The following is a 110,979-nucleotide window of genomic DNA, read 5'->3' on the forward strand; positions in this document are numbered from 1 at the left end:
ATGCGCGGGTCTCCAGGGCGTGGTGCAACCAGGCGCGCAAGGCCTGGGGATTGGGGCAGCGGCGCTGCGCGCGTGTGGGGCCGTCGCCCACCTTGATGGCCTCGCCGCCGAGCGCCTGCACCGCAGCGAAGCCGTCTTCGTCGGTCACGTCGTCGCCTGCGAAACAGGGCTGGCGGCCGGTGAACGGCGGCTCGGCCATGAAAGCGGCGATCGCGCGGCCTTTGCCGACGTGGGCGGGCTTGACCTCGACCACGGCCTTGCCGCTCATGAGCCGCAGGCCGTCCTGGTGTTCGATGGCGCGCGCGAGCAGGTCAACGCAGGCCGGGCCCAGGCCGGGGTTGAGCCGGAAGTGCAGCGAGAGCGAGGTCTGTTTGACCTCGAGGATCAGGCCCTCGTGGCGGGCCGCGAAGTCGCGCGCCAGGGCCGTCACGGTGCGCAGGTCGGCCCCGCCGGCCACGCGCTCGGTGCCGTCGGCGCCCACGTGCACGGCGCCGTGCTCGAAGGCGCCGGGCCAGCGCTGCACCGGCAGCCAGCGCTGCAGGTCGGCGCGCGCGCGGCCGGTCACGATCGCCAAGGCACCGCCGAGGCGCCGGTGCAGGGCGTCCAGCAGCACCGGCAGATCGGGCGGGATCTGCACGGCGTCGGGCCGGCTGGCGAGTTCGGCCAGCGTGCCATCGAAGTCCAGGAACAGCGCGGAGCGCCGGGCCGACAGGGTGGGCAGCGTGCTCGTCATCAGCCCTGCACCGTACCGCGGGGGGTGCGGCGGGCGCAAGCGTGGCGCGGTTTGTCGCAGTGCTGCGCTGCGGCAAATCGCCGCGGCTTGACAGCGCCGCCTTCAGCCGGGCAGGCCCAGGGCCGCCTGCAAGGCCGCGAGGCGGGCCGAATGCAAGCGCTCGCCCACTTCGGGGCCGCTCAGGCCGTCGGCGAGCGCGGCGCGCGTGATGGCGGCCGCGTCGAGCGCCTGCAGGCGCTGCAGTGCCTGGCCCAGGCGCGCGGTGGCGGCGTGGACCGCGGTCCCGCCGTCGGCGTCGGCCAGCGCCAGGCCGTCGAGGGCCTGCAGCAGGGCCGCGAAGCGCGCGGGCTTGCGCCAGGCGTCGCAGCGGTCGAACAGGCCGAGCACGGTGGCGGCGTCGGCGCTGCCCGCCTGCCGCAGGGCCATGGCTTCGCGCTGCAACAACAGCGAGAGATCGCGCGCTTCGTTGGGCACCCGCCAGCGATCGGCCAGGGCGCGCAAGGCCGGGGCGTCGGGCAGCGCAGCGACCAGCCAGGTCCAGCGCACCGCCAGCGGGGCGTGTGCAAAAGCCGCCTGCCGCTCGAGCGAGGGCGTGAGCGCGGCGCGGCGCAGCGCGGCGAGGCCCCAGGCCTCGAGCAGTCCGCAGGCGTCGAGCGCGGCGATGAGCCGGCTCGGGTGCGGCTCCATCAGCCCGCGCGCGATCTCCTGCCACACGCGCTCGGCCACGAGGTGGTGGGCCTCGCCGTGCGCGACCATGTCGCGCATCAGCGCAAGGGTCTCGGGCGCGATGTGAAAGCCGTCCCAGCGCGCCATGAAGCGCGCCACGCGCAGGATGCGAACCGGGTCTTCGGCGAACGCGGGCGTGACGTGGCGCAGCGTGCGCGTGCGCAGGTCGGCCAGGCCGCCCCAGGGGTCGATCAGCGGGGCATCGGCCGGGTGGTCGGCGTGTTCGGCCGCCACCGCCATGGCATTGACCGTGAGGTCGCGCCGCGCGAGGTCGTCTTCGAGTGTGACGCCCGCCGCCGCGTGGAACGCGAAGCCGTGGTAGCCCGGGGCGGTCTTGCGCTCGGTGCGCGCCAGCGCGTATTCCTCGCGCGTCTGCGGGTGCAGGAAGACCGGGAAGTCGCGGCCCACGGGCACGAAGCCCTGGGCGGCCATGGCCTCGGGCGTGGCGCCCACCACCACCCAGTCGCGGTCGGCGCTGGCCGGCGCGGGCCAGCCCAGCTCGCGTGTGAGCAGGGCATCGCGCACGGCACCGCCCACGAGGTAGATCTGCATGGGCGCGAGTGTAGGCGCGGGCTCAGCGGGTGCCGGGCCGCAGCCGGTAGGGCTCGTCGAAGTCGATGAAGTCTTTTTCGGCCAGCGCATCGCCGACCCAGGCCTGCACGCCCGGCAGCGCAAGCACGCGATCGACATAGGCCTGCACCTCGGGCGGCACCGGCAAGGCGTAGGTGCGGATGCGCGTGCACACCGGCGCGTAGAAGGCGTCGGCGATGCCGAAGTCGCCGAACAGCAGGCTGCCCGCGGGCTGCGCCGCGAGCAGCTCGGTCCACATGGCGACCAGCCGTGCCACATCGGCGCGCAGGCCGGCCTGGTCGCGCCAGAGCAGCGCACCGACCTCGGGCAGCGAGGCCTCGATGTTCATGGGGCAGTGGTTGCGCAGCGCGCTGAAACCGCTGTGCATCTCGGCGCACACGCTGCGTGCGCGGGCGCGGGCGCGAGTGTCGGCCGGCCAGAGCTGGCGCTCGGGGAAACGTTCGGCGAGGTATTCGGCAATGGCCAGCGAGTCCCAGATGGCGAAGCCGTCGTCGACCAGCGCAGGCACCTTGCCCACGGGGTTGATGGCCTTCACGCGTTGTTTGAAGACCGAGTCCGCTTCGAAGGAATCGAACCGGATCTGCACCTCTTCAAAGGGGATGCCGGCCTGGCGCATCAGCACCCAGGGGCGCATGGACCAGGACGAGTAGTTCTTGTTGCCGATGATCAACTGCAGGGGCATGGGAGGTCTCCGTGAAGAAACCGCATGCTAGGCCCGCGGGGCCGTGCCATCGATGAAAACCGTGGGCCTTTTGGATGCGGGCCCGTCATGAATGGCTCAGGCGTACTTCTCGAGGATGCGCGTGGAGCGCTCGACGTCGCGCATCGCGGGTCCTTCGACCGCGGCCTCGGCGACCGCGTCGAGCATGGAGCAGGCCATCATGCGGTAGAAGGCCTTGTCCATGGCTTTGCGGGCAGCCGACATCTGCTGCGCCACCTCTTCACAAGAGCGGTCGCTCTGGACCATGTCGATGAGGCCGCGGATCTGGCCTTCGATGCGCTTGAGGCGGTTGATCACGTCGCGTTGGCTGTCGAGGCTGGCAGCGATTCGAGCACGGTGGGTGGGGGATTCGTACGGATCGGATTGCATGGTGCGCCCTTAAGTTAAAGGTGCTCATTTGCGAGCCGCGCCAGTGTTTCAGATAACACAACCCCCGTACAGTTCGGCGCCCGGGATTCGCGATCAATATCCGATCAACGTCCAGCCTGCTGCCGCCAATGCAGTAGCCGACTGTGGCCTGTGCGCTGCGCCAGGGTCTCGGGGGCGATGGCGTGCACGCTGGCGGCCTGGATGCCCAGCCGGTCGAGGCCGGGCCACTGGCCGGTGGCCACGTTGGGCACGGCCATGGCGTCGACGTTGTCGCGGCTCATGAGCGGCTCGCCGGGCAGGCATTCCATGACCGCGGCCTGGCAGCGGCCCAGGGCCGCGGGCAGCCCGATCACGGGGCGCTCGCGGCTGCCCAGGCGCCCCGCGAGCTGCACCAGCTCGCGCAGCGTGAACACCTCGGGGCCCACGCACCCGTAGGTCTGGCCGATGCTGGCGCGGCCGATCGCGTTGTCGCGCAGGCAGGCCGCGATGGCCGCGGCCACGTCTTCGACCCAGACGGGCTGGAAGCGCGCGTCGGCGCAGGCCAGCGGCACCACTGGCGCCACGGCCTGCAGCTGCGCGAACAGGTTGAGGAAGCGGTCGCCCATGCCGTGGATCACGCTGGGGCGCAGCACGGTGAGGTCGAGGTTGGCAGCGCGCAGCACCTCCTCGCCGCGGGCCTTGCTGCGCTGGTAGCGCGAAGGGCCGTCGAGGGCGACGCCGAGCGCGCTCACGTGCACCAGCCGGCGCACGCCGTTGGCCAGACAGGCTTCTTCGATCGCCAGCGGCAGTTCGACGTGGGCGCGTTCGAAGGCGGTCTCGCTGCCGTGCAGGATGGCCACGAGGTTGACCACCGCGTCCTGCCCGGCCATGAGCGCGAGCAGCTGACGCGGGTCGTGCACGTCGGCTTCGATCACGGTGACGCGGGGCAGGTGCTGCACGAGCGCGGCGCGGGCCGCGCGCCGCGTGGGCACGGTGATGTGCCAGCCGTCGCGCTGCAGCTTTTCGCAGGTGTGGCGGCCGACGAAGCCGGTGCCGCCGAGGACGAGGACGTTCTTCATGGCGTTGCGCAAGGGGGATTCAGGGCAGTTCGGCGTTGACGGCGCCCGCCGTGGCGCTGCGCGGCCCCACGGTGCCCAGGCGCGCGCGCAGCGACTGCGGCTGGCCCGTGAGCTGCGCCGCGTACAGCGTGGTGTTGGTGAGCACGCGCTGCACGTAGTCGCGCGTTTCTTCGAACGGGATGTTCTCGGCCCAGATGTCGCCTGGCAGCACAGGGCCGTTGCGCCACTGTCGCGCGCGGCCCGGGCCCGCGTTGTAGGCCGCGGCCGCGAGCGGCATGGAGCCTTCGAAGTCGTCGAGCGCGAACTTGAGGTAGGCGGTGCCGATCTGGATGTTGGTGTCGCGCTCGTTGATCTGGTGCGGGCGGAAATCGCTCAGGCCGATCTTCTGCGCGGTCCAGCGCGCGGTGGCGGGCATGACCTGCATGAGGCCCGAGGCGCCCACGCTCGAACGCGCTTCGGTGACGAAGCGGCTTTCCTGGCGGATCAGGCCGTAGACGTAGGCAGGATCGAGGCCGATGGCCTGGGCGCGCGCCACCACCTGCTCGCGGTAGGGCGTGGGGAAGCGCTGCGCGGGGTCGATCAGGTCGCGCGTGCGCTGGCTGGTGTTGATGCAGCGGTCCCAGATCTGCTCGCGGCAGGCGAGGTCGGCCGCGGCGAGCAGCTCGCGGTCGGCCATGCCGCCGGTGTTGTGCAGCGCGACCTGGTAGTTCCATTCGCGCACGCCTTCGCTGCGCAGGCCCAGGCGCATGGCAGCGAGCGCGCGGCGCAGGCCGGGGTCGTTCTCGGCCGCGCGGCGTTCTTCGGCGGTGAGCGGCGCCGGGGCCGGCGGGGTGGTGATGGGCACACCCAGCGTCTCGAGCGCGAGCATGCCGTGGAAGTCGCTCGTGGAGGCGATGGACTCGTACAGGCTGCGCGCCTGCGCGCGGGCCACCACGGCATCGGGTTCCTGCAGCGCTTCGATGGCGCGGGCGCGCCAGTAGACCCAGTCGCTGTCGGCACGCTGCGCGGGGCTCATGGCGTAGATGGCGTCGCGCACCGCGGTCCAGCGGCCCAGGCGCAGACCGGCGCGCGCCATCCAGGCCAGGTGCTCGTCGGTCATGTGCTGCAGCTCGCCACGGGCGTAGAAATCGAGTGCGTCGGTCTGCAGGCGCTGCGCCGCGCGGCGGCCGATCGCGCCCCAGGCGTGGCTGCGCTCTTCGGCCGTGAGCTGGGTGCGCCACTTGAGGCTTTCGAGCTCCCTGGCCGCGGCATTGGGATCGACCGCCGCCAGGCGCAGCAGCGCGAGCGTGACCAGCTCCTTGGTGCGCGGGCGGATCGCGGTGATCTTGTCGTCGAGGTAGCGCGCGGGGTCGGCCGCGATGCCGTCGATCTGCGCCGCGCGTTCGGGGTCGATCAGGGCCACGGCCTGGCTCGCGGCGCGCGGGCGGTTCACCTCCATCATCGCGCGGGCGCGCTGCCACACCACCGCGGGCTTGAGGTGGCCGCTGGCGAGCAGGGCCTGGGCCGCGGTGGCGCAGCCGTCTTCGGCGTCGCGCTGCGCGAGCCAGAGTTCGCGCACGCGTTCGGCCGCGACCTCGGGCGGCAGGCGGCTGCCCGCGGCGTCGAGCATCACGGTGTAGCAGGTGACCTGGCGGTCGTCGTTCATGCGGAACAGCGGGCGCTCGGCCTCGAAGCGCGCCCAGTCGCGGCGCTTGCCCAGCTGCAGCAGCCAGTCGTTGCGCAGGCGGTCTTCCCAGTAGGTGCCGGCCATGGCGTCGAGCGCGGCGCGGATCTCGGTGGGTGATGCGGTGTCGAGGCGCACGCGCATGTCCCAGTAGCGCGCCAGCGGTTCGAGCACGTGGCCGCGCACGGTGGGCAACAGCCGCGCGAGTTCGGCGCTCTGGCCGCGGCTGTAGGCGGCGCGCATGTCGAGCAGGGCCTTGTCGCCCACGGTCTGCGATGACGCAAGAACGGGCAGCAGGAGCGCCCCCATAATCAGGCGGCGGCCCAGTCGCGTGGCATGCCACAGCGGTGCGGTCAACGGCATTTCACTTCCTGGCTCTCGAGCAATTCGGACACACGAGGATTATGGACAGCAAGCCCGGTGAGAGTTCCCATTCCCCCGACGGCCGCACGGCCGGCGGCAGCCCGGGCGAGACCAAGGCGCGCTGGCGCAAGGCGCTGATCGACAAGCGCCAGTCGCTGCCCGACCGGCTGTGGCGCAACGACCAGCTGCAGCGCGTGATGCGCGTGTTCCTCGTGAACCGGCCCGACACCGTGATCGGCGCCTACTGGCCGATCAAGGGCGAGTTCGATCCGCTGCCCGCGCTGTTTCGCTGGCAGGAGGCCGGGCTCGAGGAAGACGCGCAGAGCCAGCAGCGCCACCGCCGCATCGGCCTGCCCGTGATCAACAAGATCGACAAGACCCTGACCTTCCACACCTGGTACCCGGGCTGCCCGATGGAGGAAGACGCCTACGGCATTCCCAAGCCCAAGGACACCGAGGTGGTGGTGCCCACGCTGATCTTCGTGCCCTGCGTGGGCTACGGCCCCGGCGGCTACCGGCTCGGTTACGGCGGCGGCTTCTACGACCGCACGCTGGCCACGCTGCGGCCGCGCCCGGTCACCGTGGGCCTGGGCTACGACTTCGCCTTCGTGCCCGAACTGCGGCCCGAGCCTCACGACGTGCCGCTCGACGCGGTGCTGGTCGATTCGGGCGTGGCCTGGCCGGTCGACTGAGATCGCCGCGCCGCGCCCCTCAGGGGTGCTCGGCGTTCGCGTGGGCCTCGGTGATGCGCTTCTCGCGCCGGATCAGGTAAAGCCCGCTGCCGATCACGATCGCCGCGCCGAGCCAGGTGTGCGGCGAGGGCAGCGTGTGCCAGATCAGCCAGTCCAGTCCCAGGCCCCAGGCCAGGGCGCTGTACTCGAACGGCGCCACGATGGACGCCTGGCCGTGGCGGAAGGCCTCGGTGATCGCGAGCTGGCCGCAGAAGCCCGTGACCGCGAGCGCGATCAGCAGGGGCAGGTCGGCGCGCGCGATCGGCACCCACTGCGGCAGCGCGAGCGCGCCCGCGCCCAGGGACATCGCCAGCATCATCGTGAGGATCAGCGCTTCGCTGCTGTCGGTGCGGCTGGCCAGCCGCCCGGTGACGGCCGCCACCGCGTAACACAGGGCCGCGCCCAGCACCGCCAGGCCGCCGGCGGTGGCCAGGCCGGCCTGCAGATCGGCGCCGCTGGGGCGCAGCGCGATCAGCACGCCGATGAAGCCGGCGCCGATCGCCCACCAGTGCGCGGCCGGCACGCGTTCCTTGAGCACCGGCACCGACAGTGCGGTGATCAGCAAGGGGGCGATGAAGAACAGCGTGTACGCCGCCGACAGCGGCAGCGTGCGCACGCCCAGCGTGAACAGGCTCAGCATCACGATGCCCAGCAGCCCGCGCAGCAGGTGCAGCGGCCAGCGGATGCGCAGCACCGTGTGCCAGGCGCCGCGCCAGGCGATGTAGGCCAGCACCAGCGGCAGCGCGGTGAGACCGCGCAACGCGGCGATCTGCAGCACCGGGTAGCGCGCCGACAGGGTCTTGAGCACGGCGTCCATGAGGGCGAAGAAGCCCACGGCGATCAGCATCGCGACGATGCTGCGCAGGTTGCTGTTGGTCATCTCAGTCCATCTGGTCCAGCGTGTCGGGGTCGGGCACGTCGCCGATGGCTTCGCGCGTGATGGCCGCCTGCTGCAGCAGCCAGTCGGCGAAGGCCTTGACCTCGGGCCGTTGCGCGCTGCGCGGCGCCACCACCAGCCAGTACACCAGCGGCGAGTCGATGCGCGCGTGCGGCAGCGGCTCCACCAGCGCGCCGCTGGCCAGGTTCTCGGCCACCAGCGGCAGCCGCGCCAGCGCCACGCCCTGGCCGATGATGGCCGCCTGCACGATCTGCTGCGCGTAGTTGAAGTACAGCCAGCGCTGCGGGTTCAGGCGCGGCTTGGGCGCGGCCTTGCGCCCGCGCGGTGCGGGCTCGGGCGTGGCGAAGTGGTCGAGCCAGCGCTGCCAGGTGAGCCATTCGAGGTGGCGCGTGCGGTGCGCGTCGCCGGCCTCGATCAGCGCGCAGCCCGCGAGGTCTTCGATGCGGCGGATCGGGTGGCTTTGCAGCAGCCAGGGGCTGGCCACGGGCGTGAGCTTCTCGCCGAACAGGCGCACCGCGTCGGCCGGCACCGCCTGCGGCACGGCGTAGCGCAGCGCCAGGTCGACGTCGGCGGTGGCGAGGTCGACCGCGGCGTCGGTGGCGTCGATGCGGATGTCGATGTCGGGGTGGTCGCGCTGGAAGGCCTCGAGCCGCGGGATCAGCCACATCGAGGCGAACGAAGCCCAGGTGGTGATGGCCACGCTCTTGCGGCCCGCGCTCTGGCGGATCTGGCGCACCGTCATGTCCACGCGCTCGAGCGCGGTGGACGCCGCGCGCAGCAGCATGGAGCCCGCGCTCGTGAGCTCGACCGCACGCGTGTGGCGCAGGAACAGCGCCGCGCCCACCTCGTCTTCGAGCGCCTGGATCTGCCGGCTCACGGCGCTCTGCGTGAGCGAGAGCTCTTCGGCCGCGGCGCGGAAGTTCAGGTGCCGTGCCACGGTTTCGAAGGCGCGCAGGTGCCCCATGCCGATGGGGCGGGTGCGGGGGTGGCGGGGCGGCAGGCTCATGGCGGCATTGATGCGGGTGGGGAATCAATAGCTTAGCCGGGTTTCATTGGACGTTGGACATGCGTCCCGCGAAGATTCCATCCGCGCCAATACCCCCTGGTGCATGGAGAAGCCCCATGAATACCCGTTCCGAATCGGCATCAAACACGGCCCGCCGCGGCCACCTGGTCGGTGCCCACCGGGCGCTCAGCCTGTACCCCGCCGACGACAGCTGTCTGAGCGTCCTCAGCGGCCGCGCCTGGGTCACGCTGAACCTGCCCCACGTGCCCCAGGGCCTGGGTGACCACGTGCTCCAGGCCGGCGACACCCTGCACGTGCCCGCGGGCGCGCACCTGGTGATGGAGCCCTGGGCGAGCGGCGAGGCGGTGCGCTTCGACTGGTGCGTGCTGCCGGTGGCCGTGCCGGCCCCGGGCCGCTTCCAGCGCGAGGTCGGCGCCCCCACGCGCGAGCTCGCGCAGGCGCTGGGCCAGGTGGTGCTGGCTTTCGGCCGCCTCGCGCGCGGCGTGCTGGGCTACGGCGAGTTCCTCGTGGCCGGCCGCGGCCGCGTGCTCTCGCGCTTCGAGTCCAACCCGCCCTGAGTCAGCGCGGCGCCCGGCGGGCCGGCGCCTTCTGTGCCCGCGCCCGCTTCGCCGGGGCGCGCGCGGCCAGCGCCGCCTGCAGGGCCAGCCGGGCCCAGGGCGCCATCAGCGCGGGCGATTCGAGCGCCTCGTCCGGGGGCGTGTGGTAGTGCAGGCGCATGGCCTTGCCCTTGGCCTCGTACACGAAGGGCCGCGCGCCCGCCGCGAGCCACTGCGGCTCGGTCTCGGCATTCGTCTTGAGGAACAGCGTGTCCCAGGCCACGATGCCCACGTTCATGCCGTCCACCGACAGGCCCCAGCCGCCGAACATGCGCCGCGCCGCCACCGGCCCGAGGCTGGCCAGCAGCTCGCACACGTGGTCGACGAAGGGATCGCGGGCGCCCGGCATGGGCCGATTGTGCGGCCGCAGGCAGAATCGTCCGATGGCCCGACCCAAATCCGCCACCCACGACCTCAAGCGCGAGGAGATCCTCGACGTCGCCGCCCAGTGCTTCGCGCGCCAGAGCTTCCCGGCCGCGAGCATGAACCACATCGCCCAGGCCTGCGGCACCAGCAAGGCGCGGCTCTACCACTACTACGAGAGCAAGGAAGCGATCCTGTTCGACCTGCTGGACCGCTACACCCAGCGCTTGCTGGCCCTGATCGGCGAGGCCGAGGGCCGGGCCCAGCGCAAGAACCTGAGCGAGCGCGAGGCGCTGAGCGAACTGGTGCGGGCCTTTCTGGCCGAGTACGAGCACAGCGCCACACGCCATGCGGCCTTGGTCTCCGACACCAAGTTCCTCGGTGAAACCCAGCGCGCGCTGGTGGTCAACCGCCAGCGCGACGTGGTCGCGGCCTTCACGCGCTTCATCCGGCGCGCCTACCCGGATCGCGTCACGCCCGAGAACCAGGCCGCGCTCACCATGATGCTGTTCGGCATGATCAACTGGACCTTCATCTGGCTGCGCCCCGGCGGGCCCATGAGCTACTCGGCCTTCGCCGAAGAGGTCGTGGCCGTGATCGAGGGCGGCTTCGGCGGGCGCCGGCCCTGAACCGGCCCGGCTGTTCAGCGATTTTCCGATTTACTTATGTGAAACCGATTTCGTTTAAGTAAAATCTGCCTTTTCCACGGAGACCGCCCCATGAGCAAAGCTTTCGCCTCCCAGGCCGACCTGCAGGACAAGAAGATCACCTTCGAGCAACTGAGCCCGCACTGCTGGGCCTACACCGCCGAAGGCGACCCGAACTCGGGCGTGATCATTGGCGAGAAGTTCATCATGGTGAGCGACGCCACCGCCACGCCGGCCATGGCGCAGGACCTGATCAAACGCATCCGCGAGGTCAGCGACAAGCCCATCAAGTACGTGCTGCTGACCCACTACCACGCGGTGCGCGTGCTGGGCGCGAGCGCCTACGCGGCCGAAGGCGCGACCGAGGTCATCGCCAGCCGTGGCACCCACGAGCTGATCGTCGAGCGCGGCGCCGAGGACATGCAGAGCGAAATGGAGCGCTTCCCGCGCCTGTTCCGCGGCGCCGACAGCGTGCCCGGCCTGACCTGGCCGACCATGGTCATCGGCGATGGCACGCCGGGCCGCCAGGGCTCGCTCACGGTCGACCTGGGCGGCGTGAAGGTCGAGATCTGGCACCCGGGCCAGGGCCACACGCGCGGCGACACCATCGCCTGGGTCGAGGCCGAGAAGGTGCTGTTCAGCGGCGACCTCGTCGAGTACGAGGCCGGCGTCTACACCGGCGACGCCCAGCTCGAGGAATGGCCCGCCACGCTCGAGGCGCTGCGCGCGCTCAACGCCGAGTACATCGTGCCGGGCCGCGGCGAAGCCATGAAGGGCAATGCCAACGTGAACAAGGCGCTGGACTACACCAAGCGCTGGGTCACCACCCTGTTCCAGGCCGGCAAGGAGGCCGTGGCCGCCAACATGGACCTCAAGGCCGCCATGGCCCACACGCGCAAGAGCATGGATCCGGTGTTCGGCCACGTGTTCATCTACGAGCACTGCCTGCCCTTCGACGTGAGCCGCGCCTACGACGAGGCCAAGGGCATCAAGAACCCGCGCATCTGGACCGCCGAGCGCGACAAGGAAATGTGGGCCGCGCTGCAGGCCTGAGCCGGTCCGCCGTCCCGCACAAGCCGCCCTCGGGCGGCTTTTTGCTGCCCGCCGCTACCATGCGCGCTCCATGCTGCAAACCGATCCCCTGCTGAACGCCGCCGCCGACTGGGCCATCGTCGTGGTCTTCGGCGTGGTCTACCTGGGCATGTTCCTGGGCGGGCTGCCGCGGCTCAAGCTCGACCGCTCGGGCGTGGCCCTGCTGGGCGCGATCGCGGTGATCGCGCTCTCGGGCATGGGCGTGGTCGAGGCGGCGCAGGCGGTCGACCTGCCCACCATCCTGCTGCTGTTCGCTTTCATGGTGATCTCGGCGCAGATGCGTCTGGGCGGCTTCTACGCCGCGGTGACGCGCCGCGTGGGCGCGCTGCCCCTGCCCGATGCCGCGCTGCTGGCCGCGCTGATCGCGGTGGCCGCGCTGCTCTCGGCCGTGTTTTCCAACGACGTGGTCTGCCTGGCCATGACGCCCATCGTGGCGCGGCTGTGCCTGCGCCGCGGCGCCAACCCGCTGCCCTTTCTCATCGGCCTGGCGTGCGCGGCCAACATCGGCTCGGCCGCCACGCTGATCGGCAACCCGCAGAACATGCTGATCGGCTCGGTGCTCCGGCTCGATTTCGCGGCCTACGCACGCGCCGCGCTGCTGCCGGTGCTGATCAGCCTGGTGGTGCTCTGGGGCTGGCTGGTCTGCGTGCCGCACGCGCGCGTGGAGCCCCTGCCCATGCCCGAGCGGCCCGACGAGGAGCCGCCGCTGGACCTGTGGCAGACCGCCAAGGGCCTGCTGGTGGCGGGCGGCCTCATGGGCCTGTTCCTGTTCCGCGACGGCCCGCACGAGGTGATGGCCCTGGTGGGCGCGGCGCTGCTGCTGCTCAGCCGCCGGCTCGCCTCGTCGGCCTTCATGAAGCTGGTCGACTGGCCGCTGCTGATCCTGTTCATCGGCCTGTTCGTGGTCAACCACGCCTTCGAGAAAACCGGGCTCTCGGCCGATGCCGTGGGCTGGCTCGCGGGCCACGGCGTGCGCCTGGCCGACCCCGGGCCGCTGCTGGTGGTGGGCGTGGTGCTGAGCAACCTGGTGTCCAACGTGCCCGCGGTGATGCTGCTGCTGCCGCACCTGCAGGGCGACGCCCAGGCCGGCGTGACGCTGGCGCTCGTGACCACCTTCGCGGGCAACCTGCTGCTGGTGGGCTCGATCGCCAACCTCATCGTGGCCGACCTCGCGCGCCAGCAGGGCATCGTGATCGACTGGAAGCGCCACGCCGTGGTGGGCGTGCCGGTCACGCTGCTGTCGCTGGGCGTGATCGTGGTCGTGATGCGCTCAATGCACTGAGGCCAGGAACTGCCGCAGCTCGGGCGTGGCCGGCTGGCCGAAGAGCTGCTCGGGCGGGCCGATTTCGTGCACCCGGCCCTGGTGCATGAAGATCACGCGGTCGCTGACCTTGCGCGCGAAGTTCATCTCGTGCGTCACCATCAGCAGGGTCATGCCCTCGTTGGCCAGCGATTCCACCACCTGCAGCACCTCGCCCACGAGTTCGGGGTCGAGAGCGGAAGTGATCTCGTCGCACAGCAGCACGCTGGGCTGCATGGCCAGCGCGCGCGCGATGGCCACGCGCTGCTGCTGGCCGCCCGAGAGCTGGTCGGGAAACGCATCGAACTTGTCGGCCAGGCCCACGCGCTGCAGCAGCTGGCGCGCGCGCTCGGCGTTCACCGCCTCGGGCGCCTTCTTCACCAGCGCGGGCGCGAGCATCACGTTGCGGCCCACGCTCAGGTGCGGAAACAGGTTGAAGCCCTGGAAGATCATGCCCACGTGCTGGCGCAGCTCGCGCATGGCGGCCGCGTCTTCGTGCCGCAGCGGCTGGCCGTCCACCGTGAGCGCGCCCGACTGGAACACCTCGAGCCCGTTGATGCAGCGCAACAGCGTGCTCTTGCCCGAGCCGCTCTTGCCGATGATGGCGATCACCTCGCCGCGGCCGACCTGCAGGTCGATGCCTTTGAGCACCTCGTTGGCGCCGTAGGCCTTGCGCAAGCCGGCGATGTCGACGATGGCGTGGGGTTCAGCGGTGGGCATGGCGTTGCCTTTCGAGCGTGCGGGCGGCCCAGCTCACGGGGAAGCAGAGCGCGAAGTACATGAGCGCGACGCAGCTGTAGACGAGAAACGGCGCGAAGGTGGCGTTGGTGATCATGGTGCCGGCCTTGGTGAGCTCGACGAAGCCGATCACCGACGCGAGTGCGGTGCCCTTGATGACCTGCACCAGAAAGCCCACGGTGGGCGCGATGGCGATGCGCCGCGCCTGCGGCAGGATCACGTGGCGCAGCTGTTCGCCGAAGCTCAGTGCCAGGCTTTGTGCGGCTTCCCACTGGCCCTTGGGCACGGCTTCCACGCAGCCGCGCCAGATCTCCACCAGGAAGGCGCTGGTGTAGAGCGTGAGCGCGAGCGTGGCCGCCACCCAGGCCGAGGTGTCGACGCCGAACAGCGCGAGGCCGAAGTAGGCGAGGAAGAGCTGCATGAGCAGCGGCGTGCCCTGGAAGAGCTGCACATAGGCCTTCACGAAGGCGGTGGCGCCAGGCCAGCGCGCGGTGCGCGCCACCAGCAGCAGCCCACCCACGAGCCCGCCGCCCACGAACGCGATCAGCGAGAGCACCACGGTCCAGCGCGCCGCCAGCAGCAGGTTGCGCACGATGTCCCAGAGGCTGAAATCAACCACGGCGGCCTCCGAAGATGAAACGCGGGCCGGCCCAGTTCAGCAGCGCGCGCACCGCCATCGACATCAGCAGGTAGAGCGCGGTGGCGACGATGAAGGCCTCGAAGGCGCGGAAGTTGCGGCTCTGGATCAGGTTGGCCGCATAGCTCAGTTCTTCGGTGGCGATCTGGCCGCACACCGCCGAGCCCAGCATCACGATGATGATCTGGCTGGTGAGCGCGGGCCAGACCTTGCGCAGCGCGGGCGGCAGCACCACGTGCACGAAGGTCTGCGCGCGCGAGAGCGCGAGGCTGGCCGCGGCCTCGAACTGGCCGCGCGGCGTGGCCTCCACGCCCGCGCGCACGATCTCGGCCGCGTAGGCCCCGAGGTTCACCACCATGGCGATCACCGACGCGAGCTCGGGCGTGAGCTTCACGCCCGCCGCGGGCAGGCCGAAGAACACGAAGAACAGCTGCACGATGAAGGGCGTGTTGCGGATCAGCTCCACATAGGCGGCGGCGAGCCAGCCCAGCGCGGCCGGGCCCTGGGTGCGCGCCCAGGCGCAGGCCACGCCCAGCGCCACGCCGAGCACGGCCGAGACGGCCGTCAGCCCGAGCGTCCAGGCCATGCCCTTGAGCAGCAGCGGCCACTGCGCGAGCACGGCCGCGAAATCGAGTTCGATGCCCATGGCGGCGCGGGCGCTTTACTCGGGCAGCGTGCCGGCCGGGCGGCCCAGCCACTTCTTGGCCATCGCGTCGAGCTCGCCGGCCTTCTTGGCGGCCAGCACGATCTCGTTGACCTTGGCGCGCAGCGCGTCCTCGCCCTTGGCCACGCCGATGAAGTTCGGGCTGTCCTTGAGCAGCAGCTTGTACTCGGCGCCCAGCGTGGGGTTGCGCTTGATCATGTTGTCGGCCACCGACACGCCGGTGGCGATGAACTGGGTCTGGCCCGAGACGAAGGCCGAGACGGTGGCGTTGTTGTCCTCGAAGCGCTTGACCTCGGTGTTGGCGGGCACGACCTTGCTCAGTTCCTGGTCCTCGATGGCGCCGCGCGTGACCGCGATGCTCTTGCCGCCGAGCGCGTTGAAGTCGGGCAAGGCCGCGCCCTTGGGGCCGTACACCGCCTGGAAGAAGGGCGAATAGGCCACGGTGAAGTCGATCACCTTCTCGCGCTCGGGGTTCTTGCCCAGCGTGGAGATCACGAGGTCGGCCTTCCTGGTCTGCAGGTAAGGAATGCGGTTGGCGCTGGTCACGGGCACCAGCTCCACCTTCACGCCGAGCTTGGCCGCGATCAGGTTGGCGGTGTCCACGTCCAGGCCTTGCGGTTTCAGGTCGATGCCCACGAAGCCGTAGGGCGGGAAGTCGGTGGGCACGGCGATCTTGATGAGCTTGGCCTTCATCACGCCCTCGAGCGCGGTCTGCGCCTGGGCGCCGACGGCGAAGGTGGCGGCCAGGGCCGCGGCGAGGACGACGAGGCGGCGTTTGCTGGGGTTCATAGCAGGGCTCCTAGGTAGGTTTCGCGGTCGGGTGGGGAAGGGTCGGCCGGCTTGCGCGCGGCGGGGGAACGGGGCGCGCCCACCGGCGCCAGCGCTTCGCGCAGGTCGGCCAGCGGGTCGGCGGGCGGGCTCAGGCGCAGCGCGGCCTGCACCTGGCCGATGTGCGCTTCCATCAGGCGCTCGGCCGCGGCGACATCACCGCGCTCGAGCGCCTCGACGATCTGCACGTGGTCGGCGCACGACTGCACCGCGTCGTGCGTGCTCTGGTAGAGCATGGCGATCAGCGTGGTGCGCGCGGTGAAATCGCGCAGGGTGTCTGCCAGCAGCTGGTTGCCCAGGCACTCGGCCAGGCAGACGTGGAAGTCGCCCAGCAGGTAGCTGCGCTGGCCCACGTCTTCGCCCTTGAGCGCGGCCTGCTCCTGGCGGATGTGCTGGCGCAGCCGCTTGAGCGCGGCCTTGTCCACGCGGCCGTCGTTGCTGCGGATCAGGCCGGTCTCGATCACGCGGCGCGCCTCGAAGGCCTCGCGTGCCTCGGCGTGCGAGGGCTGCACCACGTACCAGCCGCGGCGCGAACTCACGGTGACGATGCCGCGCGCGGCCAGGCGCACCAGGGCCTCGCGCACCAGCGTGCGGCTGCAGTCGAACAGCATCGACAGGTTCTGCTCGCCCAGGCGGGTGCCGGGCGCGAGCCGCTGGGCGAGGATGGCCTCGACGATGCGTCGGGCGATGTCGGTGGAGCTGACCATGGCAGGCTTGCATGCCAGATCCGTGCCATGGGCCCATCAGGCTTGTATGCAAGCCTGGTGCACCCGATGTGTGCGCGGGCGGCGCGGCGCTGGTGCGCGCGGCACCGGCATGCACGACGCCGTGCACACCCGTGTGCGCACGGGTGTGCACATGGCGGTGCACGGCGGCGGAGGGGGGCGCGGGGCGCTCAGCGCTGCGCGCTGAGGATCTGCAGGTCTTTTTCGTAGCCCTGCAGCTGGCGCGCGAGGCGCTCGCGCTGGCCCGGCGTGGCGCTGTTGTGCAGGGCCGCGAACTGCGCGCAGCCATGGCGGATGGCCGCTTCGCTCTGCGCCGCGTAGCCGGGCGTGGGCGACACCACCAGGCGCTCGGCGTAGCCGCGCAATAGGGCGCGTGCGCGGGCCGGCTGGGCCTGGGCCTCGCGCAGCGCCTGCAGCAGGTCGGCCTGGCGGCGTTCGCGTTCGGCCTGCGTGCGCTGCGCATCCCAGGGCGATGCCGCGAGCGACTGGCGCAACCCTTCGCGCTGCGCATCGCTCAGGCGGCCGTAGAAACGCTCGTAGCGCTCCACCGTGGCGTCGAGCCGGCGCTGCAGGCGCTGCTCGGGCGTGCCGCGCAGGAAGTCGCGGGCGAATTCGTCGTTGCTGCGCGCCTGGCGCCGGTTCAGTTGCTCGAGCTGCGCGGGCGTGAGCTGCGGCGCCAGCCGCGCGAAGGGCTCGATCAGGCGCTCGCTCGCACCCACCAGCCGCCGGCGCGCGGTCTCGAACTGCTGGCAGGCCTCGTCGGCGCTGATGTCGTGCGGGGCCATGGCCTGCCAGCGGCGCAGCTGGTCGGCGTACACCGGCAGCTCCTCGCGCCGGTGCCAGGCGAAGAAGCCGTCGATGTCGCCGCGCACCTGGCTGGCCTGCTCGCCGTCGAAGTCGAAATGGCTGTCGAGCCACCAGTAGCTCAGCGTGGGCGCCTGCGTGTAGGCCAGGCGTGCGGTGGTGCACGCGGCCAGCGCGAACAGGGTCGCGAGCAGCACAGGCAGCAGCAGGGTGCGCGCGATAATCCGCCGCGACCCGGCACCGCCCTCCTGGCGCTGCTGTCGAATCGCGAAAGAGGTGTTCATGTCCTTACCGGTGGATGTGGTGGTGATGGCCGCGGGCAAAGGCACGCGCATGAAAGGCCAGCGGCCCAAAGTGTTGCACCGCCTGGGCGGCCGTGCACTGGCCCAGCACGTGATCGATTGCGCCGCAGGGTTAAAGGCCCGCTCGGTGGTGGTCATCACCGGCCACGGCGCCGAGCAGGTCGAGGCCGGGCTGCACGCGCCCGAGGCCACCGCGCTGGCCTTCGTGCGCCAGTCGCCCCAGCTCGGCACCGGCCACGCGGTGCAGCAGGCCGTGCCCGCGCTCGCCGACGACGGCCTGACCCTGGTGCTCTCGGGCGACGTGCCGCTGACCGAGCCCGCCACCCTGCAGGCCCTGATCGACTTGAGCGAAGGCCGCCACCTCGCGCTGCTCACGCTCGACCTGCCCGACCCCACGGGCTACGGCCGCGTGGTGCGCGACGAACACGGCAGCGTGCGCGCCATCGTCGAGCACAAGGACGCGAGCGAGGCGCAGCGCGCCATCACCGAGATCTACAGCGGCATCATGGCCGTGCCCACGCGGCTGCTGCGCGGCTGGCTGGCGCGGCTCGACAACCGCAACGCCCAGGGCGAGTACTACCTGACCGATGTGGTGAAGTTCGCCGTGGCCGATGGCGAGACCGTCAAGGCCCACCGCATCGCGGACGCGGTGCAGGTGGCCGGCGTGAACAGCCCGCAGCAGCTCGCCGAGCTCGAGCGCGCCTACCAGCTGCGCCTGGCCCAGCGCTTCATGGCCGACGGCGTGCGCCTGGCCGACCCGGCGCGCTTCGACGTGCGTGGCCACCTGGTCTGCGGGCAGGACGTGGAGATCGACGTCAACTGCGTGTTCGAAGGCCGGGTCGAGCTCGGCGACGGCGTGCGCATCGGCGCGAACTGCGTGGTCGCCAACGCGCGCATCGAGGCGGGCGCGGTGATCCACCCCTTCACCCACATCGAGGGCGAGGCCGCGGGCGTGCGCGTGGGCCCGGGCGCGCTGATCGGGCCGTTCGCGCGCCTGCGCCCCGGGGCCGATCTCGGCGCCGAGGTGCACATCGGCAACTTCGTCGAAGTGAAGAACAGCACGCTGGCCGCGGGCGCCAAGGCCAACCACCTGGCCTACCTGGGCGACGCCAGCGTGGGCGAGCGCGTGAATTACGGTGCGGGCAGCATCACCGCCAACTACGACGGCGCCAACAAGCACCGCACCGTGATCGAGGCCGACGTGCACGTGGGCAGCAACTGCGTGCTGGTGGCGCCCATCACCATCGGCGCGGGCGGCACCGTGGGCGCGGGCTCCACCATCACCAAGAGCACCGAGCCCGGCGCGCTGGCCGTGGCGCGCGGCCGCCAGGCGAGCATCCCCGGCTGGCAGCGGCCCCAGAAACAGAAAAAGGCCTCCTGAGGAGGCCTTTCGGGCGGGCCGGCGGGCTCAGCGGCCGCCGCGCACGTCGTACGAGCCGCCGTCGTAGCGGCGCTCGCCGCCGCGTGGCTTGGGCGGCGCGAGCTCGTCTTCGAGGCTCATGAGGCCGCTCAGGCCCATCACCTCCGAATCGCGGTAGGCCGAGGCGCCGAAGCGGTCGTCCAGCGTGGACATCTGGCTCTCGAGCTCCTTGATCACGCTGTCGCGCTCGGGCGCCTGCGGCGCGGGGGCCGCTGCCTTGGGCTTGGGCAGCTCCACCAGGTTGAGCTGGGCGCGGAACTCGGCCGGCGACGGCATGCGGTGGATGCCGTTCTTGAGCAGCAGGAAACGCACGCCCGCCGTCTTGAGCATGCGGTTCTTGACCTTGGCGCGCTGCGCCTTGGCCTCGGCATTGCTGAGGTGGTACTGCTCGATGTCGAACGCGAAGGTGGGACGGCCGTCGGCGCCGCACACCACGAAGTCCACGCGCTGCTCCTTGAGGCGCTGCTTGGCCGCAACCTTGTCGCCCGCACGGCGCACCGACAGCATGTTGGCCAGCGACACGTTGGGCAGCACCACCTGGCCGGGGAAGGTGTCCTGCAGGTAGTCGAGCATGGCCACCTGCTCGGTCGAGAGCACGCGCTCCGGGCTGTAACGGTCGTCGCGGCCGTCGTCCTGGGACCGCATGAAGCGCAGGTAGAGCCAGACGCACAGCGCCAGCACCACCACCGCGATCACCGATCCGATCACCACCAAATCCATGAAAACGAACCTCCTCCAAGCGCCACGGCCGGGGGGCGGGCGCAATTTGTAGCAAGGTTGTTACACATGCGCCGCGGCGTCAACACCCAATTGGGGGGCGGGGCCACAAGTGTGCGTTTTGCTGCACACCCCCGGGGGCATTTAAGCCATTCGGTCACATCGGCGGCTTCAGCGGCAGGCGCGGATCGAACTTGGCGCAGCGCGTGCTGAAGAAGCCTTTGACGTTGCGCACGTTGGCGTCGCCCGTGAACAGGCGCTGGGTGAGGGCGAGGTAGTCGGGCATGTCGCTGCAGCGCACCACCAGCACGAAATCGGGGCCCGGGCTCACGCGGTAGCACTGCTGCACGCGCGGCTCGGCCACGGCGCGCGCCTCGAAGGCGTCGAGCGCCTCGGCGCCCTGGCGCTCCAGGCTCACTTCGACCAGCGCCGTCAGGCCGTGGCCCAGCAGCGGGGCCAGGCGGTCGGCGTCGAGCAAGGCGACCTCGCGCGCGATCAGCCCACGCTCGCGCAGCCGCTTCACGCGCCGCAGGCAGGTGGGCGGCGAGAGGTGGGCGCGTTCGGCCAGGGCCTGGTTGCTCTGCGCAGCGTCGTCCTGCAACAACTCCAGCAGCCGCAGGTCGGTGGCATCGATGTCGAAATCTTCCATGAATCGAATGTAAATGAAACGAATCGTCGATGATTCGTGGGGGCGATAGAAAAGTTCAAAAACTGTTCAACTTCGCACATTCATTTCACGGATGGCTCTCTAGCATTCGCCCCACTTTCCAACAACGGACATCGGAGGCTTGCATGTGCGGCATCGTGGCAGGGGTTTCGGGGCGCGACATCGTGCCCGTGCTGGTTCAGGGGCTGCAGCGGCTCGAGTACCGCGGCTATGACTCCTGCGGCGTGGCCGTGCACAGCGGCGGCTTGAAGCGCGCGCGCAGCGTGGCGCGCGTGGCCGAACTGGGCCAGCAGGTGCAGACCGAGGGCATCGCCAGCGGAACCGGCATCGCGCACACGCGCTGGGCCACGCACGGCGCGCCCGCGGTGCACAACGCCCACCCGCACTTCAGCCACGGCCCGGGCGCGGCCAGCGGCAGCGCGGGCCGCGTGGCCCTGGTGCACAACGGCATCATCGAGAACCACGACGAGCTGCGCGCCGCGCTGCAGGCCCGGGGCTATGTGTTCGAGAGCCAGACCGACACCGAGGTGATCGCCCACCTGATCGACTCGCTCTACGACGGCGACGTGTTCGCCGCCCTGCAGGCCGCGGTGAAACAACTGCACGGCGCCTACGCGCTGGCCGTGTTCCACAAGGACGAGCCGCACCGCGTGGTCGGCGCGCGCGCGGGCTCGCCGCTGGTGCTGGGCGTGGGCGCCGAGGGCGGCGAGCACTTTCTCGCCAGCGACGCGATGGCGCTCGCGGGCGTGACCGACCAGATCGTCTACCTCGAAGAGGGCGACCTGGTGGACCTGCAGATGGGCCGCTACTGGATCGCCGACGGCGAGGGCCGTTCGCTCGGCGCCGCGCAGCGCCCGGTGCGCACCGTGCATGCGCACAGCGGCGCGGCCGAGCTCGGCCCCTACCGCCACTACATGCAGAAGGAAATCTTCGAGCAGCCGCGCGCCATCGCCGACACGCTCGAAGGCGTGGCCGGCGTCACGCCCGAGCTGTTCGGCGACGGCGCCTACCGCGTGTTCAAGGACATCGACCGCGTGCTGATCCTGGCCTGCGGCACCAGCTACTACAGCGGCTGCACCGCCAAGTACTGGCTCGAAGCCATCGCCCGCATCCCGACCCAGGTGGAGGTGGCCAGCGAATACCGCTACCGCACCAGCGTGCCCGACCCGCGCACCCTGGTCGTCACCATCAGCCAGAGCGGCGAGACCGCCGACACCCTGGCCGCGCTGCGCCACGCGCAGGGCCTGGGCATGAAGCACACGCTGACCATCTGCAACGTGTCCACCAGCGCCATGGTGCGCGAGTGCGAGCTGGCCTACATCACGCGCGCGGGGGTCGAGATCGGTGTCGCGTCGACCAAGGCCTTCACCACCCAGCTCGCGGGCCTGTTCCTGCTCACGCTGGCGCTGGCCCAGGTGCGTGGCCACCTGAGCGACGAACAGGAAGCCGAGCACCTCAAGAGCATGCGCCACCTGCCCGTGGCGCTGCAGGCCGTGCTCGCGCTCGAGCCGCAGGTGATCAGCTGGGCCGAAGACTTCGCGCGCATGGACAACGCCCTGTTCCTGGGCCGCGGTCTGCACTACCCGATCGCGCTCGAAGGCGCCTTGAAGCTCAAGGAGATCAGCTACATCCACGCCGAGGCCTACCCGGCCGGCGAGCTCAAGCACGGCCCGCTCGCGCTCGTCACCGCGGCCATGCCCGTGGTCACCGTGGCGCCCAACGACGCGCTGCTGGAGAAGCTCAAGAGCAACATGCAGGAGGTGCGTGCGCGCGGCGGCGTGCTCTACGTGCTGGCCGACGCCGACACCCGCATCACCAGCAGCGAAGGCATCTACGTGATCCGCATGCCCGAGCACTACGGCGCGCTGTCGCCCATCCTGCACGTGGTGCCGCTGCAGCTGCTGGCCTACCACACGGCCCTGGCCAAGGGCACCGACGTGGACAAGCCGCGGAACCTGGCCAAGAGCGTGACGGTGGAGTGAGGCGGGCGCCTCAGCGCACCGTCACCTCCACCCGCCGGTTGCGCGGCTCGGGGGTTTCGTCCTTCGTGGGCACGAGCAGGTTCTTCTCGCCGTGCGCTTCCTGCCGCAGCGACAGGAAGCTCAGCCCCGAGGCCTTGAGGCGGCTGGCCACCAGCGCGGCGCGCTGCGCCGACAGCGTGAGGTTGTCGGCCTCGCTGCCCATGGTGTCGGTGTGCCCGCTCACCACCACCTCGGTGGTGGCCAGGGCCTGCGGCGGGCGCGCGCGCAGCTGCGCGATCAGTTGTTGCAGCGCCGCTTCGGCCGGCTCGGTGAGCTGGGTGCTGCCCAGCACGAAGTACAGCAGGTGCTGTTCGGGCGCCGCGGGCAGCGCGTCGCGCGCGGCGCCGAAGTCGGCCTCGATCTGCGCGGGCGTGGGTGAGGTCGCGGGCGCGCGGCCGTCGAGCGCCGCCACCTGGCCCGCCTGCGTGAGCACCTGCCGGCCCTGGGGGCCGGTCACCACCACCTGGCCCACCTTGCCGTCGCGGTCGGGCAGCAGCACCACGTAAGAGCGCGGCAGCGTGGGGCCGCAGGCCGCGAGCAGGGCGGCCAGGGGCAGCAGGAGCAAGGGGCGAAGCAGGGCATGGCGGTTCATGGCCCGAACTGTCCCACAGGCCGGGCGCCTGCGGCCGCACGGGCGGGCGCCCGGGTCGGATACCCTCGGGGGCAGCCGTTCTGCCGCCTGCCGCCGCCTTGAAACCCTTGTCCCTGCGTTCCCTCGCCGCGCTGCTGATGCTGCTCACGGCCGGCCTCGGCCTGGGCCTGGTGCTGGTCGATCCGCTGGCGCTGCAGGCCTTGCGCCACCAGGGCTTCGACCAATACCAGCGCTGGCAGCCGCGGCCCTACACGCCGGTGCCGGTGCGCATCGTGGACATCGACGAGGCCAGCCTGCAGCGCCTGGGGCAGTGGCCCTGGCCGCGCACGCGGCTCGCGGCGCTGACGGACCGCCTGGGCGCGCAAGGCGCGGCCGCGATCGGCTTCGACGTGGTGTTCGCCGAGCCCGACCGCAGCGCGCCGCAGCGCGCCGCGCAGGACTGGCCGCTGTCGGCCGCCGCGCGCGCCGAGCTGCAGCGCCTGCCCGACCACGACACCGTGTTCGCCGAGTCCATCGCGCGCCACCCCGTGGTGCTGGGCTTCGCGGTGCAGGCCGACGCGCCGGCCGCGCCCGCGGGTCCCGCGCCCGAAGCCCGGGTGCGCTACGTGTGGCTCGGCGAGCCCGCGCCGCAGCGCCTGCCCGAGCTGGGTGCGCCCGTGCGCCCGCTGGCCGCGCTCGAGGCCGCGGCCCAAGGCAGTGGCGCGCTGGCCTTCGTGCCCGACGCCGATGGCGTGGTGCGCCGCGTGCCGCTGGCGCTGCTGCTGCAGGGCCAGCCCGCGCCCGGTCTCGCGGCCGAGCTGCTGCGTGTGGCCCAGGGCATCGACAACGTGATCCTGCAGCGCGCCGAAGGCGCTGCGCCCGCGCTGCAGGCGGTGCGCATCGGCGCGTTCCACATCCCCACCAACGCGCAGGGCGAGCTCTGGCTGCATTACAGCGACGCGCAGCCGCAGCGCTATGTGCCCGCCTGGCAGGTGCTCGCGGGCACGGCCGACCCGGCGCTGTTCGACGGCCACATCGTGCTCGTGGGCAGCTCGGCCCAGGGCCTGCTCGACCTGCGCTTCAACCCGCAGGGCCGGCTCATGCCCGGCGTCGAGGCGCACGCGCAGGCGATCGAGCAGGTGCTCACGGGCCACACCCTGACGCGGCCGGGCTGGGCGATCGCGGCCGAGGCGATCGCGGTGGTGCTGGCCTGCGTGCTGCTGGTGTGGGTGGGTGCCTTCGTGCCCTCGCTGTGGGCCGCGGCCGCCGCGCTGCTGCTGGTGTCGGGCCTGCTCTGGGGCGGCTGGCGGGCCTTCTCGGCGCACGGCCTGCTGCTCGACAGCTTCACGCCCGCGATCGCGGGGGCGCTGTCGTACGCGCTCGCGAGCCTGGCACGCCATTTCCAGAGCGAGCGCCGCCAGCGCTGGCTGCGCCAGGCCTTTGCGCGCTACGTCTCGCCCAACCGCGTGGACCACCTCGTGCGCCACCCGGGCCAGCTCGAGCTCGGCGGCCAGCGCCAGCATTGCAGCTTCGTCTTCACCGACCTCGCGGGCTTCACCGCGCTCATGGAGGCCATCGACCCGGCCGACGCGGTGGGCCTGCTCAACCGCTACCTCGAGGGCATGATCGCCATCGCCTTCCGTCACCAGGGCACGCTCGACCGCATCGTGGGCGATGCGCTCGCCATCATGTTCTCGGCCCCCGTGGTGCAGCCCGACCACGCGCAGCGCGCGCTCGACTGCGCGCTCGAGATGCACCGCTTCGCCACCCGCTTCGCGCGCGAGCAGCAATCGCGCGGCGTGGCCTTCGGCCTCACGCGCCTGGGCGTTCACTCGGGCGAGGTGATCGTGGGCAACTTCGGCGGGCAGACGATCTTCGACTACCGCGCGCTCGGCGACCCCGTGAACACCGCCGCACGGCTGGAGAGCGTGAACAAGCAGTTCGGCACGCTGCTGTGCGTGTCGGGCACCACGCTGTCGGCCTGCGCGCCGTGTCCCGCTCGGCCCGTGGGCCGGCTGGTGCTCAAGGGCAAGACCGAGGCGCTGGCGGTGTTCGAGCCGGTCACCGACACCGACGCCAGCGAACGCGCCCCGCTCGCGGCCTACCAGGCGGCTTTCGAGGCGCTGCGCGAGGGCCGCGACGCCGAGGCGGCCGAGCGGCTGCGCGCGCTGCAGGCGCAGTGGCCGCACGACCCGCTGGTGCGCCTGCACGCCGCGCGGCTCGCGGCCGGCGAACGCGGCGACCGCATCGTGCTGAGCGCCAAGTGAGCCCGCGCGGGCTCAGTCTTCTTCGACCTTGAGCAGGAACTGCGTGCCGCGCACGCCGATGGTGCCGCTGGGCGTCTTCACGGTCACCGCGTCGGGCTGCAGCCGCGCGATCGCGCCCGACACGTAGTTGAGCGTGCCCTTGCCGATGCGCGTGCCCAGCCGCAGCTTGCCCGCGCCCGGCTCGTAGAGGTATTCGTCCACCGTGAGCACGGTGTTCGGCCCGAAGGACATCAGCGTGTTGTCGCCGAACACCACGCCCATGCTCGATGCGCCGCGCGTGCTCAGCACACTGCCCGCGTGCAGCGGCGTGCCGGGCCGGGCGCTCACCACCTGGCCGTCGGTGCTCACCGTGGCCTCGCCCTTGACGGTCTTCACGTGGCCCACGGCGGGCCGGTCGAGCGCCAGCGCGGGGCCCGCGAACACGGCCCAGGCCAGGGCCGCGGCGGCGGTCAGGGCGGCGCGGGTCGGCGGCATGTCGAGGGGTTGGGCGGGGCGGACCATGGATGGGCGGAATGATAAGCGGCATGAACGGTCGTTCGGGGTCGCACCATTCAAGTGCAGCCGCGGGCGGTCGATACGCGAGGCCTGTCCGTTTCTTTTCGTGTCTCCGACCCCTGCCCGCATGAAACTCAATGACCTCAAGGTCGCCAACCGCCTGGCCATCGCTTTCGGACTCGTCCTGCTCATCACGGCCCTGATGGCCGGCATCGGTGTGTGGCGCCTGCAGGAACTGGCCCAGACCACCCAGCAACTCGCCACGACGGAGAACGAAAAGCTGCGCATGGCGATGCAGTGGCGCCAGACCATCGACCTGAACTGGGAGCGCACGCGCGCCGCTGCGCTCGATTCCGACACCAGCCGCATGCCCGAATGGCAGGCCCGCATGGACAAGACCTCCGAGCTCACGGTGGCCTCGCGCAAGCGCCTGGTCGAGCTCGTCACCTCGGCGCAGGGCAAGGACCAGATCGCCGTCATCGACGCCGCGCGCGAGGCTTACCGCACGCCGCGCGCCGAGCTGCTCAAGCGCCGCATGGCCGGCGAAGACGTGAGCGCCGCACTCCAGCGCGACCTGCGCCCCCTGGCCGAGACCTACCTGCAGTCGATCGAGAAACTCGAGGAGTTCCAGCGCGCCGCCTACGAAGAGGCGCTGGCCGACGCGCACGCCAACGCGGCCCAGGGCCGTGCCATCCTGATCGCCGGCGGCGTGATCGCCGTGCTGCTCGGCGCGGCCGCGGCCTTCGTGCTCAGCCGCTCCATCACGGTGCCGCTGGCGCGGGCCGCCGAGAGCGCGCGCCGAATCGCCGACGGCGACCTCACCTCCGCCATCCACAGCGAGGGCCGCGACGAGGCCGCGCAGCTGCTGCAGGCCCTGCAAGGCATGCAGCACAAGCTCGCGCAGGTGGTCTCGCGCGTGCGCAGCAATGCCGAAGGCGTGGCCACGGCCAGCGCGCAGATCGCCCAGGGCAACAACGACCTGTCGGCGCGCACCGAGCAGCAGGCCTCGGCGCTCGAAGAAACCGCGGCCTCGATGGAAGAACTCAGCTCCACCGTGCGCCTGAACGCCGAGAACGCGCAGCAGGCCAACCAGCTCGCCATGAGCGCGTCCAGCGTGGCCGCGCAGGGCGGCGAGGTGGTGGCCCAGGTGGTCGACACCATGAAGACCATCAACGACAGTTCGCGCCGCATCGCCGACATCACGAGCGTGATCGACGGCATCGCCTTCCAGACCAACATCCTCGCGCTCAATGCCGCCGTGGAAGCCGCGCGCGCCGGTGAACAGGGCCGCGGCTTCGCGGTGGTGGCCGGCGAGGTGCGCAACCTCGCGCAGCGCAGCGCCGAGGCGGCCAAGGAGATCAAGGAGCTGATCGGCGCCAGCGTGGAGCGCGTGGAGCAGGGTTCGGCGCTGGTCGACCGCGCGGGCAGCACCATGACCGAGGTGGTGGCGAGCATCCGCCGCGTCACCGACATCGTGGGCGAGATCAGCGCCGCGAGCAGCGAACAGAGCTCGGGCGTGGCCCAGGTGGGCGAGGCCGTGACGCAGATGGACCAGGCCACGCAGCAGAACGCTGCGCTGGTGGAAGAAAGCGCCGCCGCCGCGACCAGCCTCAACGGCCAGGCCGCGCAGATGCTGGAATCGGTCTCGGTGTTCCGCCTGCCGCGCGGCTGAAGGGCTCAGCGCACCGGGGGCGTGCCGTTCGCGGGCGCGCCCGGCATCACCGCCGCGGCATCGGCCGCGAGCCGCGCCAGCAGCGCCGCGTAGGCGCGCGCCTGGGCCTGCGGGGTGTCGGCCTCCAGCGGCAGTTCGTGCGCCACCGCATGCTCGCTCAGGCCGCGCGGCGCGGTGCGCGTCACCGCGATGCGCGCGCTCGCGCGCAGCCGCTGCTCGGGCCGCACCGCGTCGAGCCGTTCGATCGATACGCGCAGCGTGGCCACCGGCCCCCATTCGGCGCAATTCGATTCGCACACGCGCCAGCCCGGCAGGCGCGCGCGCAGCGCGGCGGCGAACTCGCGCGCCATGCCCACCTCGATGCGCTCGGCCCAGAACGTGTCGGGCCACTCGGCCAGGGTGCTGCCGTCGGTGCGGTAGCGCACGCGGCGCGACACCAGGTACTCGGGCAGCTCCAGCCGCGCCAGCGCGAGCGTGGGCAGGGCGCCGTTGCCCGCGGCCGGCGCCGCGGGCCCGGGCGCACCCGGCAGCGTGATCAGCGTGGGCGATCGCTCGGGCGCCGACGCGCAGGCGCCGAGCAGGGCGGCGGCCGCGGCCGCGAGCGCGAGCGCGGCGAAGCGGCGGGGCAGGGGCGGCAGGGGCGTGTTCATTCGCGTCGGTTCCCGAAAATCAGGGCGTTGGGTTGTTCTTCGAGCAGCTCGCTGAACGAGCGCAGGCCGCGCGCGGCCTGCGACAGGTCGCGCACCGCGGCCTCGAGATCGGCGCGCAGGGGCGCGTCGGGCGAAGACAGGTCGGCCAGCCGGTTCATGGCGAGCCGGGCCGACTGCGAGGCCTCGCGTGCGCCCTCCAGCGCGGCCTGCAACTCGGGCCGCGCGTCGCGCACGGTCTGCTCGGTGCTTTGCGCAAGGCGGTCGATCGAGGCCAGCGTGGTGCGCGAGCTCGCCTGCAGTTCGCGGATGGTCTCGGTGGCCGCGCTCAGCGTCTCGCGCGAGGCCACCGCGGTCTTCTGCAATTCGCCCGAGGCGCTGGCCATCGCGGTCTGCACGCCGCCCAGGGTCTGCTGCACCGACACCAGCGTGGCGCGCATTTCTTCCACCGTGGCGCGCATCTCGCGCACGGTCTCGCGCAGCGGCAGCTCGGCCACCTGCTCGATCAGCGGGCCGAAGCGGTCCTGGATCGCGGGGATCTCGGGGTGGCGCGTGGCGCCGTGCAGCTTCGCGTCGGTGTCGGGCGCGAAGTCGAGCTCCACGGCCTTCTGCCCGGTGACGATGCTTTGTGAAGCCAGCCGCGCGCGCAGGCCGCGCCGCACCAGCGCAGGGATGTCGGCCGGCGCGTCGGTGCCGCTCAGGTTGAGCGCGGCCGATTGCAGCTTGAGCACCACCGGCACCGTGGTGCGCAGCGTGGCGCCGTCCACGCGGATGCCGATCTCGGTGACCTGGCCGATGGCCACGCCGCGGAAGGTCACGGGCGCGCCCACCGAGAGACCGCTCACGTTGTCCTCGTAGAACACGGTGGCCTTCTGCTGGCGGCCGAACCAGTCGTCGCCACCGAGCCAGAAGATCGCCGCCAGCACGATGAAGCCGGCGGCGACCACGAAACTGCCGATGAGCAGGGCGTTGCGTTTCATGCGGGGTCTCCGGAAGCAGGGGCCGCGGCGGGCGCGGCGGTCTCGGGCGGCAGCTCGCGCCGCAGGAAGGCGTCCACCGTGGGATGCACGCGCTGGCGCACGAGTTCGCGCGGGCAGCCGCGCGCGATCGGGGTCTTGCTGTCGGCGTCGAGGAAGATGCCGTCGTCGGCGATCGCGAACAGGCTGGGCAGCTCGTGGCTCACGAACACCACGGCGGTGCCGGTGCGCTCGCGGATGTCGAGGATCAGCTCGTCGAGCTTGCGCGAGCTGATCGGGTCCAGGCCGGCCGAGGGTTCGTCGAGAAAGAGCAGCGGCGGCTCGGCCGCGATCGCGCGCGCCAGGCCCGCGCGCTTTTTCATGCCGCCGCTGAGGTCGCCCGGAAAGTAGTCGGCGAAGGCCGCCAGGCCGACCCAGGCCAGCACCTCGCGCGCGCGCTCGGCCTGTGCCGCGGGTTCGAGGGCGGTCTGCTGCGCGAGCGCCAGGCACACGTTCTCGAGCAGCGTCATCGACGACCACAGCGCCGCGCTCTGGAACAGCATGCCGAAGCGGCCGCGCAGGCGCTGGCGCGCGGCCTCGTCGGCGGCCCAGAAGTCCTCGCCGTCGTGCAGCACGCGGCCCGCCGCGGGCGGCAGCAGCCCCACGAGGTGCTTGAGCAGCGTGCTCTTGCCGCAGCCGCTGCCGCCCATCACCGCGAAGATCGTGCCCGCGGGCACCTCGAAGGACACGCCGCGCTGGATCAGGCGTTCGCCGAAGCGCATCTCGAGGTCTTGCACGGCCAGCCGCATGCTCAGATCCCCAGCGTGTTGGCGCACAAGGCGAACACCGCGTCGATCACGATGATGCCCACGATGCTGGTCACCACCGCCCCCGTGGTGGCGCGGCCCACGCCCGCGGCGTTGCGCTGCGCGTAAAGGCCCCAGTAGCAGCCCACCATGCCGATCAGCGCGCCGAACACCAGCGACTTGGCTGCGCCCAGGCCCAGGTGGGTCCAGTTGAGCGCGTCGGCGGTGCGCGCCAGGTAGGCCGCGGGCGAGATGTCGAGCATGGCGGCCGACACCACCATGCCGCCAAGCAGGCCCGCGAGGCAGGCGAACACGAACAGCAGCGGCATCATCGCCAGCAGCGCGGCCACGCGCGGCAGCACCAGGAAGTCCATGGCGGGCAGGCCCAGCACGGCGAGCGCGTCCACCTCCTCGTTGGTCTGCATGGTGGCGAGTTCGGCCGCGAAGGCCGCGCCGGTGCGGCCCGAGATGACCACCGCGGTGATGATGGCCGCCATCTCGCGCGCGAGCGCGATGCCCACGAGGTCGGCGACGAAGATGCCGGCGCCGAACTTGGCCAGCTGCACCGCACCCACGAAGGCCAGGATCGCGCCCACGAGGAAGTTCACCACGCAGACGATGGGCACGGCGCGCGCGCTGGTGTCGGCCAGCACGCGCACCAGGTCTTGCGGGCGGTAGCGGCGCTGGCCACCCGCCGCGGCCGCGGCCGACAGCAGCACCTCGCCCAGAAAGGCCACGGGGCGCCGTGCGCGGGCCAGCGGCGTCTTCAAGCGCGACGCCCGCGAAGCCCCGAAGCCCCGGCAGGTATGGCAGTCATGGCCACATCTTAGGCAGGTCTGCGCCCAATGGGCACCCTTGACCGCCCCGCTTCACATTTCGTAGCGATATCCGATGCCGTAGACCGAGGCGATGCGCTCGGCGCCCGCGCCGGCCTGATCGAGCTTGCGGCGCAGGTTCTTGATGTGGCTGTCCACCGCGCGCTCGGTCACGTCGCGGCCGTCGCCGTGCAGCGCGTCGAGCAGCTGCATGCGACTGTAGACCCGGCCCGGGTGGCTGGCCAGCGCGCGCAGCAGGCGGAACTCGATCGGCGTGAGGTCCATGGGATGGCCGCGCCAGCTCGCGCTCCAGGCCTCGGCGTCGATCTGCAGCGCGGCCGCGCCCGGGTCCTGCAGCGCCCCGTTCATGGCGCGGCTGCGGCGCAGCGCGGCCTTCACACGCGCCATCACCTCGCGCGGGCTGAAGGGGTTCTTGGTGATGTAGTCGTCGGCGCCGATCTCCAGGCCGAGCAGGCGGTCGGCTTCGTCGGCGCGCGCGGTGAGCATGAGGATGGGCACGCTGCCGAGCTTGCGCAGCTCGGTGCACAGCGTGAGCCCGTCCACGCCGGGCAGCATGAGGTCGAGCAGCACCAGGTCGTGGCGGCGCGCGGTCCAGGCCGCGAGCACCTGCCGGCCGTCGGTGATGCACTCGGGCTCGTGGCCCGCGGCGCGCAGGTAGTCGGCGAGCAGGGCCGACATCTTGGGCTCGTCCTCGACCACGAGCACGCGCGCCGGGCCCGGGTCCATGGGCAGCAACACGCCGTTCATGGCAGGGGCAGCGCCACGCGCAGCCACAGCCCGCCCAGGGGCGAGGGCCGGGCCTTGATGGTTCCGTCGTGCGCCTGCGCGATGCGCTGGCAGATCGACAGCCCCAGGCCCGCACCGCCGCTGGCCCGGCTGCGCGAGGGCTCGGCGCGGAAGAAGCGCTCGAACAGGCGCGGCAACTGGTCGGCGGGCACGCCGGGCGCGCTGTCCTGCACGTCCACCACCACCTGCCGGCCCTCGGTGCGCGCGGCCAGCCGCACCGCGCCGCCTTCGTCGGTGTAGCGGCAACTGTTCTCCAGCAGGTTGGCGAACAGCTGCTGCAGCCGGCTGGCATCGCCGAACAGCGGCAGCGGCGTGACCGGCAGCTCGAGCGCCAGCCGCAGCGAGCGGCCCTGCAGGCGCTCGCCGAAGGCCGCGGCCACGTCGGCGAGCAGCTCGCGCAGGTCGAGCTCGGCCTTGCGGTACGAGAGCGCGCCCACGTCGGCCAGCGAGAGGTCGTAGAGGTCGTCGACCAGCTTGTGCAGCGTGGCCACCTCGCCCTTGAGCGAGCGCAGCGCCTGCGCGTCGAGCGTGCGCACGCCGTCCTGCAGCGCCTCGAGCTCGCCGTTGAGCACGCCCAGCGGCGTGCGCAGCTCGTGCGACACGTCGGCCATGAACTCGCGCCGCGCGGCCTCGTTGCGCTGCAGGGTGAGCGCGAGGTGGTTGAAGTCGTGGCCCAGGCGCGAGACCTCGTCGGCCTCGCGGTCGGCGCGGTCGTCGACCGGCACGCGCGCCGCGTAGTCGCCGGCCGCGAGCCGGTGCGTGGCCTCGGCCACCTGCCGCACCGGCCGCAGCAGCCGGCGCGAGACCCAGAAGGCCACCGCCGCCGCGAGCAGCGTGGCCGCGCCGCCCACCAGCCAGGCCGAGCGGCGCTGCGCGTCGGCGAAGCGCTTCTCGGCGCCCGAGCTCACCGAGTCGATCGGCGTGAGCAGCATCCAGCCCACGGTGAGGCCGTCGACCTCGATCGGCCGCTCGATCGCGTCGGTCGACGGGTTGGGGTAGCCGAACACGCGCCGGCGCTGGGCGTCGAGCAGGGTCATGCGGCGCGTGGCGCCCATGAGCTCGGCCGGGCTGAGCTTGAGCGCCTCGGCCTGCTCGGTGGGCACGCCGCGGCGCAGCAGGTAGCCGCCCAGGTGCGTCTGCAGGCGCGTGAAGTCCCAGCTGTTGCCGTTCTCGCGGTAGGCCAGGGCCGCGCTCAGCGTGGCCTGGTCGAGGCGGTTGATCTCCTGCTCGTTCAGAAAGCCCAGGAAGTCGCGGTTGAGGTTGACGTGCGTGAACACGCCCATGGCAAAGGCCACGGCGATCGCGGTGCTTAGCACCGCGGTGAACAGCCGCGCGGTCAGGCTCAGTCTCATGGTGGGCTATGGTCGTCGCGCCCGTGTGTACCTGACAAGCCATACCCCCTGCTGGCCCGGGCGCTTCAATTTCTCTCCACATTCCTTGCGCACAGTCGCGCGCCATGCCGCGCACGCTCCCCTCCCTTTTCACGCTGGGCGCCCTGAGCGCCCTGATGTTCCTGGCCGCCTGCAGCAAGGGCGGCGACGCCCCGAAGCCCGCGGCCGCGCCGCCCGAGGTCGGCGTGGTCACGGTGTCCACGCAGGACGCGCCGCTCGAGCTCGAACTGCCGGGGCGCCTGGCGGCCAGCGAGGTGGCCGAGATCCGGCCGCAGGTGAGCGGCATCGTGCAGAAACGCCTGTTCGAAGAGGGCAGCACGGTGCGCGCGGGCCAGCCGCTCTACCAGCTCGACGCCGCCACGTTCGAGGCCGAGCGCGCGGGCGCGGCCGCCACGCTGCAGCGCGCCGAGGCCCAGCTGGCGGTGGCGCGCACCAAGGCCGCGCGCGACGCCGAACTGCTGCAGGCCGACGTGATCAGCCGCCAGGCCGCCGAAGACAGCGCGGCCGCGCTGCGCCAGGCCGAGGCCGAGGTGGCCGTGGCGCGCGCCGCGCTCAACGCCGCGCAGGTGCAGCTCGCGCGCACCCGCATCACCGCGCCGATCGCGGGCCGGGTCGAGATCTCGCAGGTCACGGCGGGCGCGCTCGTCACGGCCAGCCAGACCCAGCCGCTCACCACCGTGCAGCGGCTCGACCCCATGCAGGTCGACATCGTGCAGGGCAGCGCCGAGATGCTCGCGCTGCGCCGCCAGCTCGACGCGGGCAGCGGCAGCCGCGAGCTGCGCCTGGTGCTCGAAGACGGCAGCGAACACCCCGAGCCCGCGCGGCTGCAGGTGAGCGGCATGACGGTGGACCCGGGCACCGGCGCGGTCACGCTGCGCGCCAGCGTGCCCAACCCGCGCGCCAGCCTGCTGCCCGGCATGGTGGTCACCGCGCGGCTGCTCGCGGGCGTGAACCGCAGCGCCATCGTGGTGCCGCAGCAGGCCGTGAGCCGCACGCCCACGGGCGACGCCACGGCCTGGGTGGTGGGTGAGGGCAACAAGCTCGAACGCCGCCGCCTCGGGCTCGGGCGCAGCCTGGGCAACCAGTGGCTGGTCAACGAAGGCCTCAAGCCCGGCGAACGCCTGGTGGTCGAGGGCCTGCAGCGCGCGCGGCCCGATCTGGTGGTGACGCCGGTGCCCGCGAAGCTGGCGCAGGGGGGCTGAGCGCATGGCCGGCTTTTTCATCGACCGCCCCATCTTCGCCTGGGTGCTGGCCATCGTGGTCATGCTCGCGGGCACGGCCGCGGTGCTCACGCTGCCGCTCGAGCGCTACCCCGACATCGCGCCCACGCGCATCTCGGTCAACACCAGCTACCCGGGCGCCTCGGCCAAGGCCATCGAGGACTCGGTGACGCAGGTGATCGAGCAGAACCTCAAGGGCATCGACGGCCTGTTCTCCATCGAGTCGTCGAGCAACGCCTCGGGCACCGCGAGCACGCAGCTGAGCTTCGTCGCCGGCACCGACCCCGACCTCGCGCAGATGCAGGTGCAGAACAAGGTGGCGCAGTCCCTCTCGCGGCTGCCGCAGGCGGTGCAGGCCCAGGGCGTGCGCGTCACCAAGGCCGGCACCGATTTCCTCATGGTGGTCACGCTCACCAGCGACGACCCCGCCGTGAGCTCGGCGGACCTCGGCGACTACCTCTCGAGCACGCTGCAGGACATCGTGAGCCGCGTCGAGGGCGTGGGCGACGTGAGCATCTTCGGCTCGGGCTACGCCATGCGCATCTGGCTCGACCCGGCCCGGCTGCAGCGCTACGCGCTGGTGCCGGGTGACATCCGCAATGCGCTGCTGGCCCAGAACACCGAGGTCTCGGCGGGCCAGATCGGCGCGCCGCCCTCGCCCGAGGGCCAGCGGCTCACCGCCATCGTCACGGCGCGCGCCAAGCTGCAGACGGCCGAGCAGTTCCGCGACATCGTGCTGCGCGTGCTGCCCGACGGGTCGGTGCTGCGCCTGGGCGACGTGGCGCGCGTGGAGCTCGGCCGCGACAGCTACACCACCAACATCCGCAGCACCGGCCAGACCGCGGCCGGCATGGCCATCTACCCGGCCAGCGGTGCCAACGCGCTCACCACGGCCAACGCGGTCAAGGCCAAGCTCGCCGAGCTCGAGCCCTTCTTCCCGCCGGGCATGAAGACCACGGTGACCTACGACACCACGCCCTTCATCAGCGTGTCCATCGAAGGCGTGGTGAAGACGCTGATCGAGGCCATGGTGCTGGTGGTGGTCATCATGTACCTGTTCATGCAGAACCTGCGCGCCACGCTGATCCCCGCGATCGCGGTGCCGGTGGTGCTGCTGGGCACCTTCGGCGTGCTCGCGGTGGCGGGCTACTCCATCAACTCGCTCACCATGTTCGGCCTGGTGCTGGCCATCGGCCTGCTGGTGGACGACGCCATCGTGGTGGTGGAGAACGTGGAGCGGCTGATGCGCGAAGAGGGCCTGGACCCGCGCGAGGCCACGCGCCGCAGCATGAAGGAAATCAGCGGCGCGCTGGTGGGCATCGCGGTGGTGCTGTCGGCGGTGTTCATCCCCATGGCCTTCTTCGGCGGCTCCACCGGCGTGATCTACCGGCAGTTCTCGATCACGGTGGTGAGCGCCATGGTGCTGTCGGTGCTGGTGGCCATGAGCCTGTCGCCCGCCTTGTGCGCCACGCTGCTGAAGCCGGTGCACGCGGGCGAACACGCGGCCCCGGGCGGGCCCTTCGGCCGCACGCTGGGCCGCGCCTTCGGCGGCTTCAACCGCTGGTTCGATCGCATGACCGAACGCTACGTCGACCGCGTGCGCTGGCTCAGCGCGCGCGGCGTGCGCAGCTTCGTGGTGTACCTGCTGGTCATTGCGGGCATGGTGCTGCTGTACCGCGCGCTGCCCACCTCCTTCCTGCCCGACGAAGACCAGGGCAGCCTGCAGTTCCAGGTGCGCATGGCCCCGGGGGCCACGGCCGAACGGCTCGAGGCCATCGCCGAGGACATCGAGGACTACTTCGCGGCCCAGCCCGAGATCCGCTTCTACAACTTCGTGCGCGGCTCGGGCGGCGACCAGGGCTCGGGCCAGGGCTTCATCCGCCTGACCGACTGGGACCAGCGCCCCGAGGCGGCCCAGAGCGCGGGCGCGCTCGCCGAGCGCTTCAGCCGCGAACTGCAGCGCCGCGTGCGCGACGCCGACGTGTTCGTGGTGCAGCCGCCCACGGTGCGTGGCCTGGGCGGCAGCGCGGGCATCCAGCTCTTCCTGCAAGACCTGGGCGGTGTGGGCAGCGAGGCGCTCGCGAAGGCGCGCGACCAGCTGCTCGCCGCGGCCAACCAGCGGCCCGAGCTCAACCGCGCGCGCGTCAACAGCCTGGCCGAAACGCCGCAGCTGCAGATCCACATCGACGACCACAAGGCCGGCACGCTGGGCGTGAGCACCACCACCATCAACGACACGCTGTCGATCGCCTTCGGCGGCAGCTACGTCAACGACTTCCTCGACCGCGGCCGCGTCAAGCGCGTGCTGGTGCAGGGCGACGCGGCCTTCCGCGCCGCGCCCGACAGCCTGCGCCACTGGTACGTGCGCAACGCCGAGGGCGCCATGGTGCCCTTCAGCGCCTTCGCCACCAGCGACTGGGTCAACGGCCCGCGCCAGCTGGTGCGCTACAACGGCAGCGCGGCCTACGAGATCCAGGCCGACGTCGCGCCCGGCGTGAGCTCGGGCGCGGCCATGGCCGCGATGGAGCAGGTCCTGAGCCAGATGCCGCCCGGCGTGGGCTACGAGTGGTCGGGCCGCAGCTACCAGGAGCGGCTCTCGGGCAACCAGGCGCCCATGCTTTACGCCATCTCGGTGCTGTTCATCTTCCTGTGCCTGGCCGCGCTCTACGAGAGCTGGTCGGTGCCCTTCAGCGTGATGCTGGTGGTGCCGCTGGGCATCGTGGGCGCGCTGCTCGCGCACCACATCGGCGGTCAGAGCAACGACGTGTTCTTCCAGGTCGGCCTGCTCACCACCGTGGGGCTGGCGGCCAAGAACGCCATCCTCATCGTGGAGTTCGCGCAGTCGCTGGTGGACCAGGGCATGGGCCTGCTCGACGCCACGCTCAAGGCCAGCCGGCAGCGGCTGCGCCCCATCCTCATGACCTCGCTGGCTTTCATGATGGGCGTGCTGCCGCTGGCCCTGGCCACCGGCGCGGGTTCGGGCTCGCAGCGCGCCATCGGCGTCGGCGTGCTCGGCGGCATGGCCAGCGCCACGGCGCTGGGCATCTTCTTCGTGCCGCTGTTCTACCTGTGGGTGCGGCGGCGCTTCTCGGCGCGCCGCGCCGCCCCCGCCGGGGGGCAGGAGGTGGGCGCATGAGGTCGCTGAATATGCAGGCCCTGGCCGCGCCGCTGGCCGCGGCCGCGCTGCTCGCGGGCTGCGGCTCGCTGGTGCCGCGCACCGAGGCCCCGGTGCCGCCGCTGCGCAGCGATTTCCGCGCCGGCGCGCCGGCCCCCGCGGTCGACACCGCCGCGGCCGACGCCGCCGCGCGCGAGTGGGCCGGCTTCATCAACGACCCGCGCCTGCGCGAGGTGGTGGGCATCGCGCTCACGCAGAACCGCTCGCTGCGCGCCAGCGCCGCCGCGGTCGAGCGCGTGCAGGCGCAATACCGCATCCAGCGCGCCGCGGGCGCGCCCCAGCTGGGCGTGTCGGCCGCCGCCACACGCCAGCGCACGCTCGAGAACGGCGCGGCCACCAGCTACAGCCTGAGCCTGGGCCTCGCGGCCTGGGAGATCGACCTGTTCGACCGCCTCGGTAGCCTCGAAGGCGCAGCGCTCGCGCGCTACCTTGCGCAGACCGAAACGCAGCAAAGCGCGCGCCTGAGCCTGGTGGCCGAAACCCTGAACGCCTGGCTCAACCTGCAGGCGCTGCAGCAGCGCGCGGTGCTGGCGCAGCAACTCCTGCAAAGCCAGCAGCGCACGCTCGACCTCGCCGAGGCGCAGTACCAGCGCGGCGCGAGTTCGGGCCTGGACCGCGCCCGCGCGCGCACCGCCTTCGAGGCCGCGCGCGGCGAGGCGGCGCGCAGCGCGGTGGCGGTGCAGCAGGCGCGCGCGCAGCTCGAGCTGCTCGCCGGCCAGCCGCTGCCCGATGCGCTGTTGCCCGATGCGCTGCTGCCCGCCGCGCAGGAGACCCCCGGGCGCGGCGACGCCACCGCGCTGCCCGCCATTCCCGCGGGCCTGCCCGCCGAGGTGCTGCTGCAGCGGCCCGACGTGCGCGCGGCCGAACAGGCGCTGCAGGCCAGCGCCTTCGATGTGGGCGCCGCGCGCGCCGCGCTGTTCCCGCGCCTCACGCTCACCGCGAGCGCGGGCACGCGCAGCGCCGAGCTCGGCGGCCTGTTCGGCCGCGGCAGCGGCGTGTGGAGCGTGGTGCCGCAGCTCGATCTCGCGCTGTTCGACGCCGGCGCCCGCCGCGCCCAGGTGGACGCGAGCGAGGCCAGCCGGCGCGAGGCCCTGGCCCGCTACGAAGCCACGCTGCAGACCGCCTTCCGCGAGGTGGCCGACGCGCTCGCGGTGCGCGACGGCCTGGCCGAACGCCTGTCGGCCCAACAGGCCCAGGTCGATGCCGCGCAGCGCAGCCTGGGCCTGGTGGAACAGGGCTACCGCCTGGGCGCGAACAGCCAGCTCGATCTGCTCGACGCCCAGCGCCAGCTCGCCAGCGCGCAGCAAGGCCTGGTGGACCTGCGCCAGGCCGAACGCGCCAACCGCGTGGACCTGCTGCGCGCGCTGGGCGGGCGCTGGTGAAGCCCTCGTGAGGCGGGACCTACATCCCGACACATCCCGCCAGGAACACCGCTTGCCCGGCGGGCTCCCATCCCCATGGCACGCGCGCGCTTCACCCCCCTCCTGGCCTGGGCCGGCGCCGCGCTGGTCCTGGGAGCGGTGGCGGCCGAGCTGAGCGGCTGGCGCTTTCTGCGCGCGCCGGTGGAGCGCGCGGCCACGCAGAGCGCGGGCGTGCCGGTGCAGATGCAGGGGCGCTTCCGCCTGCACCTGATCGGCCGGCCGCGGCTGGAGGTGGAGCACCTGCACATCGCGTCCGACCCGCGCTTCGGCGCGCCGCACCTGCTCGATGCGCGCGGCGCCGCCGTGGCCTGGCGCTGGGGCGACGTGTGGCGCTGGCGGCAGGGCGATCGCCTGCGCCTGCAGGCGCTGCGCGCCGATGCGCTCGACGCGCGCCTGGTGCGCACGCCCGACGGCCGCGCGAACTGGCAGATCGGCGCGCGCACGCCGCGCGCCGAAGCAGTCGAGGCCGAGGCCGAGCCGCTCGGCGGCCTGCCGCGCTTCGGCTCGCTCGTGATCGGCGAAGGCATGGTCGACTGGCAGGACCCGGTGGCCGACGTCGATCTGCAGATCGCGCTGCGCGCGCGCGAAGGCGAGGCCGAAGACGGCGCGGGCGCGGGCACCGAGGCGCGGCTGAACGGCCGCTACCGCGCCATGCCCCTGCGCCTGCAGGCGCGCGCCGGTGGCACGCTGCCGCTGCTGCACGACCCCGACACCGCGCGCGACGCGCCCTGGGTGCCGCTGCGCGTGGAGGGCACGGTGGGCCGCGCGCGGCTGCTGTACGACGGCCAGGCCGCGGCGCTGCTGGGCACGCCCCGGCTGCAGGGCGCGCTGGCCTTCAGCGGTCCCTCGCTGGCCGAGGTCGGCCGGCCGCTGGGCCTCACGCTGCCGCAGACCCCGCCCTTCGAACTGCGCGGCCGGCTCTCGCAAGACGCGGGCGTGTGGCGGCTGCAGGCCGAGCGCGCCCACATCGGCAGCAGCCGCCTCGCGGGCGATCTGCGCTTCTTCCAGCGCTCGCAGCCGCGCCGGCTCACGGGCGAGCTCACCGGCAGCCGGCTCGCGTTCGCCGACCTCGGCCCCGCCATCGGCGCGCCGGCCGCGGCGGCGCGGCCCCAGACCCCGCCGCCCGCGGGCCGCGTGCTGCCGCAGCGCCGCTTCGACCTGCCCTCGCTCAAGGCCATGGACGCCGACGTGCGCGTGGCCATCGACCGCGTGGACTTCGGCACCGACGCCATGGCCCCGCTGCGCGGCCTGCAGACCCAGGTGCGGCTGCAGGCCGGCGTGCTGCGGCTCGACGAACTGCGCGCCTCGGTCTCGGGCGGGCGCTTCCAGGGCATGACCCAGCTCGACAGCACCGCCGAGCCCGCGGCCTGGCGCGCCACGCTCGACGTGGCCGGCGTGAACCTGGCCGACTGGGTGAAGGGCCTGCGCCGCAACGGCCAGGGCCAGGGCCAAGGCAACGCCGACCCCTACCTCACGGGCGTGTTGCAGGCCCGGCTCGACCTGAGCGGGCGCGGCGCGTCCACCGCCGACATCCTGGGCTCGCTCGACGGCCCGATCGACCTGCGGCTGCGCGACGGCACGGTCTCGCACCTGGTCACCGAAGGCCTGGGCCTCGATCTCGCGCAGGCCCTGGGCGTCTTCGTGCGCGGCGACGACCCGCTGCCGCTGCGCTGCGCGCGCTTCGACCTGGTGGCGCGCGACGGCGTGGTGGAGCCGCGCCTGGCCGTGCTCGACAACCGCGACAGCACCGTGCGCCTGGGCGGCCGCGTGAACCTGCGCGACGAATCGCTGGCGCTGCGCGTGGTGACCCAGCCCAAGGACTGGACGCCGCTGTCGCTGCGCACGCCCGTGACCGTCACGGGCACGCTGGGCCGGCCGCAGGTGGGCATCGAAGGCCGCCGCCTCGCGGGCCGGCTGGCGGGCGCGATCGCGCTCGGCGCGGTCGCGGGGCCCGCGGCGGCGGTGATCCCGCTGGTGGACCTGGGCAAGCCGGGCGAGGGCGATCCGTGTGAGCCCTGAGCCCCGGCCGGCCGGCGCCGCGCGATGTGGGGGCGGCCCGCTGGGGTAATGGCGGGTCTTTATCATCGCCGCGGCCCCGCAAGCCCCTGTCCCCCGCCCGCTCGGGTTGCGCCACCGTGGCGTTTCCACCCTTGCCTGTCCGCCCCTTCCGCGCCAGCCTCCAACCCATGTCCGATCCCGACCGCTCCTCCGCGCCCGGCCCGCGCCGCCCCTGGCTGCGCGGCCTGTTCTGGCTGGTGCTGCTGGCGGCCGTGGGCTCGGCGGCGTGGTGGTTCCTGCTGCGCCCGCCGCCGCAGCCGCCGGCCACGCCCAGCGCCTGGCGCGGGCCCGTGGCTGTGCGCGTGGAGGCCGCGCGCACCGAAGACTTCACCGTGCAGGCGCGCGCCGTGGGCACGGTGGCGCCCTACAACACCGTGACCGTGCGCAGCCGCGTCGACGGCCAGCTCGCGCGCGTGCTGGTGCGCGAAGGCGAGCGCGTGCAGCGCGGCCAGCTGCTGGCCGAGATCGACCCCGAGCCGCTGCGCGTGGCGCTCTCGCAGGCCCAGGGCCAGCAGCAGCAGAACCTGGCCCAGTTGCGCAACGCCGAGAGCGAGCTCGCGCGCTACCAGGGCCTGTTCCAGCGCGACGCCATCGCGCGCCAGCAGCTCGACCGCCAGGCCGCGCTGGTGCAGCAGCTGCGCGGCACCCTGCAGGCCGACCAGGCGCAGGTGGACAACGCGAAGCTGCAGCTCTCGTACACGCGCATCACCGCGCCGATCGCGGGGCGTGTGGGCCTGCGCCGCGTGGACGCGGGCAACCTGATCTCGGCCAACGACGCCAACGGCCTGTTCACCATCACCCAGACCCAGCCCGTGGCGGTGCTGTTCAGCGTGCCCGAGCCCCAGGTGCCCGAGGTGCGCGCCGCACACGCCGCCACCGGCCAGGCCGCGCCGCGCGTGGAGGCCTGGGACCGCGAGAACCGCAGCCGCCTGGCCACGGGCCGGCTCGACACGCTGGACAACCAGATCGACGCCGCCACCGCCACGCTGCGCCTGAAGGCGCGCTTCGAGAACGCCGACGACGCGCTGTTCCCCAACCAGTTCGTCAACGTGCGCCTGTCGCTGCGCCAGTTGCCCGGCACGGTCACCGTGCCCACCGACGCGGTGCAGCACGGCTCGCGCGGCAGCTACGTGTACGTGATCGCCGAGGGCAAGGCGCGCGTGCGCGAGCTGCAGCTCGGCCCCGCCAGCGGCGGCCGCACCGTGGTGCTCAAGGGCCTGGCCGCGGGCGAGCCCGTGGTGCTCGAAGGCCTGGACCGGCTCGAAGACGGCCGCGCGGTGAACGTGGTGAAGGCCACCGAGCTGCCCGCGGGCTCGCCGCTCGCGCCCGACGCCGCAACGCCGCGCTGAGCGGGTGCTGCCCATGGCCGCCGCCGCCCCGATCTCGCTCTCGCGCCCCTTCATCCTGCGGCCGGTGGCGACCTCGCTGCTGATGCTCGCGGTGCTGATCGCGGGCCTGCTCGCCTGGCGCCAGCTGCCTGTGTCGGCGCTGCCGCAGGTGGACTACCCGGTGATCCAGGTGTTCACCTTCCAGCCCGGCGCCAGCCCCGACGTGACCGCGCGCACCGTCACCGCGCCGCTGGAGCGCCGGCTGGGCCAGATCCCCGGCCTGGCGCAGATGTCGTCCACCAGCTCGGGCGGGGCCTCGGTGATCACGCTGCGCTTCGCGCTCGAGGTCGACCTCGGCGTGGCCGAGCAGGACGTGCAGGCCGCGCTGCAAAGCGCCAACAGCCTGCTGCCCAACGACCTGCCCGCGCCGCCGATCTACCGCAAGGTCAACCCGGCCGACGTGCCCATCCTCACGCTGGCCATCAGCTCCGAAGGCCTGCCGCTGCCGCGCGTGGTCGACCTGGTGGACACGCGCATGGCGGGCCAGATCTCGCGCCTGCCCGGCGTGGGCCTGGTGAGCCTGGCGGGCGGCCAGCGCCCCGCCATCCGCGTGCAGGCCAACGGCCGCGCGCTCGCGGCCAACGGGCTTACGCTCGAAGAGCTGCGCACGGCCATCGCCGCGGCCAACAACAACCAGCCCAAGGGCAGCTTCGACGGCGAACTGCGCAGCACCCTGCTCGACGCCAATGACCAGCTGCGCACCGTGGGCGAGTACCGCCGCCTGATCGTGGCCTGGCGCGACGGCGCGCCGCTGCGCCTGGGCGACGTGGCGCGCGTGGAGGAGGGCGCCGAAGACCGCTTCCTCGCGGCCTGGGCCGGCATGGCCTGCGCCGAGGGCCAGACCGGCGGCTGCGGCCTCGCGCCCGCGGTGCTGCTCAACATCCAGCGCCAGCCCGGCGCCAACGTGATCGCGGTGGCCAACCAGGTGCGCGCGCTGCTGCCGCAGCTCACCGCCACGCTGCCGGCCAACGTGAAGGTGCAGGTGGTGTCCGACCGCACCGAGAGCATCCGCGCTTCGGTGCGCGACGTGCAGAAAGAGCTGCTGTTCGCCATCGCGCTGGTGGTGGCCGTGACCTTCGTCTTCCTGCGCACGCTGCCCGCCACCCTCATTCCCAGCGTGGCGGTGCCGCTGTCGCTGGTGGGCACCTTCGCGGCCATGCTGATGCTGGGCTACTCGCTCAACAACCTCTCGCTCATGGCGCTCACCATCGCCACCGGCTTCGTGGTCGACGACGCCATCGTGATGCTGGAGAACATCGCGCGCCACCGCGAAGAGGGCGCAGGCCCGCTCGAGGCCGCGCTCAAGGGCGCGAGCGAGATCGGCTTCACCCTGGTCTCGCTCACGGTGTCGCTGGTGGCGGTGCTGATCCCGCTGCTGTTCATGGCCGACGTGGTGGGCCGGCTGTTCCACGAGTTCGCGGTCACGCTCGCGGTGGCCATCGGCATCTCGCTGCTGGTCTCGCTCACGCTCACGCCCATGATGGCCGCGCGTATGCTCACCGCAGCGCCCGCGCACGCCGAGGGCCGGCGCGACTGGCTGAGCGGCGTGATCGACCGCTACGACCAGGCCCTGGGCTGGGTGCTGCAGCGCCAGCCGCTCGCGCTGCTCGCCATGGCGGCCACGCTGGTGCTCACGGCGCTGCTCTACCTGGTCGTGCCCAAGGGCTTCTTCCCGGTGCAGGACGCGGGCGCGATCCAGGTCGTCACCGAAGCGCCGCAGAGCGTGTCGTTTGCCGCCATGGCCGAGCGCCAGCAGGCGCTCGCGCGCGCCCTGCTCGACGAAGCGCCGGTGCAGAGCGTGGCGTCCTACATCGGCGTGGACGGCAGCAACGCCACACTCAACAGCGGCCGCATGCTGATCACGCTCGCGCCGCACGCGCAGCGCTCGGTCTCGGCGGGCGAACTCATCGAGCGGCTGCGCGAGCGCGCGCGCGGCGTGCAGGGCATCAGCGCCTGGTTCCAGCCGGTGCAGGAGCTGGGCCTGGAAGACCGCATCAGCCGCACCCAGTACCAGTTCACGCTCAGCTCGCCCGACAGCGCGCTGCTGGCCGAGTGGACCGGGCGCCTGCTGGCCGCGCTGGCCGAGCGCCCCGAGCTCGCCGACGTGGCGAGCAACCTGCAGCAGGAAGGCCTGCAGGCCTACCTCGAGATCGACCGCGACGCCGCCGCGCGCCTGGGCCTGCGCATGGGCGACATCGCCTCGGCGCTGCAGAGCGCCTTCGGCCAGCGCCAGGTGAGCACGCTGTTCACGCACGCCAGCCAGTACCGCGTGGTGCTCGAGAGCGACGACGCCGCGCGCGGCGGCCTGGCCGCGCTCGAAGGCGTGTACGTGCGGCCCGCCGCGGGCGGCGCCGACGCGCGGCCCGTGCCGCTGTCGGCCGTGGCGCGCGCGGTGGAAAAGCGCGCGCCGCTGGCCATCGACCACCAGGGCCAGTTCCCCGCGGTCACGCTGTCGTTCAACCTCGCGCCCGGTCATTCGCTGGGCGAGGCTGTGGCTGCGATCGAAACCGTGCAGCGCCAGATCGCGCTGCCGCTGGCGGTGGAGCTGCGCTTCCAGGGCGCGGCCGAGGGCTTTCGCAGCTCGCTGGCCAACACGCTGTGGCTGATCCTGGCCGCGGTGGTGGTGATGTACCTGGTGCTGGGCATGCTCTACGAAAGCGCCATCCACCCGCTCACCATCCTGTCCACGCTGCCCTCGGCCACGGTGGGGGCGCTGGCCGCGCTGCTGCTCGCGGGCCGCCCGCTCGACCTGATCGCGGTGATCGGCATCGTGCTGCTGATCGGCCTGGTGAAGAAGAACGGCATCATGATGGTCGACTTCGCGCTCGACGCGCAGCGCCGCCTGGGCCTGTCGCCGCGCGAGGCCATCCACCGCGCCGCGCTGCTGCGCTTTCGCCCCATCCTCATGACCACGCTGGCCGCGCTGTTCGGCGCGGTGCCGCTGATGCTGGCCAGCGGCTCGGGCGCCGAGCTGCGCCAGCCGCTGGGCATCGTGATGGTGGGCGGGCTGATCGTGAGCCAGGTGCTCACGCTGTTCACCACGCCGGTGGTGTACCTGGCGTTCGACCGCCTTGCGCGCCGCCGCGCGGCCGCCCCCGCCGCCTGAACCCCGCGCCGCCGCCATGCACGCCCTGGCCCGCTTCTTCATCCGCCGCCCCGTGGGCAGCGTCATGCTGGCCATCGCCATCGTGCTCGCGGGCCTGCTGGCGCTGCGGCTGCTGCCGGTGTCGCCGCTGCCGCGCGTGGACTTCCCCGTGATCCAGGTGCGCGCCAGCCTGCCCGGCGCCAGCCCCGAGAGCATGGCCGCCACCGTGGCCGCGCCGCTGGAGCGCGCGCTCGGCGCCATCGCGGGCGTCACCAGCATCCGCTCCAACAGCAACCAGGGCAGCACCAACATCACGCTGCAGTTTGACCTCGCGCGCGACATCGACGACGCCGCGCGCGAAGTGCAGGCCGCCATCAACGCCTCGCGCGGCCAGCTGCCCTCGGGCATGCCGGGCAACCCGACTTTCGTCAAGGTCAACCCCTCGCAGGCGCCCATCATGGCGCTCGCGCTCTCCTCGCCGCGGCTGCCCTCGTCGGCGCTGTACGACAACGCGTCCACCGTGCTGGCGCAGAAGATCGCGCAGATCGTGGGCGTGGGCGAGGTCACGGTGGACGGCTCCTCGCTGCCCGCGGTGCGCGTGCAGGTCAAGCCCGAGGCGCTCGCGCACCGCGGCATGGCGCTCGACGACGTGCGTCGCGCTATCGCCGACGCCAACGCCTGGCGGCCCTTCGGCCAGGTGGAGGCGAACGATCGGCGCTGGCAGATCGCGCTGCCCGCGCCGCTGCGCAGCGCGGCCGATTTTTCGCAGCTCGTGGTGCGCAACGAGGGCGGCGCGCTGGTGCGCCTGGCCGACGTGGCCGAGGTCAGCGACTCGGTGGAGAACCGCTACACCGCGGGCTACCACAACGACCGGCCCGCGGTGGTGCTGCTGGTGAGCCGGCGGCCCGGCGCCAACATCGTGCAGACCATCGACGCCATCCACGAGCAGCTGCCGCAGCTGCGCGCGCTGCTGCCGGCCGACACCGAGCTGCGCGTGGTGATGGACCGCTCGCCCGGCATCCGCGCCACGCTGCGCGAAGCGCGCTTCGCCCTCATGCTCTCGTGCGTGCTGGTGATGGCCGTGGTCTGGGCCTTCCTGGCCAACCTGCGCACCGCGCTGATCCCCGCGCTCGCGCTGCCGGTGTCGCTGGTGGGCGCGCTCGCGGTCATGTGGTGGCAGGGCTTCTCGCTCAACAACCTGTCGGTGATGGCGCTGATCGTGGCCGCGGGCCTGGTGGTGGACGACGCCATCGTGGTGCTCGAGAACATCCAGCGCCACCTCGAACGCGCGCGCGCCGCGCTGGCCGCCACGGGCCGGCGCGAGATCGGCCGGCGCACGGTGTGGCGCGCCGCGCTCGCCGGCGCGGGGGAGGTCGGCTTCACGCTGCTGGCCATGAACCTCGCGCTGATCGTGGTGTTCATCTCCACGCTGTTCATGGGCGGCGTGGTCGAGCGCCTGTTCCGCGAGTTCGCCATCACGCTGGTGGCGGCCATGCTGATCTCGCTGGCGGTGTCGGTCACGCTCACGCCCGCGCTGTGCGCGCACGGCCTGCCCGCGGGCGGCGCGCCGCGCCCGCCTGGGCCGCTGGCGCGCTTCTTCGCCACGCTGCTGGCCGACGTGCAATCGGGCTACGCGCGCAGCCTGGGCTTCGCGCTGCGCCACCCCTGGCTCACGCTGCTGCTGCTCGGCGCCACGGTGGCGCTCAATGTGTGGCTCTACGTGGCCATTCCCAAGGGCATGCTGCCGCAGCAGGACACCGGACAGCTCAGCGGCTTCGTGCGCGGCGACGACGGCTTCTCCTTCCAGGGCATGCAGCCCAAGGTCGAGGCCTACCGCCGCCTGCTCGTGGCCGACCCCGCGGTGGCCGACGTGACCGGCGTGAGCGGTGGGCGCACCGGCACCAGCAACTCGTGGTTCCGCATCCGCCTGAAGCCGCTGGCCGAGCGGCGCGAGAGCGCGTCGGCCGTGGTGGCCCGGCTGCGCGCGAGCGCGCCCAGGATCGCGGGCGGGGTGCTGTTCGTCTCGGTCGACCAGGACATCCGCCTGGCCAGCGGCGGCGGCGACAACGAGTACCTGTTCGTGATGCGCTCCGACTCGCTGCAGGACCTGCGCCGCTGGACCCGCCCCGTGGGCGAGGCCCTGCGCGCGCTGCCTGAGCTCGCCGACGTGGACTTCGGCGCCGGTGAAGACGCGCAGCAGGTGACGCTGCAGGTCGACCGCGAGGCCGCGCGCCGCCTCGGCGTGGACATGAACACCGTGACCACCGCGCTCAACAACGCCTTCTCGCAGCGCCAGGTGGCCACGCTCTACGACCCGCTCAACCAGTACCGCGTGGTGATGGAGGCCGACCCGCGCGGCCACAGCGAGCCGAGCGCGCTCGAGACGGTGGACATCCTCAACGCCGCGGGCCAGCGCGTGCCGCTGAGCGCCATCGCCACCTGGCGCTACGGCCTCACGCGCGACCGCGTGCAGCACGACGCGCAGTTCGCGTCCGCCGGCATCAGCTACGGCCTCGCGCCCGGCGTGAGCCTGCAGCAGGCGCAGCAGGCGATCGAGCGTGCCGTCAATGGCCTGGTCATGCCCACCAGCATTTCCACCGGCGAGCGCGCGAGCGACCCCAACAGCCTGCAGGCCACGCTCAAGCGCCAGCCCTGGCTGATCCTGGCGGTGCTGGTCACCGTGTACCTGGTGCTGGGCATGCTCTACGAAAGCCTGCTGCACCCGCTCACCATCCTGTCCACGCTGCCCTCGGCCGGCGTGGGCGCGCTGCTGGCGCTGCGCGTGTCCGACACCGAGTTCAGCCTGATCGCGCTGCTCGGCCTGTTCCTGCTGCTGGGCGTGGTGATGAAGAACGCCATCCTGATGATCGACTTCGCGCTCGCCGCGCAGCGCGAGCGCGCGCTCGCGCCGCGCGAGGCCATCCACGACGCCGCGCTGCGCCGCCTGCGCCCCATCCTCATGACCAATCTGGCGGCGCTGCTCGGCGCGGTGCCGCTGGTGCTGGGTCTGGGCGAAGGCTCCGAATTGCGCCGCCCGCTGGGCATCGCCATCATCGGCGGCCTCGCGGTGAGCCAGCTGCTCACGCTCTACACCACGCCCGTGGTCTACCTGATGCTCGAACGCCTGCGCCAGCGCGTGTGGCGCGCGCCGTCGGACACCGCCGTTGCCCGCCATGCCTGACCTGTCTCCCATGCCCCCGCTGCGACGCGCGTTGCCGCTGGCCCTGCTCCTGGCCCTGCTCCTGGCACTTGCGGCCTGCGCGAGCGCTCCCGGCGCGCACCGCGCGCCCGATGCCGCGCTGCCCGCGGCCTTCCAGCATGCCGCGCCCGCGGCCGCCGCGGCCGCTGAGGCCAGTGCGGCCGCGGAGGCCCCCATCGACCCCGCGTGGTGGCTGGCGTATGGCGACCCCGAGCTCGACCGCCTGCTGCGCCGCGTGGCCGAGGCCAACCCCGAGCTTGCGCAGGCCGAGGCGCGCTACCGCCAGGCGCTCGCGCAGGTGGACGCGGCGCGCGCGCTGGCCTGGCCGCAGCTCGGCGCGGGGGCGGCGGCCACGCGCAGCGGCAGCAGCGGCGGCGCGGCCTCGGGCCTCAACAGCGCGGGCGGCACGCGCAGCCTCTACAGCGCCGGGCTCGACCTCTCGTGGACGCCCGACCTCTGGGGCCGCGTGGCGCTGCAGCGCCAGGCCGCCAGCGCGAGCGCCGACGCGCAGGCCGCGCTGGTCGATGCCGCGCGGCTCGCGCTGCAGCTCGCGGCCGCGCAGGGCTATGTGCGCCTGCGCGCGCTCGACGCGCAGGCCGCGCTGTTCGCGCAGGCCGACCAGGCCTTCGCGCGCTCGCTGCAGATCACCCAGCTGCAGTACGAGGCCGGCCTGGTCGCGCGCGCCGACGTGATCCAGGCCGAGACGCAACTGCAGTCGCTGCGCACGCAGGTGTTCACGCTGCAGCGCCAGCGCGCGCTCGAAGCCAACGCGCTCGCGCTGCTCGCGGGCAGCACGCCGGCCGATTTCCCCGTGGCCGTGCGCGACGCCGCTGGGTCGGCCTTGCCCGCGGTGCCGCCCGCGCCCGCCGCCGTGCCCGCCGAGCTGCTGCGCCGCCGGCCCGACCTCGCCGCGGCCGACCGCCTGCTGGCCGCGGCCCACGCGCGCGTGGGCCTCGCGCAGCGCGCCTGGCTGCCCGATCTCACGCTCTCGGCCAGCGGCAGCCTGCAGGCCGGCAGCCTCGCGCGGCTGGTCGACGCGCCCGCGCGCGTGTGGTCGCTGGGCCCGCAGCTCGCGGCCACGCTGTTCGACGGCGGCGCCCGCCGCGCCAACGAGGCCTTCAGCACCGCGGCCTACGACGAACAGGCCGCGGCCTGGCGCGCGGGCGTGCTCGCGGCGGTGCGCGAAACCGAAGACGCGCTGGCGCAGCTGGCCAGCCTCACCGCGCAGGACCGCCAGCAGCAGCGCCTGGTGGAACTCGCGAACCAGAACGAGCGCGTGGTGATCGACCGCTACGAAGCCGGCGAGATCGGCTTTCTCGAAGTGGCCACCGCCCAGAACACCGCGCTCGCGGCGCGCCGCGCGGCGCTCGACGTGCAGGCCCAGCGGTTGGCGGCAAGCATGGCGCTCGTCGGCGCGCTGGGCGGGGGATGGACACGACCATGAACGACGACCGGCTGCTGATCGACACCCAGGGCGGCGTGATGACCCTCACCCTCCACCGCCCCGACAAGCTCAACGCCATCGACAACGGGCTCGCGCGCGCGCTGCTCGCGGCCATCGCCGTGGCCGAGGCCGATCCCGCGGTGCGGGTGCTGCTGCTGCGCGGCGCGGGCCGCGCGTTCTGCGCCGGGCGCGACGTGAGCGCACCGCCCACCGAGGACGACCTGGTGCTGGTGCAGGCCGTGTCGCAGGCGCTCGTGGCGCTGCCCAAGCCCGTGGTGGCCGCGGTGCACGGCTGGACCGTGGGCGCCGGGCTCGAGTGGATGCTCAACGCCGACATCGTGGTGGCGGCCGAGGGCACGCGTTTCAAGCTGCCCGAGGCCTCGCTGGGCGTGTTCGTCACCGGCGGCCTCAGCGCCACGCTGCCGGCCTACGCGGGCGTGGCGCGCGCCAAGGGCCTGATGCTGCTCGGCGAGCCCTTCAGCGCTGCGCAGGCGCAGGCCTGGGGCCTGGTGTGGCAGGTGGTGCCGGACGAGGCCCTGGCGGCCGAGGCGCAGCGCACCAGCGAGCGCCTGGCACAGCTCGACCCGGCGGTCGCGGGCCGCTTCAAGCGGGTGCTCAACCAGATCGGTCTGGCATCCTTCGGGCAGGCCATCGAGGCCGAGAACGCGGCGCAGCGTGCGCTGCAGGGCTGAAGCGCCCCGTCCCCGCGCCCACCGATCCTCCCATGCGCATCCTGCTCGCCGAAGACGAAACCGACCTCGCGACCTGGCTCGTGAAGGCCCTGGCCCAGAACGACTTCCAGGTCGACTGGGTCAACGACGGCCGGCTCGTGCGCCGCAGCCTCAAGGCCACGCGCTACGACGCGCTGATCCTCGACCTCGGGCTGCCCGGGCTCGACGGGCACGACGTGCTGGCCGACCTGCGCGAGGCCGACCACCGGCTGCCGGTGCTGATCCTCACCGCGCGCGACACGCTCAACGAGCGCGTGGACTGCCTGCACGCGGGCGCCGACGACTTCCTCGCCAAGCCCTTCGACGTGGCCGAGCTCGAGGCCCGGCTCACCGCGCTGATCCGCCGCTCGCGCGGCCAGGAGCACCCGCGCTTCGCCTGCGGGCCGCTGGTGTACGACAGCGCGTCCAAGCAATTCCGGCTGCAGCACGAGCCGCTCAACCTCACGCCGCGCGAGCACGCGGTGCTGCGCGCGCTCATCCAGCACCCCGGCGAGCCGCTGTCCAAGCGCGAGCTGCTCGAGCGCGTGTTCTCCGACGAGCAGGACGTGCACCCCGAGGCGATCGAGGTGCTGATCCACCGCATCCGCAAGCGGCTCGAAGGCACGCCGGTGCGCGTGACCACACTGCGCGGCCTGGGCTACCTGCTCGAGGCCGTGGCATGAAACGCCCGCGCTGGCCGCTGGTGAGCATCCGCCGCCTGCTGCTGATGCTGCTGGTGCCGGGCATGCTGGTGGTGGCCAGCGCCGAGCTGTGGCTGTCGTGGCGCACCGCCAGCGACGCCGCCGACGCCGCCTACGACCGCTCGCTGCTGGGCGCGGTGAAGTCGATCGATTCGAGCATCTCCACCGCCAGCGGCGGCCTGGGCGTGGAGCTGCCCTACCGCATGCTCGAATTCTTCGAGCTCACCGCGCAGGGCCAGGTGTTCTACCGCGTGGCCACCGAAGACGGCCTGGTGGAGATCGGCAGCCCCGACCTGCCGCTGCCGCCGCAGCCGCTGGAGACCGACAGGCCGCAGTTCCACGAAGGCGAGTACTTCGGCCAGGCCGTGCGCGTGGGCAGCTATGCGCGCGAGCTGCGCACGCCCGTGGCCGGCGCGCAGGCGCCGCAGCGCGTGATCGTGCAGGTGGCCGAGACGCTGGAGGCGCGGCACGACTTCCGGCGCGCGCTGCTGCTGCGCACGCTCGCGCGCGACCTGCTGCTCATGCTGCTCGCCAGCGGCCTGCTGGTGGCCAGCATCGCCTGGGCCATGAGCCCGCTCAACCGTTTCCGGCAGGAGGTCGAGGCGCGCGCGCCGGGCGATCTCACGCCCATGGACCCCGAGGGCGTGCCCGCCGAGGTGCTGCCGCTGGTGCACGCGGTGAACCACCACATCGGCCGCAGCCGCGAGCAGGCCGAGGCGCGCCGCCGCTTCGTGGACGACGCCTCGCACCAGTTGCGCACGCCGCTGGCCACGCTGTCCACGCAGGTGGCCTACGCGCAGCGCGAGCCCGACCCGGTGCGCCAGCGCGAGGCGCTGGGCACCATCCGCCAGCAGCTCGACCGCACCATCCAGCAGACCAACCAGCTGCTCGCCCTGGCGCGCGCCGACGAAGCGCCGCTCGCGCTGCAGCCGGTGGACGTGCTGCGCCTGGCCGAGGCCACCACGCGCGAGGCCTGGAGCGCCGCGCGCGAGCAGGGCGTGGACCTGGGCCTGGACGCGCCCGAGCGCGCCATGCCCGTGCTGGCCGATGCCGACCTGCTGCGCGAGGCCCTGGGCAACCTGCTGCAGAACGCCATCCGCCACACCGGCGCGGGCACGCGCGTGACGGTGCACCTGCGCGAGCAGCCGCGCGCGGGCGCGCCGGCCTGGGTGCACATCGCCGTGGTCGACGACGGGCCCGGCCTGCCGCCCGAGGAGCTCGCGCGCCTGGGCGAGCGCTTCTTCCGCGGCCAGCGCGCGCACGCGGTGCCGGGCTCGGGCCTGGGTCTGGCCTTCGTGCGCACCGTGGCGCAGCGCCACGGCGGCGAGCTGCGCCTGGCCCCGGGCGAGGGCGGGCGCGGCCTGTGCGCGACCCTGGTGCTGCCGGCCCTGCCCGCCGCGGCCCCCACGGCTTCGGGTTAACCCTGGGAAAACCCCGCGCGCCTTGAAAGCGGTCTGAAAGTGCCGGCTTCCTAGAGTGCGGCCCCAGCATCTGCCGATGCCCCCGGCGCGCTGCGCGCCCCCGCCACAACCAGGAGACGAACCGTGCGAACCTTCAACACCCTCGTGGCCGTGCTGCTCGCGGCCGGCGCCGCCAGCGCGCTCGCCAACCCGCTCGCCAAGACCGAGTGCATCGCCCCGGCCAAGCCCGGCGGCGGCTTCGACCTCACCTGCAAGCTCGCGCAGACCGCGCTGCAGGACGCCAAGCTCATCGGCGACCCCATGCGCGTGACCTACATGCCCGGCGGCATCGGCGCGGTGGCCTACAACACCATCGTGGCCCAGCGCCCCGACGCGGCCGGCACCATCGTGGCCTTCTCGGGCGGCTCGCTGCTCAACCTCGCGCAAGGCAAGTTCGGCCGCTACACCGAGAACGACGTGCGCTGGGTGGCCGCCATCGGCACCGACTACGGCGCCGTGGTGGTGGCCGAGAACTCGCCCTTCAAGTCGCTCAAGGACGTGATGGCCGCGATCAAGGCCGACCCGACCAAGGTGGTGCTGGGCGCGGGCGGCACCGTGGGCAGCCAGGACTGGATGAAGGCCGCGCTCACCGCGCGCGCGGGCGGCGTGAACCCCAAGACCATGCGCTACGTGGCCTTCGAGGGCGGCGGCGAGGCGCTCACCGCGCTGCAGGGCGGCCACATCCACGTGTTCACCGGCGATGCCGCCGAGGCGCTGCAGCAGCGCAAGGCCGGCGCGAAGATCCGCATCCTCGCGGTGATGCACAGCAAGCGCCTCACCGGCGATCTGGCCAGCGTGCCCACCGCCACCGAAGAAGGCTTTGCGGTCGAATGGCCCATCGTGCGCGGCTTCTACGTGGGCCCCAAGGTGAGCGACGCCGACTACCAGGCCTGGGCCGAGGCCTTCACCAAGGTGATGGCCACGCCCGCCTACGACAAGCTGCGCGACGAGCGCGGCCTGTTCCCGCTGGCCCTCACGGGTGCGCCGCTCGATGCCTACGTGAAGAAGCAGGTGGCCGAGTACCGCAAGCTGGCCGAAGAGTTCGGCCTGTCCACCAAACCGGCGAACTGACCATGAGCCCCCACGCGCATCACTTCGTGTATTTGCTGCCCCCCGAGGGGGCGCAGGCCTCCCTTGGGGCGGCCCGGCGGGAGGCCTGACATGTCTGACCGTGTATTGGGCGCGGCCTGCGTGGGCACGGCCGCGGCGATGGCGTGGGCCGCGCGCGGCTACGAGGCGCCGTATTCTTACGAGCCGCTGGGCCCCAGCGCCTTCCCGCTGCTGCTGGCGGCGGGGCTGGCGCTGGGCGGGCTGTGGCTGGTGTTCAAGCCCGCCGCGGGCGCCGAGGCCTTTCGCGGCGTGCCCTGGAAGGCCACCGGCCTGTGCATGGGCGCGGTGCTGGCCTACGCGCTGCTGTTCGAAACCCTGGGCTTCGCGCTCGCCACCACGCTCATGGCCGTGCCCGTGGGCCTGGCCTTCGGCGGCCACTGGCTGCGCTCGCTCGCGGGCGGCGCCGCCCTGGGCCTGGGCTTTCACTTCCTGTTCGACAAACTGCTCGACGTGACCATGCCCGCGGGCGTGCTGTCCTTCGTGCTCGGGGGCTACTGAGATGGACACGCTGCGTCACCTCATCGACGGCTTCGGCGTTGCCTTCAGCCCCATCAACCTGCTGATCGCCGCCATCGGCTCGTTCATCGGCACCGTGGTGGGCCTGCTGCCCGGCCTCGGGCCCATCAACGGCGTGGCCATCCTCATGCCGCTGGCCTTCGCCATGAAGCTGCCGCCCGAGGCCTCGCTGATCCTGCTCGCGGCGGTCTACATCGGCTGCGAATACGGCGGGCGCATCTCGTCCATCCTGCTCAACGTGCCGGGCGACGCCGGCGCGATCATGACCGCGCTCGACGGCTACCCCATGGCGCGCAAGGGCCTGGCGGGCGTGGCGCTGTCGATCTCGGCCTGGAGCTCGTTCGTGGGCTCGCTGGTGGCCACCCTGGGCATCGTGCTGTTCGCGCCGCTGCTCGCGCAGTGGGCGCTGTCGTTCGGTCCGGCCGAGTACTTCGTGCTCATGTGCTTCGCCTTCACCTGCATCGCGGGCCTCATGGGCCAGGCGCCCGTGAAGGCCGCGCTCGCCGCGCTGATCGGCCTGTCCATGTCTTGCGTGGGGCTGGACGCGAACTCGGGCGTGTACCGCTTCACCGGCGGCGACGTGCACCTGTCCGACGGTATCCAGTTCGTGGTGGTGGTGATCGGTGTGTTCTCGATCAGCGAGGTGCTGCTGATGCTGCAGGAGCACCACAGCAACGCCGGCCTGGTGACGCAGACCGGCCGCATGATGTTCAACCTGCGCGAGATGGCCCACACCTGGTGGAGCACGCTGCGCGCCAGCGTGGTGGGCTTTGGCGTGGGCGTGCTGCCCGGCGCGGGCGCCACCGTGGCCAGCGCCATGACCTACGCCATGGAAAAGCGCCTGATCGACAAGGACAACACCTTCGGCACCGGCGACATCCGCGGCGTGGCCGTGCCCGAGGCCGCGAACAACTCGGCCGCCACCGGTTCGTTCGTGCCCATGCTCACGCTGGGCGTGCCGGGCTCGGGCACCACGGCCGTGATGATGGGCGCGCTCGCGCTCTACAACATCACGCCCGGCCCCGCGCTGTTCACCCAGCAGCCCGATCTGGTGTGGGGCCTGATCGCCTCGATGTTCCTCGCCAACATCATCCTGCTGGTGCTCAACATCCCCATGGTGGGCATCTTCACGCGCATCCTCAACGTGCCCAACTGGGTGCTGGTGCCGGGCATCCTCGCGGTGTCCAGCGTGGGCGTGTACGCGGTGCACGCCACCACCTTCGACCTGCTGCTCATGGTGGCGCTGGGCGTGATGGCCTACCTGCTGCGCAAGCAGGGCGTGCCCATGGCCCCGCTGATCCTGGGCTTCGTGCTCGGCCCGCTGATGGAACAGAACCTGCGCCGCGCGCTGTCCATCAGCAACGGCGACCCGCACATCCTCGTGGGCAGCCCGATCACCGTGGGCCTGTGGGTGTGCGCGGTGAGCGTGTTGGTGGTGCCGATGGCGGTTCGATGGCGCGCATCGCGCCGCGCTGCGGCGGTCGCATGAGCGTGGCGCGCCGCCAGGCCCTGAAGGCGCTGGCCGCGCAGCGCCAGGGCGCGCTGGTGCCGGGCGCGTTCAACGCGCTGTCGGCGCGCATCGTGGAGGAACAGGGCTTTCCCGCGCTCTACCTCACGGGCGCGGGCCTGAGCAACATGGCGCTGGGCCTGCCCGATCTGGGCTTCATCGGCCTGGCCGAGGTGGCCGAACACACCGCGCGCATCCGCGACGCGGTGGACCTGCCCTTGATCGTGGACGCCGACACCGGCTTTGGCAATGCGCTCAACGTGCGCCACACGGTGCGCGTGCTCGAACGCGCGGGCGCCGACGCGGTGCAGATCGAAGACCAGGTGGCGCCCAAGCGCTGCGGCCACTTCGAAGGCAAGGCCGTGGTGGACACCGAAGAAGCGGTGTCGCGCATCCGTGCCGCGGTGGACGCGCGCCACGACAGCGGCCTGCTGATCGTGGCCCGCACCGACGCCGCCGCCACGCTGGGCTTCGAGGCCGCGGTGGAGCGCGCGCAGCGCTTCGCCGAGGCCGGCGCCGACGTGCTCTTCGTGGAAGCGCTCACCGGCCTCGACCAGATGCAGCGCCTGCCCGCGCTGCTGCCGCAGCCGCTGCTCATGAACCTGGTGGTGGGCGGCCGCACGCCGCCCGTGCCCGCGCCACAGCTCGCCGCCTGGGGCTACAGCTTCGTGCTCTATGCGAACGCGGCGCTGCAGGGCGCCTGCCTGGGCATGCAGCGCGCGCTCGGCGCGCTGCGCGAGCACGGGGTGCTGCACGAAGACCCGTCGCTGCTGCTGCCGTTCGAAGCGCGCCAGCGGCTGGTGGACAAGCCCGCGTGGGACGCGCTGGAGGCGCGTTACGCGGCGGCTGCGCCGGCCGCCGGGTCGTAGAAGCGCCGCGCCAGGCCCGCGCGCCCCGGGTAGTGCGCGAACCAGGGCCTGGCCTGCTCGATCGCGCGCGCGACCGAGGGGCGGGCCACCAGGCGCTCGAAGTAGGCCGACAACGAGGCCTGTTGCGGCGCAAAGGGCAGGTGGGTCACGGCGTAGAACAGCGCCGGCGCCGCAGCGCAATCGGCCATGCTGAAGGCATCGCCGCAGACCCAGGTGCGGCCCGCGAGCCGCTCGTCCAGAAGGGCGTAGGTCGAGGCCAGGCGCTCGCGCGCCTGTGCCACGCCCAGGGGATCGCGTTCGGTCTCGGGCCGCAGCAGATCGCCCGTGAGGGCCTGCATGGGTGTCATCACGTAGAGGTCGAACAGGCGGTCCCACAGGCGCACCTCGAGCGCTGCATCGGCGTCGGCCGGGATGAGCGTGCGGCCCGGGCGCGCGTGGTGGCGCTGCAGGTGCTCGATGATGATGCTGGTCTCGGGTACGGGCCGGCCCCGGTCCACCAGCAGCGGCATCTTGCCCGTGGGCCACAGCGCCCGGTGTGCGGCGCGTTGCGCGGCGTCGCCCAGGTCGAGCAACCGCAGCGCGGCGTCGATGCCCAGTTCGTCGAGCGCAATCAGCACCTTGTGGCAGCACGAGGAGAGCGGGTGGTAATGCAGCGTGAGGGGGTTCATGGCGGCCTCGGATGGGGGTGGCTTGTTGCCGATCCTGAAACAGTGCGTTGTGGGCGCGGTGGTTTTTCGAAACGGGGCCGACTTTCACAATCCATCCCATGCCGAACACACAGCGGCATGTGAAAGAACCCAAGTCAAGCCACCCGCTCAACCTCTGTTTCCCAGGATCACACCATGAAAACCGCCCGTTTCGTTCTGCCCCTCGCTTTTGCCCTGACCGCTGGCGCCTCGTTCGCCCAAGGCCCGATCGAAGGCAATGAAGTGTTCAACTTCACCTCCACGCTGAGCCGCGCCGAAGTGCAAGCCCAAGCCGTGCAAGCCAACCGCGACGGCCTGATCGCCCGCGGCGAAGCCACGGAGCAGCCCGGCACCGCCATCGCCAGCGGCCTGAGCCGCGAGCAGGTGCGCGCCGAAGCCGCGCTCGCACTCAAGCAGGGCCGCACGGCCCGCGGCGAGATCGTGCCGATGGGCGTTTGAGCTTCACGCTCCGCCAGAACACAAGGGCCCTCCGGGGCCCTTTGTCGTTGGAGCGATTCCATCGCCGGGTGATGCGCGTCGCGTTCACGCGCGCGCAGACAGTCGCGCCAGCGTGATGTCCAGCAAAGCCTTCAATCGCGACGATCCTTTGGCGTCGCGGTGGTATCCCAGCCAGACATCCCTGCCCGGAGGACTTTCCGCCAACGCCACGAGTTGCAGGTCGCTGATGCTGTCCCCCAAGGGCCGCGGCAAGATGGCGAAGCCAATGCCAGCCATGCACATTCTGGCCTGCACGTCGCGGTTGTTGCTGCGAAACGCGAGGCGGGCCTTGGGCAGGACACGTCTCAGCCACACGGCGTCGGGCATCTCGCCGAACGCCTCGTTCATCGTCACCACCGCCATCCCCTCGCCCAGAGGACCCACCACGGGCTTCCTGTCTGCCACCGCATAGAGCCCGTAGGGTATGTGCATGAGCTTGCGCTGGATGACATCGGGTTCGTCAAACGGCTTGATCCGGAACACCAGGTCGGCCTCGCGCCGAGCAAGGCTGAAGAGGCGGCTGTCGGTGACCAGCTCCACGATGACGTTGGGGTACTTTCTGCCGTACTCGGTGAAAACCGGCGTCAACATGTGCAGACCGAACCAGTCGGACGAAGACACGCGGATCAGTCCGTCGAGCATCGCATCTTGTCCGGCCAGCTTTCGCTCGAAAGCGAGAACCTCGTCTTCGATGCGCTCTGCGTGCACGAGCACAGACGATCCCTCGGCGGTCAGCACGTAGCCCCTGGGGGTGCGCTGGAACAGTGAGCTTCCCACAGCCTCCTCGAGTGCGCTCAGTCGCCTTCCCATGGTGGGCTGCGTTTGCCCGGTAAGCCTCGCTGCGCCAGCCAGACTGCCCGCCCTCGCGATCGCCAGGAAGATCTTCAGGTCACTCCATTCCATGGCCATCTCTACAAATTTGCATGGTGACACTTCAAAAGGCGTGGGCTCATCGGGAGGCGAACCGCCTGAGTATTGGAACCGTCCGCGGTGCATTTCGCAAACCGACCTTCTTTGGAGTTCCCATGACCGACCTGACCATGCAAGCGCTGATCATCGAAAGCGCCAACACCCCTTTCAAACGCATCCAGCTGGCCAAGCCTGTTCCGCAGCAAGGGCAGGCCTTGGTGAAGATCAAGGCCAGCGGTGTCAATCCGCTGGACACCAAGATCCGGGCCGGCGTGGCGGCGCATGCCAGGCAAGCGCTCCCCGCCATCCTGGGGATGGACCTTGCGGGCACCGTTGAAGCGCTTGGGCCAGGCGTCACTTCATTGCGGGTGGGCGACGACGTGTACGGCCTGGCGGGTGGCATCGGGGGTCTTCAGGGCACCCTGGCCGAGTACGTCGCAGTCGATGCCGAGTTGCTTGCCATCAAGCCAGACACGCTCAGCATGCGGGAGGCTGCGGCGCTTCCGCTCGCGGCGATAACGGCTTGGGAAGGACTGGTCGATCGGGCGAACATACAGGCCGATCAAACCGTTCTGATTCACGGAGGCGCGGGGGGTGTCGGCAGTGTGGCGGTGCAGATTGCCGTGGCGAAGGGCGCGAAGGTGTATGCAACGGGTTCGGCCGCTCAGAAGAACACCATCGAAGGCTTGGGGGCCGTCGCGATCGACTACAACGAACACCCTGTTGAGGCGTACGTGGAACGCCATACGGGTGGCGCCGGGTTTGACATCGTCTATGACACGGTGGGTGGCCCAGTGCTCGACAGCTCTTTTGTGGCCGTGCGCGAACATGGGGGGCACGTGGTGAGCTGCCTGGGATGGGGCACGCACCGCCTGGCGCCGCTGTCCTTTCGCGCCGCCACCTACTCTGGTGTGTTCACGCTGATCCCCATGATCACAGGGCGTGGGCGAGCGCACCACCGTGAAATTCTCAACGCGATCACGGCGTTGGTCGAAGCCGGCAAACTTCGCCCGCTTCTGCGGCAAGAGACCTTTGATTTCCGTTCCATCGAGGCCGCGCATGCGTTGGTCGCTTCGGGCAAAACGAACGGCAAAGTGGTGGTCGACATTGCCTGGTAGAGCTCGACGAAGCGCTCACCCGCCTGGATCCGATGCGGCGCCAGCGGTGCTCGGTGAAGCCGACACCACCTCGACCGTGACGTGCGAGAGCTCGTGCACCGGCGCCAGCAGGGCCTTGTAGGTCGCGGGTGTTTGCGGGTTCGCCGAGCCGATGGAGACGATGGCCGCAAAGTGCCCCGGCCCCAGCTGCCAGACGTGCAGGTCGAGCACGGTGTCGCCGGTGGCGGCGAGCGCCTCGCGGATCTCGTCGCGCAGGTCAGCGGCTTCGACCGGCGCGTCCAGCAGCACGCGGCCCGCGGCCCGGATGAGCCCCCACGCCCAGCGTGCGATGACCAGGGCGCCGACCACGCCCATCAGCGGGTCGGCCCACAGCCAACCCTGGCTGCGCCCCAGCAGCAGCGCCACGATGGCGAGCACCGAGGTGAGGGCGTCGGCCAGCACGTGGATGTAGGCCGCGCGCAGGTTGTTGTCGTGGGCCGGGGCGTGATCGCCGTGGTCGTGATCGTGGTGATGTGCGTGCCCGTGCCCGTGCCCGTGCCCGTGGTGGTGATGCCCGTGGTCGTCCTTGAGCAGCCACGCCGACAGCAGGTTCACGAGCAGGCCGACGACTGCCACCGCAAGGGCCTGCTCGAAACCGATGGGCACCGGGCGCACCAGCCGCACGAAGCTCTCGTAGGCGATCAGCACGGCCACCAGCGCCAGCACCACCGCGCTCGCGAAGCCAGCGAGGTCGCCGAACTTGCCGGTGCCGAAGGAGAAGCGCGGGTCGTCGGCGTGGCGCCGCGCGTAGCGGTAGGCCAGGGCGGTGATGAGCAAGGCCCCCGCGTGCGTGGCCATGTGCCAACCATCGGCCACCAGGGCCATGGAGCTGAACACGGTGCCGGCCACGATCTCGACCAGCATCATGCTGGCCGTCAGTGCGATCACCCACCACACGCGCCGCTCGTTGCGCGCGTGGTCGGCGCCGAGGAAGTGGTGCGTGTGGGGCGCGGTGAAGGGCGCGGCGGTTGAAGACACCGTGTTCATTTCAGGTACGCCCGGATCACCTCGGCCATTTCCTGGCCGCCCAGCCGGCGCGCCTTGGCGCTCTCGGCTTCGACCACGTGCTCCAGCAGGTGGTCTTCCATCAGCTCGGCGGTCAGGCCGTTCAACGCACCCCGCGCCGACGCCAGCTGGCGCAGCACCTCGCCGCAGGCCAGGTCCGCATCGAGCGCGCGCTCGATGCCTTCCAGCTGGCCTTTGATGCGCCGCACGCGCGCCAGCAGCTTGGTTTTCTTTCGCAGGGTGTGGGACATGCTCGCTCGAAAATATAGCCAGGGGGGCTATGTTACCCGGGCACCTCACGAGCGGCTGCCCAAAAGCAAAGAAGGCCCCTGAGGGCCTTCTTGTTTGAGCGCGTAGTGCGGCGTTCAGACGCCGGTCGGCACGATCTCGCCGCGGGCCGTGCGGCCCTGCTTGAGTGCCAGCGCCGCTTCGGCGCGCACCTGCTCGCGGCTCAGGCCGCTGGCAATGGCGGTGCCCGGCTGCTCCGTGGCTTCGCCGCGGGCGATCAGGCCGTCGCGGTTGGCTTGCACGGCCTGGGCCTGCACTTCGGCGCGGCTCAGCGTGGAGGTGAAGTGGAACACTTCATTGCCTTCGATCGGGCCTTGGGCGAACGAGGCGCCGGCGGTCAGGGCAAAAGCGAGGGGCAGAACGAAACGGGCGGTTTTCATGATGAGGTCCTTGAAACAGAGGTTGAGCGTTTGGCTTGACTTGGTCTTCACATGCCGCTGTTGTGTTCGGCATGGGATGAATTGTGAAAGTCGGCCCTGTTTCGAAAAACCACCGCGCCCACAACGCACTGTTTCGCGTTTGGCAACAAGCATTCGCGGCAGTGCCGCGCGGCATGCGACCATCGCGCCATGGCCAAACCCCCGCCCCCTCACCTGCAACGCACCGTCGTCATGGGCACCGTGGGCCGCAGCGGCGGCGCGGTGCTGCGCGAGCTGCTGGGCCAGGTGCCGCCACCGCCCGTCACCGTGCTGGGCACGCGCCCGTTCCGCCACCTGCCGCGCGGCCTCATGCAGGCCGTGGTCGAAGGCAGCGGCTGGGCCGCGTGCCTGCGCCACATCGATGCGGGCGACCGCGTGCTCATCGTGTTCGACACGCAGCGCCACGAGCGCGAAAGCGTGTTCTGGCGGCTCGAGCGCGCGCACCTGATCGACCTGGCGAGCGCACTGCACGCGCGCGGCCTGCAGCGGCTCGACGTGGTCTTTGCGCCCGACCAGCCCGCGAGCGCCGCCGAAACCGTGGCGCTCAAGAGCCTGGGCTACGGCATCCACGTGCCCGGCCCGGGCCAGCGCGCGGTGGCCAAGGCCACGGGCGGCGCCACGAGCGCGCCCGCGCGCCTGGGCCAGTGGGTCATCCACATCCTGGTCGACACCATGCGCCAGTTCAGCCAGAGCCTGATCCACGGGCGGCGGCAGCAGCGCGAGCGCGCGCGGACGCGCCAGCGCGAACGCGAAACGGGCAACCGGGGCGACTGAATCCGGGGCGCGACGACCCGCGCTTGTTGCCGATCGCGAAACAGTGCGTTGTGGGCGCGGTGGTTTTTCGAAACGGGGCCGGCTTTCACAATCCATCCCATGCCGAACACAAACAGCGGCATGTGAAAGAACCCAAGTCAAGCCACCCGCTCAACCTCTGTTTCGAAAGACCCCATCATGAAAACCGCTCAAAGCCTCGCCCTCTCCGTTGTCCTCGCCCTGTCGGCCGGCGCCTCGTTCGCCCAAGGCCCGATCGAGGGCAATGAAGTGTTCCACTTCACCTCCACGCTGAGCCGCGCCGAAGTGCAGGCCCAGGCCGTGCAAGCCAACCGCGACGGCCTGATCGCCCGCGGCGAAGCCACGGAGCAGCCGGGCACCGCGATCGCCAGCGGCCTGAGCCGCGAGCAGGTGCGCGCCGAAGCGGCGCTGGCACTCAAGCAGGGCCGCACGGCCCGCGGCGAGATCGTGCCGACCGGCGTCTGAACGCTGCGCTTCGCGCTCCAACAAAAAGGCCCCTCGGGGCCTTTTTGTTTGGGGATGCGATGCGCCAGGCCTCAGCCGCCCAGCGCCTGCGCCACCGTGGCCATGTTCACGCGCGTGCCCAGGCCCCCCAGCGCCAGCTTGTGCACCACCTCGCTCAGCGTGGTGGTGGCGTCGCCGAGCACCGTGACCTTGCCGTAGGCCTCTGCGCTTTTCGAGAGCGCGGTGTAGGTCACGCAGTGCTGGGTCATCATGCCGCACAGCAGCAGCTCGTCCACGCCGCGCGCCTTCAGTTCCTGGGCGAGCGTGGTCTGTGCGAACGAGTCGGCCTGGTGCTTCACCACCACGGGCGCATCGGGCGCGGCGGCCAGCACCTGCGGGTGGATCTTCACGCCCTCGGAGTCGGCGTTGAAGAAGGGCGCGGCGCCGGGGGGCGCTTTCGACACGTGCTGCACCAGCACCACCGGCAGGCCCTGCGCGCGCGCCGCGGCCATGGCCTTGAGCGTGGCCGCGAGCGCGGCCTCGGCGTTCCACAGCGGGAACAGGCCGTTGGGGAAGTAGTCGTTCTGGACGTCGATGACGATGAGGGCGGGTTTGGGCATGGGGTTCACCTGAAGCACAAAGACGGCGCGCATTCTTGCATCGCCGCGCGCTTCGCGTGGCGATGCCCTTGCGGCTTCAGCGCGCCGCCACCTCCCACCCCCCACCCAGCGCGCGGATCAGCTGCACCGTGGCCTGCTGCTGCGTGGCGGCCACGCGCTGGGCCTGGCGGCGGTTGGCGAGTTCGTTGCGGCGCGCATCGAGCAGTTCGAGCTGGCTCACCAGGCCGTTGCGGTAGCGCGTTTCCGCGATCGCGCTCGCGCGCTGCGCGGCGTTCACCGCGCGGCCCTGGGCCTGCGCCTGTTCGTCGAGCAGGCGCAGCGCGGCGAGCTGGTCTTCCACCTCGCGCAGCGCGTTGAGCACCTGGCCGCGGTATTGCGCGGCCGAGGCATCGAACTGGGCCTGCGCGCTCTGCACACCGGCGTCGCGGCGGCCGCCGTCGAACAGGGGCACCGCGAGCAGCGCACCCACGCCCCAGGCGCGCGCCGACCACTTGAACAGGTCCCCGAGCTCGGGCGAGGCAAAGCCGGCCGCCGCGGTGAGCGAGACGCTGGGGAACCACGCCGTCTGCGCCACGCCCACGCGCGCCTGCGCCGCGAGCAGCTGCGCCTGGGCGGCGGCCACATCGGGCCGGCGCGCGAGCACGCTCGCGGGCACGCCCGCGGGGATCACGGGCAACTCGCGCGCGGTGTTGTCCGCGGTCCGGGTCGGCAGCGTGAAGCCGCTCGCGGGCGCGCCCACCAGCACCGCCAACGCGTTCTCCAGCGCGCTGCGCTGGCGCTCCAGCGCAAAGGCCTCGGCCTCGGTGGCCGCGAGATCGGTCTGGATGCGGATCACGTCGAGCTCGGCCACGTCGCCGGCCTCGAAGCGGCGTTGCGTGAGGCGCAGCGTGTCGCCATAGGCGCGCGCGGTGTCCTGCACCAGCGCGCGTTCGGTGTCGGTGGCGCGCAGCGCAAGGTAGGTCTGCGCGAGCTCGGCCTGCACCAGCAGCCGCGTGCTTTGCAGCAGGGCTTCGCGCTGCTGTGCGTCGAGCGCGGCGGCGTCCTGGGCGCGCGCGAGCCGGCCGAACAGGTCGAGCTCGTACGACAGGTTCACGCCGGTCTGCAGCAGCGTGGCGGGCGCGGGGCCGCCGGTGGTGGCGGCGCCGGCGTTGCGCGCGGCCTGCGCGCCCACACCGATCTGCGGCGCGCGATCGGCCTGCGCGCCGCGCAGCAGCGCGCGCGCCTGGGCCAGCCGCGCGCCGGCTTGTGCGACGTCGGTGTTGTGCGCGTCGGCGCGCGCCACCAGGTCATCGAGCACCGGGTCGCCAAAGGCCTTCCACCATTCGCCGCGCGGCTGCGCTTCGGCGGCGGGCGCGACGGTCCAGCGCGCGGGGTCGCGCTGCTCCTTGAACTGGGGCGGCGTGTCGGTGGCCGCGGGCAGCGGGGGCAGGGCGGCGGCGCAACCGGCCAGCACAAGGGCGGCGGCCAGCGGCAGCAGCCGCGAGAGCAGGGGCTTGGTCACGGGGAACTCCATCAGTGTTTCAGGGGCGCGGCGGGCAGGGCGCGCAGGTCGGCGCCGGCGCCGCCCGTGCTGCCCGTGCCGGTGGCAAAGGCTTCGTGCGTGCCGTGCTGGCGCAGCGGGCGGTTGCCCGCGAGGCGGCGCAGCAGCACGTAGAACACGGGCGTGAGGAACAGGCCGAAGGCGGTCACGCCGATCATGCCGGCGAACACGGCCACGCCCATGGCCGAGCGCATCTCGGCGCCCGCGCCGGTGGCCAGCACCAGCGGCAGCACACCCATCACGAAGGCCAGCGAGGTCATGAGGATGGGGCGCAGCCGCAGGCGGCTGGCCTCGATCGCGGCCTGCACCGGCGAGCGGCCCGCGAACTCGAGTTCGCGCGCGAACTCCACGATCAGGATCGCGTTCTTGGCCGACAGCCCCACGAGCACGATGAGCCCGATCTGGGTGAACACGTTGTTGTCGCCGCCGTCGAGCCACACGCCGGTCATGGCCGCGAGCAGGCCCATGGGCACGATGAGGATGATGGACAGCGGCAGCGTGAGGCTCTCGTACTGCGCCGCGAGCACCAGGAACACCAGCAGCACCGCGAGCGGGAACACCCACAGCGCCGAGTTGCCGGCCAGGATCTCCTGGTAGGTGAGCTCGGTCCATTCGTAGCCGATGCCCTGCGGCAGCGTTTCGGCGGCGATGCGCTCGATGGCCGCCTGGGCCTGGCCCGAGGAATAACCGGGCGCGGGGCCGCCGTTGATGTCGGCCGAGAGGTAGCCGTTGTAGCGCATGGCGCGCTCGGGGCCGTAGGCCGAATCCACCTTGAGCAGCGCCGACAGCGGGATCATCTCGCCGCTGGTCGAGCGCACCTTGAGCAGGCCGATGTCTTCGGCGCGTGCGCGGTGCGGCGCGTCGGCCTGGGCGCGCACGCTGTAGGTGCGGCCGAAGCGGTTGAAGTCGTTCACGTAGAGGCTGCCGAGGTAGATCTGCAGGGTGTCGAAGATCTCGGTCACGGGCACGCCGAGCTGGCGCGCCTTGGTGCGGTCGATGTCGGCATAGAGCTGCGGCACGTTGACCTGCCAGCTCGTGAACATGCCCGCGAGCTCGGGCGTCTGGTAGGCCTTGGCCATGAAGGCCTTGACCGCCGCGTCCATGGCTTCGTAGCCCAGCGAGGCCTTGTCTTCGAGCTGCAGCTTGAAGCCGCCGGTGGTGCCCAGGCCGGCCACGGGCGGCGGCGGGAACATCACCACGAAGGCGTCCTGGATCTCGCCATAGGCCTGGTTGAGCTGGCCCGCCACCGCGGCGCCGCTCTGGTCGGCGCGGCGGCGCTCGGCGAAGGGCTTGAGCGTGGCGAACACGATGCCGGCGTTGGAGCTGTTGGTGAAGCCGTTGATGGACAGGCCCGGGAAGGCGATGGCGTCTTCCACGTTGGGGTTGCGCCGCGTGATCTCGCCCATGCGGCGGATGACCTCGTCGGTGCGGTCGAGCGTGGCGCCGTCGGGCAGCTGCGCGAAACCGATCAGGTACTGCTTGTCTTGCGCGGGCACGAAGCCGCCGGGCACGGCCTTGAACAGGCCCACGGTGAGCGCGGCGAGCACCAGGTACAGGCCCATCATCAGCGCCTTGCGCGAGATCGCGCGGCGCACGCCGCCGCTGTAGGCCTGGGCGCTGCGGTCGAAGAAGCGGTTGAAGGCGCGGAAGAAGCGGCCGAACACGCGGTCCATGCCGCGCGTGAGCGCGTCCTTGGGCGCGTCGTGGCCGCGCAGCAGCAGCGCCGACAGCGCGGGCGACAGCGTGAGCGAGTTGACCGCCGAGATCACGGTGGAGATCGCGATGGTCACCGCGAACTGCTTGTAGAACTGGCCCGTGAGACCGCTGATGAAGGCCAGCGGCACGAACACCGCCACCAGCACCAGCGCGATCGCGATGATCGGGCCCGAGACCTCGCGCATGGCGCGGTAGGTGGCCTCGCGCGGGCTCAGGCCGGCCTCGATGTTGCGCTCCACGTTCTCCACCACCACGATCGCGTCGTCGACCACGATGCCGATGGCCAGCACCAGCCCGAACAGCGACAGCGCGTTGATGGAAAAGCCCAGCAGGTGCAGCACCGCGAAGGTGCCCACCACCGACACCGGCACCGCGAGCAGCGGAATGATGGACGCGCGCCAGGTCTGCAGGAACACGATCACCACGATCACCACCAGCGCGATGGCTTCGAGCAGGGTCGTGATGACCGAGTCGATCGAGGCGCGCACGAACTGCGTGGGGTCGTAGGCGATGCGGTACTCCACGCCCTCGGGCATGTTCTTCTGCAGCTCGGCCATGGTGGCGCGCACCTGGGCCGAGATCTCGAGCGCGTTCGAGCCGGGCGCCTGGAACACGCCCATGCCCACCGCGGGCTCGTTGTTGAGCAGCGAGCGCAGCGCGTAGTCGGCCGCGCCCATCTCGAGCCGCGCCACGTCGCGCAGCCGGGTCACGGCGCCGTCGCTGCCGGTCTTCACGATGATGTCGCCGAACTCTTCTTCGGTCTGCAGCCGGCCCTGCGCGTTCACGGAGAGCTGCACGTCCACGCCCGGCAGGCCGGGCGAAGCGCCCACCACACCGGCCGCGGCCTGCACGTTCTGGCCGCGGATGGCGGCCACCACGTCGCTGGCCGAGAGGCCTCGCTGCGCGACCTTCTGCGGATCGAGCCACACGCGCATGGCGTAGTCGCCGCCGCCGAAGACCTGCACCTGGCCCACGCCGGCAATGCGCGCAAGGCGGTCCTTCACGTTGAGCACCGCGTAGTTGCGCAGGTAGTTGATGTCGTAGCGGTCGTTGGGCGAGACCAGGTGCACCACCATCGTGATGTCGGGCGAGCTCTTGACCGTGGTCACGCCCAGGCGGCGCACCTCTTCGGGCAGGCGCGGCTCGGCCTGCGACACGCGGTTCTGCACCAGCTGCTGGGCCTTGTCGGGGTCGGTGCCGAGCGCGAAGGTCACGGTCAGCGTCATCACGCCGTCGGTGGTGGCCTGGCTGCCCATGTAGAGCATGCCTTCGACACCGTTGATGGCTTCTTCGAGCGGCGTGGCCACGGTCTCGGCGATCACCTTGGGGTTGGCGCCCGGGTACTGGGCGCGCACCACCACCGAGGGCGGCACCACCTCGGGGTACTCGGACACGGGCAGGCCGCGCAGCGCGACCAGGCCGGCGATCAGGATCAGCAGCGAGAGCACGCCCGCGAAGATCGGCCGGTCGATGAAAAATTTGGAGAGGTTCATGGCGGCACTCCGGCGGCTCAGGGCTTGGCCGCGGCGAGTTGCTGGGTTTGCCCGGCGCGCGCGTTCATGGGCACGGGCTGGGGTTGCACCACGTCGCCGGGGCGCACGCGCTGCAGGCCGTTGACGACGATGCGCTCGCCGGGTTCGAGCCCGCTGAGCACGGTGCGCAGGCCGTCCACGCTCGCGCCCAGGCGCACCTCGCGGTAGGCGGTCTTGTTGTCGTCGCCCACCACCAGCACGTACTTCTTGTCCTGGTCGGTGCCCACGGCGCGTTCGCTCACGAGCAGTGCGCGGCTGCGCTGCGGCTCGCCCATGCGGATGCGCGCGAACTGGCCGGGAATGAGGCGGCCGTCGGTGTTGGGGAACACGGCGCGCACGCGCACCGTGCCGCTGCGCGGGTCGACCTGGTTGTCGATGAGCTGGAGCTGGCCGGTGTGCGGCGTGTCGGCGCCCTCGCCCGTGCCCATCTGCACGGGAATGCGCTCGAGCGTGGCGCGCGCGCCCAGGCCCTGGAGCGCGCGGGTCACGGTCTGTTCGTCGGCGTCGAAGCTCGCGTAGATGGGGCTCACCGAGACCAGGTGGGCCAGCACCGGCGCGCCCGGGCCGGCGGCCACCAGGTTGCCCACGGTCACCTCGAGCCGGCCGATGCGGCCGGCCACGGGCGCGCGCACCTGGGTGTAGCCCAGGTTCAGGCGCGCGCTCTGCACCTGCGCCTGTGCGGCGAGCAGGTTGGCCTCGGCCTCGCGCAGCGCGTTGTGGCGGTCGTCGAGCTCGCGCTGGGCGATGGCCTTGTCTTCCCACAGGCGTTGCGAGCGCGCGTATTCGCCGCTGGCGTGCGTGAGCCGGGCCTGTGCGGCCGTGGCCTGGGCCTGGGCGCGCGCGAGTTCGGCTTCGTAGGGCGCGGGGTCGATGGTGACCAGCAGATCGCCCTTGGCCACCAGCGCGCCTTCGCGGAAGTGCGTGGCCAGCACCGCGCCGGCCACGCGCGAGCGCACCTCGACGCGCTCCACGGCCTCGAGCCGGCCCGAGAAGGCCTGCCAGGCCGCGACCTCGGTGGCCTCCACCGTGGCCACCGACACCGGCATGGGCGGCGGCGCTGCGGGCGCCTGCGCCTGGGCGCTCGGGGCTTTCTGCGTGAGCACGAACACGGCCACGGCGACGGCCGCGATCGCGGTGCCGGTGGGCCACCAGAGGCGGCGCGGGAACAGGGGAGAGCGGGGCATGGTGAGGGCTTTCCTGAGAAAAAAGAAAACAGCGGCCCGCCCCGGCTTGTGGCCGGGGGAGCGATGGGGGAAACCAGGGGAATGCGGCGGAAGGAGCGGGCGGCGCGCGGCCGCCGCGATCACGAAGGCGGCGGCGCGGTGGCCTGCAGGAAGGCGCGCAGCTGCGCGCGCACGTCGTCGGCGAAGGGGCAGGCGTCGGCGGGCTGCTCGCTCAGCGATTCGGGCCAGCCCGTGGCCGGTTGCAGCAGGCCGCCGTGCACGGCGATGCCCGCGCCCCGCAGGCGCTCGGCATAGGCCAGGGCCTCGTCGCGCAAGGGGTCGTCGCTGCTCGTGAGGATGAGCGTGGGCGGCAGGCCCGCGAGGCGCTGCGCGAGGCCCGGCACGGCGTAGGGATGCTCGGCGTCCATGGGGCCGCGCAGGTACTGCTGCCAGCCGTCGGCCCACTTGCATTCGGTGCAGCTGCCCAGCTTCTCGCGCAGCGAGGCGGTGGCGTTGCAGGGGTCGAGCATGGGCGCCACCAGGATCTGGCCCGCCAGCGGCGGCGCGGCGCGGTCGCGCGCCATCAGCGCCACGGCGGCCGCGAGGTTGCCGCCGGCCTCTTCACCGGCCACGAACAGCGGCGCGTCCTTGCCCGCCAGGCGCGTGCGCTGCTTGTGCAGCCAGCCCAGCGCGGCGTGGCCCGCTTCCACCGCCACCGGAAAGCGGTGCGCGGGCGCGAGCGGGTAGTCGAGCGAGGCCACGATGGCGCCGGCCTCGGCCAGCAGTTCGGCCAGGCAGGCGCCGCTGTCCATGTCGCCGCTGGTGAAGGTGCCGCCGTGGAAGTGCAGCACCAGCGGCAGCCGCGCGCCGCGCGGCTTGCGGCCCCACACGCGCAGCGCCATCGGCGCCTGGCCCGGCAGGCTCAGGGTCTCGGTGGCGGTCGGCGGCACGGGATGGGGGGCAGTGGAAACCATGGCGGCGACTATAGGCAGCCCTGTGGCGCGGAAAAAGCCCTTGGTGCCCACAGGTCTGTTTCCAAAGCATGAACAATCCGCCCCCTACGCGGCACGACCGCAGGAGAGAGGCATGGATCAGATCCAATCGATGCGCGTGTTCGCGCGGGTGGTGGAAGCAGGCACCTTCACCAAGGCGGCCGAATCGCTCGACCTGCCCAAGGGCACGGTGACCAAGCTGGTGCAGCACCTGGAGGCGCGCCTGAAGGTGAAGCTGCTCAACCGCACCACGCGGCGCGTCACGGTCACGCCCGACGGCGCGGCCTATTACGAGCGCACCAGCCGCTTGCTCAACGACCTCGACGACATCGAGGCCAGCATGAGCAACGCGCAGGCCAGCCCGAGCGGGCGGCTGCGCGTGGACGTGGGCGCCTCGGTGGCGGGGCAGATCATCATTCCCGCGCTGCCCGACTTCTACCGCCGCTACCCCGACATCCGCCTGGACATGGGCGTGAGCGACCGGCCGGTGGACCTGATCACCGACAACGTGGACTGCGTGATCCGCGGCGGCGAGCTGCAGGAGCAGTCGCTGGTGGCGCGGCGCATCGGCAACGTGCCGCTGCTCACCGTGGCCTCGCCCGCCTACATCGCGGCCTACGGCGCGCCCACGCACCCGGGGCAGCTCGAGGACGAACACACGCTGATCAACTACTTCTCCACGCGCACCGGCCGGCTGTACCCGAACGAATTCGAGAAGGACGGCGAGCGGCTGGAAATCGCGGGCCGCTACCGGCTCGCGGTGAACGAGAGCAACGCCATGACGGCCGCGCTGCTCGCGGGCCTGGGCGTGGGCCAGACCGGCAGCTTCTCGGTCATCCCGCACATCGAGCGTGGCGAGCTGGTGCGCGTGCTCGAAGACTGGCAGGTGCCTGCGATCCCGGTGTGGGTGGTGTACCCGCCCAACCGCCACCTGAGCGCCAAGGTGCGGGCCTTCGTGGAGTGGGCGGCCGAGCAGTTCGCGAAGCACCCGCACATTGCGCGCTGACCGCGCGCTGACCGGGCGCCGACCGCACGCACGCGTTGCGCGCATGCCGCATCCGCGCGCGCCGCGGCCCGGGTTTTCCCCCCGATGGGCGAGGCTCGGGGCATGTCCCGATGCGCGCGCGCGCCGGCGCTGCTCCAATCGATGGCATGTTCAAAACGCTCTGGTTCCGCATCGCGCTGCGCTTCGCTCTGGGCGAGCTGGGCATCGCGTCGAACACGGTGAACCCGCAGTTGCGGCGCGCCGTGATTGCGCTCGGCCAGAGCGAGGGTTTCAACGCGCGCGAGGCCGCGCTGATCATCTACTTCCGCACCCCGGCCATGCGCCTGCTCGAGACGCAGCGCGCGCAGAACACCATCGCGGCCTGGCAGACCAGCCAGGCGGTGCGCCAGGGCTATTTCGGGCGCGCGGTGCGCCAGGATTTCGCGCTGCCCGATGGCTCGGGCGTGCGCGAGAGCCTGTTCCAGGATTCCTGAGCGCGCGGCTCAGGCCTGCGCCGGCGCGGCCGAGGCCGGCAGGCCGAACACGCGGTCGAACGCCAGGTTGAACACGAAGGTGTAGACGAGGAAGAACACGATCAGGCCAAGGTCGAGCACGAAGGCCTGCCAGAGCGTGATGCCCAGCCACCAGGCGAACAGCGGCACCAGCGTCACCACCAGGCCCGTTTCGAAGCCCACGGCGTGCACCACGCGGCGCAGCACGCTGCGGCCCTTGGTGGTCTGGCGCGCTTCCCAGCGCTCGAACAGGGTGTTGTAGACCAGGTTCCACACCACGGCGATCACCGAGGCCGCCACCGCGGCCACGCTCGCGTGGCCCATGCCGCTGCCCGAAAGCAGCGCCAGGCCGGCGCTCGACGACACGATGGCGATGGCTTCGTAAAGGGTGAGGTAGACGACTTTGCGTCGGAGGCCTTGCATGGCGAACGCTCCGGGATGGGGCGCCCCGGGCCGGATGGCGGGGGCAATGCGGGCATCTTATGTGTCTGTTTCTGAACAAAAAAGTCGGAAGCTTTCAGAAATTCTGATAGGTTTGGGTTCATGGCCTTCACCAGCGACAACCTGCGCGTGTTCCTGGCGGTGCTCGACGCGGGCTCGTTCTCGGCCGCGGCGCGCCAGCTCGGGCGCGTGCCCTCGGCCGTGAGCATGACCATCGCGCAGCTCGAAGCCGAGCTCGACCTCACGCTGTTCGACCGCAGCACGCGCGAGCCGCGGCCCACCGACTCGGCGCGCGCGCTCGAGCCGCAGGCGCGCCAGATCGCGGGCCAGTGGCGGCGGCTGCAGGCGCACGCGCAGGCCCTGCACCAGGGGCTGGAGCGCCAGCTCACCATCGCCATCGCGCCCGAACTGCTGTCGGCGCCCTGGAGCCAGCCGCTCGCGGTGCTGGCCACGGAGTACCCGGCGCTGATCGTCGAGGTGCTCTCGGCGCCGCAGGCCGACGCGCTCAAGATGCTGCACTCGGGCGAGGCGCAACTGGCGCTGGTGTTCGAGCGCCCGGGCACCGACGAGCGCGAGGGCTTCCAGGAGCTCGGCCAGGAGGTGCTGGTGGCGGTGATCTCGCCCGAGCACCCCGAGGCGCGCGCGCGCCAGGGCAGCCTGCAGCTCAACGACCTGATCGACGTGCGGCAGATCGCGGTGGCCGGCCGCGACCCCAAGGGCCGCGACCCGCGGCTGCTGCTGTCGCGCCACATCTGGCGCACCGACAGCCACCTGGCCACGCTGAGCCTGGTGCAGGCCGGCCTGGGCTGGGCCTACCTGCCGCGCCGGCTGGTGGCGCCTCTGGTGGCCGCGGGGGCGCTGGCCGAGATCCGCTTCGGCAACATCAGCAACGAGCTGCGCGTGTGGGTCGACGTGGTCTGGCACAACGAGCGGCCCATGGGACTGGGGGCGCAGCGCTTCATCGAGCTCATGCGCCAGGCCACGCGCGAGGCCGCCCCGGGCTGAGGCGCAGGGTCGGCCTTGTCCGCCCCGGACACGGCGCGATGTCCTACAGCCGCGGCGCCGGCGCGCGGGAACACTGGGGTTTCAGGGCCGGCCGCCGCGCGGCGGGCCTCGAACTTCCGATCCAACCCGCTGAAAGGAATCGCCATGAAAGCATCGCAACGTGTCCTCTTCCCCATCGCCCTGGCCCTGGGTGTGGCGGCCGGCGCCAGCTTCGCCGACGGCCCGCTGCAAGGCCCGACCCTGCAGGAGGAGCCGCTGCAGTTCACCAGCACCGAGGTGCAGAGCGACACCACCCGCAGCCAGGTGCAGTCGCCCGTGGTGGGCCTGGAACGGGCCGGCCTGATCGAACGCGGCGAGGCCACGGCCCCCGAGCACCAGGCCCGCAGCAACAGCTACCTGAGCCGCGCCTACGTGCAGGCCGAAGCCCAGGAGGCCTACCGCATGGGCCTGGTGGCCCAGGGCGAACTGATGCCCGTGCCCACCGAGGAACAGCTGCAGCAGATGCAGTTCGCGGCGGCCCGCTCGGTGCAGAACCAGAACCTGGCGTTCTCGCCCATGGAGCGCGAGGCGTTTATGAACTGAGCGCGCTGACCGATCGCCGCCACAATGCACGGCTTTCACAACAAGGAGGCCGTGCATGTCCGGAGGCGACTGGAAGGAGCTCTTCAACGCGGCGTGCGGGGGCGATCTCGCCCTCGTGCAATACCACGTGAAGAACGGGGTGGACGTGAACTACGCCCACCCCGAATTTTTGTCCACGCCGCTCGTGGCCTGCATCCTCGCGGGCCAGGAGGCGGTGGCCCACCACCTGCTCGACCACGGCGCGAATCCGCGCCTGCATTCCGAGTTCGACGGCATGACGCCTGTGGAGGCCGCGCGCCATGTGGGCATGGCCAGCGTGCTGGGGCGCTTGGCCCGGCTGGGCATCGAGCCGCCACCACCGGAGGCCCCGCGCCGCCGCGGTCTGGGTCAGTGGCTCGCGCGCTGGCTCAGCGTGCCCGGTTGACGCGGCCCTGCGGCGTGGCCTTGGCCGGCGGGCGCGCGGGCCGCCGTGCCGGCGCCGCGGCCTCGCCCACATTGCCCCAGGTGCCCACGTTCGCGGCCTTCAGCAGCGGCGAGGCATTGCCCGCGTCGGCGAGCTCGCTGGCCGCGGTCAGCAGCAGCGGCGCGAAACCCAGCATGCGCTTGTGCGTCAGGCGCGACGACGGCCCGGCGATCACCACCACGCCGGTGGCCGGCTCCTTGGGCCGGGCCACGGGCGCGGCCATCGAGCTCATGCCCGGTGCGTACACGTCCTGGATCAGGCTGTAGCCGCGCTTGCGGTGCTCGTCGAGCATCTTGAGCAGGGCCTTGATGCTGGTGGGCGCGTTGGGGCCGAAATGCCGCGGGTCACCCATGCCCTGGCGCGTCACGCAGGCGATGGCCGCGTCCTCGGACAGCGTCATGAGCCAGGCGTGGCCCGCGGCGCTGCACGACAGGCGCAGGTCGATGCCCATGTCGGGGTCGTACTTGAGGCCGCTGCGCGCGCCCTGTGCCTTGGCCATGAGCGTGAGCCGCTCGCCGTCGACCACCGCGAGCCGCACCAGTTCTTCGGTGGCTTCGGCCAGCCGGTTGATCACGGGCTGCGCGATGTCGACCACACCCGAGCGGCTCAGGTAGCTCAGGCCCAGCGAGGCGAGCTTGGTGCTCAGTGCGTAGTCGCCGCGCTGCGGCAGCTGGCGCACGTAGCCGAAGCGGATCAGCTCGTGCAGCGTGCGGTGGCAGCCGCTGCGCAGCTGGTTGAGCGCGGTGGCGATCTGCACCAGCGGCGCGCCGTCGGGGTGGTTCGCGAGGTACTCGAGGATGGCCAGGGATTTTTCGAGCGAGCCGCTCATGCGTTGTCTCCGTTGTGGGCAGGGATCGTGGGGAGAATCATCGCAGCTTTCAAATTTTGAAAGATATCAAAAATTTGAAAGGCATTCACAAAATGTGCATGATGCGCGGCTTTCACACCCAGACCGGAGACAAGCCCATGCATTCCCATCGCTTCCATCCCCTGCGCCGTGCGTTCATGGCCCTCGTCGCGGGTGCAGCGCTGTGCGGCGCGGTGGCCGCGCAAGCCCAGGACATCAAGGAGCGCAACCTGCGCTTCGCCTTCAGCCTCGCGCAGGACCACCCCTTCGGCACCGGCGCGAAGAAGTTCGCCGATGCGGTGGCGCAAAAGAGCGGCGGCAAGATGAAGGTCACGCTGTTCCCCGGCGCGGTGCTGGGCAGCGACCCGCAGAACCTGTCGGCAATCCGCGGCGGCACGCTGGACTTCACGTCCATGGCCACCGGCCTGGTGGCGTCGATCGACAAGCAGCAGATGGTGTTCGACCTGCCCTTCCTGTTCAACAACGCGCAGGAGGCCTATGCCATCGCCGACGGCCCCATTGGCCGCAAGATGCAGGAAGACCTCGCGCCGCACGGCGTGGTCGGCCTGGGCGTTTGGGACCTGGGCTTTCGCCACATGACCAACAGCCGCCGCCCGATCGCGCGCCTTGAAGACGTGCAGGGCCTGAAGATCCGCGTGATCGCCTCGCCGATCTTCGTCGACCTGTTCACCACGCTGGGCGCCAACCCCGTGCCCATGACCTTCGGCGAGCTCTACGGCGCGCTCGAGTCGCGCACCGTGGACGGTCAGGACAACCCCTTGGGCGTGATCGAGTCGGCCAAGTTCGCCGAGGTGCAGAAGTTCCTCTCGCTCACGCGCCACGTGTACACCGGCATGCCGCTGCTCATGAGCAAGAAGACCTGGGACGCCATGTCCGAGGCCGAGCGCAAGATCATCCGCGAGGCCGCCGACGAGGCGAAGAAGGTGCAGCGCGAGGCCACGCTGGCCAAGGAGGCGCAGGCCGTCGAGGGCCTGAAGAAGACCATGCAGGTCAACGAGGTCTCGCCGCAGGAGCTCGCGCGCCTGCGCCAGAAGGTGCAGCCGGTGGTGGACAAGTTCTCGCGCGAAGTGGGCGAGGGCGTCTACAAGCAGGTCGTCGACGAACTGGCCCGCCTGCGCGGCGGGAAGTGATCCATGGCACTGCTGGGCAAGGCGGCGCTCGCCATGTGGTGGGAGGTCGGGGCCGATGGCTTCGACGGCTTCTGCCACTGGCATGCGCATGAGCATTTTCCGGAGCGCCTGGGCATCGCGGGCTTTCGCCGCGCCACGCGCTGGCGCGAGGCCGGCGGCGGACCCGGTGTGTTCGTGATGTACGAACTCGAGGACCACGCCGTGCTGGGCTCGCCGGCCTACCTGGCGCGGCTGAACGCGCCCACGCCCTGGTCGGTCAGCATGATGTCGCTGCACTTGCGCATGGTGCGCAGCCAGTGTGAGGTGCTGGCCACGCAGGGCGCGGTCACCGCCGCGCAAGCGCTCACGGTGCGGCTGTCGCCCACGCAGGCCGACGCGGCCGAGGCCCCCGGCGGCCTGCGCGCGCGGCTCACCGGCTGGCTGCGCGAATGGCCCTCGCAGCCCGGGCTCACGGGCGCGCACCTGCTGCGCCACCGCGCGCCGCCGATCGCGCAGACCGCGGAGCAGAAGATCCGCGGCGGCGACGCCGTGGCCGACTGGGTGCTGGTGGTCACGGGCTACGACGCCCGCGCCCTCGACGCGCTCGCGCAGGGCGCGCTGAGCGCCGGCGCGCTCGCCGCGCTTGGCGCGCGCGACGTGGTGCACGGCCGCTACGCGCTCGCCTATTCGGCCCTCCCCACGGACATGGCATGAAGCTGCTGGTGACTGGCGCCAACGGCTTCGTGGGCGCCTGGACGCTGCGTCGCCTGGCCGAAGCCGGTCACGCCGTGCGGGCGCTCGACCTGGCCGCGCCCTCGGCGCTGCTGCAGCGCATCGGCGTGCCGCTCGAGCGCATCGAGTGGTGCCGCGCCGACGTGTGCGACGCCGAGGCCGTGGTGCGCGCCACGACCGCCTGCGACGCGGTGGTGCACCTCGCGGGCGTGCTCACGCCCTTCTGCCGCGAGGCGCCCGTGCAGGGCGCGCGCGTCAACCTGCTGGGCACGCTCAACGTGTTCGATGCCGCGCACCGGCACGGCATTCACCGCGTGATCTACGCGAGCTCGGCCGGCGTGTTCGGCCCCGAGCACGCGCGCCACCCCGAACCCACCACGCACTACGGCGCGTTCAAGCTGGCCTGCGAAGGCAGCGCGCGCGCCTGGTGGCACGACGCCGGCATCGGCAGCCTGGGTCTGCGGCCCTTCGTGGTTTATGGCCCGGGGCGCGAACTCGGCGCCAGCGCGGGCGTGAGCCTGGCCTGCGAGGCCGCGGTGCAGGGCCGACCCTACCGCGTGCCCTTCAGCGGCCGCGCGGGCATGGTGCACGTGGACGACGTGGTGCGCGTGATCGAACACGCGCTGCGTCTGCCGCTGGCCGGCGCCCATCTGGCCGACCTGGTGGGCGAGGTGCACGCGGTGGACGCGGTGATCGACGAGATCCGGCGCCAGTGCCCGGACGCCAGGCTGGGCAGCGAAGGCCCGCCGCTGGCGCTGTCGCCCGACATCGCGCAGGGCGCCACCCATCCCGACATCGCGGCCTTGCCGGTCACGCCGCTGGCCGAGGGCATCGCCCGCACCCTGGAGGTCTGCCGCGCATGGCACACCCGCTCTGCCTCGCTCACCTGAGCGTGCTGCAACTCTCGCCGCCGCAGGTGGTGGAGACCGCGGCCGCCGCCGGCTTTGGTCTGCTCGGCCTGAGGCTCGCAGCGGCCATGCCCGGCCAGGCCGTGTTCCCCATGCTCGGGCGCTCGCCCCTCATGCGCGAGACGCTGGCCCGCCTGGACGCCCTCGGCGTGGCGGTGCACGACGTCGAACTCGTGGGCCTGCGCGAAGACAGCGTGGCCGCCGACCACGAGGCCCTGTTCGAAGCCGCCGCCCGCCTGGGTGCGCGCCATGTGCTGGTGGCCGGCGACGGCCACGACGAGGCGCGCCTGGCCGAGCGCTTCGCCGAGCTCGCGGTGCTGGGCCGGCGCTATGGTCTGCGCATGGGCCTGGAGTTCATGCCCTGGCGCGGCGTGCGCAACCTCGCGTCGGCGCAGCGCGTGCTGGCCCTGGCCGCCGAGGCCGGGGGCGGGCTCATCGTCGACGCCATCCACCTCGACCGCTCGGGCGACGGGGCCGGGGCGCTGGCGGCTATCCCCGCCGCGCAATGGAGCTACTTCCAGATCTGCGACGCGCCCGCGCAGCGGCCAAGCGACGAGGCCGAGCTGCTGCGCCAGGCGCGCGAGGCGCGGCTCGTGCCCGGCGAAGGCGGGCTCGACCTGCGCGGCATGCTGCGCGCGCTGCCCGAAGGCCTGGTGGTGTCGGTGGAAGCGCCGCTGGCCGATGCGCGATCGCCGCTCGATAAGGCGCGTGCGCTGCACCGCGGCGCGCGCGCGCTGCTCGAAGCCGTGGGCCGCTCATGAACACCCCGCAAGCGCATGAGCACGACGTGATCGTGGTGGGTTCGGGCGCGGCCGGCCTGGCCACCGCGCTGTTCGCGGCGCTCGACGGCCTGGACGTGCTGGTGCTCGAGCAGAGCCTCTGGATCGGTGGCACCAGCGCCTTGTCGGCGGGGGCAATGTGGATCCCCAACACGCTGCATGGCGCCGCGGCCGGCGACACGCCCGAGCGCGCCGCCGCCTACCTGGCCGCGGCCACGCAGGGCGAGAGCCCCACCGCGCTGCGCGAGGCCTTCTTGCGCCTGGGCGCGGACGCGGTCCAGCGGCTCGAATCCGAAGCCGGCGTGCCCCTGCGCGCCTTTGCCCACCACCCCGACTACCTGGGCGACCTGCCCGGTGCGAGCACCGCGGGCCGCGTGCTCGAATGCCCGCCCTTCGACGGTCGCCGGCTCGGCGCGGACTTCGCGCGCCTGCGGCCGCCCATTCCCGAGTTCACCGTGCTCGGCGGCATGATGGTCGACCGCACCGACATCGGCCACCTGCTGGCCATGGGCCGTTCCTGGGCCTCGCTGCGGCACGCCGCGGGCCTGCTCGCGCGCCACGCCGCCGACCGCCTGCGCCACCCGCGTGGCACGCGGCTGGTGATGGGCAATGCGCTCGTGGGATGGCTGCTGCACGCACTGCGCGAGCGCGGCGTGCCGGTGTGGACGCGCAGCGCCGCGCTGGGCCTGTTGCACGACGGCGATCGCGTCTGCGGCGTGCGGCTGCAGCGCGACGGCACCACGCTGATCTGCCGGGCGCGCCGCGCGGTGGTGATGGCCGGCGGCGGCTTCAACGACCACCCCGACTGGCGCGCGCGCTGGCTGCCCCCGGCCGTGCGCCACAGCCCGCGCGCGGGCACCTCGCAGGGCGCCCTGCTGACCGATGCGCTGCGCCTGGGCGCGCGCCTGGGTGACGCGCCCAGCAGCAGCGCCTGCTGGGCGCCGGTGTCGGTGCACCCGCGGCGCGACGGCAGCACCGCGGTGTTCCCGCACTTCGTGCTCGACCGCGCCAAGCCCGGCACCCTGGTGGTGGATCCGCAGGGCCGCCGCTTCCTCGACGAGAGCAGCTCCTACCACCGCTTCGGCGAAGCCATGCTGGCCCACGCGCCGGCCGGCGGCGAGGCGGCAGCCTGGCTGCTGGCCGACCGCGAGGCCGTGCAGCGCTACGGCCTGGGCCTGGTGCGGCCCGGGGCGCGCGGCCTGCGCCGGTACGTGCGCGAAGGCCATGTGCTGCGGGCCCGCACGCTGCCCGAACTCGCCCGGGCCATGGGCGTGCCCGCCGATGCGCTGGTGCGCAGCGTGGCGCGCTTCAACGCACTGGCCGACGCCGGCTTGGACAGCGACCACGGCCGCGGCCGCACCCCCTACCAGCGCCACCTCGGCGACCCCGCGGTGGTGCCCAACCCCAGCCTGCGCGCGCTGCGCGAAGGCCCTTTCCATGCGCTGCGGCTGCAGGTGGGCGACATCGCGGGCAGCCGCGGCCTGCTCACCGACGCGGCCGCGCGCGTGCTCGGGCCCGACGGGCCCATCCCCGGCCTGCACGCCGTGGGCAACGACATGCAGTCGGTGATGGGGTCGCACTACCCCGGACCCGGCATCAACCTCGGTCCCGCGATCGTGTTCGCCCATGCGGCGGCACTGGCCCTGCGCCGCGGAACCCCAGACCCCCTGGAGACCCCCTGATGGTGAATCGGCTCATAGGACACATCTGCCGCCTGTTCGAGTGGCTGATGGTGATCTGCCTCGCGGCCATGGTGCTCATGGTGTTCGGCAACGTGGTGCTGCGCTACGGCTTCAACTCGGGCATCACCGTGTCCGAAGAGCTGTCGCGCTGGCTCTTCGTGTGGATGACCTTCCTCGGCGCCTTCGTGGCCCTGCACACGCGCCAGCACCTGGGCACCGACATGCTCGTCGGCCGGCTCTCGCGCGGCGGCCGCAAGCTGTGCTTCGTGCTGGCGCGCCTGGGCATGCTGTTCGTGTGTGTGCTGGTGGTGCTGGGCGGCTGGCAGCAGACGCTGATCAACCGCGACGCGTTGAGCGCGGTGATGCAGGTCTCCAGCGCGATCTTCTACGCCAGCGGTGTGGTGTTCGGAGTGCTGGGCGGACTCGTGGTGCTGCACGAACTCGTGCAGGTGCTCGGCGGCGGCGGCAGCGACGACATGCTGCTGGGCTTTGCCGGCTCCGAAGAGCAGCCGCACGCGCAGGCACGGCCATGATCCTCACGATCTTCCTCGTCACCCTGCTCGGCGGCATGGCCCTGGGCATGCCGATCGCGTTCGCCCTGCTGCTCAGCGGCGCCGCGCTCATGGCGCACCTGAACATGTTCGATCCGCAGATCCTGGCGCAGAACGTGATCGAGGGCGCCAACAGCTTCCCGCTGCTGGCCGTGCCCTTCTTCATGCTCGCGGGCGAGATCATGAACGCGGGCGGCCTGTCGCGGCGCATCGTGAACCTGGCCATCACGCTCGTGGGCCACGTGCGCGGCGGCCTGGGCTACGTGGGCATCATGGCCGCGGTGATGATGGCCGCGCTCTCGGGCTCGGCCGTGGCCGACGCGGCCGCGCTGTCGGCGCTGCTGCTGCCCATGATGAAGCGCGCCGGCTACGACCCCGCGCGTTCGGCCGGTCTGCTGTCGTCGGCCGCCATCCTCGCGCCCATCATTCCGCCCAGCATCGGCTTCGTGATCTTCGGCGTCGCGGCCAACGTGTCGATCTCGCGCCTGTTCATGGCCGGCATCGCGCCCGGCATCATGCTCGGCGCGGCGCTGTGGCTCACCTGGTGGTGGCTGGTGCGGCACGACAAGATCGAGGCCCAGCCGCGCGCCAGCCTGGCCCAGATGCTGGGCGCGGCGCGCGACGCCACCTTTGCGCTGGGCCTGCCGGTGATCGTGGTGGTGGGCCTGAAGTTCGGCGTGTTCACGCCCACCGAGGCCGCGGTGGTGGCCGCGGTGTACGCGCTGCTGGTGTCGGTGTTCGTCTACCGCGAGCTGCGCTGGTCGCAGCTGTTCGGCCTGTTCCGATCGGCCGCACAGACCACGTCGGTGGTGATGTTCCTGGTGGCGGCGGCCATGGTCTCGGCCTGGATGATCACCGTCGCCAACCTGCCGGCCGAGCTCATCGCGCTGCTGCAGCCCCTGCTCGACCGCCCCACGCTGCTGCTGCTGGTGATGATGGTGATCACCATGCTGGTGGGCACCGCCATGGACCTCACGCCCACCATCCTGATCCTCACGCCGGTGTTCATGCCGCTTGTGAAGGCCGCGGGCATTGACCCGGTGTACTTCGGCGTGCTGTTCATGATCAACAACGCCATCGGCCTGGTCACGCCGCCCGTGGGCACGGTGCTCAGCACCGTGGCCGGCGTGGGCAAGGTGAGCATGGACGCGGTCACCAAAGGGGTGTGGCCCTTCATGCTGGTGCAGTTCGGCGTGATGTTCCTGCTGGTGTTCTTCCCCAGCCTGGTGCTGGTGCCGGCGCGCTGGTTCTACGGCTGAGGCGGGCCCCAGGGCCCGGCGGTACCCGAGCGGGCCCTGGGCCTTGAGCGGCCCGGGCGCGCCGGCCGGGCGGGGCGCGACCATACTGCGCGCCTGCCCCGTGCCGCGCCCGCCTTGAACGCCCCCCGCCGCCCCTCCATCGCCGCCGCCACCGCCCGCTTTGCGCGCTGGTTCACCGACCAGGGCTGGACGCCCGCGCCCTTTCAGCGCGCGGTGTGGCGGCACTGGGCGCGCGGCGAATCGGGCCTGCTGGTCACGCCCACGGGCAGCGGCAAGACCCTGGCCGCCTTGGGCGGCGTGTTGATCGACGCCCTGCGCGAAGGGCCCGCGGCCGGTGCCGCGCCCCAAGGCGCGCCGCGGCTGCGCCTGCTCTGGGTCACGCCGCTGCGCGCGCTCGCCAGCGACACCGCGCAGGCGCTGCAACGGCCCATCGACGCGCTCGGCCTGGGCTGGACCGTGGCCCGGCGTACCGGCGACGCGGGCTCGCGCGACCGGCGCCTGGCGCGCGAAGGCCTGGCCGAGGTGCTGGTGATCACGCCCGAATCGCTCGCGCTGCTTCTCTCGTACCCCGACACCGCGGCGCGCTTCGCGGGCCTGCGCGGCGTGGTGGTGGACGAATGGCACGAGTTGCTGGGCAACAAGCGCGGCGTGCTGCTGCAGCTGTGCCTGGCGCGGCTGCGCGCGATCGCGCCCGCGGCCCCCACCTGGGGCCTGTCGGCCACGCTGGGCAACCTCGAAGAAGCGCGCGACGTGCTGCTGCCGCACCGGCCCGGCGCGCCCATCGTGAACAGCGCGCGGCCGCGCCCCGTGGTGCTCAAAACCCTGCTGCCCGAGGCGGGCGAGCGCTTTCCCTGGGCCGGGCACCTGGGCCTGTCGCAGCTCGGGCGGGTGGTGGAGCTGCTTTCGCAGGCGCGCACCGCCATCGTCTTCACCAACACCCGCGCGCAGGCCGAGCTCTGGCACCGCGCGCTGGCCTCGATCTGGCTCGAACCACCCGAGACGCTCGCGCTGCACCATGGCTCGCTCGACGCCGCGCTGCGCCACGAGGCCGAGCAGGGCCTGCGCGACGGCCGCGTGCGCTGCGTGGTGGCCACGTCCAGCCTGGACCTCGGGGTGGACTTTCCGAGCGTGGACCTGGTGCTGCAGATCGGCAGCCCCAAGGGCATGGCGCGGCTGCTGCAGCGCGCCGGCCGCGCGCACCACCGTCCGGGCGCCGCGAGCACGGTGCACTGCGTGCCCACGCACGTGCTCGAACTGGCCGAGTACGCGGCCGCGCGACAGGCCATCGCCGAGGGCCAGATCGAGTCGCGCCACCCCTTGCGGCTCTCGCTCGACGTGCTCGCGCAGCACTGCGTCACGCTCGCGCTCGGCGGCGGCTTCCGGGCCGACGCGCTGTTCGACGAGGTGCGCGGCACCCATGCGTTCGCGGCGCTCGGTCCGCTGCAGTGGCAGGCGGTGCTGGCCTTCATCGAGCGCGGCGGCCAGGCGCTGGCCAACTACCCCGATTTCCACCGCGTCGTGGTCGACGCCGACGGCGTGCACCGCGTGACCGACCGCCGCGTGGCGCTGCGCCACCGCCTGTCCATCGGCACCATCACCGCCGACGGTGCGGTGAACGTGCGCTACCTCAGCGGCGCCTCGCTGGGGTCGGTGGAAGAAAGCTTCATCAGCCGGCTGCGCCCGCGCGATCGTTTCCAGTTCGCCGGGCGCACGCTCGAGCTGGTGTCGGTCGACGGCATGACGGCCCACGTGCGCAAGGCCGCGGCCAGCCGCGCCGGGGCCAGCGTGCCGCGCTGGCAGGGAGGCCGCATGCCGCTGTCCACCGAACTGGGCGAGGCGGTGCAGGCGGCGCTGGCCGGCCCGCGCGACACGGCCGAATTGCGCGCGCTCGGTCCGCTGCTCGACCTGCAGGCCAGCGTCTCGGCCGTGCCCTCGCCCGAGACGCTGCTGGTGGAAGAGCTGCCCGCGCGCGGCAGCGCGGGCGGGCTGCTGTTCGTGTACCCGTTCGCGGGCCGGGCGGTGCACGAGGGCATGGCCGCGCTGTGCGCCCTGCGCTGGGGCCGCGCCACGCCCAACACCTTCCTGTTCGCGGTGAACGACTACGGCTTCGTGCTGCAGGCCCAGCAGCGTGTGCCGGTGGACGAGGCCCTGCTGCGCCGCCTGCTCACGCCCGAAGGCCTGATGGCCGACCTGCGCGAGGCGCTCAACCTCAGCGAGATGGCGCGGCGCCAGTTCCGCGAGATCGCGCGCGTGGCGGGCATGCTGGTGCCGTCGCTGCCGGGCGGCGCGCCGCGCAGCCTGCGGCAGTTGCAGGCCTCGAGCGGGCTGCTGTTCGACGTGCTGCGCCGCCACGACCCGGACCACGTGCTGCTGGCCCAGGCCGAGCGCGAGGTGTTCGAGGCCCAGATGGACGTGGTGGCCTTGCAGGCCACCCTGCAGCGATGCGCCGGGCGCCGCACCGTGCTGCGGGCGCCGGCCCAGCTCACGCCGCTGTCGTTTCCCCTCTGGGCCGAGACGGTCCGCGGCGAACTCAGCACCGAAGACTGGTCGGCCCGGGTGCGGCGCGCCGCCGAGCAGTTGCAGCAGGGCGGGCCCGCGCCCGCGCGGGGGCGCCGCCGTGCTTGATGCGCTGGACTTCAGCCTGGCGGGCGAAACCCTGCGGCTGCACGCCGACCGCGCGCTGTCGTGGCCGGCGCGCCGGCGCCTGCTGGTGGCCGACGTGCACCTGGGCAAGGACGACGCCTTCCGCGCCGCCGGCATTGCGTTGCCCGCGGGCGGCACGCGCCACGACCTCGACCGCCTGGCCGCGCTGCTCGCGGCCACGGGCGCGCAGGAACTGTGGGTGCTCGGCGACCTGCTGCACGGGGCCCGGCCCGACGCGCGCTGGCGCGACGACTGGCTGCGCTTTCGCGCGCAGCACGCGCAGCTGCACATCGCGCTGGTCGAAGGCAACCACGACCGCTCGGCCGCACGCGCCGACCTGGGCATTGCGCTGCACCCGGGGCAGGTGATCGACGGCCCCTTCGTGTTCCGCCACGCGCCCGAACCGCCCGAGCCACCGGCGGCCGCCGGCGGCGAACCGCGGCTCGCCGTGTGCGGCCACGTGCACCCGGTGGTGCGCGTGCCCGGGCTGCGCGGGCGCTTTCCGGCCTTCGTGCGGGTCGATGGCCAGCTCGTGCTGCCCGCGTTTTCGGCCTTCACGGGCGGCTGGCTGGTCGAGCGCGCGCAGGCGCGCTACGGCTGCCTCGGCGGCCATCTGCTCGACATGGGGCCGGCGGGCTGAGCGAAACCAGCGCCCAAAACAAAAGGCCCCTGAGGGCCTTTCGCGGGGGCGACCCGGCGCTGAACCGGGTCTGTCTGGCAACGCTCAGTTGGCGCGCACTTGCGAAGCGCTGGCGGCCGACTGGCTGGTCACGGCGTTCTGGCCGGCGATGCGGATCTGCTCGGCTTGCGCGGCGGTGGGCACCGGCAGGATCTCGCCCTGGGCGACCAGGCCCAGGCGGTAGGCCTCGGCGGCTTCGGCCTGCACCTGCGCGCGGCTCAGGCCGCTGGCCACCACGGTGGCTTGCGCCTGGGCGGGGCTGGCTTCGCCGCGGGCGATCACGTCGGCCTTGTAGGCCGGGGCGACTTGCGCTTGCACTTCGGCGCGGGTCAGTTGCGACTGGAAGTTGAAGACTTCATTGCCTTCGATCGGGCCTTCGGCGAAAGCGGCGCCGGCGGTCAGGGCGATGGCGAGGGGGAGGGCGATGCGGGCGGTTTTCATGGTGATTCCTTTGAAGGGGTGACGGCGGAACGGCTTGAAGTGGAGGTCTGTCAGATGCCGTCGTGTGTCTGGCATGGGCTCAACTTTAGGGTTTACCCGGATATCGAAAAACCACCGCACCGGCAACGCACTGTTGCTGAAACGGAAATGGTTGAGGTGTGCCGACCGCGATCGCTGCGTTCGCCGGAACGCCGGCCTGGGGGAACGGGTGGGGGGTATCGGCCTTGCCCAATGCGGAGACTGCCGGTTTTGCTCCGGGAGGGCGGCTCGCATGGCCTACAGCGTCAAGGAAATTTTCTATACCCTGCAAGGCGAGGGCATGAACGCGGGGCGGCCCGCCGTGTTCTGCCGCTTCGCGGGCTGCAACCTGTGGTCGGGCCGCGAGGCCGACCGGGCCCGGGCCATCTGCCGTTTCTGCGACACCGATTTCGTCGGGGTCGACGGCACCGGCGGCGGGCGTTTCGGCAGCGCGCGGCTGTTGGCCGAGGCCGTGAAGGCGCAGTGGCCCGCGACATCGGGCCAGCCGCTGGTGGTGCTCACAGGCGGCGAGCCGCTGCTGCAGGTCGACCGGCCGCTGATCGACGCGCTGCACGCCCAGGGCCTGGAGATCGCCGTGGAAACCAATGGCACGGTGCGCGCGCCGCGCGGCATCGACTGGCTCTGCGTGAGCCCCAAGCACGGCAGCGAGCTGCTGCAGCGCAGTGGCGACGAACTCAAGGTGGTGGTGCCCCAGGTGGGCCTGGACCTCGACGCTCTGGTGCAACTGCCCTTCGACCACCACTTGGTGCAGGCCATGGACGGGCCGCTGCAGGCGGTGCACCTGCGGCTGGCGCGCGCGCTGTGCCTGCGCGATCCGCGCTGGCGCCTGAGCGTGCAACTGCACAAGCTGCTGGGCATCCGGTGAGGCCGGCCATGTCCATCGAGCTGAGCCAGCGCTTCTTCTTCGACGCCGCGCACACGCTGGAGCGCGCCCACGACAGCGCGCCGAGCCGGCGCGTGCACGGCCACACCTACCACGCCACCGTGGCCGTGGGCCCGGCCGGCCCGCTCGACGCCGGCATGGTGGTCGACCTCGCGCTGCTGCGCGCGGCGATCGCCAGCGTGCGCGAGCGGCTCGACCACCACCTGCTCGACGAGGTGCCCGGCCTGGGCCGGCCCACGCTCGAGAACCTGTGCCGCTTTGTGTTCGACCACATGGCCGACCCGCGCTGGACGGTGCAATGGGTGCAGGTGGAGCGGCCCGCGAGCGGCGACGCCTGCCGGCTGGGCCGCTGAGCCCGCGGCCCGCGCTCAGCGCGCCTGCGCCAGCGCGTGCCGGAACACGCCCATCACCAGCTCGTCCATGGTGAGCCGGCCGAGCTCGTCGCGCTCGGCGTCGCCCGGCCGCACCAGCGGCATGGCCTCGTGGATGGTGTTGTCGGGGCAGACCCGGAAAGCCGCGCCCGCGGCCTGCAGCCTGCGCGCCGAGTCGAGCATGAGATCGGCCACGGCCTGGCGGTCGCCGCGCTCGAGCGCCGCAACGCAGTCGGCCAGCGAGGCGCCGTGCAGCGCGATCTGATGAACGGCTGTCCATCGCGGCGAGACCGAATCGTCGTCAGGGGCATGGCCACAATGGCCATCGCCCGATCCCTTCAGACCCCCAGGAGAACCGCCATGCCCACCGGAACCGTCCGCCTCCACCGTGTGCTCACCGCGCCGCCGCAGCGCGTGTTCCGCGCTTTCGTCGAACCTGCGGCCCTGTGCCGCTGGCTGCCGCCCTATGGCTTCACGGCCGAGGTGCACCACATGGACGCGCGCGCCGGCGGCAGCCACCGCATGTCCTTCACCAACTTCGGCACCGGCCACACGCACGCCTTCGGCGGCGAGTACCTGGAGTTCGTGCCCGGCGAGCGGCTGCGCTACACCGACCGCTTCGACGACCCCAATCTGCCGGGCCAGATGCAGGTGACGGTGAGCTTCAAGGCCGTGTCCTGCGGCACCGCGCTCGAGGTGGTGCAGGAAGGCATTCCCGAGGCCATCCCCACCGAGATGTGCTACCTGGGCTGGCAGGAATCGCTCGAACAGCTCGCGAAGCTGGTGCAGCCCGAGATCTCCAACGGCTGAGCGAACGGCCGGTGGGGCGGTGGCGCGTCCTATACTGGCCAAATGAACGAACCGGTACATCGCAAACGCCCCACGCCCGCCCGCGCGCCCAAGGCGGCGGCGCGCAGCACCGGCGGCACGGGCCGCACGGGTCGCACCAATGACCCGGAACGCACCCAGGCCAACATCCTCGAGGTCGCCGAGATCGAGTTCGGCGAGAAGGGGCTTGCGGGCGCGCGCATCGACGAGATCGCCGAGGCCACGCAGACCTCCAAGCGCATGATCTATTACTACTTCGGCAGCAAGGAGGGCCTGTACCTCGCGGTGCTCGAAGAGGCCTACCGGCGCGTGCGCGAAGTCGAGGGCGAGCTGCACCTCGAAGACCTCGAGCCCGAAGACGCGCTGCGCCGCCTGGTGGCCTTCACCTTCGACCACCACCTGCACCACGAGAGCTACATCCGCCTCGTGATGGCCGAGAACATCAACCGCGGCGAGTTCCTCGCGCAGAGCCCGCGCATCCAGGAGCTCAACGTGCCCGCGATCGCGGCGATCAAGCGGCTCTACGAACGCGGCGTCAAGAGCGGCGTGTTCCGCAAGGGCCTGGACCCGGTGGACATCCACGCCTCGATCTCGGCGCTGAGCTTCTTCAACGTCTCCAACCGCCACACCTTCGGGCTGATCTTCAAGCTCGACCTGCTCTCGCCCGCCTACATCGCCCAGCGGCGCGAGAACGTGGTGGAGATGGTGGTGCGCTTCGTGCGAAAACCCTAGTGGAAGGTCCTAGGGTTTACCCGCGCATAGAAAACTAACCAGTTCGTACAAAATCGATCACAGGAGACGAATCCCGTGATCGACAAACTCATCGATGCCCTCTGCCGCGCCTTCAGCTGGCTCATGGTGGCCTGCATGGCGCTCATGGTCTGCATGGTGTTCGGCAACGTGGTGCTGCGTTACGGCTTCAATGCCGGCATCACCGTGTCGGAAGAGCTCTCGCGCTGGCTCTTCGTCTGGATGACCTTCCTGGGTGCGGTGGTGGGCCTGCACCGCCGCGCGCACCTGGGCACCGACATGCTGCTCGCCGCGCTCAAGCCCGCGGGCCAGAAGGTCTGCTTCATCCTCGCGCACCTGCTCATGCTGTTCATCAGCGTGCTCATGGTGCAGGGCGCCTGGGCGCAGACCGTGATCAACCTGGGCACCACCAGCGCGGCCATGGAGGTGCCGGTGGCCGGGCTCTACGCCTCGGGCGTGGTGTTCTCGGTGCTGGCGACCGTGGTGCTGCTCAACAACCTGTGGCGCCTGCTCACCGGCCGCCTGCATCCCTCTGAACTCATCGGCGTGCGCGAGTCGGAAGACCAGCCCACGGCGCAGGAGCGGCCATGACCATCACCATCTTTCTGGTGGCACTGCTCGGGGCCATGGCCCTGGGCGTGCCCATCGCGTTCTCGCTGCTGGTCTCGGGCGTGGCCCTGATGTGGCACCTGAACATGTTCGATCCGCAGATCCTGGCGCAGAACGTGATCGAGGGCGCCAACAGCTTCCCGCTGCTGGCCGTGCCCTTCTTCATGCTCGCGGGCGAGATCATGAACGCGGGCGGCCTGTCGCGGCGCATCGTGAACCTGGCCATCACGCTCGTGGGCCACGTGCGCGGCGGCCTGGGCTACGTGGGCATCATGGCCGCGGTGATGATGGCCGCGCTCTCGGGCTCGGCCGTGGCCGACGCGGCCGCGCTGTCGGCGCTGCTGCTGCCCATGATGAAGCGCGCCGGCTACAACCCCGCGCGCTCGGCCGGCCTGCTGTCGGCGGCGTCCATCCTCGCGCCCATCATTCCGCCCAGCATCGGCTTCGTGATCTTCGGCGTCGCGGCCAACGTGTCGATCTCGCGCCTGTTCATGGCCGGCATCGCGCCGGGCATCATGCTGGGCGCGGCGCTGTGGCTCACCTGGTGGTGGCTGGTGCGCCACGACAAGATCGAGGCCACGCCGCGCGCCAGCCTGGCCGAGGTGCGCGCCGCGCTCAAGGACGCGCTGCTGGCGCTGGGCCTGCCGGTGATCGTGGTGGTGGGGCTGAAGTTCGGCGTGTTCACGCCCACCGAGGCCGCCGTGGTGGCCGCCGTGTACGCGCTGATCATTTCGCTGTTCGTCTACCGCGAGCTCAAGATTCCGCAACTGGGCGAGGTCTTCCTCAGCGCGGCGCAGACCACCGCGGTCGTGATGTTCCTGGTGGCTGCCGCCATGGTCTCGGCCTGGATGATCACCGTGGCCAACCTGCCCGGCGAGCTCATCGCGCTGCTGCAGCCGCTGCTCGACAGCCCCACGCTGCTGCTGATCGCGATCATGGTCATCACCATGCTGGTGGGCACGGCCATGGACATGACGCCCACCATCCTGATCCTCACGCCGGTGTTCATGCCGCTGGTGAAGGCGGCGGGCATCGATCCGGTGTACTTCGGCGTGCTGTTCATGATCAACAACGCCATCGGCCTCATCACCCCGCCCGTGGGCACGGTGCTCAGCACCGTGGCCGGCGTGGGCAAGGTGAGCATGGACGCGGTCACCAAGGGTGTTTGGCCCTTCATGGCGGTGCAGTTCGCGCTCATGTTCCTGTTCGTGCTGTTCCCCTCGCTCATCACCGTGCCCGCCCGCTGGTTCTACGGCTGAACCGGCCATCACCGACCACCCCTGGAGACGACCCATGAAACGCCACTTCCTCAAGACCACGATCGCCGCGCTGGCCCTGGCCGCCATCGGCCTGGCCGGCAGCGCGCACGCGCAGAGCCGCAACATCAAGTTCGTGAACCAGAACGCCAAGGGCCATCCCATCGTGATGGGCATGGACAAGTTCGCCGAGATCGTGGACGCGAAATCGGGCGGCAAGATCAAGGTCACGGTGTTCCCGGGCGGCGCCCTGGGCAGCGACCAGGCCAACGTGTCGGCGCTGCAGGGCGGCTCGATCGAGATGGCCTCGATGAACTCGGGCATCTTCGCGAGCCTGGTCAAGGAGTTCGCGGTCTACGACTTTCCCTTCCTGTTCGCCAACGCGCGCGAGGCCGACGCCGTGGTCGACGGCGCCTTCGGCAAGTCGCTGCACGCCAAGCTCGAAGAGAAAGGCCTGGTGGGCCTGGGCTACTACGAACTGGGCTTTCGCCACATCTCCAACAGCAAGCGCCCCATCACCAAGGTCGAAGACATCGCGGGCCTGAAGCTGCGCGTGATCCCCAACCCGATCAACATCGACTGGGTGAACGCGCTGGGCGCCAACCCCACGCCGCTGCCTTTCCCCGAGCTCTACGCCGCGCTGGAGCAAAAGGCGGTGGACGGCCAGGAGAACCCCGTGGCCACCATCAACGGCGCCAAGCTCTACGAGGTGCAGAAGCACCTGGCGCTCACGAGCCACCAGTACAACCCGCAGTCCATCGTGGTGAGCAAGAAGTTCTGGGACGGCCTGTCGGCCGACGAGAAGAAGCTGCTGCAGGACGCGGCCAACGAGTCCATCAAGTACCAGCGCGAGCAGTCGCGCGCGGCGGCCGCGGGCATCCTCGATCAGCTCAAGAAGGCCGGCATGCAGGTCACCGAGCTGCCGCCGGCCGAGGTGGCCAAGCTGCGCGACAAGATGAAGCCCGTGATCGCCAAGCATTCGGCCGCGGTGGGCGAGGCCACGGTGCAGTCGCTCATGGCCGAGCTCGACAAACTGCGCAAGTAAGCCCCGCATGAACGCTCGCCTGCCCGCGGCGGGCCGCATCGACGGCCACACCGAGTTGATCGTGCACCTGGGCTACCCCACGCACAGCTTCAAGGCGCCGCTGATCTACAACCCGTACTTCGCGGCCGCGAACATCAACGCCGTGGTGGTGCCCATGGCCTGCCGCGGTCCGGCGCTGCCGGGGCTGCTGCCCGCGTTGTTCGGTCTCGACAACGTGCGCGGCGCGCTCATCACCATGCCGCTGAAGGTGAGCGTGATGGCGCTGCTCGACACGGTGTCGCCCACCGCGCGCGTGGCCGGCGCCTGCAACGCGGTGCGGCGCGACGCCGGGGGCCGCCTGGTGGGCGACATGTTCGATGGCGAAGGCTTCGTGCGCGGCCTGCTGCGCAAGGGCCTGGTGCTCGCCGGCGCCTCGGCGCTGGTGGTGGGCAGCGGCGGTGTGGGCTCGGCCATCGCGGCCTCGCTCGCGGCCGCGGGCGTGCAGCGGCTCGCGCTGTTCGATGTGAACCCCGCCGCGGCGGCGGGCCTGGCCGCGCGCCTGCGCACCGAGTACCCGGCGCTGCAGGTGGGCACCGGCGAGCGCGACCCCGCGGGCCACGACCTGGTGGTCAACGCCACGCCGCTGGGCATGGAGCCCGGCGACCCGCTGCCGGTGGACGTGCAACGCCTCGATCCGCGCACCTTCGTCGGCGAGGTGGTGATGCGCCAGCGCATGACCGCCTTCCTGAGCGCCGCGCAGGCGCGCGGCTGCCGCGTGCAGGTGGGCTCGGACATGCTGTTCGAGCAGATCCCCGCCTACCTCGACTTCTTCGGCTTTCCCACCACCACGGCCGAACACCTGCGCGAACTCGCGTGGCTCGAACCGCAGGAGGACAAACCATGAGCGCCGCCGGGCCGTTCCCAAGGCGCTCAGCCCCGCAGTGCGCAGCACGGAGGACCTTCCAATGAGCGCCTGGCTGCTCGACCCCGCCCCCGCCCCCGCCCGTGAGCCGCTGCAGGCCTCGCACAGCGACGCGCACAACCCGATCGGCCTCGACGGCATCGAGTTCATCGAATACACCACGCTCAAGCCCCAGGCCCTGGGCCAGGTGCTTGAGATGATGGGCTTCCAGCCTGTGGCGCGGCACCGCTCGCGCGAGGTGCTGCTGTACCGCCAGGGCGGCCTGAACATCGTGGTGAACGCCAACCCGGTGGACGCGCTGGGCGCGGCCCACGGCGGTCCGCAGCCCGTGATCGGCGCCGTGGGCCTGCGCGTGCGCGACGCGCGCGCCGCGCGCGAGTACGTGCTCTCGCGCGGCGGCTGGGAGGTGCCCACCCACCCCGAGGCCATGGAGCTCAACATCCCCGCGATCCACGGCGTGGGCGGCAGCCGCCTGCACCTGATCGACCGCTGGCGCGACTTCTCCATCTACGACGTCGACTTCGTGCCCATCCCCGGCGTGGAGCGCCAGCCGCCCGCGCTGTTCCCGCTGCGCTTCTTCGGCCTGGTGCAGTACATCGGCCTGGCGCGCAGCCCCGACTGGACCGCCTTCTACGAAACCCTGCTGGGCGCCACGCCCATTCCCGACGAGCAGCGCTTCGGCATCATGCCCGCCGGCCAGCTCATGCGCGTGCCCGCGCAGCAGCCCGCCAACGGCTTCCTGCTGCAGCTGGTGGAGCCCGCGGTGGACGCGCTCGACGGCGACGCCGAGCGCGAGAGCTGGCAGCGCATCGGCCTGGGTGTGCCCGACGTGCTCGCCGCGGTGCGCACGCTGCGCGCGCGCGGCGTGGAATTCGTCGAGTCCGAGGCCGCGCACTCGGGCCAGCGCGGCGCCATCACCAAGGCCTACCTGGGCAGCGTGGTGTTCGAACTGGTGCAGGACCCGCTCGCCGCACAGCCATGAACCACAGCCGCAGCATCGAAGAAGCCGTGCGCGGCTTCGGCATGGACACCATCACGCTCGCGGGCCCGCTCAAGGCCAAGCTGCAGGCCATGCGCGAAGCGGGCTTCAGCCAGGTAATGCTCAAGGCCAACGACCTCGTGGGCCACCCCGAGGGCTGGCAGGCCGCGGTGCGCGAGGTGCGCGAGAGCGGCCTGCGCGGCACGGGCTTTCAGGTGCTGCGCGATTTCGAGGGCCTCTCGGGCCACCTGCACGAGTACAAGCTCGACATCGCCAAGACCATGTTGCAGATGTGCGCCGCGCTCGGCAGCAAGGTGCTGCTGGTGTGCTCGTCCACCTCGGCCCACGCCTCGCAAGACCTCGACCACCACGCGCGCGACCTGCGCAAGCTCGCGATGCTCGCGCTGCCGCTGGGCATTCGCATCGCCTACGAAGGCCTTTCGTGGGGCCGCACGGTGAACGAATACACCACCGCCTGGGACGTGGTCTGCCGCGCCGACTGCCCCAACCTGGGCATCGGTCTCGACTCCTTCCACATGCTCGCGGCCAAGACCCCGCTCGACGCGCTGGCCGACATCGACCCCGACAAGATCTTTCTCGTGCAGCTCTCGGACTTCCTGTGGCAGGAGGCGCGCACCTTCGAGGAGCGCATGACCACGGCGCGCACGTACCGTGTGTTCCCGGGCGAGGGCGTGCACACGCCGCAGATCATCGAACTGGTGCAGGCCCTGGACCGCATGGGCTATGTGGGCGACCACAGCTTCGAGGTCTTCAACGACGACTACCAGCAGATGCCGCTGCCCATGGTGTGCGAGCGCGCGCGCCGCTCGGCGCTCTGGCTGGCCGAGGACGTGCTGCGGCGCTCGCTGCCGCTGCCCGGTCAGCTGCGGCTGCGCACGGCCTGAGGCTTCAGCCCGTGTAGCCCGCGAGGCGCGGCAGCCAGAGCACGAAGTCGGGCCAGAAGGTGGTGATGCCCAGGGCCACGAGCATCACGCCCAGGAAGGGCAGGCACTCGCGCACCAGCGCGCCCATGGGCACCTCGGCGATCTTGGTCATCATGAACAGCAGCAGGCCATAAGGCGGCGTGACCAGGCCGATCATGACGTTGAGCACCGCCACCACGCCGAAGTGCACCGGGTCCACGCCCAGCGCCACGGCCGTGGGCAGCAGCACCGGCAGGATCACCAGGATGATGGTCGAGCCCTCGAGGAAGGCGCCCAGCACCAGCAGCAAGAGATTGGCCAGCAGCAGGAAGCTCACCGGTGACAGGTCCAGCCCCCGCATCAGCGTGCTCAGCGAGGCCGGGATGTTCTCGGAGGTGATCACGAAGTTGAACACCGTAGCGCCCGCGATCAGGATGCCGATGGAGATGCTGGTGCGCGCGCTCTGCTGCAGCGATTCGTACACGTCGCGCAGCGACAGGCTGCGGTAGTAGAAGGCCGCGATCAGCAGCGCGTAGGCGGCGGCCACGCCCGCGGCCTCGGTGGGCGTGGTGATGCCGCTGTAGAGGCAGCCGAGCAGCAGCACCGGCATCATCAGCGCGGGCAGGGCCGCGCGCGTCACGCGCGGCAGCTCGCGCAGGGGCGTCGGCTCTTCCACCGGAAAGCGGCGCGTGCGCGCCTGGTGGTGGATCAGGGCCATCTGCACCGCGCCCAGCAGCAGGCCGGGCAGCACGCCGGCCAGGAACAGGTAGCCGATGGAGGTGCCCGACACCAGCGCGTACAGCACCAGCGGAATGGACGGCGGCAGGATGGGCCCGATGACCGCCGACACCGCGGTGAGCGCCGCCGCGAAGGCCGGCGGGTAGCGGCCGTCGCGCGTCATCATGGCCTGCATGAGCTTGCCCGAGCCCGCCGCGTCGGCCAGCGCCGAGCCCGACATGCTCGCGAACACCACGCTCTGCAGCACGTTCACCTGCGCCAGCCCGCCGGGGAAGCGCCCCACCAGCGCGTTGCACCAGCGCAGCAGGCGGTCGAGCACGCTGCCCGAGCTCATGAGGCTGGCGGCCAGGATGAACAGCGGAATGGCCAGCAGCAGGTAGCTCGAATACGTGCTGTTGAGCAACTGCTCGGCCGCGCTGCCCATGTCCATGCCCTTGAGCCACAGGTACAGGATGGAGCCGCCGATCATGGCCTGGCCGATGGGCACGCCGAGCAGGCTCAGCAGCACGATGGCGGCCAGCGCCATCGAAAAGGGACTGGTGGGGTTCACAGCGAACCTATGTGGGTCGAGGCCTCGGCGTCGCGTCCGCGCAGCGCGTTGAACACCAGCCACAGGTGGCGCGCGATGACCGCAACCGCGAACAGCAGGTAGACCGAGTACAGCCAGTTGAAGGGGATCTTGAGGTACGAGGTTTTCTCGACCTTCATGAAGCTCACGTAGTCCCAGGTGGCGGGCAGCGCGAGCGCGAACAGCAGTACCGTGGCGATGGAGCCCAGCGAGGCCAGCACGCGCTGCGTGCGCCGGCCGAACAGCGCGCGCAGCAGGTCGATGCGGATCTCTTCGGCGTCGCGCAGCACGAAGGCCGCGCCCCAGAGGATCAGCCACAGCCAGGCCACGAGCGAGATCTCGGCGGTCCAGCCCACCGGCAGATCGAACAGGTAGCGCAGCGCGATCTGTAGGATGAAGGCGAGGAAGATCACCGCAAGCAGGGCGGCCGCAACCGCCTCCGCCGCGCGCGCCAGCAGCGCAATGGCCTTCACTTGATCGCCGCGATCTTGTCGAGCACGCCCGGCGCCCAGGCCTTGGCCTCGTCGGAGGCCAGGTAGATTTTCTGCGCGTGCTCACGGAAAGCCGCGATGTTGGGCGTGTACACGTCCAGCCCCTGGCGGCGCAGGCCCTCGGCCAGCTCGGCCTCGCGCTTGACGTGCTCGCCCGCGCTCCAGGCCATGGCCTTGTCGGCCGCGGCCTGGAAGGCGCGCTGCTTGTCGGCCGGCATGGCCTGCCAGGTCTTGAGGTTGAGCGTGAGCAGGTCGAAGCTCACCAGGTGCGAGGTCAGCACCACCTGTCCCATGACCTCGTAGAACTTCATGTTCTGCACGTTGGGCAGCGGGTTGTCCTGGCCGTCCACGGTGCCGGTCTGCAGGCCGGTGTAGGTCTCGGCATAGGCCAGCGGCGTGGGATTGGCGCCGAGCGAGCGGCCCAGCAGCTGCCAGGCGTCGCCCGCGGGCATGCGCAGCTTCACGCCGGCGAGGTCGGCCGGCACATTGACCTTCTTCTTGCCGCGCAGGCCCACGTGGCGCGTGCCGAAGAAGGTCGGCCCGAGGATCTTCACGCGCAGCTGGTCTTCCACCTGCTTCTTCATCTGCGCGCCCAGATCGCTCGCGAAGAAGGCCGAGAGGTGGTTGGCGTCGCGGAACAGGTAGGCCGAGGTCAGCACCGACCACGCCGGCACCTGCTTGGCGATGTCCTGCGGCGCGATGTTGCCCATCTCGAGGTTGTCGCGCTGCAGCGCCACCAGCTCGGTGCCCTGGCGGAACAGCGTGGCGTTGAGGTGCGGCTCGATGACGTGATCGGGCGCGATGTCGGCGCTCAGGCGCTTGATCATCTCGGCGCGGATGTCGGTGTCGGAAAACACCGCGGCAAAGCGCAGTTTGGTCTGGGCGCGGGCCAGGCCCGGCACCAGCGCGGCGGCGGCCAGGCCGGCGCCCACGCACAGGGCGGTGCGGCGATCGATGACAGCAGGCTTCATGGTGGGTGTCTCCGTGTGGTTGTGGTGGGGGAACAGAAAAACGGGGCGGCCTTGTATCGTCAAGCGGCGGGCGCGGCTTCGCGCAGGCGCTGTGCAATGGCGTGCAGCGCGAGCTCGTAGCCGATCGGGCCCAGGCCGCAGATCACGCCCGTGGCGCCGATGGCCGTCACCGACTGCTGGTACATCGGCTCGCGGCGGTGCAGGTTGGTGATGTGCACCTCGACCACGGGCAGGTCCAGCGTCTTGAGCGCGTCCAGCAGCGGGATGGAGCGAAACGACAGGCCCGCGGGGTTGATCACCACGGCCGCGCCCGCGGCGCGCGCTTCCTGTACCCAGTCGACCAGCACGCCCTCGTGGTTCGATTGCCGGAACACGCAGCCCAGCCCGAGTTCGGCCGCAAGCGCGGTGCAGCGCTGCTCCACCTGCGCGAGCGTGGTGTGGCCGTAGAGGTGCGGCTCGCGGATGCCCAACAGGTTGAGGTTGGGGCCATTGAGGATGTGGACGCTTGGCTTCATGATGGGGGCGATTTTTGGGTCGCCGCAGGAAACACTTTCCGAACTGGAAACTCTTTTCGATATACGAAAAATGAACCTCGCCCTGGACCGCGGCCTCTCGCTGCTCGAACACCTGGCCCGCCACCCCGACGGCCTGCCGCTCGCGCTGATGGCCGAAGAGCTCGACATTCCCCTGAGCGCCTGCCACCGCCTGCTATCGGATCTGCAGCACCGCGGCTACGTGCGGCAGAAGCGCAAGCAGGGCGACTACCAGCTCACCACCAAGGTGGTGTCGATCGGCCTGGGCTACCTGAGTCACGGCGGGCTGGTCGACATTGCGGGCCCCCTGCTCGAGCGGCTCGCGCAGCAATCGGGCGAACTGGTGCGGCTCTCGATCGTGGACGACGACCGCCTGACCTTCGTGGCCAAGGCCCAGGGCGAGCGCCAGCAGGGCGTGCGCTACGACCCCGACATGGGCGCGGACGTGTGGCTGTCGTGCTCGGCCTCGGGCCATGCGTGGCTGGCCACGCTGAGCGACGAGCGCGCGGTGGCGCTGGTGGCGCGCCAGGGCTATGGCAGCACGCGCGACTTCGGCCCCAAGGCGCCCACCACCATCAAGGCCCTGCTGGGCTTTCTGCACGCCGCGCGCGTGCGCGGCTACGCCATGATCGACGAGGTGTTTGCGCCGGGCATGTGCGCCATGGCCGCGCCGGTGCTGCGGCGCCAGCAGTGCATCGGCGTGATCAGCATCGCGGGCCCGCGCTCGCGCCTGGGGCCTGCGGCCATGCAGGCCCTGGCACCGTCCTTGCTGGCGGCTGCCGCTGAACTCGGGCCCGTGAGCAATGCCTCGGGCCTGTTCGGTCGACCGCCCCTGGGCAAAGGATGAACATGAACCCCCTGTACCTCGAAGTGGCCGTGCACCTGCTGAGTGCGATGGTGGCGGGCGGCCTGATCGGCCTGGAGCGCAGCTACCACGGCCGCCCCGCGGGCTTTCGCACGCACACGCTGGTGTGCCTGGCGTCGAGCCTGCTGATGCTGGTGACGGTGTACCAGGGCTACTGGTTCGGCGGCGAAGCCGCCAAGGGCCAGGTGACCATGGACCCGACGCGCATGGCGCAGGGCATCATGACCGGCATCGGTTTCCTGGGCGCCGGCGTGATCTTCAAAGAGGGCCTGTCGGTGCGCGGCCTGACCACCGCGGCCTCGATCTGGGTGACGGCGGCCATCGGCGTGCTGATGGGCGTGGGCTTTTACTTCGCGGGCGTGCTCGCCACGGTGCTCACGCTCGGGGTGCTGGTGGTGTTCCACCGCATCGAGCAGCGCCTGCCCACGCACATCTATGCGCAGCTCAACGTGCGCTTCGGCCGCGAGCAGGCCATGCTCGAAGCCGAGCTGCGGCAACTGCTCACCGAGCACGGCTTCTCGATCGCCAACCTGAGCTACCGGCTCGAAGACGGCGATGCCTTCGAGTACCGGATGATGGTGCGCACGCGCAAGCCCGAGCAACTCGCGGTGCTGGCGCGCAGCCTGAGCGGCTTGAAGGCGGTGCAGCAGTTCCGGTTGTCGCCGACGGGGGATTGAGCGGCTTGTGCGCTGGCCGCTTCGGGCGTGTCAGGGCGGTGGCGGTGGCCGGGGTGGCTTCGGTGCGGCGCCCCTCGCTGCGCGAGGGGTTCCCTGCGATGCTCGGGCGTCCGGCCCGGCGGCAGAACTCGCTGCGCGCCCTTCGGCCGCTCCGCTCAAACAGCTGCCGCCAATCAGATGACCAAGCGCGCTGCGCGCGCGGGCCGGCCACCCTGCGCTTCTCGGCGCCGCACAGGCGCCACCCCGGCCACCGCCACCGCCCTGACAAGAGAGGGGTGAGCGTTCGGGTGGCGGGAATGGCGGAAACGTTGGATATAACGAACAGCGGTCTTCGACTGGGAGCGGACGTTGATAACCAGCAGCTTTCAAGTAGGCTCACCACATGCCTGCGATCGGATCACTTACGTTCTCCTTCGATGAAGGGTTTGACTCTGGCGTCGCGCTACTGCTGGTCAAAGCTCCGACTGAGGCAGTATCTGGCGCGTACGGACGTTGCTACGTGCAGGCCGCACCTGACTCTCCGCACGTTGTTTGTAGATTCAGCGGGGCGACGAATGAAGAAGAAGCAATCTCTAGAGGAACAGTGATTGCGCAAGAGGCGCTGGACATGCTCTCTGTGCTTGGGCGTGGCGATCTTGTCACTCGAGATGCGCAAGACGAACACATTGCTTGGTGGTGCTCTTCGGGCCGCAACTGTGTTTCTTTGGTGTCGACAGCCACGTTCACTCTCAAGGCAGGACCCATAGAGATCACAGTCAGAGACGCAGACGGGAATGTTGTCCCGCCAGTCCGCGTTGCGCCTACGCACCATCTGGCGTTTCGCTTCTATCGACTCGCGCAGGCGTCTGACGATCTGTACGACGCCTACCGCAACATGTATTTGGCGTTTGAGAGTCTGTTGTCGAGCAGGTATCCGAAGGGCCGGGGGCAGGAGATCAATTGGCTTCGGGCCTCCATGGCATCTGCGGCTACGGATCTCGATTTGGCCTCTCTGGTGCCAGCAACCGCTACGGACCCAGTACAGCACTTCCTCCATACGGTCTACGAAGGGGCGCGCCTTCCGCTGTTCCACGCGAAAGACGGTCGCGCGTACTTCGCTCCCGCCGAAGGCCAAAGTGATCGACTTGCGGTTGAAGCCGCGCTAATCATGCTCACCCAGGTGGTGCTGCGTATGGCCGACAAATGGCATGCTGCAAGACGCCTCTCCAGCTGGGTCAATCTCAAGCTCATAGAAGACCAGAACAGGACGCTATTCGATGGTTCGCAGTTCTACTATGTGGACGATCCGTCAGTCGATTTGAAGAAGGAGCCTGATCACGCTTCACTTGCCGGAGGGGTCGCCTTTCCGGCGATCTTTATGGACAACTTCGCGGGTCAAACTCGACACAATTTAGTCGGTCAGGTTGACACCGCACTGCTCGCGTCTCGAGGTCGATTACAGGCAGTTTTTCTAGGTCGTGATGGATACCCCCTCATTGGGTTCAATCCGGATACATCGATCGACATGACTGGCTTTCATCAACTGAATGTCCGCCTGTTCATTCGCGGACGGAACGGCGGGCAGCCTCGCTACCTCTTTCCTAGATGACCCCATCAACTGACCGAAACCGAGGCATCCAGGCACTTGATCCCCACCCTTACGCCCTAGGTGACCGCTTGCTGAATCGCCAATGGCCAAACTGAATGTCAGCCAAGTGCCCAAAGCAGACTCGCCATCTCTTCTCTTCGCACCGCACCCCCACCATGCTCGCTGTGCCAGGGGTGGGCGCTGTGGCGGGGTGGCGCCTGTGCCGTGCCGAGAAGCGCAGGACGATCGGCCCGCGCGCGCAGCGCGCTTCGTGATCTGACTGGCGGCAGCTGTTTGAGCGGAGCGGCCGAAGGGCGCGCAGCGAGTTCTGCCGCCGGGCCGGTCGTCCGAGCATCGCAGGGAACCCCGCAGGGGCACGGCACCGAAGCCGCCCCGCCACAGCGCCTGCCCCTGGCACCCGCCGGCGTGAAACCCCCCACCGCCCTGAAACCCCACCGACACCCACCCGTCACACAAACGTCGCACGCGCCCCCTAGCCTGCGCCCATGCAGCAGGTCGACCTCGTTTACTTCAACGCCGGCGGCGGCCACCGCGCTTCCGCGCTCGCCTTGCAGGCCGTGCTCAAGGAGCAGGCCCGCCCGTGGAACGTGCGCCTGGTCAACCTGTTCGAGGTGCTCGACCCCCAGGGCCGCTTCCGCCAGCTCACCGGCATGGCCCCCGAAGACTGGTACAACCGCCGCCTCGCGCGCGGCTGGACCCTGGGCATGGCGCAAGAACTCAAGCTGCTGCAGGCGCTGATCCGCGTTTCGCACCCCACGCTCACGCGCCGCCTCGCCGCCCACTGGCGCAGCACCCGGCCCGACCTCGTCGTCTCGCTCATCCCCAACTTCAACCGCGCAATGTGCGCCGCGCTCGCGCAGGCCCGGCCCGGTGTGCCCTACGCCACCGTGCTCACCGACCTCGCCGACCACCCGCCGCACTTCTGGATCGAACCCGGCCAGCCCCAGCACGTCGTCTGCGGCACGCCGCGCGCGGTGCAGCAGGCCCTGGCCGCGGGCCACCCGCCCGGGCGGGTGCACGCCACCAGCGGCATGATCCTGCGGCCCGATTTCTACCGACCGCCTGTGGCCGACCGCGCCGCCGCGCGACGCGCCCTCGGGCTCGATCCCGATCGCCCCACCGGCCTGGTGCTGTTCGGCGGCCACGGCTCGCGCGCCATGCTCACCCTCGCGCGGCAACTGCCCGGCGTGCAGCTCATCCTCATCTGCGGCCACAACGCGGCGCTGGCGCGGCGGCTGCAGGCCCTGCCCGCGCCCGCCCCGCGCCACGTGGTGGGCTTCACCACCGAGGTGCCGCAGCTCATGGACCTGGCCGATTTCTTCATTGGCAAGCCCGGCCCCGGCAGCGTGAGCGAAGCGGTGCAGCGCGGCCTGCCGGTGATCGTGGTCGACAACGCCTGGACCATGCCGCAGGAGCGCTACAACCCGCAGTGGGTGCTCGAACACGGCCTGGGCCTGGTGGCGCGCAGCCACCGCGGCATCGGCGCCGCCGTGGCCGCGCTGATGGCCGATCTGCCGGCCTTCCGGGCGCGCGTGGGCGCGCGCCGCAACCGGGCGTTGTACGAGGTGCCGCAGCTGCTGGCGGGGCTGCTGGCCGGGGATCCGGCGGGGGCGGAGATGGGGGAGCGGGCGCGGCCCGCGTACAGTTCGGGTTTTGCGCCCGAATGCCCCCTGGAGCCCGAATGTCCACCCGCGTGATGATGGTCGACGACAACGACAGCGACCTGCTCTACACCCGCGTCACGCTGCAACGCTGCGGCGAACCCTGCGAAGTCCTGGCCTTCGAGCGCGCCCAGGACGCCCTGGACCACCTGGGCCGGCCCGACCACGGCGTGGCCCTGATCCTGCTCGACATCAACATGCCCGTGATGGACGGCTTTGCCTTCCTCGACGCCTTCGAGGCGCTGCCGCCCGCGCAGCGCGGCGGGGCCTCGGTGGTCATGCTGTCGTCCTCGTCCGACCCGGCCGACCGCGAGCGCGCCCAGGCCTACCAGAGCGTCACGGGCTACCTCATCAAGCCGCTCGACCGCGGCGAAGCGGCCGCGCTGCTGCGCCGCACCGCCGGCCATTGAGCCCGGGGCGCCGCACGGCGCCTGGCCGGCGTATTTGGGCCGGCTCCACCCTTCATTTCTGCGCGGCGCTGCCGAATCAGGCCGGTAGCATCGCGTGTGCTGGCCCCGTCGCGGGCGCTCGCACCGCACCGGTCGCTGCCCGCAGCCGCCGGACCGTTGAACCCACGCGGGCCCGCGGGCCCGGGAGCCGCAGGAATTGAACAAGGGCTGGCGCCAGACGCCGCGTGGCCGGGCCTGGATGGCCTGGGGCCTGGGGGTGATGCTCAGCGCCGTCGTCGCGGGCTGGGCGCACCTCGATTGGCGCTCGCGCGTGCAGGAACGGCTCGAGAGCGACACCACCGAGGTGGTGCAGCGCATCGAAGACCGGCTGCGCCTGTACGAGTACGGCCTGCGCGGCGCGCGCGGCGCGATCGCCGCGGCCGGCGGCGCCGACATCCGGCGCCGCGCCTTCGAGGCCTACGTCGGCACGCGCGACTTCGCCACCGAATTCCCGGGCGCGCGCGGTTTTGGCTTCATCCGCCGCGTGCCGGCCGATCGCCTGACCGAGTTCGAGATCGCCATGCGCGCCGACGGCCAGCCCTCGTTCCGGGTGCGCCAGTTCGACGCCCACGAGGGCGACCGCATGGTGGTGCAGTACCTGTACCCCACCCAGGAAAACCTGGGCGGGCCGGGGCTGGACATCGGCTCCGAACCGTTGCGCCGGGAGACCGCGATGGCCGCGGCCCAGACCGGGCGCGCCCGCCTGACGCCGCCGGTGGCGCTCGACCTCGGGGTGGACCGCTCGCGCCGCGGCCTGCTGCTGCTGGTGCCGGTCTACCGCGCCGATCCGGGCTCCGACCCCCAGGCCCGCTGGAGCGAAACCGTGGGCTGGGTGTACGCGCCCCTGGTGTTCGACGAGGTGCTGTCGCAGCTCGGCCCGCGCGCGCACGAGGTGCAGATCGAGCTCACCGACGGCGCCGACCTCTCGCCCTTCCACCAGCGCAATGGCACGGGCGCGGTGGTGCCCGGTTTCGAGCACGCCGTGGCGCTCTCGGTGCACGGCCGCCAGTGGACCGTGCGCACGCGGGCCACCACCGCGCTGGTCGACGGCGTGGCCGGCGCACCGCCGCTCACCGTGTTCGCCTACGGCGTGCTGCTGGTCAGCGCGCTGGCCGCGGCGCTGTACCTGTGGATCGTGGGCCAGCGCGACGAGGCGGCCCTCACCCCCGAACGCGCCCGGACCGGCGAGCCGCGGTCGGCCGCCGCGCGCGCGCCCGTGGGCCTGTGGAACTTCTTCCGCAGCACGCTGTTTCGCCGCAGCCTGCTGCTCAGCGCGCTGGTGCTCACGCTCTGGGCCTTCGTGGGTTACCGCGTCGAGCTCGGCCAGGCCGTGACCGAACGCCAGCGCGTGCTCGACGACAGCGCGCGCGGCTTTGCCAATGCCACGCAGGCGCAGCAGGCCTATCGCCGCCGTTCGCTGAGCTTCATCGCCGGCGCGCCCGCGGTCAGTGACGCGCTGCGGGCGCTCGACCACGGCGGCATCGACCCGCGCGGCCGCGCGGCGCAGGCGCAATGGGAGGCGCGGCTGCAGCAGTTCTTCGTCGGCTTCCTCGAGACCACGCCCGATGTGTACCTGGTGCGCCTGGTGTCGCTGGCCGACGGCGGGCGCGAGCTGGTGCGCGTGCAGCGCAACGACAGCGGCGTGCACGTGGTGCCGCACACCATGCTCGAGCAGCACGACAGCCTGCGCGACCTGCGCGACGCACAACGGCTCGGGCCGGGGCAGGTGTACACCTCGGACCTGGCGCTGCACCGCGAGGGCGGCCAGGTGGCCGTGCCGCACCGCGCCGCCATGCGTTACGCCACGCCGGTGTTCAACGAGGCCAACCAGCCCGTGGCCCTGGTGGTGATGCACGTGGACCGCGACCGGGTGGCCCAGCAGTTCCCCGCGCGACCGCCGGCCGGCGCCTCGGTCTCGGTGACCAATGCCGCGGGCGACTACGTGCACCACCGCGATCCCGCGCGCCAGTTCGGCTTCGACCTGGGCAAGCCGCGCCGCTGGCAGGACGACCACGAGCGCGTGCCGCCGTACCGCGAGGGCGGCGCGCCGCGCTGGTCCGACGCCGCGGACGGCGTGCTGCTGGTGGGCATCGCCGAGGCGCGCGCCAATCCCGAGACCGACATCGGCCTGCTGCGCTTTCACGTCTCGCTGCCCCAGCGCGAGGTCGAGGCCCAGGCCTGGGCCGGCCTGCGCCACCGCCTGCCCTACCTGGCGGCGGCGCTGCTCGCGGGCCAGGTGGTGCTGTACCTGTACTGGGTGAGCGTGCGCCGGCGCGAGGAAGCGCGCCGCCAGCGCCTGCGGCTCGCCGCCATCGTGGAGCAGACCAGCGACGCCATCATCGGCCTCGACAACGACGGCGCCATCACATCGTGGAACCGCGGGGCGCAGGTGCTGTTCGGCTACAGCGCCGAGGAGGCCGTGGGCCGCACGCTCGAATCGCTGGTGGTGCCGCCCGACGACGAGGGCGCCGAGGTGGAGGTGCAGGGCGAGCAGGGCGCGGGCGACGCGCCGCACATGGAGCGCTGGCTGCGCACGCGCGACGGCCGCCGCGTCGAGGTCTCGATCACGCTGTCACCCATCTTCGCGCCCGACGGCAGTGCCGCGGGCGCCGCGGCGATCGTGCGCGACATCACCGACGAACGCGCCGCGCAGCGCGAGGTGATCCTGCTCAACGAAAGCCTGGAACAGCAGGTGCGCGAGCGCACCGCGAGCCTGTCGCACGAGCGCCAGCGGCTCGAGAACATCATCCGCGGCACCAACGCCGGCACCTGGGAGTGGAACGTGCAGACCGGCGAGCGCCGCTACAACGCGCGCTGGGCCGAGATGCTGGGCCACACGCTGGCCGAGGTCGAGGCCTTGGGCCCCAACATCTGGCACCAGCTGGTGCACCCCGAAGACAAGGACCGCTCGAGCGCCGAGCTCAACCGCCACTTCGCGGGCGAGATCGACCTCTACGAGTGCGAGCTGCGCATGCGCCACCGCGATGGCCACTGGGTCTGGATCCTGGACCGCGGCCGCGTGAACAGCTGGACCGACGACCACCAGCCGCTGTGGATGTACGGCACGCACCGCGACATCACGGCCGCCAAGGAGGCCCAGCAGCGCCTGGCCGCGAGCGAGGCGCTGCTCAACCGCACCGGCCGCGTGGCCGGCGTGGGCGGCTGGCAGTTCGACCTCAAGGCCTGGACGGTGGTGTGGACGCCGCAGATGTACGCCATGCACGAGCTCGCGCCCGACCACCCGATCGAGCCCTCGATGCCGCTGCGCTTCTACGAAGGCGAGGCGCGCCGCACGCTGCTGCAGGCCCTGCGGCTGGCGCGCAAGGAGGGCGAACCCTTCGACGTCGAGGTGCAGTTCACCACCGCGCGCGGCAACCCGCGGCGCGTGCGCCTGGTGGGCGAGCCGATCTACGACGAGACCATGACGGTCTCGCAGATCGTGGGCGCGATGCAGGACGTGACCGAGCGCCACCTGATGGAAGCCGAGCTGCTGCGCATCAACGCGCTGCAGCACAGCATCCTCGAACACATGCCCTGCGCGCTCAGCGCCTTCGACGCCGACCTGCGCCTGGTGGCCTGGAACACCGAGTTCGTGAGCCTGCTCGGCCTGGGCGCGCTGTTCGCGCGCGGCGTGCCGAGCTACGAAGAGATCATGCGCTTCAACGCCCTGCGCGGCGAGTACGGCCCGTGCGACGTGGAGGTCATGGTGGCGCAGCTGGTCGAGCGCGCGCGCCACCCGGTGGCGCACCGCTTCGAGCGCGTGCGCCCCGACGGCACGCCGATCGAGGTGCGTGGCACGCCCATGCCGGGCGGCGGCTTCGTCACCACCTACATGGACATGAGCGAGCGCAAGCGCGCCGAGCAGAACGTGGCGCGCAGCGAGGCCCTGCTGCGCGGCGCCATCGACACGGTGGACGAGGCCTTCGTCATCTACGACCCCGACGACCGCCTGCTGCTGTGCAACGACAAATACCGCGAGCTCTACGCGCTGGTGATCGACAAGCTCCAGCCCGGCACGCCGTTCGAGGACATCATCCGCGCCAGCCATGCGCGCAGCCAGATCGTCGACATGGACGGCCTGGGCGAAGGCGCCGACTGGGTCGAGCACCGCATCGAGCTGCACCGCGCGGGCAACAGCGCCTTCGTGCAGCGCCTGCGCGGCGGCCGCGTGGTGCGCATGCTCGAGAACCGCATGCCCGACGGCCACACCGTGGGTTTCTGCATCGACATCACCGACCTCGTGGCCGCCACCGATGCGGCCGAGGCGGCGTCGCGCGCCAAGGGCGAGTTCCTGGCCAACATGAGCCACGAGATCCGCACGCCGCTGCACGCCATCATCGGCCTGTCGCACCTCATGGGCGACACGCCGCTGACCGCGCGCCAGCAGCAGTTGCTGGCCAAGTCGCAGATGGCGAGCCAGTCGCTGCTGGGCATCGTCAACGACGTGCTCGACATGGCCAAGATCGAGGCCGGCGCGCTCACGCTCGAAGAAGCGCCCTTCGCGCCCGCGTCACTGCTCGCCGAGCTCGACGCCGTGTTCCGCCAGCAGGCCGAGACCAAGGGCCTGAAGCTGCTGGTGCAGGGCGACGCCAGCCTGCCCGCGCAAGTGCGCGGCGATGCGCTGCGGCTGCGCCAGATCCTCACCAACCTGCTGGGCAACGCGCTCAAGTTCACGGCCGAAGGCGGCATCGACGTGCGGCTGCGTGCCGAAGCGGCCGGGCCCGGCGGGGTGCGCCTGCTCGGCGAGGTGATCGACAGCGGCGAAGGCATTCCGCCCGAGGTGCAGGCGCGCCTGTTCCAGCCTTTCTCCCAAGCCGACGCCTCGACCTCGCGCCGCCACGGCGGCACCGGCCTGGGCCTGTCCATCGTGCGCCGCCTGGTCGAGCTCATGCAGGGGCGCATCGGTGTGGAGAGCACACCGGGCCAGGGCAGCCGCTTCTGGTTCGAGGTGCTCATGCACGCCGACAGCGCGCTGCCCGCACCGGGCAGCGCCGCGCTCGAGGTGCTGGTGGTCGACGACGTGGCCGGTGAGCGCCAGGCCCTGGTCGACATGGCGCGCGCCTTCGGCTGGCGCACCGAATCGTGCGAATCGGCCGAGGCCATGCTGGCCTGGGCCGAGCGCCGCGTGGCCCAGGGCCAGCCGCTGCCCGATGCGATGCTGGTCGACTGGCAGCTGCAGAACGAACACGGCGAGGGCATGGACGGCCTGCAGGCCCTGGCCGCGCTGGCCGAGCGCTTCGGCCTCGAACGCCTGCCGGCCGCGCTCATGGTCTCGGCCAGCGAACGCGAGCGCGTGGCCCGCGAAGACCGCCTGCGCCTGGCCGACGACATCCTCACCAAGCCCGTGAACGCCTCGGTGCTGTTCAACGCGGTGCACCAGGGCGTGGTGGCGCGCCACGGCCACAGCGGGCGCGTGCTGCAGTCGCAGCGCGCGCCGCAGGCGCCGCAGGGGCAACGGCTCGCGGGCGCGCGCCTGCTGGTGGTCGACGACAGCGAGATCAACCAGGAGATCGCCATGCACATGCTGCTGCGCGAAGGCGCGCAGGTGTTCCTGGCCGGCAACGGCCGCGAGGCCCTGGCCGTGCTGCGCGACGATCCCGCTGGCTTCGACGTGGTGCTGATGGACGTGCAGATGCCCGAGCTCGACGGCCTGCAGGCCACGCGCCAGATGCGCGAGGACGATGCGCTGCGCGAACTGCCCGTGATCGCGCTCACCGCGGGCGCGCTCGCCGAGGAGCGGCGCCGCGCCATGGAAGCCGGCATGGACCGTTTCCTCACCAAGCCGCTCGACCCCGAGCAGCTGATGGCCACGGTGGGCGAGCTGCTCGACCTGCGCGGCGTGGTGCGCCAGGCGGCCCCGGCCGCGGCCAGCGCGAACGCGCCGGCGCTGGCCAGCGACTGGCCCACCATCGATGGCATCGACGCCGAACAGGCCGCGCGCCGCCTCGGCAGCGACCAGGGCCTGCTGCGCCGCAGCCTGCGCCGCCTGATCGACGAGTTCGGCGCGCTTGCCGACGAGACCCTGCCCGACAACCTGCCCGACGTGGAGCGCCAGCGCCTGGCCGCGCGCGTGCACAAGCTGCGCGGCGGCGCCGGCCTGATCGCCGCCGACGCGCTGCACCGGCGCGCCGGCACACTGGAGAACGCGCTGCGCGACGGCGCCACCACGCTCGCGCTGGCCGAGCCCTGGCAGGCCATGCAGGCGGCGCTGCGCCGCCTCATGCTGGCCGCCGGCCACTGGCTGCAGCAAAGCGAACCGACCACCCAACCCGCGGCCGACGTGGCGCCAGCCGACGACGCGGCCGTGGCCAGCCTGCACGCGCTGCTCGACCAGCACGACCTCGAGGCCCTGAGCCACTTCGAGACCCAGCGCGGCCCGCTGCAGGCGCGGCTGGGTTCGCCGCGCTTCGGCGAACTCGCCGAACGCATCGAGGCGCTGGACTTCGGCGCCGCGGCGGCGCTGCTCGGCGCCGAACTCTCGGGCGGAGGGACCCCATGAACGACGCGGTTCTGCCCGACATCCTCATCGTCGACGACGACCCCGGCATGGTGCAGGCGCTGGCCAAGGTGCTGCGCCCGCTGGGCCGGCTGCGCTTTGCCACCCACGGCCACGACGCGCTGCGCCGCATCGCCGAAAGCGTGCCCGACCTGGTGCTGCTCGACGCGCAGATGCCCGGACTCTCGGGCTTCGAGGTGCTCGACGCCATCAAGGCCGATCCGGTGCTCGCGGGCCTGCCCGTGATCATGGTCACCAGCCACGCCGAGGCCGATTTCGAGCAGGCGGGCCTCGACAAGGGCGCGGCCGACTTCATCGCCAAGCCCATCCACCCCGCGATCGTGCAGGCCCGCGCGCGCACCCAGCTGCGCCTGAAGCAGGCCAACGACCAGCTCAAGCAGATGTCGGCCATGGACCGCTTCAAGCTCGCGGTGGCGGTGGAAGACCTGCGCGAAAGCCACGACCGCCTGCAGCGCACCGCCGACCAGCTGCGCCAGGCCAACGAAAGCCTGGTGCAGTTCGTGCGCATCGCCTCGCACGACCTGCGCGAGCCGCTCAACACCATCGCGCAGTTCGTGGGCCTGATCGACGAAGACCACGGCGCGCTGCTGCCGCCCGACGCGCACCAGTACATGCGCCTGGTGCTGCGCGCCAGCGAGCGCATGCGCACCCTGCTCGACGACGTGGTGCGCTACGCGCGGCTGCAGGGCGGGGAGCCCGAGCGCCCGGTCGAGGTGGCGCTGGACCGTGTGCTCGCCGAGCTGCGCGACGCGCTTGCGGCGCGCGTGGCGGCCACCAACGCCGAGCTCACGATCGAGCCGCTGCCCGTGGTCATGGGCCACCCCAACCTGCTCGCGCTGCTGTTCCAGAACCTGCTCACCAACGCCATGAAGTTCGTGCCGCGCGAGCGCACGCCGCGCGTGCACGTGAGCGCCAGCGCGCGCGAGGGCTGGGCCACGGTGCGCGTGCAGGACAACGGCCTGGGCATCGCGCCCGAGCACCTGGGCCGGCTGTTCCAGCCCTTCCAGCGCCTGCACCTCAAGAGCGAATACGAGGGCACCGGCCTGGGCCTGGCGCTGGCGCGCCAGATCGCCGAAGCGCATGGCGGCGGCATCGTGGCGCAGAGCGAGCCCGGGCAGGGCGCGTGCTTCGTGGTGTCGCTGCCACTGGCCACGCCGGCCACCTGATTGATACCAGAGCAAGGTATGCTGCCGCGGCGCGAGGCAACGGCATGATCGACACGACGCCATCAGGGGAGCAAGGGCTG

At 71.7% G+C, this 110,979-nt stretch carries 103 protein-coding genes (2 of these 103 only partly in view); 59 read left to right on the forward strand and 44 right to left on the reverse strand.

Features of this window, described 5'->3' with window-relative positions:
* A protein-coding gene (locus tag G9Q37_RS19575) for a glycoside hydrolase family 15 protein (RefSeq protein ID WP_166229932.1) crosses the window boundary here: on the reverse strand, window positions 1–2 show a 2-nt sliver of it. 1,825 nt of this gene lie to the left of the window's left edge; only 2 of the gene's 1,827 nt are visible here; only part of the start codon is in view: it crosses the left edge, with 2 bases visible at window positions 1–2; the stop codon falls past the left edge of the window.
* Window positions 1–733, reverse strand: partial view of a trehalose-phosphatase gene (otsB, locus tag G9Q37_RS19580; protein ID WP_166229934.1) — the 5' portion only. The gene continues 2 nt to the left of window position 1, outside the view; the window shows 733 of its 735 coding nt (coding positions 1–733); it begins with the start codon at window positions 731–733; its stop codon straddles the left edge of the window (only 1 of its three bases is visible, at window position 1). Before otsB ends, G9Q37_RS19575 begins: the two co-directional genes overlap by 4 nt.
* A 102-nt stretch (window positions 734–835) precedes the next feature.
* Complete coding sequence (locus G9Q37_RS19585; RefSeq protein WP_166229936.1) at window positions 836–2,011, reverse strand: tRNA nucleotidyltransferase/poly(A) polymerase-related protein; 1,176 nt, start codon at window positions 2,009–2,011, stop codon at window positions 836–838.
* A 22-nt stretch (window positions 2,012–2,033) separates the two neighbouring features.
* A complete protein-coding gene (locus G9Q37_RS19590; RefSeq protein WP_166229938.1) occupies window positions 2,034–2,732 on the reverse strand; it encodes a glutathione S-transferase family protein in 699 nt (232 codons plus the stop codon).
* Window positions 2,733–2,828: 96 nt separating this feature from the next.
* Window positions 2,829–3,140 carry a metal-sensitive transcriptional regulator gene (locus G9Q37_RS19595; protein ID WP_166229940.1) on the reverse strand — a complete coding sequence of 104 codons (312 nt, stop codon included), beginning with the start codon at window positions 3,138–3,140 and terminating at the stop codon, window positions 2,829–2,831.
* 104 nt (window positions 3,141–3,244) lie between these two features.
* Window positions 3,245–4,198: a complex I NDUFA9 subunit family protein gene (locus tag G9Q37_RS19600; RefSeq protein WP_166229942.1), complete on the reverse strand. Its 954-nt coding sequence runs from the start codon at window positions 4,196–4,198 to the stop codon at window positions 3,245–3,247.
* A gap of 19 nt (window positions 4,199–4,217) precedes the next feature.
* Window positions 4,218–6,224, reverse strand: coding sequence for a lytic transglycosylase domain-containing protein (locus G9Q37_RS19605; protein ID WP_205710681.1), 2,007 nt, complete (start codon window positions 6,222–6,224; stop codon window positions 4,218–4,220).
* 41 nt (window positions 6,225–6,265) lie between these two features.
* Between G9Q37_RS19605 and G9Q37_RS19610 the strand changes: the two genes are divergently transcribed.
* A complete protein-coding gene (locus G9Q37_RS19610) occupies window positions 6,266–6,916 on the forward strand; it encodes a 5-formyltetrahydrofolate cyclo-ligase (protein WP_166229943.1) in 651 nt (216 codons plus the stop codon).
* Window positions 6,917–6,935: 19 nt separating this feature from the next.
* Here G9Q37_RS19610 and G9Q37_RS19615 read toward each other — a convergent pair whose 3' ends face one another.
* Window positions 6,936–7,835, reverse strand: coding sequence for a DMT family transporter (locus G9Q37_RS19615; RefSeq protein ID WP_166229945.1), 900 nt, complete (start codon window positions 7,833–7,835; stop codon window positions 6,936–6,938).
* A 1-nt stretch (window position 7,836) separates the two neighbouring features.
* Window positions 7,837–8,859 carry a LysR substrate-binding domain-containing protein gene (locus tag G9Q37_RS19620; protein ID WP_166229947.1) on the reverse strand — a complete coding sequence of 341 codons (1,023 nt, stop codon included), beginning with the start codon at window positions 8,857–8,859 and terminating at the stop codon, window positions 7,837–7,839.
* A gap of 116 nt (window positions 8,860–8,975) precedes the next feature.
* Here G9Q37_RS19620 and G9Q37_RS19625 point away from each other — a divergent pair, with 116 nt between their 5' ends.
* Window positions 8,976–9,437: a DUF2917 domain-containing protein gene (locus tag G9Q37_RS19625; protein WP_166229949.1), complete on the forward strand. Its 462-nt coding sequence runs from the start codon at window positions 8,976–8,978 to the stop codon at window positions 9,435–9,437.
* Between the two features lies 1 nt (window position 9,438).
* Here G9Q37_RS19625 and G9Q37_RS19630 read toward each other — a convergent pair whose 3' ends face one another.
* On the reverse strand, window positions 9,439–9,825 hold the full coding sequence (locus G9Q37_RS19630; RefSeq protein WP_166229951.1) for a TfoX/Sxy family protein: 387 nt from the start codon (window positions 9,823–9,825) through the stop codon (window positions 9,439–9,441).
* A gap of 34 nt (window positions 9,826–9,859) precedes the next feature.
* Here G9Q37_RS19630 and G9Q37_RS19635 point away from each other — a divergent pair, with 34 nt between their 5' ends.
* The 3 genes from G9Q37_RS19635 (at window position 9,860) to G9Q37_RS19645 (ending at window position 12,860) form a co-directional block, all read left to right on the forward strand.
* On the forward strand, window positions 9,860–10,468 hold the full coding sequence (locus G9Q37_RS19635; RefSeq protein WP_166229953.1) for a TetR/AcrR family transcriptional regulator: 609 nt from the start codon (window positions 9,860–9,862) through the stop codon (window positions 10,466–10,468).
* 90 nt (window positions 10,469–10,558) lie between these two features.
* Window positions 10,559–11,539, forward strand: a complete 981-nt coding sequence (locus G9Q37_RS19640) for an MBL fold metallo-hydrolase (RefSeq protein ID WP_166229955.1) — start codon at window positions 10,559–10,561, stop codon at window positions 11,537–11,539.
* A gap of 70 nt (window positions 11,540–11,609) precedes the next feature.
* Window positions 11,610–12,860 carry an SLC13 family permease gene (locus tag G9Q37_RS19645; RefSeq protein WP_166229957.1) on the forward strand — a complete coding sequence of 417 codons (1,251 nt, stop codon included), beginning with the start codon at window positions 11,610–11,612 and terminating at the stop codon, window positions 12,858–12,860.
* On the opposite strand, the gene G9Q37_RS19650 is transcribed toward G9Q37_RS19645, so the two are convergent.
* From G9Q37_RS19650 to G9Q37_RS19675, 6 genes are all read right to left on the reverse strand, one after another.
* Window positions 12,849–13,598 carry an amino acid ABC transporter ATP-binding protein gene (locus G9Q37_RS19650; RefSeq protein WP_166229959.1) on the reverse strand — a complete coding sequence of 250 codons (750 nt, stop codon included), beginning with the start codon at window positions 13,596–13,598 and terminating at the stop codon, window positions 12,849–12,851. The genes G9Q37_RS19645 and G9Q37_RS19650 overlap by 12 nt on opposite strands.
* Window positions 13,585–14,235 (reverse strand): amino acid ABC transporter permease, encoded by a 651-nt coding sequence (locus G9Q37_RS19655; protein WP_166229961.1) that lies wholly within the window; start codon window positions 14,233–14,235, stop codon window positions 13,585–13,587. Before G9Q37_RS19655 ends, G9Q37_RS19650 begins: the two co-directional genes overlap by 14 nt.
* Window positions 14,228–14,899 carry an amino acid ABC transporter permease gene (locus G9Q37_RS19660; protein WP_166229963.1) on the reverse strand — a complete coding sequence of 224 codons (672 nt, stop codon included), beginning with the start codon at window positions 14,897–14,899 and terminating at the stop codon, window positions 14,228–14,230. The genes G9Q37_RS19655 and G9Q37_RS19660 overlap by 8 nt, the downstream gene beginning before the upstream one ends.
* Before the next feature lie 15 nt (window positions 14,900–14,914).
* The gene (locus G9Q37_RS19665) at window positions 14,915–15,706 is read right to left on the reverse strand and encodes a transporter substrate-binding domain-containing protein (RefSeq protein WP_166229965.1); all 792 of its coding nucleotides are present in this window, start codon (window positions 15,704–15,706) and stop codon (window positions 14,915–14,917) included.
* Window positions 15,703–16,452: a GntR family transcriptional regulator gene (locus tag G9Q37_RS19670; protein WP_166229967.1), complete on the reverse strand. Its 750-nt coding sequence runs from the start codon at window positions 16,450–16,452 to the stop codon at window positions 15,703–15,705. The genes G9Q37_RS19665 and G9Q37_RS19670 overlap by 4 nt, the downstream gene beginning before the upstream one ends.
* Before the next feature lie 188 nt (window positions 16,453–16,640).
* Window positions 16,641–17,558: a DUF6279 family lipoprotein gene (locus G9Q37_RS19675; RefSeq protein ID WP_166229969.1), complete on the reverse strand. Its 918-nt coding sequence runs from the start codon at window positions 17,556–17,558 to the stop codon at window positions 16,641–16,643.
* On the opposite strand from G9Q37_RS19675, the gene glmU reads away from it, so the two are divergent.
* A complete protein-coding gene (gene glmU, locus G9Q37_RS19680; RefSeq protein WP_166229971.1) occupies window positions 17,557–18,957 on the forward strand; it encodes a bifunctional UDP-N-acetylglucosamine diphosphorylase/glucosamine-1-phosphate N-acetyltransferase GlmU in 1,401 nt (466 codons plus the stop codon). The genes G9Q37_RS19675 and glmU overlap by 2 nt on opposite strands.
* A 27-nt stretch (window positions 18,958–18,984) precedes the next feature.
* Here glmU and G9Q37_RS19685 read toward each other — a convergent pair whose 3' ends face one another.
* Both G9Q37_RS19685 and G9Q37_RS19690 read right to left on the reverse strand, forming a co-directional pair.
* Entirely contained in the window at window positions 18,985–19,716 is a 732-nt protein-coding gene (locus tag G9Q37_RS19685) for a DUF2726 domain-containing protein (RefSeq protein ID WP_166229973.1), read from the reverse strand.
* 154 nt (window positions 19,717–19,870) lie between these two features.
* A complete protein-coding gene (locus G9Q37_RS19690) occupies window positions 19,871–20,362 on the reverse strand; it encodes an Lrp/AsnC family transcriptional regulator (protein WP_166229975.1) in 492 nt (163 codons plus the stop codon).
* Between the two features lie 143 nt (window positions 20,363–20,505).
* Here G9Q37_RS19690 and glmS point away from each other — a divergent pair, with 143 nt between their 5' ends.
* Window positions 20,506–22,362 (forward strand): glutamine--fructose-6-phosphate transaminase (isomerizing), encoded by a 1,857-nt coding sequence (gene glmS / locus G9Q37_RS19695; protein ID WP_166229977.1) that lies wholly within the window; start codon window positions 20,506–20,508, stop codon window positions 22,360–22,362.
* Window positions 22,363–22,372: 10 nt separating this feature from the next.
* On the opposite strand, the gene G9Q37_RS19700 is transcribed toward glmS, so the two are convergent.
* Window positions 22,373–22,993, reverse strand: a complete 621-nt coding sequence (locus tag G9Q37_RS19700) for an OmpA family protein (RefSeq protein ID WP_166229979.1) — start codon at window positions 22,991–22,993, stop codon at window positions 22,373–22,375.
* A gap of 107 nt (window positions 22,994–23,100) precedes the next feature.
* Between G9Q37_RS19700 and G9Q37_RS19705 the strand changes: the two genes are divergently transcribed.
* Window positions 23,101–25,239 carry a CHASE2 domain-containing protein gene (locus tag G9Q37_RS19705; protein ID WP_240936439.1) on the forward strand — a complete coding sequence of 713 codons (2,139 nt, stop codon included), beginning with the start codon at window positions 23,101–23,103 and terminating at the stop codon, window positions 25,237–25,239.
* Window positions 25,240–25,251: 12 nt separating this feature from the next.
* Here the strand turns inward: G9Q37_RS19705 and G9Q37_RS19710 are convergent, their stop codons facing one another.
* The gene (locus tag G9Q37_RS19710) at window positions 25,252–25,713 is read right to left on the reverse strand and encodes a FecR family protein (protein WP_166229981.1); all 462 of its coding nucleotides are present in this window, start codon (window positions 25,711–25,713) and stop codon (window positions 25,252–25,254) included.
* 148 nt (window positions 25,714–25,861) lie between these two features.
* Here G9Q37_RS19710 and G9Q37_RS19715 point away from each other — a divergent pair, with 148 nt between their 5' ends.
* Entirely contained in the window at window positions 25,862–27,406 is a 1,545-nt protein-coding gene (locus tag G9Q37_RS19715; protein WP_166229983.1) for a methyl-accepting chemotaxis protein, read from the forward strand.
* Window positions 27,407–27,411: 5 nt separating this feature from the next.
* Here G9Q37_RS19715 and G9Q37_RS19720 read toward each other — a convergent pair whose 3' ends face one another.
* From G9Q37_RS19720 to G9Q37_RS19745, 6 genes are all read right to left on the reverse strand, one after another.
* Entirely contained in the window at window positions 27,412–28,056 is a 645-nt protein-coding gene (locus G9Q37_RS19720; RefSeq protein ID WP_166229985.1) for a PqiC family protein, read from the reverse strand.
* Window positions 28,053–29,033 (reverse strand): MlaD family protein, encoded by a 981-nt coding sequence (locus G9Q37_RS19725; protein WP_166229986.1) that lies wholly within the window; start codon window positions 29,031–29,033, stop codon window positions 28,053–28,055. The genes G9Q37_RS19720 and G9Q37_RS19725 overlap by 4 nt, the downstream gene beginning before the upstream one ends.
* On the reverse strand, window positions 29,030–29,818 hold the full coding sequence (locus G9Q37_RS19730) for an ABC transporter ATP-binding protein (RefSeq protein ID WP_166229988.1): 789 nt from the start codon (window positions 29,816–29,818) through the stop codon (window positions 29,030–29,032). The genes G9Q37_RS19725 and G9Q37_RS19730 overlap by 4 nt, the downstream gene beginning before the upstream one ends.
* Before the next feature lie 2 nt (window positions 29,819–29,820).
* The gene (locus tag G9Q37_RS19735) at window positions 29,821–30,585 is read right to left on the reverse strand and encodes an MlaE family ABC transporter permease (protein WP_166229990.1); all 765 of its coding nucleotides are present in this window, start codon (window positions 30,583–30,585) and stop codon (window positions 29,821–29,823) included.
* Window positions 30,586–30,684: 99 nt separating this feature from the next.
* Window positions 30,685–31,398 carry a response regulator gene (locus tag G9Q37_RS19740; RefSeq protein WP_240936440.1) on the reverse strand — a complete coding sequence of 238 codons (714 nt, stop codon included), beginning with the start codon at window positions 31,396–31,398 and terminating at the stop codon, window positions 30,685–30,687.
* Entirely contained in the window at window positions 31,395–32,789 is a 1,395-nt protein-coding gene (locus G9Q37_RS19745; protein ID WP_166229992.1) for an ATP-binding protein, read from the reverse strand. The genes G9Q37_RS19740 and G9Q37_RS19745 overlap by 4 nt, the downstream gene beginning before the upstream one ends.
* Window positions 32,790–32,893: 104 nt before the next feature.
* Here G9Q37_RS19745 and G9Q37_RS19750 point away from each other — a divergent pair, with 104 nt between their 5' ends.
* From G9Q37_RS19750 to G9Q37_RS19820, 15 genes are all read left to right on the forward strand, one after another.
* Window positions 32,894–34,030 (forward strand): efflux RND transporter periplasmic adaptor subunit, encoded by a 1,137-nt coding sequence (locus tag G9Q37_RS19750; protein ID WP_166229994.1) that lies wholly within the window; start codon window positions 32,894–32,896, stop codon window positions 34,028–34,030.
* Between the two features lie 4 nt (window positions 34,031–34,034).
* On the forward strand, window positions 34,035–37,184 hold the full coding sequence (locus G9Q37_RS19755; RefSeq protein WP_166229996.1) for an efflux RND transporter permease subunit: 3,150 nt from the start codon (window positions 34,035–34,037) through the stop codon (window positions 37,182–37,184).
* Window positions 37,181–38,605 carry an efflux transporter outer membrane subunit gene (locus G9Q37_RS19760; protein ID WP_166229998.1) on the forward strand — a complete coding sequence of 475 codons (1,425 nt, stop codon included), beginning with the start codon at window positions 37,181–37,183 and terminating at the stop codon, window positions 38,603–38,605. Before G9Q37_RS19755 ends, G9Q37_RS19760 begins: the two co-directional genes overlap by 4 nt.
* Window positions 38,606–38,680: 75 nt before the next feature.
* A complete protein-coding gene (locus tag G9Q37_RS19765; RefSeq protein WP_166230000.1) occupies window positions 38,681–40,663 on the forward strand; it encodes an AsmA family protein in 1,983 nt (660 codons plus the stop codon).
* Window positions 40,664–40,830: 167 nt separating this feature from the next.
* Window positions 40,831–42,051, forward strand: a complete 1,221-nt coding sequence (locus G9Q37_RS19770; RefSeq protein WP_166230002.1) for an efflux RND transporter periplasmic adaptor subunit — start codon at window positions 40,831–40,833, stop codon at window positions 42,049–42,051.
* Between the two features lie 31 nt (window positions 42,052–42,082).
* The gene (locus G9Q37_RS19775; protein WP_277345046.1) at window positions 42,083–45,196 is read left to right on the forward strand and encodes an efflux RND transporter permease subunit; all 3,114 of its coding nucleotides are present in this window, start codon (window positions 42,083–42,085) and stop codon (window positions 45,194–45,196) included.
* 16 nt (window positions 45,197–45,212) lie between these two features.
* Window positions 45,213–48,356 carry an efflux RND transporter permease subunit gene (locus tag G9Q37_RS19780; protein WP_166230006.1) on the forward strand — a complete coding sequence of 1,048 codons (3,144 nt, stop codon included), beginning with the start codon at window positions 45,213–45,215 and terminating at the stop codon, window positions 48,354–48,356.
* Between the two features lie 10 nt (window positions 48,357–48,366).
* Window positions 48,367–49,818: an efflux transporter outer membrane subunit gene (locus tag G9Q37_RS19785; protein WP_166230008.1), complete on the forward strand. Its 1,452-nt coding sequence runs from the start codon at window positions 48,367–48,369 to the stop codon at window positions 49,816–49,818.
* The gene (locus tag G9Q37_RS19790) at window positions 49,815–50,510 is read left to right on the forward strand and encodes an enoyl-CoA hydratase/isomerase family protein (protein WP_166230010.1); all 696 of its coding nucleotides are present in this window, start codon (window positions 49,815–49,817) and stop codon (window positions 50,508–50,510) included. The genes G9Q37_RS19785 and G9Q37_RS19790 overlap by 4 nt, the downstream gene beginning before the upstream one ends.
* A 32-nt stretch (window positions 50,511–50,542) precedes the next feature.
* On the forward strand, window positions 50,543–51,211 hold the full coding sequence (locus G9Q37_RS19795) for a response regulator (RefSeq protein WP_166230011.1): 669 nt from the start codon (window positions 50,543–50,545) through the stop codon (window positions 51,209–51,211).
* Complete coding sequence (locus G9Q37_RS19800; protein ID WP_166230013.1) at window positions 51,208–52,650, forward strand: sensor histidine kinase; 1,443 nt, start codon at window positions 51,208–51,210, stop codon at window positions 52,648–52,650. Before G9Q37_RS19795 ends, G9Q37_RS19800 begins: the two co-directional genes overlap by 4 nt.
* A 123-nt stretch (window positions 52,651–52,773) precedes the next feature.
* Complete coding sequence (locus G9Q37_RS19805) at window positions 52,774–53,760, forward strand: Bug family tripartite tricarboxylate transporter substrate binding protein (protein ID WP_166230015.1); 987 nt, start codon at window positions 52,774–52,776, stop codon at window positions 53,758–53,760.
* A gap of 90 nt (window positions 53,761–53,850) precedes the next feature.
* Window positions 53,851–54,297 (forward strand): tripartite tricarboxylate transporter TctB family protein, encoded by a 447-nt coding sequence (locus G9Q37_RS19810; RefSeq protein WP_166230017.1) that lies wholly within the window; start codon window positions 53,851–53,853, stop codon window positions 54,295–54,297.
* Window position 54,298: 1 nt separating this feature from the next.
* On the forward strand, window positions 54,299–55,804 hold the full coding sequence (locus G9Q37_RS19815) for a tripartite tricarboxylate transporter permease (protein ID WP_166230019.1): 1,506 nt from the start codon (window positions 54,299–54,301) through the stop codon (window positions 55,802–55,804).
* Window positions 55,801–56,691, forward strand: a complete 891-nt coding sequence (locus G9Q37_RS19820) for an isocitrate lyase/PEP mutase family protein (protein WP_205710791.1) — start codon at window positions 55,801–55,803, stop codon at window positions 56,689–56,691. Before G9Q37_RS19815 ends, G9Q37_RS19820 begins: the two co-directional genes overlap by 4 nt.
* Here G9Q37_RS19820 and G9Q37_RS19825 read toward each other — a convergent pair.
* Complete coding sequence (locus tag G9Q37_RS19825; protein WP_166230021.1) at window positions 56,658–57,359, reverse strand: glutathione S-transferase family protein; 702 nt, start codon at window positions 57,357–57,359, stop codon at window positions 56,658–56,660. The genes G9Q37_RS19820 and G9Q37_RS19825 overlap by 34 nt on opposite strands.
* A 174-nt stretch (window positions 57,360–57,533) precedes the next feature.
* Between G9Q37_RS19825 and G9Q37_RS19830 the strand changes: the two genes are divergently transcribed.
* A complete protein-coding gene (locus G9Q37_RS19830; RefSeq protein ID WP_166230023.1) occupies window positions 57,534–57,836 on the forward strand; it encodes a DUF4148 domain-containing protein in 303 nt (100 codons plus the stop codon).
* Window positions 57,837–57,920: 84 nt separating this feature from the next.
* Here G9Q37_RS19830 and G9Q37_RS19835 read toward each other — a convergent pair whose 3' ends face one another.
* A complete protein-coding gene (locus G9Q37_RS19835; protein ID WP_166230025.1) occupies window positions 57,921–58,778 on the reverse strand; it encodes a LysR family transcriptional regulator in 858 nt (285 codons plus the stop codon).
* A 122-nt stretch (window positions 58,779–58,900) separates the two neighbouring features.
* Between G9Q37_RS19835 and G9Q37_RS19840 the strand changes: the two genes are divergently transcribed.
* Entirely contained in the window at window positions 58,901–59,902 is a 1,002-nt protein-coding gene (locus G9Q37_RS19840; RefSeq protein WP_166230027.1) for a zinc-dependent alcohol dehydrogenase family protein, read from the forward strand.
* A 15-nt stretch (window positions 59,903–59,917) separates the two neighbouring features.
* Here the strand turns inward: G9Q37_RS19840 and dmeF are convergent, their stop codons facing one another.
* The 3 genes from dmeF to G9Q37_RS19855 all read right to left on the reverse strand — a co-directional run bounded on the left by dmeF (window position 59,918) and on the right by G9Q37_RS19855 (window position 61,614).
* A complete protein-coding gene (gene dmeF / locus G9Q37_RS19845) occupies window positions 59,918–60,928 on the reverse strand; it encodes a CDF family Co(II)/Ni(II) efflux transporter DmeF (RefSeq protein WP_166230029.1) in 1,011 nt (336 codons plus the stop codon).
* Window positions 60,925–61,197 carry a metal/formaldehyde-sensitive transcriptional repressor gene (locus G9Q37_RS19850; protein WP_166230031.1) on the reverse strand — a complete coding sequence of 91 codons (273 nt, stop codon included), beginning with the start codon at window positions 61,195–61,197 and terminating at the stop codon, window positions 60,925–60,927. Before G9Q37_RS19850 ends, dmeF begins: the two co-directional genes overlap by 4 nt.
* A 114-nt stretch (window positions 61,198–61,311) precedes the next feature.
* Window positions 61,312–61,614, reverse strand: a complete 303-nt coding sequence (locus tag G9Q37_RS19855; RefSeq protein ID WP_166230033.1) for a DUF4148 domain-containing protein — start codon at window positions 61,612–61,614, stop codon at window positions 61,312–61,314.
* A gap of 189 nt (window positions 61,615–61,803) precedes the next feature.
* On the opposite strand from G9Q37_RS19855, the gene G9Q37_RS19860 reads away from it, so the two are divergent.
* On the forward strand, window positions 61,804–62,427 hold the full coding sequence (locus tag G9Q37_RS19860; RefSeq protein ID WP_166230035.1) for a Rossmann-fold NAD(P)-binding domain-containing protein: 624 nt from the start codon (window positions 61,804–61,806) through the stop codon (window positions 62,425–62,427).
* A gap of 177 nt (window positions 62,428–62,604) precedes the next feature.
* Window positions 62,605–62,910, forward strand: a complete 306-nt coding sequence (locus G9Q37_RS19865; RefSeq protein ID WP_166230037.1) for a DUF4148 domain-containing protein — start codon at window positions 62,605–62,607, stop codon at window positions 62,908–62,910.
* A 71-nt stretch (window positions 62,911–62,981) separates the two neighbouring features.
* Here the strand turns inward: G9Q37_RS19865 and G9Q37_RS19870 are convergent, their stop codons facing one another.
* From G9Q37_RS19870 to G9Q37_RS19890, 5 genes are all read right to left on the reverse strand, one after another.
* A complete protein-coding gene (locus G9Q37_RS19870; RefSeq protein WP_166230039.1) occupies window positions 62,982–63,509 on the reverse strand; it encodes an isochorismatase family protein in 528 nt (175 codons plus the stop codon).
* A 76-nt stretch (window positions 63,510–63,585) separates the two neighbouring features.
* On the reverse strand, window positions 63,586–65,022 hold the full coding sequence (locus G9Q37_RS19875; RefSeq protein ID WP_166230041.1) for an efflux transporter outer membrane subunit: 1,437 nt from the start codon (window positions 65,020–65,022) through the stop codon (window positions 63,586–63,588).
* Window positions 65,022–68,258: an efflux RND transporter permease subunit gene (locus G9Q37_RS19880; protein ID WP_166230043.1), complete on the reverse strand. Its 3,237-nt coding sequence runs from the start codon at window positions 68,256–68,258 to the stop codon at window positions 65,022–65,024. The genes G9Q37_RS19875 and G9Q37_RS19880 overlap by 1 nt, the downstream gene beginning before the upstream one ends.
* Before the next feature lie 17 nt (window positions 68,259–68,275).
* Window positions 68,276–69,481, reverse strand: coding sequence for an efflux RND transporter periplasmic adaptor subunit (locus tag G9Q37_RS19885; RefSeq protein ID WP_166230045.1), 1,206 nt, complete (start codon window positions 69,479–69,481; stop codon window positions 68,276–68,278).
* 119 nt (window positions 69,482–69,600) lie between these two features.
* Window positions 69,601–70,434, reverse strand: coding sequence for an alpha/beta hydrolase (locus G9Q37_RS19890; RefSeq protein ID WP_166230047.1), 834 nt, complete (start codon window positions 70,432–70,434; stop codon window positions 69,601–69,603).
* Between the two features lie 112 nt (window positions 70,435–70,546).
* On the opposite strand from G9Q37_RS19890, the gene G9Q37_RS19895 reads away from it, so the two are divergent.
* Together G9Q37_RS19895 and G9Q37_RS19900 are read left to right on the forward strand one after the other, a co-directional pair.
* Window positions 70,547–71,458: a LysR family transcriptional regulator gene (locus tag G9Q37_RS19895; protein ID WP_166230048.1), complete on the forward strand. Its 912-nt coding sequence runs from the start codon at window positions 70,547–70,549 to the stop codon at window positions 71,456–71,458.
* A gap of 146 nt (window positions 71,459–71,604) precedes the next feature.
* Complete coding sequence (locus tag G9Q37_RS19900) at window positions 71,605–71,931, forward strand: hypothetical protein (RefSeq protein ID WP_166230050.1); 327 nt, start codon at window positions 71,605–71,607, stop codon at window positions 71,929–71,931.
* A gap of 9 nt (window positions 71,932–71,940) precedes the next feature.
* Here the strand turns inward: G9Q37_RS19900 and G9Q37_RS19905 are convergent, their stop codons facing one another.
* Window positions 71,941–72,372 (reverse strand): PACE efflux transporter, encoded by a 432-nt coding sequence (locus G9Q37_RS19905; protein WP_166230052.1) that lies wholly within the window; start codon window positions 72,370–72,372, stop codon window positions 71,941–71,943.
* A gap of 120 nt (window positions 72,373–72,492) precedes the next feature.
* Here G9Q37_RS19905 and G9Q37_RS19910 point away from each other — a divergent pair, with 120 nt between their 5' ends.
* The 3 genes from G9Q37_RS19910 (at window position 72,493) to G9Q37_RS19920 (ending at window position 74,401) form a co-directional block, all read left to right on the forward strand.
* Window positions 72,493–73,395 carry a LysR family transcriptional regulator gene (locus G9Q37_RS19910; protein ID WP_166230055.1) on the forward strand — a complete coding sequence of 301 codons (903 nt, stop codon included), beginning with the start codon at window positions 72,493–72,495 and terminating at the stop codon, window positions 73,393–73,395.
* Between the two features lie 144 nt (window positions 73,396–73,539).
* A complete protein-coding gene (locus tag G9Q37_RS19915) occupies window positions 73,540–73,977 on the forward strand; it encodes a DUF4148 domain-containing protein (RefSeq protein ID WP_166230057.1) in 438 nt (145 codons plus the stop codon).
* Window positions 73,978–74,032: 55 nt separating this feature from the next.
* Window positions 74,033–74,401: an ankyrin repeat domain-containing protein gene (locus tag G9Q37_RS19920; RefSeq protein ID WP_166230059.1), complete on the forward strand. Its 369-nt coding sequence runs from the start codon at window positions 74,033–74,035 to the stop codon at window positions 74,399–74,401.
* Here G9Q37_RS19920 and G9Q37_RS19925 read toward each other — a convergent pair.
* Window positions 74,385–75,269, reverse strand: a complete 885-nt coding sequence (locus G9Q37_RS19925; protein ID WP_166230061.1) for an IclR family transcriptional regulator — start codon at window positions 75,267–75,269, stop codon at window positions 74,385–74,387. The genes G9Q37_RS19920 and G9Q37_RS19925 overlap by 17 nt on opposite strands.
* A gap of 137 nt (window positions 75,270–75,406) precedes the next feature.
* Between G9Q37_RS19925 and G9Q37_RS19930 the strand changes: the two genes are divergently transcribed.
* The 9 genes from G9Q37_RS19930 to pdeM all read left to right on the forward strand — a co-directional run bounded on the left by G9Q37_RS19930 (window position 75,407) and on the right by pdeM (window position 85,611).
* Entirely contained in the window at window positions 75,407–76,438 is a 1,032-nt protein-coding gene (locus G9Q37_RS19930) for a TRAP transporter substrate-binding protein (protein ID WP_205710682.1), read from the forward strand.
* Between the two features lie 3 nt (window positions 76,439–76,441).
* Entirely contained in the window at window positions 76,442–77,131 is a 690-nt protein-coding gene (locus G9Q37_RS19935) for a hypothetical protein (protein ID WP_166230063.1), read from the forward strand.
* Window positions 77,128–78,039 carry an NAD-dependent epimerase/dehydratase family protein gene (locus tag G9Q37_RS19940; RefSeq protein WP_166230065.1) on the forward strand — a complete coding sequence of 304 codons (912 nt, stop codon included), beginning with the start codon at window positions 77,128–77,130 and terminating at the stop codon, window positions 78,037–78,039. The genes G9Q37_RS19935 and G9Q37_RS19940 overlap by 4 nt, the downstream gene beginning before the upstream one ends.
* Entirely contained in the window at window positions 78,009–78,818 is an 810-nt protein-coding gene (locus tag G9Q37_RS19945; RefSeq protein ID WP_166230067.1) for a sugar phosphate isomerase/epimerase family protein, read from the forward strand. Before G9Q37_RS19940 ends, G9Q37_RS19945 begins: the two co-directional genes overlap by 31 nt.
* On the forward strand, window positions 78,815–80,518 hold the full coding sequence (locus tag G9Q37_RS19950) for an FAD-dependent oxidoreductase (RefSeq protein WP_166230069.1): 1,704 nt from the start codon (window positions 78,815–78,817) through the stop codon (window positions 80,516–80,518). The genes G9Q37_RS19945 and G9Q37_RS19950 overlap by 4 nt, the downstream gene beginning before the upstream one ends.
* Complete coding sequence (locus G9Q37_RS19955) at window positions 80,518–81,051, forward strand: TRAP transporter small permease (protein ID WP_166230071.1); 534 nt, start codon at window positions 80,518–80,520, stop codon at window positions 81,049–81,051. The genes G9Q37_RS19950 and G9Q37_RS19955 overlap by 1 nt, the downstream gene beginning before the upstream one ends.
* The gene (locus G9Q37_RS19960; RefSeq protein ID WP_166230073.1) at window positions 81,048–82,328 is read left to right on the forward strand and encodes a TRAP transporter large permease subunit; all 1,281 of its coding nucleotides are present in this window, start codon (window positions 81,048–81,050) and stop codon (window positions 82,326–82,328) included. The genes G9Q37_RS19955 and G9Q37_RS19960 overlap by 4 nt, the downstream gene beginning before the upstream one ends.
* Window positions 82,329–82,442: 114 nt before the next feature.
* Entirely contained in the window at window positions 82,443–84,953 is a 2,511-nt protein-coding gene (locus tag G9Q37_RS19965; protein WP_240936441.1) for a ligase-associated DNA damage response DEXH box helicase, read from the forward strand.
* Window positions 84,946–85,611, forward strand: a complete 666-nt coding sequence (pdeM, locus tag G9Q37_RS19970) for a ligase-associated DNA damage response endonuclease PdeM (RefSeq protein WP_166230075.1) — start codon at window positions 84,946–84,948, stop codon at window positions 85,609–85,611. Before G9Q37_RS19965 ends, pdeM begins: the two co-directional genes overlap by 8 nt.
* A gap of 84 nt (window positions 85,612–85,695) precedes the next feature.
* On the opposite strand, the gene G9Q37_RS19975 is transcribed toward pdeM, so the two are convergent.
* On the reverse strand, window positions 85,696–86,091 hold the full coding sequence (locus G9Q37_RS19975) for a DUF4148 domain-containing protein (RefSeq protein ID WP_166230077.1): 396 nt from the start codon (window positions 86,089–86,091) through the stop codon (window positions 85,696–85,698).
* A gap of 271 nt (window positions 86,092–86,362) precedes the next feature.
* Between G9Q37_RS19975 and queE the strand changes: the two genes are divergently transcribed.
* Window positions 86,363–86,995, forward strand: a complete 633-nt coding sequence (gene queE, locus G9Q37_RS19980) for a 7-carboxy-7-deazaguanine synthase (RefSeq protein WP_166230079.1) — start codon at window positions 86,363–86,365, stop codon at window positions 86,993–86,995.
* Window positions 86,996–87,003: 8 nt separating this feature from the next.
* Window positions 87,004–87,366 carry a 6-carboxytetrahydropterin synthase gene (locus tag G9Q37_RS19985; RefSeq protein WP_166230081.1) on the forward strand — a complete coding sequence of 121 codons (363 nt, stop codon included), beginning with the start codon at window positions 87,004–87,006 and terminating at the stop codon, window positions 87,364–87,366.
* 15 nt (window positions 87,367–87,381) lie between these two features.
* Here the strand turns inward: G9Q37_RS19985 and G9Q37_RS19990 are convergent, their stop codons facing one another.
* A complete protein-coding gene (locus G9Q37_RS19990) occupies window positions 87,382–87,579 on the reverse strand; it encodes a hypothetical protein (protein WP_166230083.1) in 198 nt (65 codons plus the stop codon).
* Between the two features lie 165 nt (window positions 87,580–87,744).
* Here G9Q37_RS19990 and G9Q37_RS19995 point away from each other — a divergent pair, with 165 nt between their 5' ends.
* From G9Q37_RS19995 to G9Q37_RS20030, 8 genes are all read left to right on the forward strand, one after another.
* Window positions 87,745–88,194 (forward strand): SRPBCC family protein, encoded by a 450-nt coding sequence (locus tag G9Q37_RS19995; RefSeq protein ID WP_166230085.1) that lies wholly within the window; start codon window positions 87,745–87,747, stop codon window positions 88,192–88,194.
* Between the two features lie 42 nt (window positions 88,195–88,236).
* Window positions 88,237–88,944: a TetR/AcrR family transcriptional regulator gene (locus G9Q37_RS20000; RefSeq protein WP_166230086.1), complete on the forward strand. Its 708-nt coding sequence runs from the start codon at window positions 88,237–88,239 to the stop codon at window positions 88,942–88,944.
* 75 nt (window positions 88,945–89,019) lie between these two features.
* The gene (locus G9Q37_RS20005) at window positions 89,020–89,553 is read left to right on the forward strand and encodes a TRAP transporter small permease (RefSeq protein ID WP_240936442.1); all 534 of its coding nucleotides are present in this window, start codon (window positions 89,020–89,022) and stop codon (window positions 89,551–89,553) included.
* Entirely contained in the window at window positions 89,550–90,830 is a 1,281-nt protein-coding gene (locus G9Q37_RS20010) for a TRAP transporter large permease subunit (protein ID WP_166230088.1), read from the forward strand. Before G9Q37_RS20005 ends, G9Q37_RS20010 begins: the two co-directional genes overlap by 4 nt.
* A gap of 34 nt (window positions 90,831–90,864) precedes the next feature.
* Window positions 90,865–91,872 (forward strand): TRAP transporter substrate-binding protein, encoded by a 1,008-nt coding sequence (locus G9Q37_RS20015; protein ID WP_166230089.1) that lies wholly within the window; start codon window positions 90,865–90,867, stop codon window positions 91,870–91,872.
* A 7-nt stretch (window positions 91,873–91,879) separates the two neighbouring features.
* Window positions 91,880–92,755, forward strand: coding sequence for a shikimate dehydrogenase family protein (locus G9Q37_RS20020; RefSeq protein ID WP_166230091.1), 876 nt, complete (start codon window positions 91,880–91,882; stop codon window positions 92,753–92,755).
* Window positions 92,756–92,816: 61 nt separating this feature from the next.
* Entirely contained in the window at window positions 92,817–93,755 is a 939-nt protein-coding gene (locus tag G9Q37_RS20025; protein ID WP_166230093.1) for a VOC family protein, read from the forward strand.
* Complete coding sequence (locus G9Q37_RS20030) at window positions 93,752–94,657, forward strand: sugar phosphate isomerase/epimerase family protein (RefSeq protein ID WP_166230095.1); 906 nt, start codon at window positions 93,752–93,754, stop codon at window positions 94,655–94,657. The genes G9Q37_RS20025 and G9Q37_RS20030 overlap by 4 nt, the downstream gene beginning before the upstream one ends.
* Before the next feature lie 4 nt (window positions 94,658–94,661).
* On the opposite strand, the gene G9Q37_RS20035 is transcribed toward G9Q37_RS20030, so the two are convergent.
* Genes G9Q37_RS20035 through G9Q37_RS20050 form a run of 4 tightly spaced genes read right to left on the reverse strand, consistent with a single transcriptional unit; the run spans window position 94,662 to window position 97,958 of the window.
* Window positions 94,662–95,963, reverse strand: a complete 1,302-nt coding sequence (locus G9Q37_RS20035) for a TRAP transporter large permease (protein ID WP_166230097.1) — start codon at window positions 95,961–95,963, stop codon at window positions 94,662–94,664.
* A complete protein-coding gene (locus G9Q37_RS20040; RefSeq protein ID WP_240936443.1) occupies window positions 95,960–96,454 on the reverse strand; it encodes a TRAP transporter small permease in 495 nt (164 codons plus the stop codon). The genes G9Q37_RS20035 and G9Q37_RS20040 overlap by 4 nt, the downstream gene beginning before the upstream one ends.
* Window positions 96,451–97,443: a TRAP transporter substrate-binding protein DctP gene (gene dctP, locus G9Q37_RS20045; protein WP_166230099.1), complete on the reverse strand. Its 993-nt coding sequence runs from the start codon at window positions 97,441–97,443 to the stop codon at window positions 96,451–96,453. Before dctP ends, G9Q37_RS20040 begins: the two co-directional genes overlap by 4 nt.
* 59 nt (window positions 97,444–97,502) lie before the next feature.
* Window positions 97,503–97,958 carry a type II 3-dehydroquinate dehydratase gene (locus G9Q37_RS20050; RefSeq protein ID WP_166230101.1) on the reverse strand — a complete coding sequence of 152 codons (456 nt, stop codon included), beginning with the start codon at window positions 97,956–97,958 and terminating at the stop codon, window positions 97,503–97,505.
* A gap of 70 nt (window positions 97,959–98,028) precedes the next feature.
* Here G9Q37_RS20050 and G9Q37_RS20055 point away from each other — a divergent pair, with 70 nt between their 5' ends.
* The 7 genes from G9Q37_RS20055 (at window position 98,029) to G9Q37_RS20085 (ending at window position 110,899) form a co-directional block, all read left to right on the forward strand.
* On the forward strand, window positions 98,029–98,823 hold the full coding sequence (locus G9Q37_RS20055; RefSeq protein ID WP_166230103.1) for an IclR family transcriptional regulator: 795 nt from the start codon (window positions 98,029–98,031) through the stop codon (window positions 98,821–98,823).
* Window positions 98,824–98,825: 2 nt separating this feature from the next.
* Window positions 98,826–99,518, forward strand: coding sequence for an MgtC/SapB family protein (locus G9Q37_RS20060; RefSeq protein WP_166230105.1), 693 nt, complete (start codon window positions 98,826–98,828; stop codon window positions 99,516–99,518).
* Window positions 99,519–99,900: 382 nt separating this feature from the next.
* Entirely contained in the window at window positions 99,901–101,106 is a 1,206-nt protein-coding gene (mauJ, locus tag G9Q37_RS20065; RefSeq protein ID WP_166230107.1) for a methylamine utilization protein MauJ, read from the forward strand.
* A 485-nt stretch (window positions 101,107–101,591) separates the two neighbouring features.
* Window positions 101,592–102,803 (forward strand): glycosyltransferase, encoded by a 1,212-nt coding sequence (locus tag G9Q37_RS20070; protein ID WP_166230109.1) that lies wholly within the window; start codon window positions 101,592–101,594, stop codon window positions 102,801–102,803.
* The gene (locus G9Q37_RS20075; protein ID WP_166230111.1) at window positions 102,788–103,177 is read left to right on the forward strand and encodes a response regulator; all 390 of its coding nucleotides are present in this window, start codon (window positions 102,788–102,790) and stop codon (window positions 103,175–103,177) included. The genes G9Q37_RS20070 and G9Q37_RS20075 overlap by 16 nt, the downstream gene beginning before the upstream one ends.
* A gap of 196 nt (window positions 103,178–103,373) precedes the next feature.
* The gene (locus tag G9Q37_RS20080; protein WP_166230113.1) at window positions 103,374–109,715 is read left to right on the forward strand and encodes a PAS-domain containing protein; all 6,342 of its coding nucleotides are present in this window, start codon (window positions 103,374–103,376) and stop codon (window positions 109,713–109,715) included.
* Window positions 109,712–110,899 carry a sensor histidine kinase gene (locus tag G9Q37_RS20085; protein ID WP_166230115.1) on the forward strand — a complete coding sequence of 396 codons (1,188 nt, stop codon included), beginning with the start codon at window positions 109,712–109,714 and terminating at the stop codon, window positions 110,897–110,899. Before G9Q37_RS20080 ends, G9Q37_RS20085 begins: the two co-directional genes overlap by 4 nt.
* Window positions 110,900–110,979 lie beyond the last annotated feature (80 nt).

This window comes from Hydrogenophaga crocea, assembly GCF_011388215.1.
Lineage (GTDB): Bacteria > Pseudomonadota > Gammaproteobacteria > Burkholderiales > Burkholderiaceae_C > Hydrogenophaga > Hydrogenophaga crocea.

Excerpts from the sequence above, each read along its gene's own strand:
- G9Q37_RS19585 (WP_166229936.1), bottom strand. The coding sequence starts at position 2,011 with ATGCAGATCTACCTCGTGGGCGGTGCCGTGCGCGATGCCCTGCTCACA.
- G9Q37_RS19590 (WP_166229938.1), bottom strand. The coding sequence starts at position 2,732 with ATGCCCCTGCAGTTGATCATCGGCAACAAGAACTACTCGTCCTGGTCC.
- G9Q37_RS19595 (WP_166229940.1), bottom strand. The coding sequence starts at position 3,140 with ATGCAATCCGATCCGTACGAATCCCCCACCCACCGTGCTCGAATCGCT.
- G9Q37_RS19600 (WP_166229942.1), bottom strand. The coding sequence starts at position 4,198 with ATGAAGAACGTCCTCGTCCTCGGCGGCACCGGCTTCGTCGGCCGCCAC.
- G9Q37_RS19605 (WP_205710681.1), bottom strand. The coding sequence starts at position 6,224 with ATGCCGTTGACCGCACCGCTGTGGCATGCCACGCGACTGGGCCGCCGC.
- G9Q37_RS19610 (WP_166229943.1), top strand. The coding sequence starts at position 6,266 with ATGGACAGCAAGCCCGGTGAGAGTTCCCATTCCCCCGACGGCCGCACG.
- G9Q37_RS19615 (WP_166229945.1), bottom strand. The coding sequence starts at position 7,835 with ATGACCAACAGCAACCTGCGCAGCATCGTCGCGATGCTGATCGCCGTG.
- G9Q37_RS19620 (WP_166229947.1), bottom strand. The coding sequence starts at position 8,859 with ATGAGCCTGCCGCCCCGCCACCCCCGCACCCGCCCCATCGGCATGGGG.
- G9Q37_RS19625 (WP_166229949.1), top strand. The coding sequence starts at position 8,976 with ATGAATACCCGTTCCGAATCGGCATCAAACACGGCCCGCCGCGGCCAC.
- G9Q37_RS19630 (WP_166229951.1), bottom strand. The coding sequence starts at position 9,825 with ATGCCGGGCGCCCGCGATCCCTTCGTCGACCACGTGTGCGAGCTGCTG.
- G9Q37_RS19635 (WP_166229953.1), top strand. The coding sequence starts at position 9,860 with ATGGCCCGACCCAAATCCGCCACCCACGACCTCAAGCGCGAGGAGATC.
- G9Q37_RS19640 (WP_166229955.1), top strand. The coding sequence starts at position 10,559 with ATGAGCAAAGCTTTCGCCTCCCAGGCCGACCTGCAGGACAAGAAGATC.
- G9Q37_RS19645 (WP_166229957.1), top strand. The coding sequence starts at position 11,610 with ATGCTGCAAACCGATCCCCTGCTGAACGCCGCCGCCGACTGGGCCATC.
- G9Q37_RS19650 (WP_166229959.1), bottom strand. The coding sequence starts at position 13,598 with ATGCCCACCGCTGAACCCCACGCCATCGTCGACATCGCCGGCTTGCGC.
- G9Q37_RS19660 (WP_166229963.1), bottom strand. The coding sequence starts at position 14,899 with ATGGGCATCGAACTCGATTTCGCGGCCGTGCTCGCGCAGTGGCCGCTG.
- G9Q37_RS19665 (WP_166229965.1), bottom strand. The coding sequence starts at position 15,706 with ATGAACCCCAGCAAACGCCGCCTCGTCGTCCTCGCCGCGGCCCTGGCC.
- G9Q37_RS19670 (WP_166229967.1), bottom strand. The coding sequence starts at position 16,452 with ATGGTCAGCTCCACCGACATCGCCCGACGCATCGTCGAGGCCATCCTC.
- glmU (WP_166229971.1), top strand. The coding sequence starts at position 17,557 with ATGTCCTTACCGGTGGATGTGGTGGTGATGGCCGCGGGCAAAGGCACG.
- G9Q37_RS19675 (WP_166229969.1), bottom strand. The coding sequence starts at position 17,558 with ATGAACACCTCTTTCGCGATTCGACAGCAGCGCCAGGAGGGCGGTGCC.
- G9Q37_RS19685 (WP_166229973.1), bottom strand. The coding sequence starts at position 19,716 with ATGGATTTGGTGGTGATCGGATCGGTGATCGCGGTGGTGGTGCTGGCG.
- G9Q37_RS19690 (WP_166229975.1), bottom strand. The coding sequence starts at position 20,362 with ATGGAAGATTTCGACATCGATGCCACCGACCTGCGGCTGCTGGAGTTG.
- glmS (WP_166229977.1), top strand. The coding sequence starts at position 20,506 with ATGTGCGGCATCGTGGCAGGGGTTTCGGGGCGCGACATCGTGCCCGTG.
- G9Q37_RS19700 (WP_166229979.1), bottom strand. The coding sequence starts at position 22,993 with ATGAACCGCCATGCCCTGCTTCGCCCCTTGCTCCTGCTGCCCCTGGCC.
- G9Q37_RS19710 (WP_166229981.1), bottom strand. The coding sequence starts at position 25,713 with ATGCCGCCGACCCGCGCCGCCCTGACCGCCGCCGCGGCCCTGGCCTGG.
- G9Q37_RS19715 (WP_166229983.1), top strand. The coding sequence starts at position 25,862 with ATGAAACTCAATGACCTCAAGGTCGCCAACCGCCTGGCCATCGCTTTC.
- G9Q37_RS19720 (WP_166229985.1), bottom strand. The coding sequence starts at position 28,056 with ATGAACACGCCCCTGCCGCCCCTGCCCCGCCGCTTCGCCGCGCTCGCG.
- G9Q37_RS19725 (WP_166229986.1), bottom strand. The coding sequence starts at position 29,033 with ATGAAACGCAACGCCCTGCTCATCGGCAGTTTCGTGGTCGCCGCCGGC.
- G9Q37_RS19730 (WP_166229988.1), bottom strand. The coding sequence starts at position 29,818 with ATGCGGCTGGCCGTGCAAGACCTCGAGATGCGCTTCGGCGAACGCCTG.
- G9Q37_RS19740 (WP_240936440.1), bottom strand. The coding sequence starts at position 31,398 with ATGAACGGCGTGTTGCTGCCCATGGACCCGGGCCCGGCGCGCGTGCTC.
- G9Q37_RS19745 (WP_166229992.1), bottom strand. The coding sequence starts at position 32,789 with ATGAGACTGAGCCTGACCGCGCGGCTGTTCACCGCGGTGCTAAGCACC.
- G9Q37_RS19750 (WP_166229994.1), top strand. The coding sequence starts at position 32,894 with ATGCCGCGCACGCTCCCCTCCCTTTTCACGCTGGGCGCCCTGAGCGCC.
- G9Q37_RS19755 (WP_166229996.1), top strand. The coding sequence starts at position 34,035 with ATGGCCGGCTTTTTCATCGACCGCCCCATCTTCGCCTGGGTGCTGGCC.
- G9Q37_RS19760 (WP_166229998.1), top strand. The coding sequence starts at position 37,181 with ATGAGGTCGCTGAATATGCAGGCCCTGGCCGCGCCGCTGGCCGCGGCC.
- G9Q37_RS19765 (WP_166230000.1), top strand. The coding sequence starts at position 38,681 with ATGGCACGCGCGCGCTTCACCCCCCTCCTGGCCTGGGCCGGCGCCGCG.
- G9Q37_RS19770 (WP_166230002.1), top strand. The coding sequence starts at position 40,831 with ATGTCCGATCCCGACCGCTCCTCCGCGCCCGGCCCGCGCCGCCCCTGG.
- G9Q37_RS19780 (WP_166230006.1), top strand. The coding sequence starts at position 45,213 with ATGCACGCCCTGGCCCGCTTCTTCATCCGCCGCCCCGTGGGCAGCGTC.
- G9Q37_RS19785 (WP_166230008.1), top strand. The coding sequence starts at position 48,367 with ATGCCCCCGCTGCGACGCGCGTTGCCGCTGGCCCTGCTCCTGGCCCTG.
- G9Q37_RS19790 (WP_166230010.1), top strand. The coding sequence starts at position 49,815 with ATGAACGACGACCGGCTGCTGATCGACACCCAGGGCGGCGTGATGACC.
- G9Q37_RS19795 (WP_166230011.1), top strand. The coding sequence starts at position 50,543 with ATGCGCATCCTGCTCGCCGAAGACGAAACCGACCTCGCGACCTGGCTC.
- G9Q37_RS19800 (WP_166230013.1), top strand. The coding sequence starts at position 51,208 with ATGAAACGCCCGCGCTGGCCGCTGGTGAGCATCCGCCGCCTGCTGCTG.
- G9Q37_RS19810 (WP_166230017.1), top strand. The coding sequence starts at position 53,851 with ATGTCTGACCGTGTATTGGGCGCGGCCTGCGTGGGCACGGCCGCGGCG.
- G9Q37_RS19815 (WP_166230019.1), top strand. The coding sequence starts at position 54,299 with ATGGACACGCTGCGTCACCTCATCGACGGCTTCGGCGTTGCCTTCAGC.
- G9Q37_RS19820 (WP_205710791.1), top strand. The coding sequence starts at position 55,801 with ATGAGCGTGGCGCGCCGCCAGGCCCTGAAGGCGCTGGCCGCGCAGCGC.
- G9Q37_RS19825 (WP_166230021.1), bottom strand. The coding sequence starts at position 57,359 with ATGAACCCCCTCACGCTGCATTACCACCCGCTCTCCTCGTGCTGCCAC.
- G9Q37_RS19830 (WP_166230023.1), top strand. The coding sequence starts at position 57,534 with ATGAAAACCGCCCGTTTCGTTCTGCCCCTCGCTTTTGCCCTGACCGCT.
- G9Q37_RS19835 (WP_166230025.1), bottom strand. The coding sequence starts at position 58,778 with ATGGAATGGAGTGACCTGAAGATCTTCCTGGCGATCGCGAGGGCGGGC.
- G9Q37_RS19840 (WP_166230027.1), top strand. The coding sequence starts at position 58,901 with ATGACCGACCTGACCATGCAAGCGCTGATCATCGAAAGCGCCAACACC.
- dmeF (WP_166230029.1), bottom strand. The coding sequence starts at position 60,928 with ATGAACACGGTGTCTTCAACCGCCGCGCCCTTCACCGCGCCCCACACG.
- G9Q37_RS19850 (WP_166230031.1), bottom strand. The coding sequence starts at position 61,197 with ATGTCCCACACCCTGCGAAAGAAAACCAAGCTGCTGGCGCGCGTGCGG.
- G9Q37_RS19855 (WP_166230033.1), bottom strand. The coding sequence starts at position 61,614 with ATGAAAACCGCCCGTTTCGTTCTGCCCCTCGCTTTTGCCCTGACCGCC.
- G9Q37_RS19860 (WP_166230035.1), top strand. The coding sequence starts at position 61,804 with ATGGCCAAACCCCCGCCCCCTCACCTGCAACGCACCGTCGTCATGGGC.
- G9Q37_RS19865 (WP_166230037.1), top strand. The coding sequence starts at position 62,605 with ATGAAAACCGCTCAAAGCCTCGCCCTCTCCGTTGTCCTCGCCCTGTCG.
- G9Q37_RS19870 (WP_166230039.1), bottom strand. The coding sequence starts at position 63,509 with ATGCCCAAACCCGCCCTCATCGTCATCGACGTCCAGAACGACTACTTC.
- G9Q37_RS19875 (WP_166230041.1), bottom strand. The coding sequence starts at position 65,022 with ATGGAGTTCCCCGTGACCAAGCCCCTGCTCTCGCGGCTGCTGCCGCTG.
- G9Q37_RS19880 (WP_166230043.1), bottom strand. The coding sequence starts at position 68,258 with ATGAACCTCTCCAAATTTTTCATCGACCGGCCGATCTTCGCGGGCGTG.
- G9Q37_RS19885 (WP_166230045.1), bottom strand. The coding sequence starts at position 69,481 with ATGCCCCGCTCTCCCCTGTTCCCGCGCCGCCTCTGGTGGCCCACCGGC.
- G9Q37_RS19890 (WP_166230047.1), bottom strand. The coding sequence starts at position 70,434 with ATGGTTTCCACTGCCCCCCATCCCGTGCCGCCGACCGCCACCGAGACC.
- G9Q37_RS19895 (WP_166230048.1), top strand. The coding sequence starts at position 70,547 with ATGGATCAGATCCAATCGATGCGCGTGTTCGCGCGGGTGGTGGAAGCA.
- G9Q37_RS19900 (WP_166230050.1), top strand. The coding sequence starts at position 71,605 with ATGTTCAAAACGCTCTGGTTCCGCATCGCGCTGCGCTTCGCTCTGGGC.
- G9Q37_RS19905 (WP_166230052.1), bottom strand. The coding sequence starts at position 72,372 with ATGCAAGGCCTCCGACGCAAAGTCGTCTACCTCACCCTTTACGAAGCC.
- G9Q37_RS19910 (WP_166230055.1), top strand. The coding sequence starts at position 72,493 with ATGGCCTTCACCAGCGACAACCTGCGCGTGTTCCTGGCGGTGCTCGAC.
- G9Q37_RS19915 (WP_166230057.1), top strand. The coding sequence starts at position 73,540 with ATGAAAGCATCGCAACGTGTCCTCTTCCCCATCGCCCTGGCCCTGGGT.
- G9Q37_RS19920 (WP_166230059.1), top strand. The coding sequence starts at position 74,033 with ATGTCCGGAGGCGACTGGAAGGAGCTCTTCAACGCGGCGTGCGGGGGC.
- G9Q37_RS19925 (WP_166230061.1), bottom strand. The coding sequence starts at position 75,269 with ATGAGCGGCTCGCTCGAAAAATCCCTGGCCATCCTCGAGTACCTCGCG.
- G9Q37_RS19930 (WP_205710682.1), top strand. The coding sequence starts at position 75,407 with ATGCATTCCCATCGCTTCCATCCCCTGCGCCGTGCGTTCATGGCCCTC.
- G9Q37_RS19935 (WP_166230063.1), top strand. The coding sequence starts at position 76,442 with ATGGCACTGCTGGGCAAGGCGGCGCTCGCCATGTGGTGGGAGGTCGGG.
- G9Q37_RS19940 (WP_166230065.1), top strand. The coding sequence starts at position 77,128 with ATGAAGCTGCTGGTGACTGGCGCCAACGGCTTCGTGGGCGCCTGGACG.
- G9Q37_RS19945 (WP_166230067.1), top strand. The coding sequence starts at position 78,009 with ATGGCACACCCGCTCTGCCTCGCTCACCTGAGCGTGCTGCAACTCTCG.
- G9Q37_RS19950 (WP_166230069.1), top strand. The coding sequence starts at position 78,815 with ATGAACACCCCGCAAGCGCATGAGCACGACGTGATCGTGGTGGGTTCG.
- G9Q37_RS19955 (WP_166230071.1), top strand. The coding sequence starts at position 80,518 with ATGGTGAATCGGCTCATAGGACACATCTGCCGCCTGTTCGAGTGGCTG.
- G9Q37_RS19960 (WP_166230073.1), top strand. The coding sequence starts at position 81,048 with ATGATCCTCACGATCTTCCTCGTCACCCTGCTCGGCGGCATGGCCCTG.
- G9Q37_RS19975 (WP_166230077.1), bottom strand. The coding sequence starts at position 86,091 with ATGAAAACCGCCCGCATCGCCCTCCCCCTCGCCATCGCCCTGACCGCC.
- queE (WP_166230079.1), top strand. The coding sequence starts at position 86,363 with ATGGCCTACAGCGTCAAGGAAATTTTCTATACCCTGCAAGGCGAGGGC.
- G9Q37_RS19985 (WP_166230081.1), top strand. The coding sequence starts at position 87,004 with ATGTCCATCGAGCTGAGCCAGCGCTTCTTCTTCGACGCCGCGCACACG.
- G9Q37_RS19995 (WP_166230085.1), top strand. The coding sequence starts at position 87,745 with ATGCCCACCGGAACCGTCCGCCTCCACCGTGTGCTCACCGCGCCGCCG.
- G9Q37_RS20000 (WP_166230086.1), top strand. The coding sequence starts at position 88,237 with ATGAACGAACCGGTACATCGCAAACGCCCCACGCCCGCCCGCGCGCCC.
- G9Q37_RS20010 (WP_166230088.1), top strand. The coding sequence starts at position 89,550 with ATGACCATCACCATCTTTCTGGTGGCACTGCTCGGGGCCATGGCCCTG.
- G9Q37_RS20015 (WP_166230089.1), top strand. The coding sequence starts at position 90,865 with ATGAAACGCCACTTCCTCAAGACCACGATCGCCGCGCTGGCCCTGGCC.
- G9Q37_RS20020 (WP_166230091.1), top strand. The coding sequence starts at position 91,880 with ATGAACGCTCGCCTGCCCGCGGCGGGCCGCATCGACGGCCACACCGAG.
- G9Q37_RS20025 (WP_166230093.1), top strand. The coding sequence starts at position 92,817 with ATGAGCGCCTGGCTGCTCGACCCCGCCCCCGCCCCCGCCCGTGAGCCG.
- G9Q37_RS20030 (WP_166230095.1), top strand. The coding sequence starts at position 93,752 with ATGAACCACAGCCGCAGCATCGAAGAAGCCGTGCGCGGCTTCGGCATG.
- dctP (WP_166230099.1), bottom strand. The coding sequence starts at position 97,443 with ATGAAGCCTGCTGTCATCGATCGCCGCACCGCCCTGTGCGTGGGCGCC.
- G9Q37_RS20050 (WP_166230101.1), bottom strand. The coding sequence starts at position 97,958 with ATGAAGCCAAGCGTCCACATCCTCAATGGCCCCAACCTCAACCTGTTG.
- G9Q37_RS20055 (WP_166230103.1), top strand. The coding sequence starts at position 98,029 with ATGAACCTCGCCCTGGACCGCGGCCTCTCGCTGCTCGAACACCTGGCC.
- G9Q37_RS20060 (WP_166230105.1), top strand. The coding sequence starts at position 98,826 with ATGAACCCCCTGTACCTCGAAGTGGCCGTGCACCTGCTGAGTGCGATG.
- mauJ (WP_166230107.1), top strand. The coding sequence starts at position 99,901 with ATGCCTGCGATCGGATCACTTACGTTCTCCTTCGATGAAGGGTTTGAC.
- G9Q37_RS20070 (WP_166230109.1), top strand. The coding sequence starts at position 101,592 with ATGCAGCAGGTCGACCTCGTTTACTTCAACGCCGGCGGCGGCCACCGC.
- G9Q37_RS20075 (WP_166230111.1), top strand. The coding sequence starts at position 102,788 with ATGTCCACCCGCGTGATGATGGTCGACGACAACGACAGCGACCTGCTC.
- G9Q37_RS20085 (WP_166230115.1), top strand. The coding sequence starts at position 109,712 with ATGAACGACGCGGTTCTGCCCGACATCCTCATCGTCGACGACGACCCC.